This is a genomic window from Yersinia aldovae 670-83, assembly GCF_000834395.1.
In the GTDB taxonomy this organism is placed as follows: Bacteria; Pseudomonadota; Gammaproteobacteria; order Enterobacterales; family Enterobacteriaceae; genus Yersinia; species Yersinia aldovae.
The window spans coordinates 634,386-749,728 of record NZ_CP009781.1; the positions used below are offsets into that span (position 1 = coordinate 634,386).

A 115,343-nucleotide genomic window follows, 5' to 3' on the forward strand; every position below is an offset into this window, starting at 1 on the left:
AAACCGGTAAATTCAGGTTTACCGCCGCAACAATCGCCGCGCCTCGCGCCTGCCCCAGTTTTAACGCTGAGTCAGGGTTCTTCGCCATAAACACTTGTTCGATAGCAAAAAAATCAGGTTGGAACTGAGTGATAATTTCAGTGACACCTGCATAAATCAGTTTCAGGCGAGTCGGCATGTCGTCAACTACCGTGCGGATACAGCCACTGCCCAGATAGATGAGTTGACGACCTTGTTGGCGAATAACGCCATAACCGGTGACACGAGAACCGGGATCAATGCCTAAGATGATCGCCATGCCTGTTTGTTTACCTTGTTTGCCGCATTGCTTCTCAACGAGATAACGTTCGGTGAAATCGTTGGATAAAGGCATTACAGCCACACAAAATCTGTAATACCTCTAAAACACTGGCCACATCGCGCGGCCAGAGATGATGATAAATCGCGTTAAAGAGTCGAATCAAACCACGCTGCGTTACAACGTTGCAGCCACTTCATCAGAGATTTCACCGTTATGGTAAACCTCTTGCACATCATCAGAATCTTCCAGCATATCAATCAAACGCAGCAGTTTTGGCGCGGTTTCTGCATCCAGTTCAGCTTTGGTTGATGGGATAAGAGAGACTTCAGCGCCCTCAGCAACCAGACCGGTGGCATCCAGTGCATCTTTCACCGCGCCGAGAGATTCCCAGGCAGTAAATACATCGATAGCACCATCATCATAGACCAGGATATCGTCAGCACCCGCTTCCAGTGCTGCATCCATCACCGCATCTTCTTCCAAACCCGGTGCATAGGAAATAACACCTTTTTTGGTGAATAGATAAGAAACCGAGCCATCAGTTCCCAGATTACCACCGGTTTTGGTGAATGCATGGCGAACTTCAGATACGGTACGGTTACGGTTATCACTTAAGCATTCAACCATTACGGCAGTGCCGCCTGGGCCATAGCCTTCGTAAATGATGGTTTCCATATTGTTATCTTCATCACCACCCACACCACGAGCAATTGCGCGGTTCAGGGTGTCGCGCGTCATGTTATTTGACAGCGCTTTATCGATAGCCGCACGTAACCGTGGGTTCGCACCAGGATCACCACCACCCAGACGTGCAGCGGTCACCAGCTCACGGATAATTTTAGTAAAAATCTTACCGCGCTTGGCATCCTGTGCCGCTTTGCGGTGTTTTGTGTTGGCCCATTTACTATGACCTGCCATAAATAAGTATCTCCAAAATAGCCTAACTAGACTGAATAAAGAACGTACTCTTCAATCGCTTGCTGATTACTCCAGGACTTGGTCAATGCTGCAGCGTCCGCAGCATCTAGCCACTGGTAAGCAAGGTGTTCGGTAATCACAACATCCCGCTCTTCGGGTAACGCCAAACAGAACCAATGTTCTTTATTGCGCGTAACACCCGGCGCATAGCGACGGCGCAAATGCACAAAGAGTTCAAATTCCACACAGCGCTGGCAGTCGAGCAGCTCCAGATTTTCACCCGGTATATCAATGCCGACTTCTTCCTTTACTTCGCGCTGCGCGGTTTGCAACGGCGTTTCATCACCTTCCAGACTGCCGGTGACCGACTGCCAAAAATCAGAGTCATCCCGCCGTTGCAACATCAACACCCGGCCACTGTTTCTGGCGTAGATCACCGCCAAAATAGACTCAGGCCGCTTATAATTCATTACTGATTCTCTTCTGCCGCGCTATCAGTGGCCCCTTTCTTCGCTACCACGCTGATAGACAGCTCTTGCAGTGAAGCAGGATTGGCAAAACTTGGCGCATCCGTCATCAGGCAAGCCGCAGCCGTGGTTTTCGGGAAGGCAATAACATCACGAATGTTATCAGTACCGGTCAACAGCATCACCAGACGATCCAAACCAAAAGCCAGGCCTGCATGGGGTGGGGTGCCGAATTTCAAGGCATCCAGCAGGAAGCCAAACTTCTCGCGCTGTTCGTGTTCATTGATACCCAGAATACCAAACACTTGTTGCTGCATTTCAGTGCGGTGAATACGCACCGAGCCGCCGCCGACTTCATAACCGTTGATGACCATATCGTAAGCATTGGCAATCGCGGTGGTCGGTGCCGCAGCCAACTGCTCCGGACTCATGTCTTTAGGCGCAGTGAACGGGTGATGCATGGCAGACAAGCCGCCTTCGCTATCATCTTCGAACATCGGGAAGTCAACCACCCACAGCGGCGCCCAGGTGTTCAAGTGGGTCAATGCCAGATCACGGCCCACTTTCAGGCGCAATGCGCCCATCGCATCTGTCACCACTTTATAACTGTCGGCACCAAAGAACAGGATATCGCCGCTTTCAGCCTGAGTGCGGGCCAGAATCGCTTCCAGCACGTCAGCACTGAGGAATTTCGCGATCGGGCTTTGTACGCCTTCAACGCCAGCGGCACGGTCATTGACTTTCAGCCATGCCAAGCCTTTTGCGCCATAAATGCTGACGAACTGACCGTATTCATCAATTTGCTTACGCGTGACTTGCGCGCCACCCGGCACGCGCAATGTTGCAACGCGGCCTTTGGCGTCATTGGCCGGGCCAGAGAAGACTTTAAACTCGACATCTTTAACTAAATCAGCGACATCAACCAATTCCATTGGGTTGCGCAGATCCGGCTTATCAGAACCGTAACGACGCATGGCTTCAGCAAAGGTCATCACCGGGAAATCGCCCAGATCCACACCTTTGGTCTCCTGCCACAATTCGCGCACCAGCTTCTCCATCACTTCACGCACTTGGTCGGCGGTCATAAAAGAGGTTTCAACATCGATCTGAGTAAATTCTGGCTGACGGTCAGCACGTAAATCTTCATCGCGGAAGCATTTTACAATCTGATAGTAGCGGTCAAAACCAGACATCATCAGCAGTTGTTTGAACAACTGCGGTGACTGTGGCAGTGCATAGAACTTGCCTTTATGTACACGGCTTGGCACCAGATAGTCACGCGCACCTTCCGGCGTCGCTTTGGTCAGCATCGGGGTTTCAATATCCAGAAAACCGTGGCTGTCCATGAAACGGCGGACAAAACTGGTAATTTTAGCGCGCGTTTTCAGGCGATCGGCCATTTCAGGGCGGCGCAAGTCCAGATAGCGATACTTCAGGCGCTGCTCTTCGCTGTTGGTCTGATTAGAGTCCAGTGGCAACGGCTCAGAACGGTTAATGATATTCAGTGTATTGGCAAAGATTTCCACTTCACCGGTCGACATATCTTTATTGATTTGGCTGTCAGGACGTGCGCGCACCGTACCGGTTATCTGGATACAGAACTCATTACGCAGTTCAGAGGCTTGCTTATAAGCCGCATTCTGATCCGGATCGAAGAATACCTGTACAATACCTTCGCGATCGCGCATATCGATAAAAATCAGGCCACCGAGGTCACGACGACGATTAACCCAACCGCAAAGTGTCACTTCCTGGCCTACGTGGGACAGATTCAACTGCCCGCAATACTCAGTACGCATACAATATCCTTTTACTCAGCCGATGCCGCACGCGTTCTGCACTCCGTGCGGCTGTTTTCTGATGAGCCCTAATTGAGCCTCAGCTACTACTGTCTGGTTTACTCTTATTATCTGGTTTGTTGTTACTGCCCGGTTTGAAATCTGTCGCGTACCAACCGGTGCCTTTCAATTGAAAGCCGGCCGCAGAGATAAGTTTCGTTAACGCGGGCTGATGACACGCAGGACATTGAGTCAGCGGCGCGTCAGAAAATTTCTGTAATTTCTCTAATCGATGGTTGTAAGCGCTACACGCCCTATTTTATCCAAAAAAAGTCATATATAGGCATATATGTACAGGTATTAGGATTAAAGAGTGTTGAAAAAAGGGAGTCATTATAAAGGAAATTCGTGGCGTAGATAAGAGCGAACGCACAGCTCAGGCACGACAAAAACGTTTTCATTGCTGTTTTAACACATCATTTAACAAAATTATCCCCTCACAAGGTCTGTCCGATAACATTTGTTGGCATAAACTGGTCAACAGATGAAGTCTATCGTCCAGAATTTCTCCAATGATACCAAGGTATAACACCATGAAACTTGATGCAAAAACCACCGCATTGGTACTGATTGATTTGCAACAGGGAATTTTACCCTTTGCTAAAGCCCCTTACAGTGCAGAGCAGGTCGTCACGACCAATGCTGGCCTGGCAGAACGCTTTCGTAAGCTCGGTGCCCCGGTGGTTTTCGTGCGCGTGGGTTGGTCAGACTCATTTGCTGAAGCACTGAAACAACCGGTCGATCAGCCCAGTCCAAGTCCGGCCAGTGGTTTACCTGAGTCATGGTGGACTTTCCCGCCAGAGCTGGCGGTGACAGATAGCGATATCAAAGTGATAAAACATCAATGGGGGGCGTTTTACGGTACCGATTTAGATTTACAACTGCGTCGTCGCGGGATAAAAACCATCGTATTAGCCGGGATTGCCACTAATATTGGCGTTGAATCCACCGCCCGCGCCGCCTGGGAGCACGGTTATGAGCTGGTGATTGCAGAAGATGGTTGCAGCACCGAGAACAATGAGATGCAGCAATTCGCAGTTGAAAAAATCTTCCCCCGCATCTCCCGCGTACGCAACAGCACCGAGATCCTTGCAGCCCTGAGCGTGTAACGTTAAATTTGTGCTAACTGCGACTTGTAGCGCCAAGTTAAGAAGAGTTTACCCAAATTAATTGGTGTTACAGCTAGGCAGCAAATGAATAAATCCCGATGAGCTGACGTTGGTCAGTGATTCGGGTGCGTGAATGCAGCTAACAACGCTGTAGCGCCAAGTAAGAAGGGTAAAAGATGTATATAGGACTGCCTCAATGGCAACACCCAACCTGGAACCGATTGGGTATCAAGGACTTGGCTGATTACAGTCGCTACTTTAACTGTGTTGAAGGGAATACTACTTTTTATGCACTGCCACGGCTGGAAATAGTACAACGCTGGCGCGATATGACGCCCGATAACTTCCGCTTTTGCTTTAAATTCCCGGCGACAATCAGCCATCAAGCGGCTCTGCGCGACTGTGATAAAGATTTGCAGGCCTTTTACCAATGTCTGTCCCCGCTGCATGATCGGATTGGACAATTATGGGTACAGCTACCCGCCGCTTTCGGGCCAAATGACCTCAATCGTTTATGGCAATTTATTGATAAATTGCCGGCGGGTTTCCATTATGGCGTGGAAGTGCGTCACCCAGAATTTTTGGCCAAAGGTGATGCCGAACGCGCGCTCAACCAAGGCTTACACCAGCGAGCAGTCAATCGAGTGATGCTTGATAGCCGCCCTATTCATGCGGCAAAACCGTCAACCGCTGCGGTGCGTGATGCGCAAAGTAAGAAGCCACGTTTGCCGGTTCATGCCGTGGTCACCGCCGGCCAGCCTCTGGTGCGGTTTATTGGTGGTGACCAACTGGATGATAATCTGGCGCTATTTTCACCGTGGATGCAGAAACTGCCCTTGTGGGCACAGCAATATCAACCTTATGTCTTCATCCACACCCCCGATAACGGTGACTCGCCACAGCAGGCACAGAAGATTTGGCAGCACCTGGCCGCGCTGATACCAACATTAGCCGCACCACCGGATTGGCCTGAGCAAGAGACACTGTTTTAAGTTCATCTTTCCAGACACTAAACACAACCTAAAGAAATGACATTCTGTCCATTTTTCTAGCGACAGTAACCCAGTGTGCGGTTATCATTATTCGGCCGGTCTATGTTGGGCAATGGAGTTGAAAATGGTTAGCTCGCTTTATGTGGTGTTGGGCGCACTGTTATTGATCAAGCTTTCATTTGATGTGGTTAAATTGAGAAACCAGTACCGAGTCGCTTATGGCGACGGTGGCTTTTATGAATTACAGACCGCCATCCGTGTACATGGTAACGCTGTAGAATACATACCTATTGCTGTCATTTTGCTCATTATGATGGAAATGAATGGTGCCGAGACCTGGATGATCCATATTTGCGGATTAATGCTGATAACCGGTCGCCTGTTGCATTATTACGGTTTGCGTCATCGTGAGATTCGCTGGCGTCGCTCGGGGATGAGTGCCACTTATGTTTCTTTGGTTTTAATGGTTATTGCAAATACTTACTATTTACCTTGGGATCAAGTTTTTAGTTTGACCTGATCCGCGTCGCAGTACCTGCTCTGTTTATCTGTATTCTACGTTCAGGCATCCAGAACAACCGCAAGTCCGGGCGGCTTATGGCCGCCTTCATGATTAATCCTCACTGACTAAAACCACTTTATCGCGCTTATTTGTACGGCTTCCTGCTCTTATTGGTGCCACTTTCTGCTATAGTATGCGGCTTAAATTTCTTGTTTATTCCAAAGACAGTCATGCCAAACCGCGACACTCAATCTCAAAACGATGCGCAACAGCCGTCTGAGGCTATAAAGCCACTGCATGACAGCTTATTTGCGGCACCTATTGCCAAATTAGGTGACTGGACCTTCGACGAAAAAGTCGCTGAAGTGTTCCCCGATATGATCCAGCGCTCGGTCCCCGGCTATTCCAATATTATTTCGATGATTGGCATGTTGGCAGAGCGTTTTGTGCAACCCTATAGCCAGGTTTACGATCTTGGCTGCTCGCTCGGTGCAGCAACACTGTCAATGCGTCGCAACATAAAAGCAGACGGTTGCAAAATCATCGCAGTAGATAACTCACCGGCGATGGTTGAGCGCTGCCGACGTCACATTGATGCTTTCCGCGCAGATACGCCGGTTGAGGTAGTTGAAGCTGATATTCTGGATGTCCGGCTGGAAAATGCATCCATGGTGGTGCTGAATTTTACGCTGCAATTCCTTGAACCGGCCAATCGCCAACGCCTGCTTAATCAGGTCTATCAAGGGTTACGCCCCGGCGGTGCGCTGGTGTTATCTGAAAAATTCAGCTTCGACGATAGCGATGTCGGCGAATTGCTGTTCAACATGCACCACGACTTTAAACGCGCCAATGGCTACAGTGAATTAGAAATCAGCCAAAAACGCAGCATGTTAGAAAATGTTATGCTGACCGACTCCGTAGAAACCCATAAAAAACGCCTACATCAGGCCGGTTTTGAACACGCAGAAGTATGGTTTCAGTGTTTTAATTTTGGTTCACTGATTGCCCTGAAAGCAGGGGAGGCGCAATGATAGATTTTGGCGATTTTTACCGGCTGATTGCCAAAGGCCCATTAAGCCCGTGGCTAGACACCCTGCCCGCCCAACTTAGCGCCTGGCAGCGTGAATCGCTGCATGGCAAGTTCAAAACCTGGTTTAATGCCGTAGAGCATCTACCCCAACTTACCCCTACCACGTTGGAGTTACGTGATGGCGTGCGTGCTGACATGTCCCCGCCAATTTCCGCCGGTCAGCGTGAAGGCATGGAGAATATGCTGCGCACGCTGATGCCGTGGCGCAAAGGCCCCTTCTCTTTGTACGGGTTAGATATTGACACCGAATGGCGTTCCGACTGGAAATGGCAGCGGGTATTGCCGCACATTAGCCCACTGGCAGGTCGCACTATTCTGGATGTCGGCTGTGGCAGCGGATATCACTTATGGCGCATGATTGGCGAAGGTGCCCACCTGGCGGTGGGAATCGATCCCATGCAGCTATTTTTATGCCAGTTTGAAGCCATTCGCAAACTGTTAGGGGGCGACCAGCGCGCGCATTTACTGCCATTGGGCATTGAGCAACTGCCCGAATTAGCGGCTTTCGACACGGTGTTCTCAATGGGGGTGCTTTATCACCGTCGTTCACCACTGGATCACCTCTATCAGCTTAAAAATCAGCTCGTTAGCGAGGGTGAATTAGTGCTTGAGACGCTAGTGGTTGAAGGCGATAGTCAGCAGGTATTGGTGCCAGGTGATCGTTATGCCCAGATGCGGAATGTGTACTTTATTCCGTCAGCGCCAGCCTTGAAAGCCTGGTTGGAGAAGTGCGGGTTTGTTGATGTCAGAATCGTTGATAGCGCAGTGACGACCACTGAAGAGCAGCGCCGTACCGATTGGATGACCAGCGAATCATTGGCTGAATTCCTTGATCCGCAAGACCCGAGTAAAACCGTGGAAGGCTACCCGGCCCCACTCAGAGCGGTATTAATCGCTCGTAAGCCGTAACGCGTAAACGCCCCGACTTGATAGGCCGGGGCGTTCTAATCAGGCTATAGCGTTAAGCTCGCAGGTTCTAAGCACTGCGTGAAAGTGGCGTGCCCATTACCAATAAACTCTTCATCGCCTCAACCACTTCGCCATCCACACAGTAATGAGCGAATTCATCGACATCACTGTCTGCGCACATGGTGACACCGGCTTTACGGTATTTCATGGTCGATGGAATGGTGCGGCCAGCAGAACTGTGCAACTCGCGAATACCCGCATCAATAAATTTCTGCATATTAGTCAAACGAACCCCGGCACCAGCCATAATAACCGGCCCACTGCATTGCGTCGCGGCAACCAAATCTTTCAGTAAGGATAAACCCAACTCTGCGTTCTGCTGCTGGCCAGAGGTAAGAATACGTGCAACGTTCAAATCGGCCAGTTGTTGTAACGCGATCATCGGGTTTTGGCACATATCAAATGCACGATGGAACGTGACAGCCAGTGAGCCACTGAGGGACATGATTTCCCGCATCCGTGGCATGTCAATATGGCCGTCAGTATCCAACACCCCGACAACGACGCCGGCAAACCCCAGATCACGAATCCGGGCAACGTCATTTTTGATGATAGCAAAATCATTATGGCTATAACAAAAATCACCACCGCGAGGCCGCACGATCGGATGAACCGGTATCGTGATGGTTTCTCTGGCCTGCATTAATGCACCGACGCTAGGCGTTAACCCCCCTTCAGACTGACCGCAGCATAATTCAATCCGGTCGGCTCCTGCCTTTTCTGCTATTTGCGCGCAATCGACGCTATAGCAACAAATTTCCAATATAGTCATTTTTTCCCCCGTTTGACGGATCTTACTGCGACAGTGGGTGCCCCTTGCTATCTGGGATATATAAACCACCTAACAATTTCGCTACTGAATGAAACAAATATCGAATGACAATTTTCAATCTAAAAATAATTTCACATTAAATCGACAACCGCACTCACTCAGCCATGCTGAAGTGTTGACTATGGCACTCATTTTAAATTTATGAGTAGACGTCAGTCACAGGGACAACCATAAGTGATAATCAATATCGAAATAAATAACCCATAGACGTTAGCGACACTGCTCGCTGGCGACAATCTGACGCAACGTATAAGGGTGAAATTTAATCGTTATCTGACCATCTGTGACAGCCAATGTCGGGTTTGGCAATCGCTCATCCTCCCCTTGCGGCGAACTAAACTTTACGCTAACGCCTGCGGGCAATTCATCGGGTAATAGCGCGCGGGCGCGTTGCATCAGGGTTTGTGCATCTCCTGGCAAGACTAACTCAATGTGCTCCCACCCCTGATGAGGATAATGGGTTTTGCCCGGATAAGGCAATTCAACACAATCAATCTGCCACGGCCCAACAACCAGAGGCTGTGCTAAATCGAACAAGCAAATTGACCGACCATTAATTTGTGTCTCGGACATCAAATAACCACAATGTTGTAATCCACGACGCCAACGCTCGGCAGTTTCAGTTTGATGGCACCGCAATGAAATATGGTCAGCCTGGAATTGTGCCAAATCCAGTTTTAATTTAGCCGCGAAGCGCGACAGTTTTTGCTCAAACCGGGGTTGGTCTGTTAATAAGTCCTGCAACTCAGCGATATCTTTCAGGGCGCGCATCTGACTCTCCATGCTGATGGGTATTTAGGGATTTTAAGCGGCTATAATTTACCTTTATTCCAACGCAGCAGCCATGTTTTATCTAAGCGTTTCTTTATTATGGATTATGTATTGCTAATAAAATCACCACTTGGCTTGAGTTTAATGCTCTGCAAAGACCTGATGCTGACGTCGATAATCAAATATGGTATAAATCCTGACATATTGTGGCTAACACTCTACCTGACCGCCGCCCCATACGCTTTGCCATGTGGGGGCAGGTCTTGTTTGAATTAACTGGCACAGAGATTTCTGTGCGCAATTAATAACTCTTTCGTGCGTAATTAAGGTAACTCGGTGAATATTCAGGCTCTTCTCTCAGATAAAGTCAGCCAGGCGCTGATTGCAGCAGGTGCTCCGGCGGAGTGCGAAGCACAAGTTCGCCAATCTGCCAAAGTGCAATTTGGCGATTATCAAGCAAACGGCGTGATGGCCGTGGCCAAAAAACTGGGTATGCAACCACGGCAACTGGCAGAAAAAGTCATTGAGCAGCTTGACCTCACCGGCATTGCCAGCAAAGTTGAAATTGCCGGCCCTGGTTTTATCAATATCTTCCTTGACCGCCAATGGGTTGCAGAAAAAGTTGAGTATGCGCTAACCGCACCGAAACTCGGCGTTGCACCGGTCGAACCGCAGACGATTGTAGTTGACTACTCAGCCCCCAATGTCGCGAAACAGATGCATGTAGGCCACCTGCGCTCAACCATTATTGGTGATGCGGCGGTACGAACTTTAGAGTTTTTAGGCCATAACGTCATTCGAGCCAACCACGTCGGTGACTGGGGCACTCAGTTCGGCATGTTGATTGCCTATTTGGAAAAAATGCAGAATGAAAATGCCAGTGATATGGGGCTATCGGATCTGGAGCTTTTCTATCAACAAGCCAAGAAAACCTATGACGAAGATGAAGAATTTGCCAAACGTGCCCGCGCTTATGTGGTGAAACTGCAAGGCGGCGATGAGTATTGCCGTGCAATGTGGCGCAAGCTGGTAGATATCACGATGGCGCAAAATCAGATTGCCTACAATCGCCTGAATGTCACCCTGACCCAAGACGACGTTATGGGTGAAAGCCTGTATAACCCAATGCTGCCGGGGATTGTCGCTGACCTGAAAGCCAAAGGATTGGCGGTCGAAAGCGAAGGTGCAACTGTTGTCTATCTGGATGAGTATAAAAATAAAGATGGCGAGCCAATGGGCGTTATCATCCAGAAAAAGGATGGCGGCTACCTCTACACCACCACAGATATCGCCTGCGCCAAATACCGCTACGAAACACTCGGGGCTGATCGCGTACTGTACTATATCGATAGCCGCCAGCATCAACATCTGATGCAAGCCTGGACTATCGTACGCAAGGCAGGGTATGTGCCCGAGTCGGTGCCATTGGAACACCATATGTTCGGCATGATGCTGGGCAAAGATGGCAAACCGTTTAAAACCCGTTCAGGTGGCACCGTTAAGTTATCCGATTTGCTGGATGAAGCCATTGAGCGTGCAGGCAAACTGATTGCCGAGAAAAACCCAGATATGCCAGCGAATGAACTCAAGCAAGTGGTTGAAGCTGTTGGTATTGGCGCGGTGAAATATGCAGATTTATCTAAAAGCCGTACCACTGACTATATCTTTGATTGGGATAACATGTTGGCACTGGATGGCAATACCGCACCTTATATGCAGTATGCTTACACCCGCGTGATATCGGTGTTTAAACGTGCCGGCATTGATGAGAGCAGCCTGACACTGCCATTGGTCATCACCGAAGAGCGTGAAGCGTCGCTGGCAACCCGCCTGTTGCAGTTTGAAGAAGTCATTACTGCCGTAGCCCGCGAAGGTACTCCGCATGTAATGTGTTCTTATCTATATGATTTGGCGGGGTTGTTCTCCAGTTTCTACGAACACTGCCAGATCCTGAATGCAGACAGCGAAGAGAGCCGTCAAAGCCGCCTTAAGCTGGCAATGTTAACGGCAAAAACATTGAAACAAGGTTTGGATACGTTGGGTATTCAGACAGTCGAACGGATGTAGTTTTTATTACGACAAAATACAAAAGGCCCCGCAGGGCCTTTTGTTATTACTGACAAATCAATGAGTTCTACGCGCAAAATCTCGCACTTTAAATCCAAGTAACGCCAGCGCCGCAAAATAGGTAATAACCCCTGCCGCTACCACTGCCGATAAGCGCAACAAGCGGTAAGCCATGCCCCCCACATCCCATTCAGGCATCACCCATAGCAACCCCAGCAGAACGACCGACATCACCACCACACCAATCACCAGTTTAGTCAGGAACACCGCCCAGCCCGGTTGCGGTTGGAAAATATTCTGCTTGCGCAACTGCCAATAAAGCAAGCTGGCATTCAGGCAAGCCCCCAGACCAATAGACAGTGATAGCCCCGCGTGTTTGAGCGGGCCGATAAAGATTAAATTCATCACCTGAGTCAATATCAACGTGATAATGGCGATTTTTACCGGTGTTTTGATGTCCTGACGGGAGTAGAACCCCGGAGCCAACACTTTTACCACAATCAGCCCCATCAGGCCGACGGAGTAAGCCACCAGCGCGCGTTGCGTCATAGCCGCATCAAAGGCGCTGAATTTACCGTATTGGAATAACGATACCGTCAGTGGTTTGGCTAAAATCCCTAGAGCCACGGCACTGGGCAGAGCCAGCAAGAAACACAGACGCAACCCCCAATCCATCAATCTGGAATATTCATCGTGGTTGCCACTGGAAAAACTCTTCGCTAACGACGGCAGTAAGATGGTGCCTAATGCCACTCCCAGCACACCCGATGGAAACTCCATCAAACGATCCGCGTAATACATCCATGAGACTGAACCTGAAACCAAGAATGAAGCAAAAATAGTGTTAATAATCAGAGATATTTGACTAACCGAAACACCGAGAATAGCAGGCCCCATTTGGCGCATCACTCGCCAGACCCCCGCATCTCGCAGTGACAGGCGTGGTAACACCAACATGCCTATCTTCTTTAAATGAGGCAGTTGATAGCCCAATTGCAGCACCCCACCCACCACCACCGCCCAGGCCAGTGCCATTACTGGCGGGTTAAAGTACGGCGCGGCAAAGAGCGCAAAACCGATCATGCTGACATTAAGGAAAGTGGGGGCAAACGCCGGTATGGAGAATCGGTTCCAGGTATTAAGAATTGCACCGACCAAGGAAGCCAGCGAGATCAACAGGATATAAGGGAATGTCACCCGTAGCAGGGCGGATGTCAGCGCAAACTTATCCGGTGTATCGGTAAAACCGGGGGCCGTGATAAAAATGACCCAAGGTGCTGCCAGCATCCCCAATACGGTGACGACAGCCAGTATCAAGGTTAACAGACCGGAGACATAAGCGATAAAAGTGCGTGTCGCCTCCTCACCCTGTTGGCTCTTATACTCCGCCAGAATCGGTACGAATGCCTGAGAGAAAGCTCCCTCGGCGAAAATGCGCCGCAGTAAGTTAGGCAATTTAAATGCCACAAAGAAGGCATCCGTTGCCATCCCTGCACCAAATACCCGCGCCACAATAGCATCACGGGCAAAGCCCAATACGCGGGAAAACATGGTCATGGAACTGACCGCAGCCAGTGATTTAAGTAGATTCATAGATTTTTCTGCTGGGCTTCTGATCTGTCTGTAGACCTGTTTTCGATCTGTTTTTTAAAATACGCCGTAAACACTCACACCTGCGCACAGCAGGCATCATATTTACCCAATGCTGGCTACACCGATGGAAGCGAGCCTAAGGCTGTTTTAGAACAGGCGTCAGTTTACGTATCCGCACATAAATAGCCACCGCAAGGTGTAACAGATTGCTGATACCAATAGGCTTTTCAGCCGGTGTGATTGCGCCCGTTATCCTTCGACGTGCTGTTGTAGGATTCGCTCAATCATGCGTTGTGCGTAAATGGCTTCCTCACCTGAAACCTGTGGTGCCGTTTGGTTACTGGCAGCGGTAATAAAGTGATGCACTGCGCCAGTAAAGCCCCGCTGCTCTAGTGTGGTTTGCCAGCCAGGGACGGGGAGATTGATGACCTGCCCCTCAGACTCCTGTTGCCATTGGCGCATATCCGTAACCTGATAGCAGGCACCGCGACTGACCGCGTGCACACTTTCACGCTGAGTTCCAGCCTGACGATGCATACTGGTGGTGATCAGGCAGTCAGCCTGCTGAAAATGATGTTCGGCATACAGCATCTGCCCTTGGGCATTAACCTGTACTCGCCCAGTACCCAGTTTTGCGCCTGCGCCACCTAACCACAATGCCGTATCGACCACATGCAGGTAATCATCAATCAGGGTAAAGCGGGCATCATTTGGCCCGATGCTATCTTGACGATGCTTCTCCATTCGCAGTGAGGCCGGGGTGACCAAGCCTTGCTTAAGCTGTTGATATAAAGGTGCAAAACGGCGATTAAAACCCACCATCAGCGCCAAATGCTGTTTAGCGGCCAGTTGAATCAATTGTTCGGACTGGTCAAGTGTTTCAGCTAATGGCTTATCAACATAGACATGCTTGCCCGCTTGCAGTAACGCCCTCACCACCTGAAAGTGACTGGTGGTACTGCTGTGGACAAAGACAGCATCACAATCAGCGGCTAACGTGTCCAACCGTGAGAAATAGCGCATCCGGTAGCTGTCGCAGACGGGTTGCGCTTTGACCTGATTGGGGGAAAATGCCCCAACCAACTGCCAGTCTCGTGCTTGCGTCAGGATAGGTAAATAGGCCTTTTGCGCAATGCCACCCAGCCCCACAATACCAATCCTTATCTTTTTGCCCACAGCTAACGTTTTTATCAAATTCATATCAATCATCCAGTTGGAGCAGCACTTCATCCAGGCGGCGAGTCAGTGCAGTGACCTGCTGCTCAAGCTGGGCAACTCTGGCTTCAAGACTATTTACGCTGCTTTTATCGCCCTCATCTACGGCCGGAGCTGGAGCCACATCGCCACTGAATAAATGCATAAAGCGGCTTTCACGCTTACCCGGTTCACGCGCCAAACGCACCACAAATGGCCCATCTTCACGCAGTGACAATTGGGTCAGTACCGCCTCCGTTTCTGCTACATCAGCAAACTCGTACATCCGGCTGGTGCGGGTGCGTAACTCACCCGGTGTCTGTGCGCCACGTAATAATAGGGTGGTCATTACCGCAACTTCGGCAGGAGAGAATTTGAGATTGCCAAATTCAGAATTGCAAAAACGCTGCTCGTACTTCATTACCCGGTTGCCGCTTTGGGTGCGGATAAGATGCTTTTTCAACAGAAAATCCAGCGTTTGCTGCACTTCTGTGTCGGATAACTCCATCACCGGTTCACGGTTGGTTTTCTGATTACAGGCGATGGTTACGCCATTGAGCGACATCGGATATTGCTCTGGCGTTGTCACTTGCTTTTCCAGCAAACTACCGATAACTCTGGCTTCCTGGGCGTTTAAAATATGTTTCATCCTGACCTCAGCGAGTTGGCGTCCATTCTTGGTGAGTCAAAGCCGTCAGCACATGATCGCGCCACTGGCCATCAATCAATAAATAATCTTTGGCATAACCTTCGCGCTCAAACCCCAAACGTTCCAGTAAGCTGCCACTGCGATGATTATGCGGCATATAATTCGCCATAATACGGTGCATCCGCTCTTGCCGCTGCATATAACGAATCAACGGTTGCAGTGCTTCAAACATTAACCCCTGCCCCTGCCAGCGCTCACCCAGCGAATAACCGAGAAAACAGGCATGAAACGAGCCGCGCAATATGTTGCTAAAATTAGCCACGCCACGCACCTCTTTTTCTTCTGGGTCTAGCAGAATAAAGTAATAAGCACTGCCCTGCTTTTGCAGTTCCATAATCATGCCCAAGCGCGCTTGCCAGCCCGAAGGCATACAATGACTTTGATCACGCACCGGTTCCCACGGTTTGAGAAATGCCTGATTCTCCGCGTAATACTCCGCCATTCGGTAGGCATCACGTTCATGAACCAGCCGCAGTGACATACGATCCGTCGTCAGGCGTATTTTAGGTATTGCTGAATGATAGCCGAACATCTGCTCCCCTTGGGCTGCACGCGGTACTCAACGGAACCGAAATCTGTTTTGATCAATATACCTGCTGCAAGGGCACGGCGTAAAATGCCCTTTATCGCCTGTTACCATTAAAAACCATAAATTCAAACATTGAACGGCTAAAACCGTATTTTATTATGAAACAGTCGATGAGGTAACGTATTGACGATAAAAAATATTATCTGTCTACCCTCTATCGTTTCTATCAATTTCGGTACAAACTATAAGCGTGATTTGTATCCCCCTTCTTCTGATTTCTGACGGTGAAGCATGGCTTTGGTATCACAGGCTCGCAGCTTGGGTAAGTATTTCTTATTGCTTGATAACTTGTTAGTTGTGTTGGGCTTTTTTGTCGTTTTCCCACTCATTTCCATCCGGTTTGTCGATCAACTTGGCTGGGCAGCGGTCATTGTTGGCCTTGCTTTGGGGTTGAGACAACTTGTACAGCAAGGATTAGGCATCTTCGGCGGCGCAATTGCTGACCGGTTCGGTGCCAAACCGATGATAGTCACCGGTATGTTGATGCGAGCCGCCGGATTTGCTTTTATGGCGATGGCAAATGAGCCTTGGATATTGTTGCTCTCCTGTGCGCTCTCAGGGTTAGGCGGCACGCTGTTTGACCCACCGCGCACCGCGCTGGTAATTAAGCTGACCCGCCCGCATGAACGTGGCCGTTTTTACTCTCTGCTCATGATGCAAGACAGCGCCGGCGCGGTGATTGGCGCATTGATTGGTAGCTGGCTGCTGCAATACGACTTCCACTTTGTTTGCTGGACTGGCGCGGTTATTTTCGTCTTAGCTGCGGGCTGGAATCTGTGGTTACTCCCCGCATATCGCATATCTACCGTGCGTGCGCCGATGAAAGAGGGCCTAATGCGGGTGCTGCGTGATCGCCGCTTTGTCACTTACGTCTTGACACTCACGGGCTACTATATGTTGTCAGTACAAGTGATGCTGATGCTGCCTATCGTGGTCAATGAAGTCGCCGGATCGCCGGCCTCGGTAAAATGGATGTACGCGATTGAAGCCGCACTGTCACTGACGTTGCTATACCCGATTGCCCGATGGAGTGAAAAACGTTTTCGCCTGGAGCAACGTTTGATGTTCGGGCTACTGATCATGACGTTAAGCCTATTCCCAATTGGCCTGATTACCCATTTACAAACGTTATTTATGTTTATCTGCTTCTTCTATATGGGTTCCATTATCGCTGAACCGGCGCGTGAAACCCTCAGTGCGTCTCTGGCGGATTCCCGTGCTCGTGGCAGCTATATGGGCTTTAGTCGCCTTGGCCTGGCACTGGGTGGCGCATTAGGCTATACCGGCGGGGGGTGGATGTACGATACTGGCCGAACACTGGAAATGCCAGAATTGCCGTGGTTCCTGCTGGGGGTTATCGGCTTGATTACGTTGGTAGGGCTTTACTGGCAATTTAATCAGCGGCGCATTGAGTCTGCCATGTTGAGCGGCAGCTAGCCATTTAGATACCAGCGGGCACGGTTTCTCTGGGATCTCCCCCGCAGTTAACTGATTCAGGGTTATCCGATTGGCAGAGCCAATTTCTTGTCGCACTATTCGCCGCCACAACACAACCGTAGCTGAACAAACACGGTTAATAATACAAAATGACAAACTTACCGGTTACTATTGGCTAAGTTTATCTGTTTGAATAGTGCTTATTGCCATGAGGTTTTAATGAATAAATTGATGTGGGGCGCTGCTGCGCTGATCGTGACAACCACACTGGTCGGCTGCAATCAACTGACTCAGTACACCTTGAGCGAGCAGGAAGTCAATGAATATCTGCAAAAACATAATAACTATGAAAAGCAGATTGGCATTCCTGGGCTGGTTGACGCTCATATCACCCTGACACAGTTACAGAGCCAGATTGGTCGTGCTGAACCGGGCAAAGTGACGTTAACCGGTAATGCGAAAGTGGATATCACCTCGATCCTCGGCCCGCAGAGTGCGGATATGACGCTGACATTAAAAGCGCAGCCGATATTTGATCGTGAAAAAGGAGCTATTTTCCTGAAAAACATGGAGTTAACCGATTACACCGTCAAACCGGAAAAAATGGACTCGGTAATGAAAGCGTTAACGCCCTATCTGAACCAATCGTTGAAATCCTACTTTGATCAGCAACCCGCCTACGTACTGGACGCCGATAAGAGTAAAGCTGAAGGCATGGCGAAAAAACTGGCTAAGGGTTTAGAAGTGAAACCGGGCCAATTAGTCATCCCCCTGACTGACTAGCAGCACGGCTTGTCTACAAGATAAAGATTGATACATCCTCACGTATTGGCGTTACCGTCTGGCTGCAAACCAATAAACCCCGAATCACTGACTCAAGTCAGTGATTCGGGTGAATGAGAGTGGCTAACGCCGTTGCAGCATCAAGCAGGAAGGGTATCTTCTGATAACTCATCCCACATTGCTTGCAACGCTTCACGGCTCAACTGCGCCAAGGTACGGTAGAAACCCGTGGTGGCGTGGGCTTCAACTTTGCCAAGAAAACGGCCACACCAAGGCAATAAATACTCGCTAAATAAGAGGGTTTGTGCCAAAACTTCGTCCTCAGCCGCCTGATCTTCCAGCCACGAGGCTGCCAGCAATAAGCCGCCAAAATGGTCCGTTGGACCGTCACCTAGTGGCATCCCGCGTTGTTGCAAAAACGCGCGGATTTCTGCTTCTGGGGGTGCGTCTTCATAATCAGAGCCATAAGGTGAGACACTGCATTCCTCCCCGACAAACAAGGCGCGGTAATCAGCGATTAACGCCGCTGGCTGGTATTCCCGTTGTAGACGCGCCAACAGCTCACCTTGCTCCAACGGCCAATGCTGTTCCAACTTGCCTTCGCTTACCAGTGCAAACAGCGGCTCAAGCAGTGGATCTTGTGGCTGACGGTAGAACAGTGAACCAAGCACCCGGCAAACCAGTGAAAAATCATTCATTTACATCTTCCTGTGTTCTATTTATTTTTGTATAAGTCTAACGGTGACAACGTCACATAATAGGTTATAAATCAGCTAATTCAGCAATTGCAGGGCGACCGCGTTGTTCAAGGTAATTCAGTAGACGACGCGGGCTAACATTTAGGACACGCTCTTGCGGGAAATTCACTTCATCAATAATGCGTTCACAATGTTCAAAAACCCCTAATGAATAAGCAATATGGGAATCAGACCCTAACGCCAACCAACCCCCGGCATCCCGCACCGCTTGGGCAATTGCGCGGCAATTCGCTTCGCTGCCCTTTCGGGAATGCGAGAAAGATGAGTTGTTTAATTCCAGAGCCACATCATATTTGGCAGCGGCTGCGGCAATGGCCTGAATATCAACCGGGTATTTAGGGTTACCGGGGTGACTGATAATATGCACATGACCTTGCGCCATGGTGGCAATCATTGCCTGCGTATTGGCGGCTCTGTCTTGCGGCGGGAATACCGGCTCATGGAAACCAGCAATAAGCAGATCGACCGCGTCCAGCATCGGGCCGGTACAATCAATATCACCGTCCAGATTCTTAATATTGGCTTCGATACCTCGCAAAATACCCACCCCATCGACCAGACGTGGCCACACCCGCATATTCATAAAATGCCAGTAATGCGGCGCATCAGCCATATCGGGGCCATGATCAGTAATGGCAAACAGTTTGATATTTTTCAGTTTGGCTTCGGCGATATAATCGTGCAGGGTACTGTAAGCGTGGGTACTGGCAACAGTATGCATATGTAAATCAACAGGATACATGACTACTCCACAAAGTCTTTTAAGGAGAGAAGGCTTTTTTGCAGGCAAAGCATTGTTCGCTAATGATAGCAGGAATTCTTCTCATCGGCTGAGCTAAAAAAGTGGTTTTGCCTGATTGCCCCTTCCCCTTAGCGGCAAAAATGCCCCCATGATATTTCACGTTTTATATGTGTTGGGAGCCTTTCTACCGCTCAAATTATTTAGAGTATACGCCTTAAATCAGTAACCTCGAGCCACATCAACTAACCCGACCGGCTCCCTACCCGCCTCAATTGCCTGAATATTGGCCACCACCTGATCCATTGCTATTTCAGGTAACGTTATTGCGGCTATATGCGGTGTGAGGGTAATCCGTGGATGAGTCCAGAAAGGGTGCATTGGCGGTAATGGCTCTTCAGCAAACACATCCAATGTGGCAGCAGCGACCTTCCCTACCTGCATCGCAGCTAATAAATCGCACTCCAATAAATGCGCACCACGAGCAACATTGATCACATAAGCATTGGCGTTCAACTGCGAGAACAGCGGCTGGTTCAGTATTCCGGCTGTTTCTGGTGTATTGGGTAGCAGATTAATCAGCAATTGGGTCCCCTTGAGGAATGCGGGCAACTGCTCATGACCAGCAAAGCTGCCCACACCATCAATATTTTTCGCGGTGCGGCTCCAACAGCGAACGGTAAAACCGAACTCAGTCAGTTTTTGGGCAACGCTCTTGCCTAATACTCCAGCCCCTAAGATTCCCACCGTGAATTGATCATGGTGATGAGGTTGTAATGGTTGCCAGAGCTTTTGCTGTTGTTGCAATTGATATTCATCCATCCGACGAAAATAACGCAGGGTGCAACCCACAACATATTCCTGCATTTGCAATGACATACCGGTATCTTCCAGCCGTATTAGTGGTACACCTGCCGGTAATATACCAGGGTGGCGGCGTTGTTGACCCAAAATGGCATCGACACCGGCACCCAACGCAAAAATGCCTTTCAACGCAACTCGATTAGCCAACATTTCATGAGGCGGTTGCCAGACCAGCGCATAGTCGGCAGGCAGAGAATCACCGCGCCGCCACTGCCTGACCTTAGCCTCCGGCAGGCGAGACTGTATGCCAGACAACCACTGTTTTGCTTCAAAAAACGGGTGATAAAAAATAATGTTCATGATTTGTCAGCTCCTTGCGAAAGTACCGGTTAGATTTCCGCGCTTTATCGTGAGATGCAAGCGCTACAAGCAAGAAATGTCGATGAAATCAGCAAATTGCTGCAACTTTGACTCAATAGAATTAAAGCGGGTAGAAGAGGGTTGACGCTGGACGCACTTTTGCCTACATTACGCCGGTCAGCGGTTGTATACCGCTAAACGATATTGCAGTACCACGGTGAGGTGTCTGAGTGGCTGAAGGAGCACGCCTGGAAAGTGTGTATACGCGTAAGCGTATCGAGGGTTCGAACCCCTCCCTCACCGCCATATTTAGCCAGTAGATAGATTTCTTCGCAGTAAAGAAGCCTTTGGGCAGCCAAAAAAAACGGCAACCGGTAACAAGCCTGGTTAATACCAGAGCCTGTTCGCTGGATTGCCGTTTTTTGTTTTCTTGATAACCCTTTCCTTAAAAAGGCCCATAGGCCAAAATCATTTTCCCTGAGCATGAAACAATAAATATCAATCTAGCCATTGCCTCATAAGACCACTATTAATTGATTATATTGAGAACTGAAAAAAGTGCTACAAATAAGGTGGAGAACATTTCAATTATTTTACATTCGCCAGCGAGGCTAAGATGAAAATAAAAAAATTATATTGCATTACCTTACTATTAGCGCTGTATATCAGCCCATTATCAGCATCTCCATTAATTGTAGCTCATCGAGGGGGAACCGCCGACTTTCCAGAGAATACACACGATGGCATTAGTCACGCTATATTAAATAAAGCTGATATAATTTGGATCACCGTTCAACTCACTAAAGATGGTGCCCTTGTGCTGTATCGACCCACAGATTTAAAGGAGTTAACTGACGGTAACGGCCCTATTTCAGGCCATTCTTGGGAAGAATTACAGCAATTAGATGCAGCCTATCACTTTAAACGTGATGGCCATTATTCTTACCGTGGCCGCGGAATTAAGATCCCTTCATTACATCAAATACTTTTGTCATTCCCGAAAACTAGATTTTTTATAGATATAAAATCTCCTGATGCAGACCCTGAAGTAATAGTAAGTGTCATAACAGAACTAAGAGAGAGCATTCTTTCATCTAACAGAATTACCTTCTATTCTACTGAGAAAAAATATCTGAATGCCTTACCTGATTATATTAATAAGTTTGAGCCACGCAATAAAACCCGCAAGGTTTTAGCAAATGCTGTTATGGCCAATAAATGCATTCTTACCAAGAGCTGGAGTGATGGACATACCCGCCGTAAAAATAAGCTTTATGCATTTGAATTAAAGCGTGATGTGAAAGTTATAGAGACATTTACACTTGGCAAAGGAACGACGCGGACGCAGTTAGTTTGGAATCAACAGGCAATGGACTGTTTCAAAGAAAGTGGCGACGTAAAAGTTTTGCTGATCGGTATAAATTCTGCCGAAGATTATCGGATAGCTAAAGAGCTGGGAGCCGATTATGTCATGGTCGACTCCCCACAACAGGCAAGAATATGGCGTTAAACCCACCTGATTTGTCTGTGATTTACACTATCTGCGCGCAGAATAACCAGATGGTTGATAACGAATAAATACTGCTTGACCCGCAAGCCGCCAATCCCTATAGTACCGCCCCGTTGCAGTGCTTAGCGTTGTGACGTAACGGTGAGGTGTCTGAGTGGCTGAAGGAGCACGCCTGGAAAGTGTGTATACGCGTAAGCGTATCGAGGGTTCGAACCCCTCTCTCACCGCCATATTCGAGCAAAAGGCTCTGACGAAAGTCAGGGCCTTTTTCTTTGCCAGATTTGCCAGAAATTCTGATTCCAGTCATTGCTATGAGCGCCGCCGCCTTTCTTCCCGAAAATGACGGTCACCCAGTGGCGAGAATGGCATTAACCGGCTATATACCACCTGATTACGTCCCTGCCGCTTCGCCTGATAAAGCGCTTCATCAGTCATTTTCAGTGCTTTCAACATCGACATTCCGGGTAGATAAAGTGACGCACCAATGGAGATCGTGGCTTTTATCTTGCGCCCATCAGGTAATAACACGTCTAAACTCTCAACCCGTTCGCGGATACGTTCAGCCACTGATTTAATGGTTTGTGGATCATAGCTGCGAGTAATAACGATAAATTCTTCACCGCCATATCGCCCAATGAAATCCTCATCGCGCACGGCATGACTCAGCAATGCCCCAACGGTCGTCAACACAATATCACCGCAATCATGGCCATAAGTATCATTAATCGACTTAAAATGGTCGATATCCAAAATCATCAATCCGCAAGCCTGACGGCGGTTATGAATCGTTGCCAGCCGATAATCAGCACTTGCCCGATTATTTAACTGAGTTAACTTATCGATATTGGCCCGATCTTTCATCGTAAAGTAGGTGTAAATATGACGTTCTTTGAAATCTAGCGCGTGATAACAGATGGCCAGACAAAGAGCAGAAATAAACTGATAGATAATAATCTGTGTCCAGATCAGTTCATGTTTGACGATTAAAGCAGCGACAGCAATGTGGTAAATAGCAATTAATATAATGGCTATATAAAATATATGGTTACTTTTTCGTTCCCATACACGAAATAACACCAGTGGAATAAATACTATTGTTATTAATACGTTATCTAGCGTAACCCAACTGGTAAAGGAGACGTTGATCAGTATCGCTGTCAGCCCACTTAACCAACCGCCATAGAATGTGACCAAAACAATAGGGATCAACTCAAAACTGTAGAAAAACGAACCAGAGATTACCCATTGATCCTGATTAAGATAAAGGGAAACCAGCCCTGATACGAGGCCGTATACAATACGTTTCCAGACCTCACCGTTATAGGAAAAAGGGCTGTTTTTACTTAATGCAAAATAGCTTATAGACAGGGTTGCGTAGGTCACGCAAGCATCTCTGTACAATGCAAAAAGAGAGTCTAATTCGCTCATGGCGTCGCATTAGCCTTGTGAATTTCCAACGTAGGAGTTACCTGACATTGATAGTTCTGATTGATCAGTAAAATTAAATCTGATTTTACGTTGAATTTATTCATCCGCAGCCTCGAACATTTAGCACCTACATTTGAGATGGTTTCTAACCTATATCTTAGCCGTGAGATAGGCTTTATTCTTGAATAATTTCATTATGAGACCGCCCTTCTCTTTCATCTAACAAGATATATCCGAATTACGACCTGATAACCGTATTCAGTAACTTGGCTCGCCAAGCTGTTCTCATGATATTTTCCGCTATTGAGATAAAAAAGGCAGGGTAAGCGCGATAACAAGCACTTTTAATTAAGCAACGAGGGTAAATTTGGTTGCCAGCTATGAATCTGTTCAAATATGCAGCCTTGCAAAACGGATAGTTATCTAAATATTCGGTAGAGATTGATATACATCTAGATCTCTTGTCGTGAATAGGCGTATCGTTGTTGTCTGCTACTCGAGACGGACCCCTACTGGCCCGCCATTTATTTTGTCTTTTCTTTATTTGGTTTGTACCTTAATGAAAACGCACGGAATCAACGGCATTAGGCCGTTCAGCGCACTTATTGATGCTTGCTGGCGGGAAACCTATACACTTCAAAGACTTATTAAAGATGTAATTGCCGGTATCACCGTCGGTATCATTGCAATCCCATTGGCTATGGCACTGGCGATTGCCAGCGGTGTCCCCCCCCAATATGGTCTATATACCTCGGCTATCGCCGGTATAGTCATTGCGGTCACCGGTGGCTCGCGATATAGCGTATCCGGCCCGACCGCCGCTTTTGTGGTTATTCTTTATCCCGTTTCACAGCAGTTTGGTTTAGCGGGCTTATTACTGGCAACCTTGATCTCCGGCATATTTCTACTCTGCATGGGGCTGGGGAAACTTGGCCGTTTGATTGAATATATTCCGCTGCCCGTAACGCTGGGTTTTACTTCCGGCATTGGCATCACGATTGCCACTATGCAGATCAAAGATTTCTTTGGCCTGCATCTGACAGAAGTACCGGAAAATTATGTCGGTAAGGTGATGGCATTGGCGCGAGCGCTGCCAACCATCAATCTCAGTGATACTTTAATTGCTACCGTCACACTGCTGGTATTGATTCTCTGGCCTCGTCTGAAGTTAAAGTTACCGGGTCACTTACCTGCACTGGTCGCGGGGGCTGCGGTGATGGCCGTATTATCGCTGTTTGATAGTCAAGTGGCGACTATCGGCTCACGCTTTGGCTACCTGCTAGCCGATGGCACACAGGGCCACGGTATCCCACCTATCCTGCCGCAATTTGTTCTGCCGTGGAATTTACCTGCGGCCAACGGTCAGCCCTTTGTATTAAATTGGGCCACCGTTTCTGCATTGCTACCTGCCGCGTTTTCGATGGCGGTACTGGGCGCAATTGAGTCATTACTCTGTGCAGTGGTTCTGGATGGCATGACCGGGCAGAAGCATCACTCAAACAGTGAATTAGTCGGTCAGGGGTTGGGTAATATGGTGGCCCCCTTCTTTGGTGGGATTACCGCCACGGCCGCCATTGCACGTTCTGCCGCCAACGTGCGTGCCGGTGCTACATCGCCAGTATCCGCCATTATTCACGCGCTATTGGTGCTGCTGGCGTTGCTGGTTCTGGCTCCGATGCTGTCATATCTGCCGTTAGCGGCGATGGCCTCTTTGTTGCTGATTGTCGCCTGGAATATGAGCGAGGCGCATAAAGTGGTCGATCTACTCCGGCGTGCGCCCAAAGATGACATTATCGTGATGTTACTGTGCATGAGTTTGACGGTGTTGTTCGACATGGTGATTGCCATCACCGTTGGGATAGTGCTGGCATCACTGCTGTTTATGCGGCGAATTGCACGAATGACACGGCTAAGTGAGATCCCCGCCGCCGTTGATGCGCATACATTGGTATTACGCGTTAACGGGCCGTTATTCTTTGCCGCTGCCGAACGAATATTCAATGAGCTGCTGTGCCGTTGCGAGGATTACGACACGATTATTCTGCAATGGGATGCGGTACCTGTACTTGATGCAGGTGGCCTGAATGCGTTCCTGCGCTTCACTGAGGCATTGAAAGAACACCAGCAACTGCTTATCACCGATATCCCGTTCCAGCCACTGAAGACGCTGGCAAGAGCACGGGTGAAGCCTATTGAAGGCAAACTGAGCTTCTATGGTTCGCTGCCGGAAGCATTGGCAGTATTACAGGCAAAATAAGCTGTTCCGCGATCAAAAAAGGCAGCGTCAATCGCTGCCTTTCTATCATTCACCCAGCTTATATTTTAATATCCAACGTCAAGGACGAAGGATATTACTTACTGGTATCTAACTCTGGGAAGCTCTTCACCAAATCATCGATAGCTTTCATCTGCACCAAGAATGGTTCCAGTTTAGCCAATGGTAAGGCTGATGGGCCGTCACATTTAGCACTGTTCGGCTCTGGGTGCGCTTCGATAAACAGACCTGCCAAGCCGACTGCCATACCAGCACGGGCCAGTTCAGCCACCTGCGCACGGCGACCACCGGATGCAGAACCAAACGGGTCACGGCATTGCAAGGCATGAGTCACGTCGAAAATCACTGGATGGCCGCCAGTCGCTTGAATCATGACGTTAATACCTAACATATCAACCACCAAATTGTCATAACCGAAGTTACTGCCACGATCGCAAAGAATAACCTGATCATTGCCAGCTTCTTTGAATTTTTCAACGATATTACCCATCTGACCTGGGCTGACGAACTGAGGTTTTTTCACGTTAATGACGGCACCCGTGCGTGCCATCGCCTCGACTAAATCAGTCTGACGGGCCAGGAATGCCGGTAACTGGATAACATCGACCACCTCGGCAACAGGCTGGCACTGGCTTATTTCATGAACGTCGGTGATCACTTTTACACCAAATTGCTGTTTCAGTTCCTGGAAGATTTTCATCCCCTCTTCCAGCCCTGGGCCACGGTAAGAATGAATTGAAGAACGGTTGGCTTTGTCGAACGAGGCTTTAAAGACGTAAGGGATGCCCAACTTTTGGGTGACAGTCACATAATGCTCGCAGATGCGCATCGCCAGATCGCGCGACTCAAGCACGTTCATGCCACCAAACAGCACGAAAGGCAGGTCGTTCGCAACGTTGATATCGCCAATGCTAACCACTTTCTGTTTCATACAAATACCTTTATAAAGGATAAATCGAGATTAATTACAGTGAGTTATTACTCAACAAGATGATTACCATAAATATACCCAAAATAATTCGAGTTGCAGGAAGGCGGCAACTGAACAAATCCCCAGGAGATTACTCATTTAAAGTCAACGACCAGTAAATGACTGGGGTGAATGAAGGCGGCCAACGCACATGCGGCTTGAAGTATGACGGGTATCAGTGCAACGTCACTCGTTGTTGCTCAATAGAGTGGATCTGCATCTTTATCATTTCAGCAATCGGGTCTTCCGGGCACTGTTCGACAAAATAGCTTAAATCTGAGATGGCAATATGGTTGCAATCCAGTTGCGCATAAATCAGACCACGATCGCGGATTTCATAGGGGTCATCGGGGTCAAACGCCAACACCGCTTCACTGGCACGCAATGCCAGTTCCATCTGCTTCTCTTCCATTAGCGCCGCTTTAAGCGTATCGAGCATTTTGCGTACTATCAGGGTATTTTCCGCTTCTTCCAGATCCTCATCTTCCAGCTCTGCGCTCAACCCCAGATTGCCTTTGATCCACACTTCAAGCACATGCTCATTGAGTGTTTCACCGTTCAACGGGTTGATCAGCCACATCTCTTCATCCAGCCAGTCGGCCCGAAGAATCAACTGGGTTGGAAAGATAACGGGCATCAGCGGCAAATCTAGCTGATGGGCGATATACAGGAAAATAACCCCCAAAGAAACCGGTGTGCCTTGGCGTTTATCCAGCACTTTATCCAACCAGATAGCATCAGATAAGCGGTAAACCCCACCTGCTCCGCCAAATTTCCATTGGCGATAAAACAAGTCGATAAGCACTTCTAATTGCTGATCCTGATTGAGATCGGCCGGCATAGCAGCCCGCGCATCATCAACGAGCTGTTGTAGCTGCTTACGTACATCAGCCAGCGGAAAATCCTGTCGAATCTCCTGGGTAACCAGTAACACCCCATCACACAGAGATGCGTTGTTAAATTCGAAATCAGCAATGCTACTCATAAATATCCCATCAGCAGTGGTAATTTAGTTGTTGCCAGTTTGACAACCAGATACAGGCAACCCAATGCGAGTATAAAAGCAAACCAGCGAATATTCTGGCTGCGAGTTCGCTTACCTAATGCAACATAGCCAAGCAGGATATAGATAATAACGCCAAACAGCTTTTCAGTCAGCCATGTTCCTTGCGGACTAAATGGATAAAACCCAGTAATAAAAATAAGAACAATGCCACTGACGAACAGCAGCGTATCATTGATATGCGGCGTTATTTTTACCCAGCGTTTCTCCATCATAGCTGAACTGCGGCATTTCCAGAAAAAACGCAGTACAAACAGGGTAATACTGACGACCACAGTGAGCAAATGCAAATACTTAATGGCAATGTAATCAACCCACATGACTTTCGCTCCCTATTATAGGTAAATTATTCGTCGTTCTTTTTTCAAGGCAGAACACGCTGCGGTTAAACGGGTATTTTTTCAAAACACGCCCCATTGCCCTAATGTCACCCGATCATTATTACCATAATCTTTATAGGTCTTTACAGCGCTAAATCCCGTTTCTTGTAGCAGTTTCTGCACCGCATTTGCTTGCTGCCAGCCATGTTCCAACATTAACCAACCATTGGGTTCCAGATAGGCCGGAGCCTGGCGAATAATCTCAGCCAAATCAGCTATGCCCTCAGCCTTAGCCACTAACGCACTGTGCGGTTCATAACGCACATCACCTTCATTAAGATGAGGGTCATTGGCATCAATATAGGGAGGGTTACTCGCAATCAGCGTAAATCGCCCATTCACTGAGTCAAACCAGCTACTTTGCAGGAAATCCACATTATTTATCGCAAGCTTTTCAGCATTATGGCGCGCCAGTGCAACAGCATCGGTGTTGATATCAACGCCGATAACCGCGCAATCAGGGCGCTCGCAGGCTAACGCCAGCGCAATCGCACCAGTACCTGTACCCAAATCCAGAATACGGCAGGGTGTTGACGGTAGGTGAGCCAGAGCTTGTTCAACCAGACATTCGGTATCAGGGCGAGGGATCAATGTGGCGGAGGAAACACTCAGCGGCAAAGACCAGAACTCGCGCTCCCCAACCAAATAGGCAATCGGCTCCCCCTGCTCTCGCCGTTGAGCCAGTTGCTCTAACAGCGGCAACTGATCTGCTGTCAGATCCGTTTCACCGAACGCTAGCAGATAAGTTCGCGCCCGGCCCGTGACAAAGCCCAACAAAATCTCAGCGTCACGCTTCGGGCTATCACTGTGGTTGAAACGGGCTGCCGCACAAGACAGCCAGTGCTGGTAGTCCATTACTCTTGCTCAGACAACGCGGAGAGCTGATCAGCTTGATATTCCTGCACAATTGGCTGGATCAGCATATCCAATTTCCCTTCCATCACTTCATCCAGACGGTAAAGAGTCAGGTTGATACGATGGTCTGTCACCCGGCCCTGCGGGAAATTATAAGTGCGGTTGCGATCAGAGCGATCACCTGAACCCAATAGATTGCGGCGCTCTGAAGCCACTGCCAACTGGCGTTTTTGCATTTCAGCGGCACGGATACGCGCGCCCAGCACTGACATCGCTTTCGCTTTGTTTTTATGCTGTGAACGCTCATCCTGGCACTCCACCACAATACCGGTGGGAATGTGGGTAATACGGATTGCTGAGTCGGTGGTGTTAACGTGCTGACCACCCGCACCGGAAGAGCGGAAGGTATCGATGCGCAAATCACCGGCGTTAATTTCCGGCATTTCTGCCTCAGGAATGGCGGGCATCACCGCCACGGTACATGCCGAGGTATGAATACGCCCTTGTGACTCGGTTTCAGGAACGCGCTGAACACGGTGACCACCGGATTCAAACTTCAACTGACCGTAGACACCGTCACCGGAGACTTTGGCAATCACTTCCTTATAGCCACCATGCTCACCATCACTGGCACTCATAATTTCAACTTTCCAACGGCGCGCTTCAGCATAACGGCTGTACATGCGGAACATGTCACCGGCAAAGATAGCAGCCTCATCGCCGCCGGTTCCGGCGCGGATTTCCAGGAAACAGTCACGCTCATCATCAGGGTCTTTTGGCAGCAACAAGACTTGCAGTTGTTGTTCCAACTCTTCACTGCGGGCTTTGGCTTCTTTCAGTTCTTCCTGTGCCATTTCACGCATTTCGGGATCTTCGAGCATCATTTCTGCCGCGTCGATATCATCCTGCATACTGCGCCATTCTTTGAAACAGTGGGTGACATCCGTCAATTGCGCATATTCGCGAGATAACGCGCGGAAACGGTCTTGATCGGCAATAACACTGGCATCGCCAAGGTGCGCCAGCACTTCTTCGTGGCGCTCTTGTAACGCTTCCAGTTTGGCAACAATAGAAGACTTCATCCGTGGTTTTAGACCCTGTTAATTAGAGGAAACTAGTGCTGATCCAGCCCAAGGCTGTCGCGTAATAATTGTAACCGCTCCATATCGCCATCGCTGGCGGCTTGTTGGAGGGATTTGGTAGGAGCATGAATCAGGCGGTTGGTCAGCTTGTAGGCCAGTTCGTTTATTACCTGTTCCACATTAGCGCCCTGTTCAATCGCCGCCAGCGCTTTGGTCGTCATTTCGCTACGCACCAGATCAGCCTGCGAGCGATAATCACGAATGGTTTCAACCGCCCCCTGAGAGCGCAGCCAGGCCATAAAATTCATGCTTTCCTGCTGCACTATCGTCTCAGCCTGAATCGCCGCTGCCTGACGTTGCGCCATATTGTGCTGAATAATCGCTTGTAAATCATCAACACTGTATAAATAGGCGTTAGATAATTTACCCACTTCCGGTTCAATATCCCGTGGTACGGCGATATCCACAAACAGCATTGGTTGATTGCGACGGCTTTTCAGCGCACGCTCCACCATCCCTTTACCAATAATGGGCAGCGGGCTGGCAGTCGAACTGATAATAATGTCGGCATCCGCCAGACGAGCGTCAATTTCCGGCAAAGTAATCACCTCAGCCCCCACTTCGGTCGCCAATGCCTGTGCGCGTTCACGCGTGCGGTTCGCGATAATCATATGCTTGACCTGATGTTCACGCAGATGACGTGCCACCAGCTCAATGGTTTCACCCGCGCCGACCAGCAATACATTCAGTTCAGCAAGGGATTCGAAAATTTGCCGCGCCAATGTACAGGCAGCAAAAGCTACCGAAACAGCACTGGCACCAATTTCAGTTTCGGTACGAACCCGTTTGGCAACGGAGAAGGATTTCTGGAATAAACGCTCCAGTTCACCAGACAGTGATTGCTCGCGCTGAGATTCAGCAAACGCTTTTTTCACCTGCCCCAGAATCTGTGGCTCACCTAACACCAGTGAGTCCAATCCGCTGGCAACACGCATTAAATGGCTGACCGCATCATTGCCGTGGTGCCAATAAAGGCTTTTTCTCACCTCATCCGGACTGAGCTTATGATAACCGCACAACCAGGCAATCAATTGCTCTTGCAAATTTTCTTGCTGTTCTACGCTGAGGTAAAGCTCGGTGCGGTTACACGTAGACAATACGACGCCGCCCTGCACCAACGGCTGTTGGAGCAAGCTAGCAAGCGCTCGATCGATCGATTCCGGTGAAAAAGTCACCCGTTCACGTAGCGATACAGGAGCAGTTTTGTGATTAATGCCTAATGCGAGCAGAGTCATGTGAACGGCTTCGAGTAATACTGATGTTAGTATGGATTCTCGTCTGAACCGCATTCTACTTGATGCGCGAGATCAATAAAAGTCACAGTGCATTATCCTAAGTATTATCATAAATTATGATCAAAAATTGGTTATCTGCTGTACAACAATATTGCTTACGCCCAGCACAATACGGAACAAGGCATTGACGCTCTGCCTTCAGCCCGTTAGCGTGAGCACCTCGGATACCGATTTACAGCGCATCAAATGATTTATTTTATCAAAAATGATGATTTAACGGTAAAATGATCTGCTCAAAGACGCGCCGCCGGTGAAAACCCTGCGACCGATAGGATTTATACCCATATGCCGATGCATAAAGTCAGTTTTTATCGCCTGCTTCCTTTAGCCACTCTGTTGCTGGCAGCCTGTAGCACCACGCCACCGCCTGGCCCGGCAACCAGCCCGACATCACCGCAGTGGCGTCAGCACGAACAACAGTTGCAACAACTTGATTCATTCCAGACCCGTGGCGCTTTTGCTTATATCTCTGACAAACAGAAGGTTTATGCACGTTTCTTCTGGCAGCAGACCGCCCCTGAACGTTATCGTTTGCTGCTAACCAACCCGCTGGGTAGCACCGAACTGGAGTTACTCGTGCAGCCGGGAGTGACACGACTGACTGATAATCAGGGTAAACGCTATGTCAGTGACGACCCGCAAGAGATGATTCAAAAGCTGACGGGGATGTCTATCCCACTGGGCAGCCTGCGCCAATGGATACTCGGCTTGCCGGGTGATACCACCGACTTCACGCTTGATGATCAATACCGATTAAAGCAGCTAACTTACACACAAAATGGTGTGACATGGGTGGTCGACTATCAGGAATACAATACCAAGGTCACGCCATCATTACCCAGCCGCCTGGAATTAAGCCAGGGTGGGCAACGCATCAAACTGAAAATGGATAGCTGGATTGTCAAATAATATGGTGGGCCAGCGTCAACTTATCTGGCCGTCACCGGCCAAACTGAACCTGTTTCTTTACATTACCGGGCAGCGAGTCGATGGTTACCACCAATTGCAAACGCTGTTTCAGTTTCTCGATTATGGTGACCTACTCACCATCGTGCCCCGTAATGATGAACAGATTCGATTGCTAACCCCCATAGAGGGGGTGGAAAACGAGCAAAACCTGATAATTAAAGCGGCACGATTGCTGAAAAAACAGTCCGGTAATCATCAAACACCACGCGGTGCGGATATCAGTATTGATAAACGCCTGCCAATGGGCGGCGGGCTGGGTGGCGGTTCCTCAAATGCGGCAACCGTGCTGGTCGCACTTAATACGCTGTGGCAATGTGGCTTATCTGAAGACGAATTAGCCATTCTTGGCCTGTCATTGGGTGCCGATGTGCCAGTATTTATTCGCGGTCATGCTGCTTTTGCCGAAGGTATTGGCGAAAAATTGTACCCAGCGGAGCCGGCAGAGAGGTGGTATTTGGTCGTACACCCCGGTGTAACCATCCCAACACCCATTATTTTTTCCGATCCTGAATTAAAAAGAAATACGCCAGTTCGCCCACTGGCGGCGCTTTTAAGCACTCCGTACGCAAATGATTGCGAACCGATCGCAAGAAAACGTTTTCGCGAGGTTGAACAGGCTCTTTCATGGCTGTTAGAATACGCTCCGTCACGCCTTACCGGAACCGGTGCTTGTGTGTTTGCAGAGTTCGACACTGAAGCCTCGGCCAGACAGGTGTTAAGTATTGCCCCAGAGTGGTTGCACGGTTTTGTTGCGCGTGGTGTGAATATTTCACCGCTGCATCGTATGCTGCGCTCTGGGAAATTTGAAAGTAGTGAGTACAGATAATGATTTACAGCGTTACGAGAGGCCGCAGTAATGGCCCCACTGACCTGGGTTCTGAAAATACTTGTCTCACTTGATTGAAAGCCGGTTCATAATGCTGTTTTGTTTTGGCTTTAAATACCCGTATGTATATTGCAATCAGTATGAATAATCGCCCCTGATTACTGATCTGACAATATCTTCTCTGGACGCATGCCTGAGGTTCTTCTCGTGCCTGATATGAAGCTTTTTGCTGGTAACGCCACCCCGGAACTAGCACAACGTATTGCCAACCGTTTGTACACCAGTCTTGGTGACGCCGCTGTAGGTCGTTTTAGCGACGGCGAAGTGAGCGTGCAAATCAACGAAAATGTACGCGGTGGTGATATTTTCATCATCCAGTCCACCTGCGCACCCACGAACGATAACCTGATGGAACTGGTTGTCATGGTTGATGCCCTGCGTCGCGCCTCCGCAGGACGTATTACTGCTGTTATTCCTTACTTCGGTTACGCCCGCCAGGATCGCCGTGTGCGCTCCGCCCGTGTGCCTATCACTGCCAAAGTTGTTGCCGATTTTCTCTCAAGTGTTGGGGTTGACCGCGTATTGACAGTGGATCTTCATGCCGAACAGATCCAAGGCTTCTTTGATGTTCCGGTTGATAACGTATTTGGTAGCCCAATCCTGCTGGAAGATATGTTGCAGCAGAATCTGGAAAACCCAATTGTTGTCTCACCAGATATTGGTGGCGTTGTCCGTGCCAGAGCTATTGCGAAACTGTTGAACGACACCGATATGGCCATTATCGACAAACGCCGTCCACGCGCTAACGTTTCTCAGGTGATGCATATCATCGGTGATGTTGCAGGCCGTGACTGCGTGCTGGTTGACGATATGATTGATACCGGTGGTACTTTATGTAAAGCGGCAGAAGCCCTGAAAGAACGTGGTGCCAAGCGTGTATTCGCCTACGCAACTCACCCGATCTTCTCTGGCAATGCGGTTGAAAACATCAAGCACTCTGTTATTGATGAAGTGATTGTCTGTGACACCATTCCGTTGTCAGCTGAAATCAAAGCATTGAAGAATGTACGTACTCTAACGCTGTCTGGTATGTTGGCTGAAGCTATCCGCCGTATTAGTAATGAAGAGTCTATCTCTGCGATGTTCGAGCATTAATCAATAGCAGATAAAGAAAAACCCGTTGAAGCAGATGCGACAACGGGCTTTCTACTCTTGCTCGGTAAGTTCTTGATCAATACAGCCTTGAGCCGTCATTGATGCCTCCTGTTAGCCCGATTAATACTGGAAGCAGGTTGTTATTCTGTATTTAACACAGTACTCATAACACAGTACTCAGCTATGAGTGGCGTTGATTGCGATTGCACCGTTTATCAAAGTGCTTAATCCACCAATAGCGATCAGCGACTTGTTCACGGCCACCAATACGCGCGCCAACCAGCCATAGCAGAGCGCCGATAAAGATACTCATTACCGCGCCGTGGGCAAAGAATTGCGGTAAACCAAGCTCGGTGATTTCAGTCAGAATTGAATAACCAACGCCACCGACCATTATGACCAAACCCAATCCCATCAACATATTACCCATTACCGTTGCGTTTTTACGTTTCATATGCCACCTCCGCTTTCGGTTGCCAATAACTTCCGATTGCCAATGAAAGATTGCCTTAATCCTACATACTGAAATTCATTGCTTAAGGCGATTATTAATCTCCACTTAATAACTCAGTATAGTCAGGCTGGCGCTGAAGGTGTTGCGCTTACGATCACATCTGGGGAATTATTTTCGACAAATCTCTACATTATCCAAACATTTAGCATTAAATTTGAATTATTGCATAAATAAACTATTCATATTTACAACTATTCACTCCAGGCAAATTTACCCGCGCATTCACTTTTGTTATTGCGCGCCATGACAGGTAAACTGTCACACTTTAAACTCCTTTAGTAATAGCGAATTGACGACGTGAGTAGCATTAAATTAATCGTTGGGCTGGCAAACCCAGGCGCTGAATATGCCCAAACCCGCCACAATGCGGGTGCCTGGTATGTGGATTTATTGGCCGAGCGCCACAACCAATCATTGAAAGAAGAACCTAAGTTTTTCGGCTATACCGCGCGCTTAAACCTGGCGGGTCAGGACGTTCGCTTGCTGGTACCATCAACGTTCATGAACCTTAGTGGCAAGGCAGTCGCTGCAATGGCGGGGTTCTACCGTATCTTGCCGGAAGAGATTTTAGTCGCACATGATGAACTGGATATTCCGCCCGGTGTAGCCAAATTAAAATTGGGCGGCGGTAACGGTGGCCACAATGGTCTGAAAGATATTCAGAGCAAGCTCGGCAATAATCCTAACTTCTATCGCTTGCGCATTGGTATTGGTCATCCGGGCGATAAGAGTAAAGTAACCGGTTTTGTTCTGGGCAAACCCCCAGCCAGCGAACAAGCGTTAATCGATGATGCTATCGACGAATCTATCCGTTGCACTGAAGTACTGCTACAAGAAGACATCACCAAGGCCATGAATCGCCTGCACTCCTTTAAGGCGAATGCGTAGAGATAGATGGCCCCAGTTCCCCGAACGCTAATCCGAACCGGGGAACTTGTTTTTCAATTCATCCATCGTTAATTGCATACGGTATTGATTCCCTGCTGACCTTCGTTGGTCAGAACAATACCGACAACGACCACCCTAACCCGCCCGAGAAGATTAGCGCTCTTGGCATCATATTGCTCCGCAATATCATGTAGTTCGTTAGTGCAAAAAAGGGTGTCCCAATCGGCGGCTTTTTCCTTGTTATCTGACAAATCGTGGCTGCGCTCAAACTTGTCGTTTATGGCGGTGAATGTTAATTGAACACTGTCAAGATCCTCATAAAGTGGTTTATTTTTATAACCCACATATCTCACGCTATTAGCTGAATGACTTTCTATCTGCGCCCCATATTGATCCACCCGTTGCGCAAAGGTGGGTTCGGCAGGCTGCATGTCTGTCGTCAGAAAGTACACACCCAAGACCCCCACAATCCCCCCAACCAAAATTACTATCAGCCATTTATAGATATTCATTTCCATCGGGATAATCCAAATTCAGTAAGCAGCCACTAATAACCCGTTATCGGATATTAACCAGAAAACTTCAGATGGCAGAAACGTGATCTTGAACACAGAGTTAGAAAAATCAATTACCTACCAGCCATTGTGATAAAAGCAACTCCCGCAACGAAAGAGCGTGATCGAGAAAAATCGTCAGAATGTGTATAATGGCGACATAAATTTTGATTACATCGGCGCGTTAAACCTAACGAGTTGATTTTTAAGTTATTTAAGGTGATATAAACATGGGATTCAAATGCGGTATTGTAGGCCTGCCTAACGTGGGTAAATCCACCCTGTTCAACGCGTTGACACAAGCGGGGATCGAAGCAGCCAACTTCCCGTTCTGTACCATTGAACCCAATACGGGTGTGGTACCAATGCCGGACCCACGTCTGGACCAACTGGCCGAGATTGTTAAACCGCAACGTATCTTGCCGACCACGATGGAATTTGTCGATATTGCCGGTCTGGTAAAAGGTGCTTCCAAAGGTGAAGGTCTGGGCAACCAATTTCTGACCAATATCCGTGAGACTGAAGCTATCGGCCATGTAGTGCGTTGTTTTGAAAATGACAACATCATCCACGTCGCGGGTAAAGTTGATCCGGTTGATGATATCGACACCATCAATACCGAACTGGCACTGTCTGATCTGGAGACCTGTGAGCGTGCAATCCATCGCGTCCAGAAAAAAGCCAAAGGTGGCGATAAAGACGCAAAAGCAGAGCTGGAAGCACTGGAGAAATGCCTGCCTCATTTAGAAAATGCCGGGATGCTGCGTGCGTTGAACCTGAGCGCAGAAGATAAAGCCGCTATCCGTTATCTGAGTTTCCTGACCCTGAAGCCAACGATGTACATTGCCAACGTCAATGAAGATGGCTTTGAGAATAACCCGTATCTGGATCAGGTGCGTGCTATTGCCGCCGCCGAAGGTTCTGTTGTGGTTGCAGTGTGTGCCGCTGTTGAGTCTGATATCGCAGAGCTGGAAGACGCCGACCGCGCTGAATTTATGGCCGAACTGGGTATCGAAGAGCCGGGCCTGAACCGAGTGATCCGTGCAGGCTATGAACTGCTGAACCTGCAAACCTACTTTACCGCCGGTGTTAAAGAGGTTCGCGCCTGGACAATCCCTATCGGTGCTACCGCGCCACAAGCGGCGGGTAAGATTCACACCGACTTTGAGAAAGGTTTTATTCGTGCACAAACCATCGCCTTTGACGATTTTATCACCTACAAAGGTGAGCAAGGCGCAAAAGAAGCCGGGAAAATGCGTTCAGAAGGCAAAGAGTACATCGTGAAAGATGGTGACGTAATGAACTTCCTGTTCAACGTCTAACTATGTTGTTTCTATTGGCATCTTAGGATTAACCACAAAGACAGAAAAACACATAGACGCGACACGAATAATGTTAAAAGGCCAGCAGGCTGAATCATAAAACAAAGGGGCGAAATGCCCCTTTCAAGTCATTTAACGCGTTTACCGAACTCATCAATCACTTTTTCGCCATCCTCTTTAATAAATTCCCCCTTCTGCGTTTCAGGCAAGATAGCGAGTACCACCTCAGAAGGGCGGCATAAGCGGGTTCCGATTGGCGTGACTACAATTGGTCGGTTAATCAGAATCGGGTGCTGCAACATAAAGTCGAGCAGTTGATCATCTGTGAACAAACCTTTCGATAAACCCAGTTGTTCATATGGTTCAACGTTCTTACGCAACAATGCTTCTACCGCGATGCCCATGTCTGCAATAAGTTTCACCAATTCATCGCGGCTCGGTGGTGTGTCGAGATAATAAATAATCGTAGGCTCTATACCGCTGTTGCGGATAAGCTCTAACGTATTGCGGGACGTACCGCAAGCTGGATTGTGGTAAAGGGTTATGTTGCTCATATCAGCATCTCATTACAGATTGAAAGAAAGACGTAGCGCCAGCGCGGTCAGCGTGACAAATAGCACAGGTAGGGTCATGATAATCCCGGTGCGGAAGTAGTATCCCCAGGTTATTTTCATGTTCTTTTGCGATAACACATGCAGCCAAAGCAGCGTCGCCAGGCTACCAATCGGAGTAATTTTTGGACCCAGATCGCAACCAATCACATTGGCATAAATCATCGCTTCCTTGATAACACCGGAAGCCGAGCTACCCTCAATGGATAAGGCTCCCACCAGTACCGTCGGCATATTATTCATAATAGAAGATAAAAACGCTGTCAGGAAACCGGTACCCAATGTGGCCCCCCACAGTCCATGTTCTGCAAGTTGATTAAATACGCCAGACAGATAGTTCGTCAGCCCCGCATTGCGCAAACCATAAACCACTAAATACATGCCGAGTGAAAAAATCACAATTTGCCAGGGCGCGCCACGCAAAACCTTACCGGTATTGATTGCATGTCCTTTTTTCGCTACGACAAACAAAATGATTGCACCCGTTGCCGCAATTGCGCTAACTGGAATCCCCAACGGCTCAAGAACGAAGAAACCAACCAGCAGTAAAACCAGAACCACCCAGCCAGTTTTGAATGTCGCAGGGTCTTTTATCGCGTCGGCTGGCGCTTTCAGCCGTGAGAGTTCATAGGTTGCCGGAATATCCTTACGAAAGAATAGATGTAACATAATGAGCGTTGCGATAATGGCAGCGATATCTACTGGCACCATTACCGAGGCATACTCACTAAAACCGAGTTTAAAGAAATCGGCAGAGACGATATTCACCAAATTAGACACTATCAACGGCAGGCTTGCAGTATCTGCAATAAACCCTGCGGCCATAACAAACGCCAAGGTTGTTCCTTTACTAAAACCAAGCGCCAGTAGCATCGCGATAACAATAGGCGTTAGAATAAGTGCTGCACCGTCGTTTGCAAACAGAGCAGCAACAGCGGCACCCAATAGCACAATATAGGTGAACAATAGTCGCCCACGCCCCCTACCCCAGCGGGATACGTGCAGCGCGGCCCACTCAAAAAAACCAGACTCATCAAGTAATAAGCTAATGATTATCACAGCCACAAAGGTAGCGGTCGCATTCCAAACAATATTCCATACCACCGGAATATCGCCAAGATGAACCACCCCAGTGAGCAAGGCTAACACTGCGCCAAATGTCGCACTCCACCCGATGCCCAGCCCTTTAGGTTGCCAGATGACCAGTACGATTGTCAGAATGAATATTGCTCCCGCCAGTAACATAAAACCCCCATACATATGAAATTTCGAATATATATCGACAAGCTTTTTAGATGAAAGTAGTCTTGGAAACAGATAGCTTTATAAACAGATAGCTTTATAAACAGATCGTTTTACTGCGGGTAGCACCATTAGCAACAGTCAGCTTCCGCGCGATGACCTGAATATTGTCCTGTTGACTTAACCAGGCTTGCTCTATCACCTGCGCTGACCACGAAGGAATATGTGGTGAGAGACGATAATGCACCCATTTCCCCTGCTTACGATCCAGCAGTAATCCGCACTCTCTTAGCATCGCCAAATGGCGTGAAATCTTGGGTTGAGGTTCATCAAGTGCCGTACAGAGATCACATACGCACAGTTCACCCATCTCTTTGAGCAGCAGGACAATACCCAGACGCGTTTCATCGGATAAGTTTTTGAAAAGTTGTAGTGGCGTTAAAAGCATCATGGCCTCCATAATTGGATCAGGCACAGGATACTCCGCATAAAAACAAAATCAATAATACATTCGGAAAATCACATATGAATATTAAAGCGGTTACTCACTCAATAACCGCAGAATACTGCGTTTTTTATTTTTCTGCGCGGATGTGCTGGGAACTCTCAGGCGAAAATCACTGCAATGCCACCATGACGTAATCCATCCAAACCCGCCACAGCAATGCCTTTATCGGTAATAACTCAATTTCTATTCGGGGTATCAATAATTTATGCGGGTTGAAGCAGTTAAATTTATTGGCGTCGGTGACTACAATGATAGACTTGTTCAGGCTTTTGACGCTTATCATTCAAATGGTAATATAGTGGGCTGAGGGAGTTTGATATCACGATGATAAAGGAAACGTTTTGAACACGAGGAGTAGAATGCAGTTGTGGCCACAATTTGCAATATATGCAATGGCTATTTTGCTATTGGCTGGGTGCTCAAACAAATCTAATCGTGACTATGCCACGTTACCGAAAGGCAGCTATAACGATAAAACGTATACGGTTCAACGCGGTGATACACTTTATTTTATCGCGTGGATCAGTGACAGCGAAGTGAGTGACCTGGCGCGAATCAACAAGCTTCGCCCACCCTATACACTGGAAGTCGGGCAAAAAATTCAGCTCGGTAGTTCCACCTCATCAGGGCGGCTGACGTCGACTAAGCGTAAATCTTCCAGCAGCACTGTCGCGCAAGCGGCTCCACCACCGGGTGCTAATCGTTGCTGGTACTGGCCAACCAACGGCCAGGTAATATCAAGATACTCCAACGCCGATGGCGGTAATAAAGGTATTGATATTGCAGGTAAACGTGGACAACCCGTATACGCTTCTGCCAAAGGGCGTGTGGTGTATGTAGGAAATCAACTGCGTGGTTATGGCAATCTAATAATGATTAAACACGGCAATGATTTCATCACAGCTTACGCTCATAACGACACCCTGTTGGTAAAAAATGCGCAGGATGTAAAAGCTGGGCAAAAAATTGCGACAATGGGTAGCACTGGAAGCGACACTATAATGTTGCACTTCCAAATCCGTTACCGTGCCACCGCACTTGATCCGCTACGTTATCTGCCACCGCAAGGGACACCGCCCAAATGCTAACGGGTTACAACGTTTTCAACCAGCATGTCACCGGGTAATATCCCAAAAAGCAAAAGGCTCCTAATCAGGAGCCTTTGCTCAGCGCTGTTGTTCTACTGTAATCCCAGAACACCCTTTACGAAAGTTTCGATCTCTTTATTCTGACAATTTTCCAAGAAACACTGCTGGAAACGCTCGCCACTCACCGCAGTTTTCACCAATTCGGAATCAATAGCACGCAGTGTATCCAGATAATTCTCTTTCACCACGGCAGCTTTCACTTGATTTAAAATACCCGCATTACGAACTTGCGGCTCTTTGCGATCCAGTGGGTAACCTTCACCTTTCACGCCGGTAAATGCTTTTTCAAAGATATAACGCACATTTAATTCCGCGCCCCAACCAAAACCTTTGGCAAATGGCAGAGATAACGCATTACCGTTGTTGATTTGAGCAAACAGGAAAGCATCCGCAGGATCGATACAATAGCCACATATCACGCCAGGGTGAATATTTAATGACATCATTGCGCCCTGACCAGTGCCACAGCCGGTAACGACAAAATCGACCGCTTTGGCATTTAACAAAATACTGGCCATGATACCCAGATGAATGTAAGTCAAGTGGTGATCTTTCTCATCACTCATCCCAACGTTGTATACCGGGTATGATTTCTCCGCAGCGACCGCATTTAACTCTTTAAGAATTATCGCGTTTTTACCGGCCTGGCTATTCTCCATCATCAGTGCGATTTTCATTTGTTATCTCCTTTGCGCCAACAAGCTACAGCCCATTGGGTATGATAGTTAGACTTGACTGTGCAGACCATAGCAACTTGAAAACAAAATTTCAATTTTAATGAAAGGATGTTTTATAAAAATCACAAATAGATGTATTCGCCTGGTTACAGATGGTCAAATCCGCCCCAAACAAGTGCAGTAACTGTACGGCTTTCTATGGCCCGCACATTTGTATTTTACCATTCGAGAGTTTTTAGGGCTGGATGACGAGTTCCATCATATTGTTACTGGAATCGCAAACTGCACGTTGGCGTGGGAGGCTATCAAAAGTATTAAAGCCACGATGGATAGAGCCTGTTTTATGAGACTGGCTGATGAGCCCTCACCAGAGAGTTTGATTGAGCAGCATTATAAAATTTATCGTTCGCTAGAACAGCGCGATCAAAATGCTGCTAAAGAGGCTATCCACCTGCACCTGATTGAAATGGTATCAACGCTGGCCACTATAGCCACCCGTGATACTGATTGGTTTGAACTGAGTAAATAACAGCCAGACAAGCAACGGCTTGTCTGGTATGACTCGGCATAACTATCGTTTCTTACGATTACGATGCATATCTATGGCGACTGCGCTGACAATAATCATCCCTTTTATGATGTCTTGGATGTATGAGTCGACGCCAATAAAAGTGAAACCGCTCTTAATCAGCCCCAGAATCACCGCCCCAATGACAGTGCCGGTGATCCTGCCAACGCCTCCCATCAAACTGCTGCCACCAATAACTGCCGCTGCAATTGCATCCAATTCATAAGACTGACCCATACTGGACTGCCCACTGCTCACCCGGGCAGCCAATACCACACCTGCCAGACCCGCCAGGCCCCCTGCGATAGTATAAACTGTGACCAAATACTTATTAACGTTAATACCGGAGACTTTTGCGGAAATCATGTTGCCACCGATGGCATAGACATACTTCCCGTAGCGGGTATGTTTAAGTGCAATGTGGAAAATAACCGCGACCACAAGAAAAATAATAACCGGCATCGCACCCTGACCGATTACAGTAAACTCATCTGAAAGAAAACTAACCGGATTGCCTTTGGTATAATACTGAGCCAGTCCACGAGCTGAAACCATCATCCCAAGAGTCGCAATAAAAGGGGGGATTCCGGTACGGGTTATCAAAAAACCATTAATAAACCCGCAGAAAATACCCACCCCAATACCGGCAGTAATAGGGATAGCTGCGGGTAAATCCAGCAAGTGTGGATACATCGGTGATATACTATCGGATGTTTGCGCCAGACTTGCCGCAACAACAGCGGTAAGCGCAATCAAAGAACCTGACGACAAATCAATACCTGTAGTAATAATAACTTGTGTAACCCCAACAGCAATAATACCAATGATCGCCACCTGCAATACAATCAATAATAACCTATTAGGATTTAATAAAAATGACTGTTCACGAATAAACCAGCCAAGCAGTTCAAAAATTAGTGCGATACCTATCATCACAATAAAAATACCGGTATCTTTAGGCAACTTCCCCTTCAGGCCTAACATGAATGAATGTTTTTTGGTTGGCTCATTAACTATTACGTTATCAATTTTAACATTACTCATCATTGTAACCTTTCTGTTATTATTGAGAAGCAAGCGCCATTATTCTTTCTTGGCTGGCATCTTTTTGATCTAATATCCCTGTAATGTGACCACCATGCATCACCATGATTCTATCACTCATCCCCAGTATTTCAGGCAATTCGGAAGAGACTAAAATAATAGCAACACCACGATTTGCCAGTTCGCTGATCAAACGATAAATTTCCGATTTCGCCCCAACATCAATGCCTCTGGTTGGTTCATCGAGAATAAGTATTTTGGGTTGAGCCAACAACCAACGTGCTATTAGAACTTTTTGTTGATTACCCCCACTCAAATTATTAATAATTTGGTCCATCGTTGGTGTTTTAATATTAAGCCTATTTATTTGCTCCATGCAGTCCTGCGCCATTTCTCCGTGGCTGACAAATCCTCTTTTATTAATATATTCGGAAAGATTTACAATACTCATATTTTCAACAACAGACAGAACTAAAAATAAGCCTGATTTTTTACGATCTTCGGTCAAAAAGGCTAATCCTTGTTCAATGGCTTTTGACGGAGAATCAATATGAACCGATAAACCCTCAATAAAAACATCACCGCCATCTGCCGGATGCATACCAAACAGGCTTTCCATAACCTCACTACGACCAGCCCCCACCAGACCTGCCACCCCCAAGATTTCACCTCGTTTGACAGCAAAGGAAATATCATGAAACACACCATCACGCCGCAAATTAGTTACGCGCAATACCTCCTCACCAATATTGCTGTTAAACTTAGGAAACATATGCGTAAGTTCACGGCCTACCATCATGGTAATTAACGACTGTTTAGTCAGGCTTTCTGTTTTATCGCTTGCGACCAATGTGCCATCACGAAAAATAGTCACCTCATCAGTAATCTCAAAAATTTCATCCATCTTATGGCTGATATAAATGATACCCTTACCTTGTTGTTTTAATTCTTTAATGATTGCAAAAAGATGAAAGACTTCCCCTTCGGTCAATGCTGACGTTGGTTCATCCATGATTAATACATCCGCATCATAGGAAACCGCTTTCGCAATTTCGACCATCTGCTGGCTGGCAATGTTTAATTCACCAACGATCATATCCGGCCGGAGTTTTATATTAAGGTGTTGCAATAGCTCACTGGTTTTCCTGTTCAATAAGTCGTGATTAACCAACCCATAATGAACAGGTTCTCTCCCGAGCCAAATATTCTCAGCAACCGTCATATGTGGAACTAAATTTAATTCCTGATGGATCATGGCAATGCCCGCATGAAGTGCATCTAACGTATCATTAAAGGTAACTATGTTACCCTTTACTTTAATTGTACCTTCATCGGGATGATATATTCCAATCAAGCACTTCATCAGTGTTGATTTTCCTGCACCATTCTCTCCCATTAATGCATGGACACTACCTGATTTTATTTTGATACCCACTTTATTCAACGCTTTGACACCAGGGAATTTCTTGCTGATACCCTCGGCCTCGAGAATATAAGAATACATATCATGATCTCCGGAGTCATCCCAACAAGTTTAGTGTCGGGTAATACCGTACTTATTATTTTACCAATATCATAAATACGGCATTGTCTATTTATGGAAATAGATTTCATTCACTATTTATTAAATTAATTTAATAATATTTAAAAGGTATCGTCACTTGAAACTTTTGACTATTTTACTCATTAACTTCTTAGCCGTGTTGATCCTTACATCATTTCTTGTTTTCATTGGAGAAATCCTGATAGTTATCTTTGGTAATTAATTGATATGGGATCATAACGCTACTTTCCACTTTCTGCCCAGAGACTAATTTGATTACAGCGTCAACCGCACCTTCCCCCTGGCCTTTGGCATCCTGAAAAATACTCACATTCAGATCGCCTTTTTTAATAAACTCAATAGCATCAGGCGTGCCATCAATACCACCAATCAGCACACCTTTTTTCTTAGCTTGTTTTAAAGCAAGAATTGCACCGATCGCCATTTCATCATTATTCGAAGCAATCGCATCAATTTGCTGACCAGAAAGAATCCAATCTGTGGTGACATCAACCGCTTCTTTGCGGAAGAATTTTGCTGTTTGTTTATCAATAATATGGATTTCGGGATACTGAGCAGCTACTTTCTCTACGCCTCGAGTTCTATCGCGGGTAGCCTCACTGGAAAGTTCTCCCATTAAAATCATAACATTACCCTTCCCTCCCATCAGTTTAGCTAATTCCTCCATCTGTAAACGTCCAGCAAGTTCAGAGTCAGAACCTACATAGGCCATCCTTGCCGGCAACGTCGCCTCAGGCCGACGATTGACAAAAACCAGTGGGATTTTTGCCTGCTCAGCCAATTTGATCATCGATTTCACCCCTTGCGTATCCACTGGGTTCAAAATGATGGCATCGACACCTTGGCTGACAAAGTTTTCTACCTGCTGGATTTGCTGTGCAATATCACCTTTTGCATCTTCAAATTGACCAGAAACGTTACCCTCTTCTTTCATTTTATTTTGCATTGCCTGACGTAAGATTGTCAGAAAATTGTCGTCAAAATAGGCCATTGACACACCAATTTTAAGGTCTTTTGCATAAGCACCCAATGGCAGCATACAGATAGCAAGCGAGGCGATAATGATTTTTTTCAGCTTCATATTTTTACCCTTCAATAGTGGTATTGCATTAACATCTCAGAGCCTGCTTTATGAAAGGTATTTTTTATAATTACCTAACGCACCGCAGTGTATACATAAGGATTATCGGCACTTATAATGCGATTCAAGTGAATTCAATCGCTTAAACCCCGACCAAAATCTCATAAAAAACTTAAATAACAACAAGTTGCAAACGTTTATCACTTATCTTTTTTCACGCATTCGTTTTCAAATTTTTATTTCATAATTAAGATTATTGAAATATTTACAACCAAACAACCGAAATGTGTGTTTTGTATCGAGCAAACAACAAAAATATGACATGGATCTAACAAATGCTCATGATTTGAGCGCTTCATAAGATTAAAAGACAGTGAACTCAGCGATAAAAGTAGCTCGGACGAAAGATATTGATAAAAACATGAAGGGGCAGCAGGCCAACGATTTTATGCCTGCGATTTAAAATCGCAGGCATAATTTAATTATAAGGAGCAGGGAGTCCTATTTTTATAACGGTTTAGTTGATAGCAAATACCGATTAGGGTTCACAACTAGCGTACTGGAATTAAATCCACCCACAGCACATGACCCACAGCAGACAATGGTTGTAATTGTCCACCTTTACTCGCCGGTAGCCACCAGCAACCTTGTTGAGCCGCCAACTGATGGGTTTCCGTATGACAAATCAACCAGTTGCCTTTGACGACATAGACCAGTCCACCGTGGGAGGCTGGTAACTCATGTTCAGAATCAATTGCTGTTACTTTCGCCAGCCAGCACCCTCTGCGTGTCATGATATTAAAATCCTGGCAGGCTCCGCCCAATAACCTTGAATGGACAGCGGTATCCCCAGGGAAAGCGAAAGGCAGCAATGGGTGTGAAAGAGTATGCTCCCCTAATTCCGGGCCGGATAGCACCATCCCCTCGCCAGATAGCAATGTGATCGAGCGATCGATATCAGGAAATAAAGAAAACGGGCCATCCTGTTCAATAGTGGCGATACTGGCACGCCAGGCAAAATCATCGCCACCAACCGGCCAACATGCGATTTCACGCGTTTCTCCACCACCATTTCGCCAGCGGCTAATGGGCAAGCTGGCGAAATCAAAAACAGTAAAGTTCATCAGACCTCCTGTTGGCAGGTTTTCAGTACGGCCAGAAAATCCTGTGCCGCTTGCTGTTGCATTGGATGATATCTATCCACGATTACCGCTCTACCTGCTACATAAACATCTCGAATTTGCGATTTCCCCCCCGCAAATAACCAACGATTTAGTAACGAAGCAGATTCAGTGCCTGCAATGTAAGGATCCGCGCCATCTAGCACCAACCAGTCAGCACGATATCCTACAGCGAGTTGACTGATCATAGTGCCACAAGCCTGCCGCCCACCGGCTAATGCTTGCTTATATAGCAAATCAGCCACTGCAGGTTGTTGCTCGCTGGTCAGGCGATTGCGCCGCTGGTCTCGCAGACGCTGCCCGTATTCCAGCCAGCGTAGCTCTTCCACTACATCCAGTGAAACGTGACTATCTGAACCTATTCCCCAGCGCCCTTCATGCTGCAAGTAATCAACCGCAGGGAAAATCCCATCCCCCAAATTGGCTTCTGTTGTTGGGCACAATCCAGCAACAGCCTGACTGTTTGCCAGTGACACCAGCTCTGATTTATCCAGATGCGTGGCATGGACCAGGCACCAGCGGCTGTCGACAGGTAAATTATCATACAGCCATGCAACCGGGCGTTGCCCACTCCACGCCAGACAATCCGTGACCTCTTTTTGTTGTTCGGCAATGTGGATGTGAATCGGCAACTGTTTATCTGATACCTGCAAAATCTCCTGCATTTGGCTTAGCTCAACAGCACGCAATGAGTGAAAACATAAACCTTGATTTTGTAGAGGTTGATTAGCCAATTGTTTGCTAATGACTCGCTGCTGCTCAAGATAGCTTTCAGTATTCTGAATAAAGCGCCGTTGGCCTTGTTGGGCTGGTTGAGCGCCAAAACCAGCATAGCTGTAAAGCACAGGCAATAAGGTCATTCCAATCCCTGCCTGCTCGGCGGCCTGGCTCAACTGTGCCGTCATTTCACCAGGGTCGCCATAAGGAGAACCCTCAGGGCTATGATGCAAATAGTGGAATTCTGCCACTTGGGTGTAGCCACCTTTTAACATTTCGATATACAACTGGCGGGCAATGATACCAATGTGTTCCGGTGTCAATTGTTGCACCAAACGGTACATCAGGTCACGCCAGGTCCAGAAGCTATCTTGCGGATCACCGGCAACCTCCGCTAATCCAGACATCATGCGCTGAAAAGCATGTGAGTGTAGATTGGGCATACCAGGTACTATCGGGCCGGATAAAACCTGGCAATTCTCGCTACTGCTGCCACTCGAAATATGTTGAATAAACCCCAGTTCATCAACGGAGATCTGCACATCTGTAGCCCATCCATCAGGTAGAAAAGCACGTTTGGTAAAATAAACTGGCATCGCGATATCTCCATGTTTTGTTCAGAGTCAAACGCGCCAAGCCACAGCCGCGTCAATTAATTAAACCGCCCACTTGTATATACATATACACACGCTGAATTCAACCGTAGAATTAACCTATAACAGTGTTATTTGACGAGGTTAACGCCGTGGCGGAACAACAAACGGTTTTACAATTGAGTGCAGCAATGGGTGACATCCCTGCACCAATTTACCAACGGGTTAAGCTGGCGATCATCCGCCAAATCAGAACCGGAACCTGGCAACCCCACCAGCGTGTACCCTCCGAAAGTGAGCTGGTCGCAGAACTGGGTGTCAGCCGTATGACCATCAATCGGGCATTGCGTGAATTAACCAGTGAAGGTTTCCTTATTCGTATGCAAGGCGTGGGCACTTTTGTTGCAGAAGCCAAAGCGCACAGTGCGTTACTTGAAGTTCATAATATCGCTGATGAAATTACTGCTCGTGGTCATCGCCACAATTGTAAAATCCTCCAACTGCAAGCCCGTGCTGCTACCTCTGAAGAAGCGGTAGCCTTAGGTATTCAACCCGGTCAGCTATTGTTCTACTCACAAATTGTTCATTACGAAAATGACTTCCCAGTTCAGGTTGAAAACCGCTGTGTAAACCCAGCCACCGCACCCGATTACATAAAACAGGATTTCAACCAAATAACCCCATACAGCTACCTAACTCAAGTCGCGCCACTCACTGAAGGGGAGCATATTGTCGAGGCAATAATGCCCACACCAACTGAACGCCAGTTACTGCAACTGGATGGACACGAACCTTGCCTGTTGATCCGCCGCCGAACCTGGTATGGGAAAGCGGTAGTCACAGCCGCACAATTACTCTACCCCGGCTCCCGCTATCAGCTCTATGGCCGTTTTACCCCACAAGGTACCGTCACGTCCTGATCAATTTTTTTTCTCTGCGAGAACTGCGAAGTGTTACGCAATTGTTTAAATCGCTATCTTGCCGATAGTGAATTTATGCGCTAGGTTGTCCATGATTGTATATACAACCTAATTTCGAGATATCCGATCTAAGTGGCATTGTAGTAACAAGTGCCGTTTACAGGATATGTCCGTGGAGGAGTGAAATGGTGTCAATGATTCACTGTGACAGCCTGTGGTACGGTGCCGATATCGTGACTATGCAGGGTGGGAAGTACCACCTGATCCCGCAAGGGGCTATGGCAGTTACTGGTGGCAAAATAGTTTGGATTGGGCCATATGCAGAATTACCGCCGATCACAACCAGCCACGAAGTAGTCTATAAAGGTGGCTTGATCACACCAGGTCTGATTGATTGCCATACCCATTTGGTGTTTGGCGGTGACCGCAGTGCTGAATTTGAGCAGCGCCTGAACGGGGTGAGTTATGCAGAAATAGCAGCAAATGGCGGTGGTATTATTTCGACCGTCAGAGCTACTCGGGCCGCAAGCGAACAACAATTACTAGAGCAAGCGCTATTTCGCCTGAGATCTCTGCTAGCTGAAGGCGTGACCTGTATTGAAATTAAATCCGGTTACGGGCTTAGTTTGGAAAGTGAGATAAAAATGCTGCGGGTTGCCCGTAAACTGGGCGAAATATTACCTATTACCATTAAAACCACCTGTCTGGCCGCTCATGCCTTGCCCCCTGAGTTTGCGGGCCGTCCTGATGATTATATTGACTATGTTTGTAGCACTATTATTCCACAAGTCGCTGTAGAAGGTTTAGCGGATGCAGTCGATGCTTTTTGTGAGCATTTGGCATTCTCACCAACTCAAGTTGAGCGCGTATTTTTAGCTGCGCAAAAAGCAGGTTTACCCATCAAATTACATGCAGAGCAGCTTTCTTCTCTCAATGGCGGCACCCTGGCTGCTAAGTTTGGTGCCTTGTCTGCCGACCATTTAGAATACGCGACTGAATCTGATGTTAAAGCCATGAGTCAGGCGGGTACGGTGGCAGTTTTACTGCCGGGTGCCTATTACTTGTTGCGTGAAACACAATGCCCTCCAGTTGAGATGTTTCGCCGATATGGCGTACCAATGGCCTTAGCCAGTGATGCCAATCCGGGAACATCCCCGGCACTCTCCCTGCGTTTAATGCTTAATATGGCTTGCACATTATTCCGTATGACACCCGAAGAGGCGCTGGCAGGTGTTACTTGCCATGCAGCACAGGCGCTTGGCGTGCAACATAGCCAAGGCACACTGGAAACCGGTAAATTAGCAAACTGGGTTCATTGGCCATTATCGCGCCCTGCCGAACTGGCATATTGGTTGGGAGGGCAACTGCCTGCCGCTGTTGTATTTCAAGGAGAAGCTCGCTCATGAATCTAACTGAGTCTTTGCGTTTTCAGGCGGGTAAATTACCGCTATTGATCAGCATTCCACACGCAGGAACACGGCTGACACCGGCAGTTGAGGCTGGGTTGACTACGGCTGCTCGCCCATTGTCTGATACTGACTGGCATATTCCTCACCTTTATGACTTTGCCCACGACATGGGGGCCAGCATATTAATCGGTAACTATTCCCGTCTGGTGGTTGACCTTAACCGCCCTGACGATGACCAGCCACTTTATACGACAGCTACCACCGGTCTATTTCCTGAAACTCTGTTTGATGGCCAGCCTTGCTTTATGTCAGGTAAAACACCATCACCGCAAGAACGCCAATCCTACCTAATGCAGATCTGGCGTCCCTACCATCAACAACTTCAGCGAGAACTGGAACGGCTTAGAGCTAAATTTGGCTATGCGTTACTGCTAGATGCTCATTCGATTGCCTCAGTTATACCGAGATTGTTTGAGGGGAAATTGCCAGATTTGAATTTTGGGACGAACAGTGGTGCCAGTTGCAGCCCATCGTTAAGCAAACAACTAATAGAATGCTGCGAGCACCAATCCACATTCAGTCATATATTAAATGGCCGCTTTAAAGGCGGATATATAACTAGAGCGTATGGTTTACCACAGGACCATCAACACGCGGTGCAACTTGAGTTATCACAGTTAAACTATATGTCTGAGACGGAGCCATACACCTATCAACCAGAACGAGCAGCTCGCTTACAGCAGCTACTCCAGCCGTTGGTTGATACCATGCTGAAATGGGGTGAACAACAGTATCACCGCTGATTTATAGTCATACTTTTTGATTCAACTTCTGAATGTGTTAAATACAAAAAAGCGGGGTTACCCCCGCCCTTTAACTCACCTATTTCCGACACAGAAAAGGGCAATACTCACGGCTCAAATTAGATTAGAAACGGTAAGTCAGGTTCACTGCTACAACGTCATCAGTGCTTAAGCCCAATGGATTTTTGTCTTCATCCAGCAGGTTAATCTGGTAGTCAACATAGGTGAACATGTTCTTGTTGAAGTAGTAAGTCACACCGATTTCAGCATATTTCAGCAAGTCTGCATCACCCACAACAGCCAGGTCCTTACCTTTAGATTGGACATAAGCAATGGACGGGCGAATACCATTTTCAAACTGATACTGTGCGACCAACTCTACGTTCTGAGTTTTATTGGCAATCAGTGCCTTGTATGGCGTCATGTTCAACGTTTCACCGTACATTGCTGCGATATAAACCTGGTTTGCATCGTATTTCAGCGCAGTAGCCCAAGCCTGGGCCTTATCGCCACTCGCACTGTTAGCCAGATTTTTTTGGCCCAAGGTACGGTTGGATGAAGAGTAAGCGCCTGCGAAGCCAATACCGCTGCCTTCGATGTCTTGATAATCAACAGATAAACCGAAACCATCACCGTTAGCTTTCTGAATTGCACGCTCATTCTGAGTGGTATCACCGTCGTCATTACGACCCTGATACTGAGCTGCAACATTCAGGCCTTTTACCAGACCGAAGAAGTCAGAGTTACGGTATGTTGCCAGGCCGGTAGAACGGCCCGTCATATAGTTATCGGTATAAACGATTGTGTCACCACCGAATTCTGGCAGCATATCGGTATAAGCCAGCGCGTCATAAACTACGCCATAGTTACGGCCATAATCGAAAGAACCAAATTCAGCAAATTTCAGACCCGCAAAACCCAAACGGGTTTTATTGCCTTTATCACCCTGAGATTCCGCATTTTTGGCGACAACATTATATTCCCACTGACCGAAACCAGTCAGTTGGCTATTGATTTGTGTTTCCCCTTTAAAACCAAAACGGACATAAGTATCGTCTGCGTTATTATGGTTTGAGAAAAGGTACTTGGCGGCTACGCGACCATAAAGATCCAGTTTGTTGCCATCTTTATTATAAATCTCGGCTGCATTTGAGAGAGTAGGAACGATACTCAAGGCGACCGCCAGGGCCAGTATACTGCGCTTCATCATTATTTTTCCTTTGAATTTTAATAAAACCAACCCACCGGGCTAAATTAATTTTTTAGCCTCTTAAAAGTTAATTTTTAATTTTTTATAGTAACCTGTCTTGTAAAGCGAAGAGACATTATCATTAAGCACAAAAAGTTAAAATGGTAAAAACATAGAAATATCGGTATAAACAGGTAATAATTTGTAACAAAATGTTTTTAAGCAAACCTTTCACAACACACTGATTATAAATAGTTTTATATTAAATATGATAACCAACATGGTGCGATCGCACTTTTTTGGTGCAAAGTCATTTCATTTTGTTTCTTTTTCACCCTGTAACGTCGTTAGATTTGTAAATTGCAGTGAATATCACAGTTCTATTTTATTTTCTCCATAACAAAAGCAATCAAATGACTATTTAGAATGCAAAATACCTCTTCTTTTTAGTGCAACAACAAATGATAACATTCATAAAATAGGCTAATAAGATTATTAGATGTGTGGGCTTGCCACGAAAAAATAGAACACACCTCCATTAATATAAAAATCTTTATACCTCATCAGATAAGATAGTCTTAATTTTAATGAACGAAAAATGAGCCATTATTGCTAATGACTCATTTTAGTGTCTATTTATGTGATTTATCACTTTAGATTTAGCTTAAGTCGCTCCGCCGAGCTGGATATTACCCTGCGTAATTATATGCACGGATATTTATAAACCAAACTTACTTATGCCGTAGGTAATTCACTTTCATCCATTTGCACCAACATGATCCCTGCACGCAATCCTAAAGCTACCTTCGGGTTTGGAAACAAAATCCACTCATTCTCATGTTGAACCCGATAATACTCATTGGGTTGTTCGGTAAGTAATGTTCCTTGTGGGAAACGAGTAAAATTCACAAGGTCATCGGCGACTCGCAAGGTAAAATCAGAATGCTGCTTAAGTAATGATTTCACCACCCGATAAAAAAGCATCGTCTCAGTGGTACGAGCAGGCAGCTCTTCACCACTCACCAGTGTACGTAAACCACGGGTAACGCCATTGAAGTCTGAAAGTTGGTTTTCGCCAAACGGCAACGCCTTACCTAACTCTAAAGTGCAACTGGCCGCCTGATGGCATTCGCTGCTGAAATGAGCAAATGTACCGCCTGCCGAGGTATGCATAACCAGTGCCTCCAGCTCAATATCTCGCAACCAACGGACCATTGCCGCCGAATAGGGCGTCTGCTGATAAGGTAATAAGGCAAAACGGGTATGGTTAGAGCCACGAATCGCCGTATGCAGGTCATAATGCAGCCGCGCTGTTTGGTGCCCGGTCAGAAAAAATGCACTGATGACTTTTTCAAGTTCCTCAACTCTTTGTGTTTCATTATCTGACGGATAATTTTGGTAGCGGCCACCAAACATCCGGTTGATATCGTTATTGATATAGCGCTTTCCTGCGATGATCGCCGCAGGATTACCTAATAGCACCAACAAGCGGACGGCCAAAGGTAATTTTCCGCTAAATAAGTCAGTAACCAATTGATTTAAAATCTCAATTGGTGCTGTTTCATTGCCATGAATACCAGCAGAAATCACTACTGATTGGCTATAATCGCGGTGTGGCGTCAATATCAACATGCCTTCACCCAGCCACTGCCAATGCAGAGTGGCTGTTTTGCCTTGTACGATTTGCGGTGGCTCACCAGACAGTGTTACTGCTAGAAAATCCAGCATTAGCGCCCCTTCTCTCTCTTCAGTGGTTTAGGCTTCATCCAGCACTAATCGCGTTGGAACGGGTATACTGAGCCAAGGTTAAGTATGCGCGTCAGTTGATCCAACGCCTGCCGCCCTTCCTGTAACAACTGTGGATCGGCTAAATCTTTAAATTGCAGGTGGTCACGATAATGTTGATCGACCCAATTATTTAACGTAACAAACAGGGCCGGAGTCATCATTACTCTGCTGTTGACCGCCTGCAATTCCGTATCATTCAAGGCAACCCGCAAACGTAAACAGGCAGGCCCACCGCCGTTACGCATACTCTCACGTAAATCAAACACCCGAACTTCATCAATCACACTGCCACTGCTGATAAGTTCGGACAGATAGCGCCATACCCTGGGGTTTTCTTGCGACTCCTGAGGAATAACCAACAACATTTTGCCATTAGGTTTAGTTAATAATTGGCTGTTAAACAGATAGGTCGATACTGCGTCAGCTACTGACACCTGAGCTTCTGGCACTTCAATGGTGACAAATTGTTGCTCCAAACAAGCCATCTTACGGCGAATATCATCCATAACATGCATGTCAGGTACGAATGCATGTTGATGGTGAAATAACACATTCTGATTACTGACCGCGATGACATCATTATGAAAGACACCGTGATCAATTACCGTGGGGTTTTGTTGCACAAAGACGGTGCGCTCAGGCGCTAACTGATGCAATCGTGCCACCGCCTGGCTAGCTTCCAGCGTTTGTCTGGCCGGGTATCGACTGGGCATTGCGCCACCGTCTAACCCTTTGCGACCGTAAACAAACACCTGAATACCGGGGTTCCCGTACTCCCCGCCAAGGCGATTGTGATTAGCAGCACCTTCGTCACCAAACAACTCCACCGAGGGCAGCGCAGCGTGGTGAACAAAATGACGAGGGTTACTAAACACCCCTTTTAGCAATGCTGACGTGGTATCTGCCTCAATTGCCCGGTGAAATTTATTATTCAGATTAGCCACTGTAAAGTGCACTTGACCATCAGCGCTGTCAGCAGAGGGTGATACCGTCGCCGCATTGGCGGTCCACATTGATGAAGCCGAACTGACCGCTGATAACAGGCGCGGTGATTGGCGGGCAACCTGACTTAAAACCTGCTCATCAGAGCCACTGAAACCCAACTGACGCAACACGCTGATTGCTGGCCGCTCTTGTGGTGGTAGCACACCTTGCTTATACCCCAAATCAGCCAACGCTTTCATCTTAAGCAAGCCCTGCTTTGCTGCCAAACGGGGGTTGGAAACGCTATTTTGGTGCGTGGTGGAGGCCTCGTTGCCAAAAGATAAACCCGCGTAGTGATGTGTCAGCCCGACCAGTCCATCAAAGTTAACTTCATGTCCCGCCATCATATTCTCCGTTCACGGCTCAGTGGCTATTGGTTGAATCAGTCGCTGGCAAATCAAAACAAATACCGGGTGATAATGTTGTCGGCAGTATCAAGCTTTCACTCTCCAGCGAAGCCATCGGCCATGCACAATAGTCGGCAGCATAAAATGCACTTGGGCGATGATTACCCGATGCACCGACACCACCAAAAGGTGCAGCACTGGATGCCCCAGTCAGTGGTTTGTTCCAGTTCACTATCCCTGCACGCGCCTCCAGCAATAGTTGTTCAAACTGCTGACGATCCTCAGAAACCAGGCCAATGGCTAAGCCAAAGCGGGTCTGATTAGCTATTTTCAGTGCTTCGGCAAAATCTGTATAGCGGATGACACTGACCAATGGACCAAAATACTCTTCATCAGGCACATTATTGATACCCGTGATATCAATAATCCCCGGTGTGAGTACCGCACTTTGACTATCGGGCCGGGTCATGGTCAGTAACGGATGACTCCCCAACTCAATCAGATGTTGTTGAGCCGCCAACATTTTATCTGCTGCCTGAGCGGAAATAACCGCCCCCATAAAGGGTGCGGGTAGCATATCCCAGCGGCCAATACGCAGCGCTTTGGCGACGGCCACAAAACGTTGTAGAAATGCATCCCCCTCCGCGCCAGATTTCACTAACAACCGACGCGAACAGGTACATCGCTGCCCGGCAGAGATAAACGCGGATTGAATCGCAAGATTAACCGCGGCGTCAGTGTCTTTCACTTGCTCTACGATCAAGGCGTTGTTACCCCCCATTTCCAACGCCAGGATTTTTTCCGGCTGCCCCGCCAATTGACGGTGCAAGTGGTAGCCGGTATTGGCACTGCCGGTAAACAATAAGCCATCAATATCCTGCTGAGCGGCCAGCGCCTCACCGGTATCACGCCCCCCCTGCACCAAATTAAGTACCCCATCAGGGATACCGGCTTGTTGCCACAATTTGACGGTTTCTTCTGCCGTGACCGGCGTCAGTTCACTAGGTTTGAATACCACGGTGTTGCCCGCCAGCAAGGCAGGAACGATGTGACCATTGGGCAAGTGACCGGGGAAGTTATATGGGCCAAAAACGGCCAGGACACCATGTGGACGGTGACGCAGCACAGAGAGATCCCCGCCCATCGGGGTTTGGCTGCTGCCGGTCCGAATTTGGTAAGCCTGCAATGAAATGGCTACTTTACCTATCATCGCCTGTACTTCGGTCAACGTTTCCCAATGTGGCTTACTGGTTTCCAGACTGATGGTACGTGCCAGTTGCTGTTTATGTTGTTCGAGCAAGGCGGCAAAACGTTGTATTACCGCAACTCGCTGCTCCAGCGGGGTACGTGCCCAGTGAGGGAAAGCTGTTCGTGCCGCCTGGCAGGCAGCGGCGACATCTTGCTGATCCGCAGCACGGGCTTGCCATAATAGTTGCTGATCCATAGGATCATGCTTATCGAAAGACGCACCTTTACCTGTACGCCATTCACCTTGAATAAACAGAGCTGGGTGGGTCATTTCTTTGTCTCCGGAGCAAACAAGCTGACGATACGAACCGAGTCACCGGCGGCAACACCCAGTGCGGCGGCATTTTCAGAGCTTAAATGCAGTAAATCGTCGGATAGATGAGTATCAATTAATATTGCGCGGAAATCTTGGTAACGGTCGTTAGTGACCAAATAGGCCGTACCGTTTGGGTCAATATCGATATCCTCAATAGCCACCGTCCGTTTACTGCAATCACGCACCGCCCGCACTTCATCAGTATTGGCTTCCAGTGTTGGCCCGCCATCAAAAATATCGACATAGCCTTGATATTGCAGACCTTCTGTTTCCAGCACCGCGCGGGCCGGTGCGGTGTGAGGATGGACCTGTCCTATCACGGCACGGGCCTCTTCTGCCAGAAAATCCACATACAGCGGATGTTTAGGCATTAATTCGGCAATAAACGCTTTTTGCCCCGTGCCACTGAGATAATCTGCTTTAGCAAACTCAATCGAAAAGAAATGACGACCGACATTTTCCCAAAACGGTGAACGGCCATTCTCATCAGTAAATCCACGCATTTCCGCGATCACTTTGCGCGAAAAGTATTGGCGGAAAGCAGCCATAAACAGAAAGCGAACTTTCGACAGGAACGGGCCATTCTTCTCTTTCCGATACTCGGGATCGAGGAACAACGTACACAGTTCGCTGTAACCGGTGTGGTCATTACTTAGAAACAAGGTGGGAACAGATTTATACACATTAAGCGTTTTCGAGGCGTGTACCAGCGTGCCGACCCGGAAGTTATACCAAGGATCGTTCATACCAACAGCCACTTCAATCGCGCTGACGCCAACCACTTTTTGCCGTTCGCTATCTTCCAATACGAACAGATATCCCTGCTCGCCCGGTGCCAATGCGCCTTGCCAGGTATTTAATGCACGTTCTATCCTGGCCGCGAGGTGCTGCTCATTTTGTGGCAGTGAAGTCATGCCAACGCCTGTTTTCCCAGCCAGTTCAAGGATATCGGCCAGATCTCTGCGTTCTACCGGGCGAACTATCATCATAGTCAAAGTCCCTTGCTTACTGCATAAAATTACGACTGAGTCTTGCGACAAACCTGTTCAATACCCAGAGTAAGTCGGGCCAAACCCTCTTTAATATCGTGTTGGGAAATAATCAACGATGGCGCAAAACGCACGACATCAGGGCCAGCAATCAACGCGATTAGCCCGTGCTGTGCTGCCGCCTGAACAATCTCTTTCGCTTTACCGGCATAATCACTATTGAGTGCGCAGCCAATCAACAAGCCACGTCCGCGAATTTCAGCAAAAACCTTGTACCGCGCATTAATTTCTGCCAATCCATCCAAGAACCACTGATTACGATCTTTAACGCCCGCTAATAGCGCGGGTTGGTTAATCAATGACAAAACCGTTCCCGCCACTGCACAGGCTAAGGGGTTGCCGCCATAGGTGGTGCCGTGGCTACCGACATTGAGCGCGCTGGCATATTTTGTCGTGGTCAGCATCGCCGCAATCGGGAAACCACCGCCAAGCGCTTTAGCACTGGTTAGCACATCCGGCGTAACGCCATAGTGCATATAGGCATAAAGCTCTCCGGTACGGCCCATCCCGGTTTGCACTTCATCAAAAATCAGTAACGCATGATGGCGGTCACAAAGCGCTCGCAAACCATGCAGGAACTCTCTTTCAGCCGGTAACACGCCGCCTTCGCCCTGAATTGGCTCGACAATCACCGCACAGGTTTGGTCATTAATAAGCGCTTGTGCCGAGGACAAGTCGTTGAAAATACCGTGGCTGATACCACCGGGTAACGGTGCAAAATCTTGCGAATACTTAGGCTGCCCGCCGGCGGAAACCGTAAACAGCGTCCGGCCATGAAATGCATTTCTAAAGGCAACAATCTGATTCTTTTCACCCGGCAGACCCGGTTTATTGGCAAAATTATCCAATGCATACTTACGTGCCAGTTTCAGTGCGGCTTCATTAGCCTCAGCACCGGAGTTGCAGAAGAAAACCTTTTCCGCAAAAGTGGCATCAATCAATTGCTTCGCCAAACGCAATACCGGTTCATTGGTATAACCATTGCCGAGATGCCACACCTTATCTGCCTGTTCAATCAGCGTGGCTTTTACGGCCGGGTGCCCATGCCCCAAGGCATTCACCGCAATACCACCGGCAAAGTCGATATATGATTTTCCTTGCTGATCCCACAGCGTCGAGCCTTCACCACGAACGATGATGAAATCTGCCGGTGCATACGTTGGGACGATCCACTCGTCAAAAGATTGTCGGGTGACCGGAATTGGCTGTTCCATATTGACCTCTTTAATCAGCGTAAATATTAGGTTTAGAGACTTATCATCAGCACGAACCAAAAAAACCAACAAAAACCTCTTATTCTGTTAACAATAAATAATGAAATATATTCACCTGATATAAAGTGTACAGCAGCTTTCGTGCCACACCATTCCAAATGTGAATAAAATGTATAAATTTCATAAAAACAGCCACTTAAAATGAATAACTATGCACAATAATCGCATTCACACTTCTTAAAAGGCGCATTTGGTGCCTTTTACAAATTGAAAATCGAAATTATATGCATATAAAACAAACTTTCTCTTTTGCTCTGCCATATCACATTTTGGCAACACAAAAATAACAATAAATGTTTTAGCTGCCCTATAAATGAGCAGCTATTGCATCAATTGAGTGCGTTTTATCTGTGAATAAATTGGCTATGACCAAAAAAACTGATCATTTATGCAAAAGAGTGCGTGTGAAGAAACCTGAGTATCGCTAGAGGATAATGCTGGTTTGGCTGTCATTGCCAGAATCAAACCAGCATGGGATTGGTGGGGGGGAATGGTATGGCTAACGATGAGATCGGCTGTTATCCGCGCTGCCCATCAATTGGTTAATTAATTGAGCCAGAATATGAATCGCTTTTTCGCTCTGTTCAGACCACGCAAAAGAGGCATTAAGTCGAAAGCAGTGATCAAATTGATTCCCGGTGGTAAACATACGTCCTGGCGCAATACTCACGCCCTGCGCCAATGCACGTCGGTATAACTCGCTGGCATTAAAAGGGGGCTCCAGCTCCAGCCATAAAAAATAGCCCCCTGCCGGATGACTAATTTTAACGTTTTTGGGGAAGTGTTCGGCCACCGCTTGATGCAAGGTATTGAGCCGCTGTTCCATTAGCCGTCGCAAGCGGCGCAAATGGGTATCGTATCCCCCCTGACTTAAATAATCGGCAATCGCCAACTGTGTCGGCACGCTCGCTGAAACCGTACTCATTAACTGCAAATGCTGAACTCGCTGAGCATGTTCGCCAGCAGCAACCCACCCCACGCGGAACCCTGGCGCCAAACATTTAGAAAAGGAGGAACAATGCAGGATTTGCCGATGCTGATCGAGGGCTTTTGCCGGCAACAACCGCTCTGCACCGAAGTACAACTCGCCATAAACATCATCTTCAATCAGTGAAATATTATTCTGCTGTAACAGCGCCACCAACCGTTTTTTCTGCGGCCATGACATGGTGCATCCCAACGGATTCTGAAAGTGAGTCATCAGCCAGCAAGCCTTGATCGGGTATTGGCTGATCACCTGTTCCAGGGAATCCAAATCCATACCCTGTTGTGGATGAGTAGTAATGGCGATGGCTTTCAGCCGTAAGCGCTCAATTGCCTGTAATGCGCCATAAAAGGCCGGTGACTCAATGACCACCCAATCGCCGGGCTGAGTCACCGCCTGCAAACTCAAGCTGAGTGACTCCATCGCACCCGCTGTAATCACAATCTCTTCCGGCGAAACATTCATCCCGCTCGCGGCATAGCGCTGAGCAATATTGCGCCGCAGGCTTTCATTGCCCGGCGGCAGATTGGTCACCGAACTTTGTGGTGATATCTTGCGCGCAACATTGGCCAACGCGCGTGATAACCGTGGTTGTATTAACAGACTCGGATCAGGAAACGCCGAGCCAAACGGCATTATGGCCGGATCTTTACCCGCCTGAAGCACATCAAAAATAAAAGCATTAATATCCACCTGTTCATCCAGATGCAGCTTTTTCCCCCGCTGAGGTTGGGGCAATTGTGTCGGGCGTGACGCAACGTAATAGCCCGACTGGGGGCGCGCCATGATCCATCCCTGACTTTCCAGCAATTGGTAAGATTGCACCACTGTCATCAAACTTAAACCTGACTGCTTACAACTCTCCCGCAGAGAAGGCAGCTTATCACCCGCCTGCCAGACTTTAGATTGTATCTGTGCCCGAATTTGTTGAGCTAACTGTTCATATCGTGTCATAAAGAATCTGTTATAGGTAATATTGGATTAATTGTCACTATTATAGCCACTTTAACTTATGGTTAACTAACTGCCAAGTTTCCCGCAAAAAATTGCTCGAGGGTCACTCACCATCCCGAGACGATTGGCGTAATTTATTTTTTGCATTTATACATAGATGAGGCAGTACCATGTTTGCAGTGAGGTCGCTATGTTTGGCTTAACCGCTCTAGAGTTGGCCCGGATCCAATTCGCTTTTACTATTTCATTTCATATCATTTTCCCCGCCATCACTATCGGACTGGCCAGTTTTCTTGCGGTACTCGAAGGATTATGGCTGAAAACCAAAAATGAGGATTACCGTGACCTGTACCACTTCTGGTCAAAAATCTTTGCTGTCAACTTTGGTATGGGGGTGGTTTCTGGTCTGGTCATGGCCTACCAGTTTGGTACCAACTGGAGCTTCTTCTCTGAATTCGCAGGGAGCATTACCGGCCCACTCCTGACGTATGAAGTGCTAACGGCTTTCTTCCTTGAAGCCGGTTTCCTCGGCGTGATGCTTTTTGGCTGGAACCGCGTCGGGCCGGGCTTGCACTTCTTTGCTACTTGTATGGTGGCGCTGGGCACGCTGATGTCTACGTTCTGGATCCTCGCCTCCAACAGTTGGATGCAGACTCCACAAGGCTTTGAAGTCATCAATGGGCAAGTGGTACCCGTTGACTGGCTGAAAGTCATCTTTAACCCCTCATTCCCCTACCGCTTGCTGCATATGACAACCGCCGCGTTCCTGGCATCGGCATTCTTTGTCGGCGCATCTGCGGCCTGGCATCTATTGCGCAAGCGTGACACCCCAGCGATGAGAAAGATGCTATCTATGGCGATGTGGATGGCATTAATTGTCGCCCCCATTCAGGCCGTCATCGGTGATGCTCATGGCTTAAATACGCTGGAATATCAGCCGGCTAAAATTGCTGCCATTGAGGGCCACTGGGAAAATAAACCCGGTGAACCTACGCCATTGATTCTGTTTGGCTGGCCAGACATGAAACAGGAAAAAACGCACTTTGCGCTGGAAATCCCCTATTTAGGCAGCTTGATCCTGACCCACAGTTTGGAAAAACAGATCCCGGCGCTGAAATCTTTCCCACCGGAAGACCGCCCAAACTCTACCATTGTGTTTTGGTCATTCCGCATCATGGTCGGTTTAGGCATGTTGATGATTTTGGCTGGGTTCTGGAGTTTATGGTTACGCTGGCGAGGAGGGTTGTATCAATCGCGCCCATTCTTGTATTTCGTTTTGTGGATGGGGCCATCCGGTCTGATTGCTATTCTGGCCGGTTGGTTTACCACTGAGGTCGGCCGCCAGCCGTGGATTGTTTATGGTCTGCAACGTACCCGCGACGCAGTTTCCTCTCATGGTGAGATGCACATGAGCATCAGTCTGTTGGTGTTTATTGTGGTGTACGGCTCGGTATTCGGCGTGGGATATGCCTATATGATGCGCTTGATCCGCAAAGGGCCGAAGGCACATGAAGGCACACAGCAAAATAAAGGTGGCCCCGGCCAATCAAGTACGCCATCACGGCCATTGTCTGCCGTCAGTGAACCATTTGGTAAGGACAACCAACCGGTAAATAGTGATAACAACCAAGGCCACAGGAGTTAATTATGGGTATCGATCTTCCACTGATCTGGTTTGTCATTATTGTTTTCAGCACCATGATGTATGTCGTTATGGATGGTTTCGATTTGGGCATCGGCATCCTGTTTCCGCTGGTCAAAGCCAGCCGTGACCGGGATTTAATGATGAACAGCGTAGCCCCAGTGTGGGACGGCAATGAAACCTGGCTGGTTTTAGGCGGCGCGGCCTTACTGGGTGCGTTCCCGCTGGCATATGCGGTTATTTTGGATGCCCTGGCAATCCCATTAACCCTAATGCTGTTGGGCTTAATTTTCCGTGGTGTGGCATTTGAATTCCGCTTTAAAGCCAGCCCGAACAAACAACATATCTGGGACAAAGCCTTTATTGGTGGTTCTCTGGTCGCCACATTTACCCAAGGAATGGTTGTTGGTGCATTTATTAATGGATTTCCAGTAACAGGTCGTAGCTATAGTGGCGGGCCGTTTGACTGGTTTACTCCTTTCGCGCTGTTCTGCGGCCTCGGTTTGGTAACCGCCTATGCCCTACTCGGTTGTACCTGGCTCATTATGAAAACTGAAGGCCATGTACAGGAAGTGATGCATAAGCTGGCAACACCTCTCACACTCTTTATGCTACTGATTATTGCCGTTATCAGTCTGTGGACGCCGCTGGCGCATCCGCAGATTGCAGCGCGCTGGTTTACCCTACCAAACGTGTTCTGGTTCCTGCCCGTTCCTGTATTGGTATTGCTTGCCAGTGCAGCCTTACTGCGCTCAGTTCGCCGTGGTGCGCATTACGCACCTTTCTTATTAACCTTATTGTTGGTCTTCCTGGGATACAGCGGCCTTGGCATTAGCATCTGGCCCTACCTTATTCCGCCGTCTATTACCCTGTGGCAAGCTGCCGCTCCACCACAAAGTTTGGGATTCATGTTAGTCGGCGCGTTATTTATTATTCCCATTATTCTGGTTTATACCTTCTGGAGCTACTACGTGTTCCGCGGGAAAATCAATCATGACCAAGGTTACCACTGAGTTTACGTCAGCCATTCGTGTCAGGGCGGGGTGCCGACCCTGATACTTTTCTAAGAACAGTGAGTTGGAATGAATATGAGTGACACTAATATACGTGAAAATAAGGCGGTAGCATCACAGCCCTCCCCCCATGCCGCTGAACAGGTAAAAGCTCCGTGGTGGAAAAAAGTCGGCTGGTTGGTGGTCATTTGGTGCGCTAGCGTATTGGCATTATTGGCCGTCTCTATGCTGTTTCGTATGATGATGACAGCCGCAGGAATGAAGTCTCATTAGCTCTAACACTTCAGCACCAAAAACGGTAAAGTAGCGGCGTTGATTGGTCAAAGGATTCCCGCTTTATGAGACGTTACCTGATCCCATTAGTTAATCAGATTGCCATGCTGATGATACTGCTGGGTATGCTTGGGCTGGCTGGCATGACCATTTCGTCATGGATGGCACAAAGCATTCAGGGTAATGCACATGCCATCAACAAAGCAGGCTCGCTGCGAATGCAAAGTTACCGACTGCTTTCGATGGTTCCGCTTGATGAAAATGACTTGTCTTATCTGGTGGCGTTAGAGCAAGACAAAACCAGCAGTGATTTACAGCAAGCGTTGCAGCGAGAAGGGCTAAACAGCCAGTACCGGCAAATAGAGCAGTATTGGCAGACCACACTCAAACCCCAATTACAGCAGGCCAGGCACCCTGACGAGGTTGCAGCCAGTGTTGCCGACTTTGTCCACCAGCTTGATGCCCTGGTGCTCGCCATAGACCACAAAACTGAGCAACGCCTACTGCTGGTCACCCTGATTCAGTTGGTATTTATTGTACTAACACTGGGGCTTCTGCTGGTCACTATCTATTATCTGCGCCGCCGCTTACTCAGCCCGTGGCTGCAATTGATCTCAATGGCTCATGCGATTGGACGAGGTGATTTTAGTCAACGCTATAGGTTGTCCCATCAACGCGATGAGATGGGGATGTTGGGTATCGCATTAAATCGCATGTCGCAGGAATTATCATTAATTTACAGTGACTTGGAAAAGCGCGTCACTGAAAAAACCGCCGATTTACAACAGAAAAACCAAGTACTGGCTTTCCTTTATCATAGTAGCCGTCAATTACACACAAACCAGCCATTGAGCGAACGCTTGATCCCAGTGATTGAACAATTACAGGCGCTTACACCGTTGGAAAATGTGCAAATCTGTTTGTATGAAAGTCATCTATACCGCAATCAGCTCAACCACTTTACCGATGGTGAGAACCTGCCACCACAACATCGCCCGACTCAATTAACTGTCGAAGGCCCTTACGTTCCATTAAACCGTGGCATGTCATGGGAGTCCCTGAGCTGGAGCTTGAGTGATAAGCTCGGTCAATATGGTTTGCTCCTGGCAAAACTTCCCACGGATAAGCCACTCAATTCGGATCAACAACAACTGGTTAATATGCTGGTTGAGCAGCTGACCAGCACGCTGGCGCTGGAAAGTCAGGCACGGCACCAACAGCAACTCCTGCTAATGGAAGAGCGATCGGCCATTGCGCGGGAATTGCATGATTCTATCGCTCAATCCTTATCTTGCCTGAAAATACAAATTAGCTGCCTACAGATGCAGACTCCGGATTTACCGGAAGCAAGTAAGCTACTGATGCAGCAAATGCGGGATGAATTAAACGTTGCCTACCGCCAGTTACGTGAATTACTCACCACTTTCCGCCTAAAACTTAATGAGGCAACACTTCAAGCCGCGCTACAAAAATTGGTGAATGAATTCAGTGAGCGGGCCGCGCTAAAAATTGAACTCAGTTTTAGCCTTCCCTCCGATGGGGTACCAGACCATCAAGCTATCCACATGGTCAATATTGCCCGTGAAGCGCTGAATAATATCTACAAACATGCACATGCCAGCGAAGCGCGGGTCGAAGTGACCCGCATCCAAGGCGATGTGGTGATGTCGATTCGCGATAATGGCTGCGGGATTGGTCAGGCCAGCGAGCGGCCTAATCATTACGGTTTGATAATTATGCAGGATCGCGCCAACAGTTTGCATGGGCACTGTGATATTCGTCAGCGAGAAAATGGGGGTACTGAAGTCCGGGTGCAATTTACCCCAGATAACGATGACCTCGACTGATTACCTGTGGAAAATGGTAAAACAAGCCATTTATCACGTTCTGCTTCATAAGACATATTCACCAGACGGTAAATTTAGCTGGAATCATTCAGCATACGTGCGGCGATAATCAATAATTCGTTACTCATGCCCTCTTCTCATTCACGGATATATCGGCTGACGCTGGTCTGCAAGAGGAATAATGTTAAGCCGCTGGGAATATATCAGACAGAAAATAGAAATTAAAATATATATTTCAATCAGATAACTAAAACCCATACATTATTGGTTCTAACCGATTGATGCGTTACAACTGAAATTAGCGATATTTAAATACTTCTTAATAGAGCACTTTGCCGTTAGACGCACATTTTAAGCGGTGATAAGATCGCTCACATTAATTTATTGGCATAAACTTTATCTCCCGCATATTCATGTCAGAGAAGAAGTTGATCTTGCCGTTTGCCGTCTCTTCAGGAGTGATTCATGCCATTGGCAATTATCGCACTTACCATTGCTACTTTTGGTATTGGTACCAGCGAATTTGTGATTATGGGGTTGTTACCGGAAGTCGCCAGTGACCTGAGTGTCAGCATTCCCAAAACCGGCATGTTGGTTTCAGTTTACGCGATGGGCGTGGTTATCGGTGCCCCTCTTTTAGCGATTGCCACGGCCCGCATCCCACGAAAATCCACACTGCTGGGTTTAATCGTGTTGTTTATTCTCGGCAATATCCTGTGTGCACTGGCTGAAACCTATAATCTGTTAATGATGGCACGCATTATTGCGGCCCTGTGTCATGGCACCTTCTTCGGCCTGGCATCGGTGGTCGCAACTGACCTGGTGCAACCCAATCGCCGGGCTCGAGCCATCGCTCTGGTCTTTATGGGGGTGACACTGGCTAATGTACTCGGTGTTCCGCTAGGTACCGCTATCGGGCAGGCTTTCGGTTGGCGTGCCGCTTTCTGGGGCGTTAGTGCGATTGGGATTGTGGCAATTATTGCCGTGGTTGCCTGGCTGCCGAATAATATTCCAATGAAGCGAATTAGCCCGAAATTAGAATTTAAAACCCTGATGCAAAAGAAAGTACAAACGGCTCTGCTGCTATCTGTGTTAACCAATACCAGTCTGTTTACTGTATTTACCTATATTGCCCCCTTACTGCGCGATGTGACGCAGGTTTCTGAACATGGGGTGACTGTGGTTTTATTAATTCTCGGTGTCGGCTTGTCAATCGGCAGTGTACTGGGTGGCCGCTTGGGTGATAAAAACTTGGTCGGCTCAATGACTCGCCTGATAGCCATTTTGATAGGTATTCTACTGGCATTGCATTACACCATTGGTTTTTACTTACCGGCAGTGCTGACCTTGTTTATCTGGAGTATTGTGGCTTTTGCCCTTTGCCCAATGTTACAACTGTTAGTCGTCGATCAGGCCCGAAATGCCCCCAATCTGGCCTCCACCTTTAACCAAAGTGCGTTTAATTTAGGCAATGCATTAGGTGCCTGGCTTGGTGGTTCATTACTGGCATTTGGCGTGCGATTAGAACAGCTACCGCTTGCCGCGATGGTGGTCATGGCGATAGCGTTAGTCACCATGCTACGTTTAAGTATGCATTTCAGGCGAACCGCAGTAGTGCAATCTATCAGTTAACCCGTTGACACATTTTGCCCTGCACACCTGCGGGGCAACGATACCCTGCCGTTTCCTTCACACTTATCTTATGCAAATAATTATCATTAACATTAGTTGGTGGTATAGTTTAGCGCTCTATAAGCCATGCCTATGCTGGCTAACGGCCAAGAAATAGAACACCAATAAGATAAGAAGGATAAACTGTGACTTTGGAATCCACCGCAGCAAAACCCCTACACCGCCCAACGCCCCCGCGTCTGGTTCAGGTAAAAAGGATCGAAGACACCTCACCACATTTGCGCCGCATCACATTTCATAGCCCGACATTGCATGATTACCCGGCAGATTGTGCCGGCGCTCATCTGAAGATTTTCTTACCCTTAGCCCATCAGACACAACCTGAGTTACCGGCACCTGGCGAAAAAGGCCCAATCTGGCCCGCGGCTGATATTCGCCCAATTGTGCGCACCTATAGCGTTCGAGCCGCCCGCCCGCAACAGTTAGAAATAGATATTGAGTTTGTAATGCATGAAAGCCGTGGCCCGGCGGTAGATTTTGCCCGTCATGCTAAAGCAGGAGATTGGATAGGGATAACGAACCCCGGTGGGCCGGATACCCTGTTGCCCTGTGCCGCCTATAGCTATCTGGTAGGAGATCCCTCTTCACTCCCAGCCATTGCCGCCCTGCTGGAAACACTGCCTACTGACGCGCAGGGTCATACCATCATTCGTGTGGATAGCCCGCAGGATGTGCTAGACCTGATAAAACCTGTCGGTATGGCATTAAGCTGGGTGATTGGCGGAACCGAGAAGACAATCGATGTGGTTAACCAATTCTGTACTCTGGATTTGCCAATGGATAAGGCCGCTTTCTGGTTGGCAGGCGAAGACAAAATGGTGGTGCAACTGCGCCGCTATCTGCGTCGTGAAAAAGGCTGTCAGCGCCAGCAACTCTATGCGATACCCTATTGGCGTGAGGGGATGACAGAAGAAATTTATCATCAGAAACGCCATGAAGTTATGGACAACATTGACAGCTAGAATGTATTAATACCTATAAAATCAATGGGCATAATCTTGTGATGCCCATGTTATTCGCCTTCCCCCCGCCTGCATCGCAGTTAAAAGCTTGTAAATTTCCTGCGACAATTCCCTGTTATTTGTTAGTCTTATAGCTATATTGCCTGCAATATGGCGCTTAATTATCATTAAATGGGTCTAATGCCTGTTTAATACAGTAAAGTTATTAGGAGCATTCTCAAAATGAAGTCGCAACATGATCCTGGCCGATCTAAATCTCGCCATCACGAATACTCCCTTATCCTGCCTATTATTGCGCTGGTTATTCTTAATATCTGGGGTGATACCAGCAATTTTGCTGCCGTCATCGTTATTAACCTGATTGCCCTGGTCGGTATCCTGAGCAGTGCTTTCAGTGTGGTACGTCATGCTGACGTTTTAGCACACCGTTTGGGTGAGCCTTATGGTTCCTTGATCCTCAGCTTGTCAGTGGTGGTACTGGAGGTCAGTTTGATCTCGGCAATGATGGCGACAGGCGATGCTGCCCCCGCGTTGATGCGCGATACGCTCTATTCCATCATTATGATTGTTATCGGCGGCCTGGTCGGGGTTTCGCTGTTGCTGGGTGGGCGCAAATTTGCCACCCAACACGTTAATCTGGTGGGGATCAAACAGTACCTGATGGCTATCTTCCCATTGGTTATCATTGTCTTGGTCTTACCGAGCACCCTGCCGGGCGGTAACTTCAGCGTCGCACAATCGTTGGTGGTTGCCGCCATTTCCGCTGCCATGTACGGCGTGTTCCTGCTAATTCAAACTAAAACGCACCAAAGCCTGTTTGTCTACGAACATGAAGATGAAGGTGATGACCCAAGCGATCCGCATCACGGTAAACCCTCGTCGCACAGCAGTGCGTGGCATACTTTCTGGCTGTTGATACATCTGGTGGCCGTTATTGCCGTCACCAAATTTGATGCCAACCCACTGGAAGCGCTACTGACTGAACTCAATGCGCCCGCTAAATTCACCGGCTTCCTGATTGCCTTGCTCATCTTGTCACCGGAAGGCTTGGGCGCATTAAAAGCGGTCTTGGCTAATCAGGTACAGCGCGCAATGAACCTGTTCTTTGGCTCAGTGCTGGCAACAATCTCCCTGACGGTTCCTGCGGTTACATTAATAGCGGTATTGACCGGGCAGGAGCTTAATTTTGGCCTCGAAGCACCGCATATAGTGGTCATGGTCAGCGTGTTGATTCTGTCGCAAATCTCCTTCTCTACCGGCAGAACCAACGTGCTCAACGGCACCGCTCATCTGGCACTGTTTGCCGCGTATATGATGACGATTATGTTGTAGCGACGATTAATGAATAGCAAAGGGCAAGCGTTTATCGCGCTTGCCCTTTTTTATGGGGTCATCCATTCATAACCTTGAGTTATGAATAGGCGTTTAGGGTTCGCTGGCACAGCTCAGAGCGCACACAGTCCTGTTTATCGAAGCGAATAATGCCGATCATTTCATCCTCGGCAAAACGCTCCAATGCATCGCTAAGACCTGATTTCACCCCACGCGGCAGATCGCATTGGGTAATATCGCCATTAACAATGACCGTAACATTCTCACCCAGGCGGGTCAGAAACATTTTCATTTGGCTGGCGGTGACGTTTTGTGCCTCATCGAGGATCACCACCGCATTCTCAAAGGTACGCCCGCGCATGTAAGCGAAAGGCGCGATTTCCACTTTACCGATTTCCGGTCGCAGACAATATTGCATGAACGAGGAACCGAGCCGGCGCAGCAAAATGTCGTACACCGGGCGGAAGTAAGGCGCGAATTTTTCAGAGATATCACCGGGTAGGAACCCCAGATCCTCATCTGCCTGTAGCACCGGTCGCGTCACAATAATCCGTTCAACCTCTTTGTGAATGAGTGCTTCTGCTGCCTTGGCAGCGCTGATAAAGGTTTTACCACACCCCGCTTCACCGGTGGCGAAGATGAGCAGCTTACTGTCTATGGCTGATAAGTAATGACTTTGAGCTTCGGTACGTGCCTGAATAACGGAGGTATCGCGGCTATCCCGCGCCATACCTATTGATTCAACACCGCCCATTTGCACTAACGATGTCACGTTTTCTTCCTCACGCTGACGATGACTACGTGAATCACGTCTAATCACGCGTTTCGCTTCACGACGAGCTTTGATCACTGCTTTCTGTCTTCCCATAGTGGCACCTTACAGTTTGATTCAACTATCGCAGCAGGAAAGCCCGCGCGATTATATCCGCCATACTTCAAGCTACATATGTTGGCTGCTCTTTAATTACTGACTGCCGCCTTGCTGCACTCGAATTATTTTGGGTATATGTTTCACATACGGATGAGGTTCTGGCTTCCTTTGCAGCCAATACTAGCGATAAAAATGCGAATAATGTCAGCATCCAACCTGATGGTCGGATGAAAACAATATCGCAACGGGAGTGATTGCATGACACAGATACGGGGAATAACGACAAGACTGAAAATAATAGAGTAGAAGTCAATAAAGAGGGTAATACTGGAATTTGAGAGTCGGCGTTGAAGCCCTCGTAACAACGAGTCGATTGAGTAAAACCTTTGTTTTGTCTTAACAGCCCAATCATGGACTCTACCATTAGCGATCCCCGCAGTGATAAACATCAGCCTAAGCTATGCACCGTGTGAAAAATACCGCCGTATGATTACAGTATAATGACACTCTTAAGTTTCGCGAGATGAAAATGTAAAAAAATATAATTTCTTTATGTGCTCACTTTTAACTCTAATTGTTTTATAGATCGTGCTATAGCTAAGCTAATTATTTCGCCTTTACACCTTTTTATCTATTATTAGCTTTATTTAGAAAAATTAGACTGAATAATTTATCTATAAAACAGCAATATAGGATCAATGCATTTAAATCAGCACACCATTAGCGACAAACTCTTAAATCTTGTAATCGTACTTTTTGCCGGCCCTGGTTATCAAAGTTTTCTGCGGCTAACCAATCATTAAATGCTTGCTTAATTAATGGCCAGTCTCTGTCAGTTATCGAGTACCAATTGGTGTCTCTATTGCGCCCTTTCGTCACGATTGCCTGACGAAATTGCCCTTCGTACTGAAAACCAAAACGGGATGCCGCAGAGTTAGACGGTTCATTTAACGAATCACATTTCCACTCGCAGCGCCGATAGCCTAATTCATCAAAAACATAATGTAATAGCAGATATATGGCTTCTGTTCCTGCCGAATGACGTTTTAACCGTGGCGACCAATTAACAGAACCAATCTCAATTACGCCGTTTTTTTCATCAATACGCTGCAACCCTACAGTGCCCAATGCATCACCCGATAGCGAATCAACCACGGTGTAATGGAAAGCATCATTGGCATTAATTAACTTTTGCAGATAATGGTAAAAGTCATCTTCATTCTCAGGACGCTCACAATAAAAATAGGTCCAGTCCCGCGCATCATTAATAAGATGGTAAGCCTGAAAGAGTGATTTTGCATGTTTATCGGCATGAACCGGTGTCAGATAGCAAAAATGGCCGGATGGGATTTCTTGCTTAGGTGTTTGCGCTGACGGCCAATCAACTAATTCCGCACCGATAGTTTGTCCGAACTGATTTTGTCTCACTGTGTGCTCCCGTTAAACCCCGTTGTCAAAAGAATATCAATGAATTACCAGACGTAATAGCTGCGCACGCGGTAATTGCGGCTAAAGCATAGCAATATATAAGCAGAGTGGATAAATAAAGTGGAGTTTTGCGGTATTTGCTATTGGAGATAGTATCTAAAGAAACGGAAATAACGTCTGAATACCCAATATCAGCCCACGATGGGGTGTTATCAGGTATTCAGCGATGATTGCCCATCACCCTCTGCGTAAATTGATAACCGGAGCGACTTGCGGCAAGTGCAGCCCTTCCTTCACCTCCAGCAGATTCCCATGTTCATCGTTATACAATGTGAGACACGAACCGGTTTGCAATTGGGTAATCATCTCACTCGTCATTTCCATACTATTAGCCAGCTCATCGTCATCCAGATGAGGTCGGTGCCCGCGGCGCTCAACTTGAAAACGCACCTGATTATATTTTGCCCAGACAATCAGCACGACAGCATTAAATGCCGCAATCGCCGCATACAAGGCGAGAGTGGTCAGGCTGGCGAGGATATACATTCTGAATGGAATCGGCCCCATGTTCGGCGCCCTGCCGACCATATCGAAAAAGCCCTTTACAAACAGGAAGATAAAACCGAACCAAGCTAAAGCGGTAATAATAATGTCGATCCAGCGTGGGATGAACCGCTGCTCGGTATGAATCAGAGGTGTACTCATGGTTTTACCCTCCCGATCCCGCGATCCGGGCTAACCCAGCGCGCACGCTGACGTTTGGTGTTCAGCATGACTTTTGGGAACGACACTACGGTGGTAAACAAGCTCAGCATCCAGTAAACCATCGGATACCAGATAATCCAAAACAGTGAGTTACCCAATTTTGGCTCATAGCGCCGTTCAATCACCAAACTGATAGCAAACTGCAACAGACAGGTCAGCGCTAATACCATCCCGGTAAACGCCGGGGGGAAGACACTTTGTACATGAATACCCGGCGGGAGAGTAATAACCATGCCCAACAGGAACAGGATAATACTGAACAGGTAAGTAAACGCCCAAGTAATTGACAGTGAATACTCAAGGAACAGCAGCCACATGCGGCGATTACGCCAACGCCACAGCTTAAACATGTTTTTCAGGAAAACCTCAGCTCCGCCCTGCGCCCAACGCAGCCGTTGTTTCCATAAACCTCTTAATGTTTCTGGCATCAAAATCCAGCATAACCCACGCGGTTCAAAGAACACCGACCAGTGCCTGATTTGGAGTTTCCAACTGATATCAATATCTTCAGTTATCATATCCGGGCTCCAATAGCCCACATCGGCCAACGCCCGGCGGCGAAAAGCAGCCACCACACCCGATACCGTAAATACCTGACCATAAACGCGCTGAGTTCGTTTAATCAGGCCAATGATCGAGGAGAATTCCCCCACCTGAACACGGCCAATCAACGTGGATCGCGTGCGAATACGTGGGTTACCGGTTACGGCTCCAGTGCGCGGGTTGGCAATCAGTGGGGCAACCAGATAGGGCACGGCTTTGCTGTCAAGCAAAGCATCACCATCGATACAGACCAGATACTCGCTGCGCGCCGCTGCGGCCCCCATACGCAAAGCAATGGCTTTGCCCTGATTATGTGCCAGATGAATAACACGCAAGCGTGGATCTTCCGTCAACATAGCATCCAGCACTTGTGCTGTATTGTCGCTGGAGCCATCGTTAATCGCGATCACTTCAATATTGGTATAGGTCTGAGCCAGTGCAGCATGGATGGTTTCTCGCGCATTCAGCCCCTCGTTAAAGCAAGGGATTAAAATAGACACCAATGGATTGCCTTTCAGCTCCGGAGCTGGCACATCATCGCCCCACGGCCAGCGTCTTTCCCGACGTAACCAGAAGTAGAGACCTCCGGTTATCCAGATCCCAGACATAAAGAGTGGATAGAAGAAAACAAAATTCAGCAGCACATCACCGGTAAAGAGCAGGATTAAACCCACGGGGATACTCAGTACCAAGCAGAGAATGAGTAACGCAATTATTCTATCGATCATATAAAGGATACCAGGCAGAAGATAGCACAGGACGGACATCTTTTAGCGGCGGTTCGCCAGTGATAAAGTTATCCGGATAGTAACCAAAATTTTGTGCGCCATTTAATTGCAACTGGCGCATCCATCCCGCCAGTATCGGGCCACTGATGGCATTGCTGCCCTCTGGCTTGGTCCAGTCCTTCGATTGCAGTTCAAATACCGTTTTATTCAGTGCACCTGGACGCTGCGCAACTTTGTTAACCAATTGCGCTAGCCACTCATTAGAATCTGATAATGGCACTTTCTCCATTAACGGCATTGCCATTGGGGCAACCCAATCATAGTTAGCCAGAAAATCATCAAAGTTCTGCGCAAACCAAGCTTCGCTTTCCGGCTCTAAGATAGGCATTGCAAATATATTACGGGCAGACTTCACTTGTGGGCCACGGACATCACGAACCTGACGCGTTAATTCATTGGTGAAATCAACCAAATATTTACTTTTATAGCGCGTCCAGCGGGCCATTGTTTCCGGGTCTTGACGTATTGTGACGATTGAACCAGGGAAACCTGCTTTTTCATACGCACGAATCGCATCCGGCGACGCATCTTCAAAATCAGACATCACCGCATCGTCGTGATAAAGGACGCCTTCAATTGGCGCGCTATAGGCCATATCGCGATAAATATCGATAATGCGCTGCCTGACTTCAGGGTTAAATGGCGACAGGCGGCGATATTGGTCCGGATCGATACTTGTTTTACCGGTTTTCGGATCAATACGTTCAATCCGTGGCAAAGAAGGGTCCATCTCAAATGCCAGCACGGGCATCCAGGCATACACATTAACATCTGGCCGTGAGGCTAATTGCCATGCAACGCGGTTAAACAGATTTTCACGCATCGGAATCCAGCGGTTCGGGAAGTAAACCTGCCGAATATTGCCATCCCCTTTAGGATCAGAAAACGCTTGCAGAAACACTGTAGTGACACGTAAATCAGAAATACGTTGCACCAGTTTGTCAAGGTTCTCCTTTTCCTGCACCGGGTCCGGATCGTAGAGATAATCCAGATCAACATGCGCAACCCGCATGATGCCTTTTTCCTGAACCGAGGTGATCAACTGGGTAAAGTCTTTTAACGACGGGTTATTGCTGATAAGAATACGCGGTATATTCATCAGGTCATTAACGTTACCAATGCCCGGCTCCAGCGTCATCGCCATTTGATAACCGTGTTGGCGTAAAATAGTTAATACTGTTCCGCTCGGCGCACCGTATGGCCAAACCCAAACCCGCGGTTGTTTCCCTGTAGCTTGGGTAAGACGCTGGGTTATCAACGTCACATCTTTTTCCATCCGTTGCTTGAAAGCCGCTTCCGTTTCGTACTTCTTCGTTTTAGGGTCATAGATCAGATTGGCCGCAGCGGGTTCGGTATTCCCCTGTGGGTTAGCAAGCACACCATAGTGTGATGCGTAGGTATGTGCTCCGATTTCGATCAGTTTTGATTTGGACATTTCACTGATCTGTTTCCAGCTAAGGAAACGGGCGCGATCGGTGCTTAACCCACCGAAATCTACTTTCTTATTCACTGGCGTATCAATCCACACCCCAACCGGGGCCAGAACCGCACTAAACTTATTAGCTTCTAACAACGGGTATACACGGTTATAAAAACTGCTATAACCATCGTCGAAGGTAAGTAATACGGCTTTATTCGGTAACGGTGTGCCACCGTTATGTGCGGCTAAAATCTGATCAACGGAAACGATGTTATAGCGATTATCCTTCAGCCAGGCTAACTGTTCACTTAACGCGCTGCTTCTTACCGACAGATAACGTTGGTCTGCGGAATCATCTTCAACATCATGGTAAGCAATAACTAAAAAGGTATTCTTTTGCCACGGCCGTTCACTGAATGGCAATGCACGTTCAGCAGGAGGAACAAATACCGGTTTCTCGGCATAACAGACAGAGACCATTGCCGTTATCATTCCAACGACAAGTATCCGGATAAAAAAGAGTATCTTCGCCATAGCGACTTCCCTTAGAAACGGTAATTCAAATCGAAAGCGAGCGAGAGATTGTGCTCACGGACACCATCATAGGGGCGTTTATCATAGGTAACAGCCACGCCGGTATCCACGACATCATTCCATTGAACACGTTGCCCATAAGCTGCCGTGGTTGCCAGACCATTACCGTAGTTTTTCTCCCAATAACCACCGACACCTAGCTGAATCTGTTGGCTCCAGATAGTTTTATAATGACGATACATAATATGGTTGAGGGTAATAGCAGGAAGGTAGGTAAAATCCCTTTTTGGGTTATAGTAAATCACGTCTGCTTTGGTGTTTGTGCTCGCCGCCAGACCCAGGCTGAAATCGGCTGTTAGATAAGGCCCGCTCCAGATGCGCTGACGCCCAATTAACCCGTATTCCCACCGCTTGTTACCGTCAGAGAAATCTGACGGTGTCACATTAAATGCCACATCACGCCGTTCATCGGCTTTCCAGAGCACAAAAGCAGAAGCGCTGTTGGAGGTGATATTATTTTTCATGGCCCGCAACGGGGTTTCTTTGGCTAATCTTTCGACTCGCCCCCCCACCCGCCAGTGATCATTAAAATCGTACCACGTCGATATTCGGGCACCGGTTTTATTGCCAAAACCGTAATTCTGATTATTTACCTCAGCCTCAACCCAGTGATCACGAGACGTCCATTCGCCCCCTAACCGCATAACGCGGTTAATCCCCTTTCCTTCCTCAAATTGCGCATTGTCATAGCTACCACCACCGAATATACGCCAGTTTTCAGCTATCGGCGGGCTATAGAGTAGAGTTTCAATGCCAAAATCCTTGCTACCACTGACCGGGCTATTAGAAGAAATGGTGTGGTTACCGGTGACACGCAGTTCATACATATTATGCACTTTGCGCTGCCGGTCTAATTCCTGAGAAGGCACATCTTCCGGCGAGCGAGTAATAACATCATCAGTTAATAACTCCATCTGGTGCCATTCCTGCAAGTCCATCGCCGTTTCAGCTTGCGCACGTTCCAATATAAGACTGCGCGGAGCCAATGATTCTACCGCTTTCAGCTCTTGTTCTGATTTGCGCGGTAAATCTCTGGCCAAATAAACACTCGCTAAGGCAATACGTAAATTCTGGTTCGCCGGCGCAGTGCCAGATAGCGTTTCCAGCTTTTTCTGTGCCGCAGGCAGATCATTCAATGCTACCAAAGATTGAATCAACAAGGTCTGACCTTCCATCCAGTCCTCATTCGGTTGTTTACCTGGCAGACCATAAACACCCACCTGATATGGTGTTTGCTCGCTATAGTTCTTAGCGAACTGATGTGCTTTATCCAGTTGTTCACTTTCATTCAGCGCATAGTAGAGATCATCCGCATCCAGTAAATCCTCACTATTGCGGAACGTTTTACCATCGGCGTAATACAAGCTCGTCAAAATGGGCGCTGCTTTTTCTGGCATCCGGCGGTCAATATAGGCAGAGGCGGCCCAACGGCGGGCATAGTCAGGCATTTTGTAGCCCTGCGCCTCCATCGCTTCATATTCTTTAATCAGCTCAGCAGTATTACGGCGAACCAATAATGCACCTAATCTATCAATGCGAGCACGTTGATAGTCAGCCTGCGCGTCAGGGTATTTACTCCAGCGAGTGAGCAAATCCTGATAATCGGCCAATGCCTGATCAGCGATATAAAACCGTTCCGTTTCACTGCGCGTTGGTAACTGCGCCATGCGCACCTGTTCTGCGGCGGCATCTCTCTCAAGCTGTCGATACTGTTCAGCCGAAACTAATCTCGGATTTTCTCGGGCAAGTTGCAACGCCGGATCAGCAATACGGTTTCGTTGCAGAATTTCCAGATGGTTTTTTAATACTGCATCGGATTCAGGAGCCAGCCGTACAGCCTCGCTGGAAGCCTGCAAAGCATCGTAATTATGGTTGGTCGCGCGGTTTAGATAGGACAAGGTCATATAGTTTTTCGCCGAGGGATCACGCTCGGTTAATTCTTTGGCTTGCTTCAAAGCCTCACCGCCGCGCCCGGAATCGGCCTGAGTCATGATCATACCCGTGATAAGATCAGGGTTTGTCGGGTCTTTCTTTAAACTGCTTTGCCATAATGCCAGTGCCTGATCCCAGCGTTTTTCGTTGCGATAGGCGCGCGCCGCAGAGGCGAGGCCGCGCGAGGAGAGATTCATTGAGGAATGATAACGTTCATAAACATCAATCACTTCCTGATCACGCCCAGCCCAGCCGGCAATTTGTAGCCAGTCGTCAACCTGACCACTATTAAGTGGCCCAGCGTTAGATTCTTGTTGTAAATAATTAAGGACCGGCGCGGTATCCCCCGCTCTGGCTTTGATAATTAATGAATCATACGGTGTCTGGGCCAAAACGGAATTGACTGAAAGGCCGGAAATTAGTAGCGCTAATAAAGTGATTCTGTGCTGGCACAAAGGGCGCAGCAGTGTCGTAAATGCGTTATACATTATATAACCCTTAAGCCAGCCACTTGTTTGATGTTCAAAAGAAAGCCACTTCATGAACGTCCATTTTTATTATCTAATGATGATGAAATGGTGTCCTTAGAATGTATTACAGCATGTTACATAGGATAGTTGAAAGAAAATACTGTTGCCGAACTATTATAGAATATTGTTATTCCAGTGATTAATAGAGGTGGAAATGTGCCAGAGACGTTTCTTTAGAACAAACCAAGATTATTCTTAGTTTTAAATAGTTTAAAATACCTAAAAATAGATACTAAATACTTTTATTGAAAGAATGCTGCGATACAGTATTGTGCTAAAAGATCGCACAAATTGATTTTACTGCGGCCTCATAAGGCGTTGTACTACGTGTCGTGTTTAATTTCTCAACTATTTTTATGTTTTTCACTGACTCAGCAACGAGAGTTTGGTAGCTGAGCTACATTATCACTCACGTTATAATTAAGTATAGAATATGCTTAATTACGGATATCGTTAGAAAAAGTAAAAAATAGAGAATTAAGACAATTTATCGTTTAACCCTCTATTTTATATCTGTAATCTTATACATCTCATTCTATTTGTTAGCTTATAACTATTTATATAATGAAAATAAGCATTCCTTTTATACTACGATGAGAGTGTAGACACCGTTTAATAACAGTGCTGTAAGTCACGTTCTAACGTACTTAAAAATTCAACACCACTGTCTGTAATGAGAATCATATCTTCCAGCATGATAGAACCAACCCCGATACCGTAATAGGGCGTCTCCAGGCTCAAGACCATACCGGGAGAAAACGTTTCGGTCGCCAATGTGCTGACAAACGGAGCCTCTTCTAGCCCCAAAAACACCCCATCTCCGTGACCAAGATGCCCACGATTATAGTACGGTAGGCCCGCCTTTTTGATAACATCCATCGTAGAATCAAAAACATATTTTAATTTCACGCCGGGCGCTACCATCGATAACATATGCTCATGGCCCGTTCTGATGGTGTCATATATCTGCTGTGTCAGTGCATCCGGTTCTCCCAGCACAAAGGTTCTGGCCAAGTCAGCGCCATAACCGGCAACATCCACTCCACAGTCAAATTTAATTAAATCGCCCAATTTGGCAGGCGTTTCATCAGCCATTATTTTGGGTGAAAAATTATCGCCAACTGAAATAAGATTGAAACGCGAGAAGTTAGTTTCCGGGCATCTCATCACTGCGGCTTTAAATGCTGCCGTCAACTCTGCCGCAGTACAACCTATACGAATATTCTTCGCCGCACTCGTAATACCAAACTCGGTAATTTGTGCAGCTTTACGCAGGTGTGATATTTCCCACGGGCTTTTGATCATTCTGATTTCATTGAACAACAGGGCAGAATCAACCAGCTTCAGCCCTGGGATCACCTTATCTAATACGCCCTTACCGCCGTTGGACATGGCATGTAATTCGATAGCGATGGTTTTATTAAGCACTCCCGCCTGTTCCAGCGCCGCTTTGACTAAACCAAAAACAGTTTCAACCGGCGGGCCAATGGGTCGCTCGCGTAATTTTTGGTGATTAAGGGGATTACGGGGATCATCAACATCGACCCATACCGGAAAGGTTTTAAGTTCCATATGGGGCATGTCGAAATGTGTGCTGGCGGCTTCAAATTCATTCATGATAATTTGCGTCGCAATTGTTTCATCCCGGAACATCACCGCAACAGCAGCACCGGTATGCCTGAAGGTATACATAAAGAAACTGGCGACCCCGGTGAGATAATAAAAATTATCACATACGGTAACCACCAAAGCATCAAGCCCCTCTCGTTCCATAACCGTGCGAGCCTTGCGACTTACCGCGTCTAAATGCGCAATCTTTTCTTTATTCACCAATCTTTCCTTCAAATCTGATTTTATATTTACACTGAATAATATACTTAAAATCATTGGAATTGCAGGTAAGCGGCGAATACACCTTACCTCAGGTTAATCAACGATGTAATTTACCGACATAATGCTTTTCTTTTCCGATATAGACTGCACACTGACGTGGCCTAGCTCCCGCAACGAGCTGACATGGGTACCACCACACGCATAAGCGGGTAAATCACCAAATCCAACTTCTCGGAAATCGCCCTGTACTGATATCTGCCGGCGTAAATCCTGGCTGATAAACTGTTGCAAGGCAGACTGAATAATATTGATATCAATGAGTTGAACGTTCTCAGTCCGTTTAAATGAAACTCGCCCCTCTCCCGGCCAATGATGTGCTTTCACCGGCAACCAACCATAGCGTTCACCTATATTGCCAATTAAATGTCCAGCGGAGTGCATCCGTGTATTCAGGAAGCGCCGTTCACTGTCGATACAGGCAGGATGCCAGCCCAACGTCACGGGCTGTTGCAAATAGTGAAGCAAATGGTCTTGCTGTTGAACGACGCGCAATACCTGACTCGTGCCTATCCAACCGGTATCAGAAGGCTGCCCACCCCCTTGTGGATGGAAAATCGTCGCCTCGACTATAACGGCAAATTGCTCATTATCAGGGGTGCAACTAAGGACATTAACATCCGTAGTCAGCATATCATTATCAAAAAATAGACGGATTGTCATAATCATTATCCTTTTATCATTTCCATTATGATTATATTGATGTCAGGCTATATTGATAATCCGTCACATACTCAAAGGACTGTTGCGCTGTGAGCACAAATCTTCCTCTGGCTTTGCTAAGCGAAATGGCTATTTTCGTTAAAGTGGTAGAAAGCGGTAGTTTTTCTGCCGTCGCACGCCAGTTAGGTGTTTCTCCTTCGGCAATCAGCCGCAGTATCAGTAGGTTGGAGAAAGCACTGGCCACCCGCTTATTACAACGAACAACGCGTAAACTGCGTTTGAGCGAGAGTGGTGAAGAGGTTTTTAAGCGCTGTAATGTGATGCTTAGTGCTGCAAATTCGGTGATGGAAGTCAGTGGTCAGTACAATCAGGAACCTGAAGGGCTTATTCGCATCAGCATACCGAAAGCGGTTGGGCGCTTTGTGATTCACCCGCATATGCCTGAGTTCTTACGCCGCTACAGTAAAATAGATGTACAACTGATATTAGATGACCACTATGTTGATCTCATTGATGAAAATATAGATTTAGCCATTCGGATTACTGACCAACCCCCACCGGGTATGATCGGGCGGCAATTGATGGATATCGAACATTTGCTGTGTGCCACACCGGAGTATCTCGCCAGCCGTGGCACTCCTTCACATCCCCATGATTTAGCACACCACAGTTGCATCTATCTGGGCGAGACGCCTGGAGATGCCCGCTGGAAATTTCGTCAGGGCAATAAAACGGTGACGGTTGCAGTGCGGGGCCGCTATGCGGCCAACCATACCGGCGTCCGGTTAGATGCTGCGCTACAGCATATTGGCATCGGCAGCTTACCTTATTTCACCGCTCGTACCGCATTGCATCAGGGATTGATCGTACAGGTATTACCCGAGTGGCGCTTTGTCAGCTCATACAGTGGCGGTTTATGGCTGCTCTACCCGCCGACACATTATTTACCCGTCAAACTGCGCGTATTTATTGACTATATTGTCTGTTGTTTACGTGGTGAACCCAACTTACCGCCCCGCTCCCGTTAAATCATCAGCGGGTTCGCATAGAATAGTGAACAGCAAATTGGATACGCCACTACAATTACGGTTTTTTAGCCAGCAAGGTCGCAAAACGCAGTTTTATACGATTACCTTCGGCATCGGTTTTATGTAACTGCCCGACGTCCTCGTTATACTTAATAATTTCCCAATCTTTATAGTATTGTTTCAACTCCCCTGACTGGAGAGTAAAGGAGAAAGGAACCGTGCATGGGAAATCATCCGTCGACATGGCAGAGATAATCAGATTATAGCCACCAGGCAAAGTACACTCCTGCATATTATTGATAATATGTGAGATTCTTTCCGGTTGCAGGAACATCAGTACCACGGTTGAAAGAATGAAATCGTAGCGTTGCGCCAAAACAGCATCATTGATATTGTAAATATTAGCGGTAATATTTTTCAGCTCTTCCCGCTCAATGACCTGCTGTAAGCTGCTAATACTGTCACTATTTTTATCCACCGCAGTCACATCGAAACCCAATAAATTCAGATACAGTGAATTTCGCCCTGAACCGCAGCCTAAATCCAGTGCTTTACCGGGATTAACCGCTTTCACGGCTGCAATCACTTCGGAATGTGTTGGTGTTAGATTATATTTTTTATGATAGAAATCTTCCACGGTGCAATAAAAACTTAGCTGACATTGCAGATCATCTGAACAGGCGGCTATGCGATGCCAGACTTGTGGCTCAATAAACGGAGGTTGCTGTTCGTTGGTGAAAGTATGTCTTTCCAGAGTATTACCTGTTTCATCCAGAATAAGGAAGTCCATCTCCCCACTCAAAATGGTCAATTTGGCCCAAGTACCGGCTTTGGTATTGTGTTTCTCCCGAAACATCGTCGGCACGTTAGCACTGTGCCAGACCGGTAATGTCTTATAACAAAGCAGCGCTGAGTTGTTTTCCATGCTGAGATTCCTCAAATAAACTAAAGATGCATTTTATATGCAACATATAATACAGCATTAATACTCTAATTTGAAGTGTGCCATTCAAACAACATCCATAAGAAATACAACTAATTTTAGCTATTAAATCATAAGCCTATCGCGCTAAAAGGGCAGGCGTTATGGACTTGGCTGCTTTTTATAATCGTTTTTTTAAACTCTCAATATGATCAGCCAACTTTTGAATATCTTCATCGCTCAAATGAGCTTTGGCTTTATTGCCCCTGCCGATAATTTTACCATCGCGTCTCTCCGTCAGGCCACTGACAATCTCATCACGGGATAAGGATATTAGCGGCGGCGCTTTGTCCAAACCTTTTCTGTTAGCTGAACGCCCGTGACAGCTTGAGCAGGTTTGTTGGTAAATATGCTCACCGTCAGCAGCGGTGTGTGCTGTTGCATTAAATACCATCAGACTTGCCGCTAACAGCAATACTTTCATTATGCACCTGCAACCCACTGTTTAAACGAAGCTGTCAGCGCCTGCTCGTCACGCGCTCCCTGATGTAATTCGGTGACCTTACCGTTAGGGTCTATCATGAAAGAGGTAGGCGTACCAATCACCTGATAACGCTCCTGAGTAATCCCCAACTGATCGCGAATCACTGGATAGCTAATATTGCGCTGCACTAATATTGGTTTGATATCAACCTGTTGTGAGTCAGTATTGATTGCTACCACGACTACGTTATCTTTATACTCCTTACTCAGCTTATCCAATATTGCCATTTCAGCCAGGCAACCACCGCAACTGGCTGACCAAAAATTGAGGTACACCGGCTTACCTTTCCATTGCTCAAGCGCAACAGCTTTTCCTTGCAGGTCATAAGCGGCCAGCTGTGGTGCCGCCTCACCTACGGCAACCTCTTCTTGCTTACAAGCACTGAGCAACAATAACAAACCACCCAGACTGAGAATTTTCAATAGATTACGCCACATGATGACGACTCTCTTCATTTAGATATTTGCCGTGTTGCAAGCGGATAACCCTATCTGTTATACAACCTAAATCCGGATTATGGGTCACCATGACGATGGTTCTACCCTGCTGGTGGATATGATTTAACAAATCCAACACCCGCTGTTCGTTCTCTTCATCAAGGTTACCGGTCGGCTCATCGGCAAAAATAATCGGCGGCTGATTAACCAACGCCCGTGCGATACAGACCCGCTGCTGTTCACCGCCCGAAAGCTGACTGGGTAGGTGCCCCATACGTGGCGTCATCCCCACCTGTTCCAGCACCTGCCGGGCGGCGGCTTCATCAACCACACTGTGATAATGCTGCGCCAACATGATATTTTCTAGTGCTGTCAGATAAGGAATGAGGTGAAACTGCTGGAAAACCAACCCGATTTTATCGGCGCGAAACTGCCGGCGACCCTCTTCATCCAACCGCGCAGCATCGATACCATCGAGCAGTACCTGACCCTCGGTTGCCGTATCCAGACAGGTAAGGATATTCATCAGGGTGGTTTTACCCGAGCCAGATGCGCCCATAATCGCCACAAACTCACCACGCTTGATGCAGATATTAATATCATCTAGCGCGGTTACCTGCCCGAAGCGCTTATATAAATGCCGGGTTTCAATAACAGCATCGCGAGTATATTCAGGCCGCCCAGGTGTTGCTGAAGATGTCATTTACTACTCTCCTTTCAGAACTTTAGCGGGTTCAATATGGATAGCCCGACGGGTGGGAACAATCGCCGCTACCGCAGCAACTAACAACGACAACATCAACGTCAATGGCAATACCGGTGCGCGCAACGCAATGGCAGCACTGAATACCGCCTGCCCCAACACTTGCGCCAACACGTAACCTAACAAGGCACCGCTCACGGCGGCGGCCAATGAAATAATCAGTGTCTCTGTCAGTATTTGCCGAATAATATCCCGCCCACTGGCTCCGAGGGCTTTTTGCAGGGCAAACTCTTTCGAACGCTCAGCGACAATGGCCATCAGCGTGGTATTGACACACAAGGATGAGAGCACGAGGATCACCACCGAAACCAGCCCCATCAAACCTTTGATCTTGTCGAGAACCTGACCTTCAGAGGCTGATACCTTACGAATCGGCCTGATTTCGAGATCCGGATATTGTTCACGCAAGTGACTGGCGAAGGTTTCAACTTGCCCCACATCGTTGCTGACACTGAGCAACGCATTGCTGATGCGACCTGGTTGGTTAAGCCATTTTTGCGCTAAATCTAAATTGACAATAAGCATGTTATCGGTCGCGTCTCCGGCCTCAACAATACCCTTTATTTGCAGCCGTTGACGGGTACCTTCACCGACTAAAGTAATGGTATCACCCACTTTAACGTGCAAACGTTCCGCGAGCTTGACGCCTATCATCGCATTGCGATCATCAAAACTGACCCCAATCCAATTGCCGCTCACCTGCCAATAAGGAACCAGCCGTTGTAAGGATTCAAACCACACCCCCATTAACACCACTTTTTCCAGTTCGGTGCGCGCCATGCCATAAATATAAGGGCTGGAAGCATTGATTAGCCCTTGTGGGGCGACATCAATGATGGGTTGAAATGTTTTTTGTTCGAGGGTGCTGCCATGCCCAGGGCCGATGTAAAAGTTTGCACCAAAAGTACGTAGTTCTTGGCTCATTTTGGCATTGATATCGAAATAAACTGCCGACATCGCCGTGACAATGGCAGCACCGACGGTCAGCGCCGCAAATACCACACTAACCCGCTGCATACGCAGGCGCAGTGCCCGCAGCACCAGCCGCCAAAACATGCCATCACTGCCTTTACGCCGGGAGGGTTTGGCTGTAACAATTTTGCTATTAGCGGCCATAAAGCACCTCCACCGGATACAGACGGGCTATGCGCCGTGCCGGGAACCACGTCCCAATAACCGCAATCAATACCGATAACACTAAAACACATGGCACCACCATCCAGGCAAAACTGAGTGGCGCACCAAATAGCATCAGGCCGATCGTTTTTGCCAGCCCCCAGCCCGCCAGACAACCGGCTAATCCACCAATAAGCCCACTGATCGCCGCCTCCAGATAGAACAGCATGAGGATCTGCCACTGACGGGCACCTAACGCTTTCATCAGACCAATCTCTTTGGCCCGCTCCATAATGGTACTGGTCATCAATGACGCAATTCCCATTGCCGCCGCAATCAATGCCGCCAGTGTCACCACTGCCAGTAACAACTGTATCTTCTCAATCACTACCCCCTCAGATGCAGCAACCTGCCAGATTGGACGAACCACCGAACCTGAAATCGCCTCTTCCAATTGATGGGCGATGGAGGACACATAGGCGGTGCAATACCACAGGTCGTACTCTTCGGCGTTGAGCGACTCAAGATTCTCACGCGCTTTGCGTGATAACTCATTTTCCGGCACGGTCAGCGCCGAGACGCGCACCGCCTGAACTTTCCCCGCCAGCCCCAGCAACGATTGCACCGCAGTCAGTGGCATCACCAAACGCCCTTCCTCTTCACCGCCGCTGCTAAGTATTCCACTGATTTTCACCGTCAACGGGCCAGATACGCCCTTAAGATGCAGTTCATCACCTATTTTCCAGCCGGTTTGCTGCGCCAGTTGTTTACCTAACAGCGCCTGAACCTCGCTGGCATCTGCTTTGATCGGCTCTTGTGGCCAATCACCACTCACTTGCCAGTACGGGCTAATAATCTGCTGACCGGTGTGGTAATCCTCTTCATCAGGCACATCTACCGGCTGATTAAAGTATGTCCCCAGCAGCGAAATCACATGGCCATTCGTTTCTGTCTCGCCACTCAAAAGTGGGGCGAAACCCACAATATTGTTACGCCAAAAAATATCTTTAATGTTGGGTAACTCAGTTTGATCAAGAAAATCTTGCCCGGCCAGAGGGTTACTCCGTTCGCCAAACAACGAAGGCATTGCCACCTGACCGGCGGGTTCTATCAGGATATTGGCTCCGTATGATTTCAGCTCACGGGACATTTTATCGCCGATATCAATTGATACCGCCAGCAGCGAAGAGATTAGCCCAGCGGCAAGGAACACCGTGAATACCGCCAGTGATTTGCGCCGGACATTACGAAACCAAGACTGCTTCAACATGCGCCACAGCATAATTATGGGTTCTCCTGCGGCTGATCGTTTTCATCAGCAACCGGGGTGACAAACTGCTCTGGATGATCGCGGAAACGGTTGTAGTTGGCCTCTGAGGAGAAGAAATAGGTTTTGCCACCATAACTGTACTTATGCTCAGCGTTTTCATTCGTCAGGTGGCTCTTATCAACCGGATCAATGACATCCAGCTTTACCACGGTGGTGAAGTAATTAACCCCTGCGGTCAAAGAGGCTTTGGGGATAACCAGCTCCCGGTCATCACTTTTCCACCCCTCCAGCGGGATCGGGTTACAGCCGCCAGCCTTGCCAATGGACGGAATAAAGATATGTACCGCGCAGGCCACACAAATGACCTGATTACCTTCCATCACATAGCCCTGATCACCGCACAGCAGACAGGCGTCAAAAACCACACTAAGGCGCAAGCGGTCCGGATAGCGGTTAATGATAAAAAAGCGCACTGCCTTGCCATCATCTGCCACCCAAACAAAACGATGCAACTTCCCATCACGCACTTGCTCTACCGGAATATGAACCAAGCCATCAGCAGATAGCGTGACGGGTAGGGCTTCTGATAATTGTGGCGGCTGAGAGGCCACTTTATCCCAATAGAGTTGGCTGGCTGCCACGACAACCGCGGCAAAAATGGACAAGCGCCAAATCCGCCGCACATTGCGGTAATTGGCCAGTGCTTTACGTTGAGCAATAGCCTCTGATGCCTTACTGACAATATGGTGGGCATAGCGCAGAGGTTGCAAATAACAGAGTGTTGTGAGAGCCAGTAGCAATGCACAAATGTAGTTCAACCAGCCATGCCCGTTGGTCACGAGTGCCACATAGCTCAGCAACGATTTGGTTAGGGCCACCACCTGTAACTTCATTAATAACAAGATGGCATCGCCACTGAGCGGTAGAATCAACAGCAGGGTTAATATCGTCAACAGTGGCCAACGGCAACGGGGCAGTTGCCGAATCATCATCAGCAAGAGCACCGAACAGAACACAACCCAACCAAACGCCACGATAGTCGCCGCCAGATTGAGCAATAAATCAGTATTCACGACATGGGTATTGGTGAAAGCACCTAAATTCGGGTTATTGCCCCAATTGAATGCGGCACCGAATACCAACAACGCCTGCCAGAAATAGCCTAATGACACGCGGCGAATAAATTGACTGAGGAAGAATAACAGCAGTGACAGAATTTGAATTCCTGCCAATGCCAACTGCAATTGTTGTGATTTAGGATAATGAGTACCGGCCCAAATCCCCAAGACGGCCATCACCAGGGTTATCCATACCACACGATTCAGCGCAGGCGCTGGCCGGGTTGCCCAATTTAACCCTAATAGCAATGCCACAGGTAAAAAGGCTTGCAGTACGGAGACAAAAAAATAGCTCATTAGCCCACCTTGGGTATAGCTGTCATATTTACATAGTGTCGAGAACAACCACTCTTTTACTGCTGTTCAGTCTACAACGACGCATCATGAAAAAAACCGCGATCACGGTGTCAGTCATCGCGGTTCTAATTATCAATTCAAGCCGACATATTTGAAGTCGTAGCTCACATCGAAGGGTTTCCACCAGCGACCAACACCGGTTTCACTATCGGTATGACGATGTAAACCCGCTTTCGATGGTTCGCTAATGTGATAGGTCACTTTATAGTTACCCACCCCCATCATCTTGATATTTGCCCCGTAGTGCGGCCCATCGCTGGCGACCATCGGCATGAACGTCCCTTCCTGCTTGGCACCGGTATCGGTGTTCACCAGCGTATAAGCAATAGTCAGGTACGGCATCCATTCACCGGCCCCAAAGCCATTTTTATTACCTTCAGTCGCATGAATATCCGCTTCCAGATGGATATCCGCTTTCGCCGCAGGCAAGCCCATGCCACGCGGATCCATATCGATCGGTTGCAAATAGACGGCAGCGATTTCCATATCATTGATCTTAATAGGTTCGCCCGCAGGATACTCTTTGAAGGCAAAAGCGGCCGGTGCTGCAAAGATGCTGGCAATAATGCTACTGGCAATAATCGTTTTCTTCATCGTCATGGAACACACCCTCTGGTATCAATTATGATTACATTGTCGTTATTCACACCGGCATCATACCGGTCATTATGCGGTTACTGCATCGCCACGCCGTTGCATTACCCATAGAGCAACTAACGCAGCAATCACTAAAATCACCTGTGGAATCAGTGTTTCTATATAGGGGTAAATTCCCAACCAACTGATTTCTGGCACCCACGGCAGTAGCGTTGGCTCAAATAGTTTGCCCTCAATTAGCTCAAGGACACTTTTACCAGCGAACACAAATGCCATCAGGTACATAAAACCACCGGTAAACATAAAGAAGGGTTTGAGTGGCAGTTTGACCACGGTGAAACGCATCACCAGGTATGCGGCCAGCAAGATGACACAACCGATGCCAAAACCGGCCAGAATCGACAAGTGACCGCTGGTACTGTTGGCATCCCCTACCAGCGCCAAATAGAACAGCACCGTCTCGGCCCCTTCGCGGTATACCGCCAGAAAGCTGGTTAGCCACAGCCCTACGATTGACCCACTGCTGAGTGATTTGGAGAATTTACCTTCGAGATAAGCTTTCCATTGGCGCGCTTCAGTTTTTGACAGCAGCCAGTAACTCATTGAGAACAGCATCACCACGGCAATCATCATGGTGAAGCCTTCCAGCAACTCTCGACTTTGCCCTGAATTAGCAAACAGCCACTGGAAGACAACGGCGGTCAGCACACTCGCAATTAGCGCCACGACCACCGACTGGCGGATCAGCGGCAGTTTGTCCTGATGGTTGTTTTTAACCAGATAAGCGACAATCGCCGCAACGATTAGCAGCGCCTCCAGCCCCTCCCGCACGATGATAAGCAGGCTGTAGATAAACAGACTCCAATCGGTTTCATCGCCCTCACCCAGCATCTCCACCGCACTGGACAGGTCTTTTTGCAGTGCAACAGCCTCTGCGTGCAACTGTTCTACCGGTTGCCCGGCTTTCATCAGGCTAACCAAACGGGTGAAATGCCCTTCTAAGGTTGATTTAAACGCAGCATCACGCGAACCCACTTTGTTTTCCATGCCACTGGCTTCGAACAAGTCAAAATACGTATCCTGGACCGACAGCATCGCAGGCGACGTCTGCCCTTGCTGGTATTGGCTAATAGCGTCAGTAATGGCCTGGTTTATCTTGTGGGAAACCGCGGCCCAGTCTGCATTAGGTTGTGCGTCAGTATCGCTGGCGGAAGAAGATTGGCTTGTCGTCGGTTGGTCTGCGCTGACTTGCTGCTGTTCACGAGTGGTTGGTAAGCCCGGTAATATCTCTTCAATCATTTGTAGCAAGCGGGTAACCTGATAAGCCACATCGGTCATTTGGCCCGGTTGGCGGGTCAAATCGATCAGTGCGGTGAACTGTTGGTTAATCGCCGCCGCAAGTTGTGAGGAACGATGACCGCGTACTGACATCTCCATTTCCGAGTTTTTAAACCCCTGATAATGGGCTTGTTGCACACTCTGGCTTGCGGCAGCAAAGTTACCATCTTGATATTCACTGATAGCCTGTGCCAGCAGGTCATCGATGATTTTAAAACTCTGTTGCCAATAGACAGCAATATCGCTGTTCTCATAAGTAGTATGCTGTTGTTCTGCGGTGAGTTTATGCCCATCAGCTAATACCGGCAGCACGGCGTTTAGTTCGCCCTTGAGCCAGTTAATTTTATTATCAATCTCAGCCGAGGGTTTACCTTCACCGATCATCCGGCGAATTTCACCAAATGCGGCCTCCATCTGGTAACTTTTTTGTGCCGAAATATTGATTCGAATCGGCCCTTCCAGATTTTCAAACACCTCAAAATACGCCATCTGAACCGTGGTTCTGGCTTCATCATTCTTGTGTTGTTGATATAACTGAGAAGTTTTATCGAGACGAGATTGAATATCATTCACCCACTGCTGGTAATCCGCAGCGGCCCACGCTAATGAGACAGACAACAGCCAACAACAGCAGAACAGAAAAGACTTGAGCCAAATTCGCATAATGGTGATGAGTATGAAGTTGATAATGAGATTTATTTACATTAACACTAAATAAAGGAAATGTGTCTTGATCCGTATCAAATAATATTTAGTCTTTTGAATTTTCGTCTAAAAATGCGGCAAACGCCGCAATTCGGTGACGTGAGTGACTGTTGTTGGCAAGAGGATTAGGGGTGCTTCGCAGAGAGTCGCATGAGCGATATAAGGCAGGAAAAGACTGACAGTGGCCAGTTCACAGCCCACTGTCAGTCTTTTTTACTAACCACGTACACTACAACCACTTATTTATGCGCTTTCTTATCCAAATTATCCGCGGGCAATTCACCCGGCAGGTAGTTTGGTAAACGACCGGCAGGGAAGATAGCCAGCAGTGACAACAGCGCCATAATCAGCAGACCAAACTTCAGCGCTCGCAGTCGTGCTTCCTCATTCACCCGCACCGCTTCAGCCACCTGCTCAGGAGTGGCTGTTGTTTGCGCTAACACACCATATAGGCGGTCATTGCTGACGAAGTTGATACTGTCCATATTGACCTGAGCCTGAATCTCGGGTGTTAGGATCGGAGTTTCGGCCACACCACGCATCACGTTGGCACTTAACAACCCCACCAGCAAGGCACCGGCAACCGCAGTACCAATAGCATTTGCCAGATTATTGGTGGTGCCACGTAAGGAGCCAACATCGCCTGCCAGCTCTTTCGGTGATGCACTGACCAATACGTTAAATAGCAAGGTAACCAATGCCCCCTGAGCCAAACCAAATACCACCAGACCGAATAATACCGCGAACTCACTCCAGTTATTGCGCACCACAAATGCCAGCCATAACAGCGCAATGGTACAGGTGATAAAACCGTACCGGCCAATGTTACGGGGCGTCAGTTTCTTATAAAAACGCACAATGAGCATCGCGGAGAAGAACACCGACAAATTAAACGGCATCATGGCAATCGCCGTCGCCATCGGCGTACTGCCCTGCACTATCTGGATATACAGCGGAACCGAGAAGTTCAGCATCGCTTCCAACGCAACCACGGCGAACATAGCAAATACGGCAGCTTTCTCCGTCGGTGAAGTGATCACTTCCAGCGCCAGTAACGGCGTCTTGCCTTGTTCCTGACGGCGGCGAGTCCAGACGACAAATGCCTGACCCAGCACGATACCTAACACAATCATGAAGGGGGCGGGTGAGAAACCGAGCAGGTCAAACGGCGCACCATCGCGCACCAGCCCGAAACCCCAACGGTTCAAATTATTAAAACCAAACGACAGCAGAATAATCGCCGATGCCGCCAGCACCACACCGAACAGATCGATACCCACTTCCGGGCGGGCATTGTCAGATTTCAGACGGAAACTCAGTACAAAGATGACTACCGATAACACGATCAGAATACCGAATGCGGGACGCCAACCGATATACGTCCCCAATACACCACCAATTAAAAACGCTGCCACACCCGCACCAGCACGGGCTGAACCCAATGCCCCCAGCGCCGTAGCCTGTTGCGTGCCACGGTAGTTTTCAGCAATTAACGCCACCAGAGCAGGCACTAATGCCGCCCCCGCCAAACCGCTCAATGCCTGCGCGCTGATCATGACAGTGACATTCGGGCTGAAGGTCATCATCACCTGAGCGATACCAAACAACAGCACGGTACTGCGGAACACCACCAGCGGCCCAAAACGTTGGTTAAGTTTGGCCCCCAACATCACGAAACCGGCAACTGACAGTGAGTACATCACAATTGCGGTGGCAATGGTGGTTGGGGGGACATTAAAGCTCTTCACCATCCCACCCAGCGCTACCGGTAAGGAGGCTACGTTGAATGACATCAGGATTTGGGCCAGTGCGATGGTTATCATCGGCACCCATGACTCTTTTATTTCCGCGCCCGCGCGGTGAATTGATTGATTCGCCATAAATTTTCCATCCTTCTGACATGCTTTATCGTTTTAGAAACAGGCCGGTTTCACCACAGTGCAGTGTGCAGCACGGTTCAGCTTTTTTCGGTATAAGGTTGCGAAACAAACATGTCCATCCCCAAGCTACGCGATAAGAATCGTGCCGCCAGTTGCCCTTTGACGCTGTTACCCGCACTATCAAGCCGCGGTGCAAAAGTACCCAGCCCCCCTTTCCCAGGTGACACTGTCACAATCCCACCACCAATACCGCTCTTACCCGGCAGGCCAATGTCATAAAGCCAATCACCCGAAGTTTCATACAACCCCGCGGTAACCATTACGGCTAGGGCATAATGGCAGACATCATTGTCCACCACCCGCTGACCGGTCAGCGGGTTAACCCCGCCATCCGCCAGTGTCGCCCCCATGACGGCCAGATCACGCGCACTGACGTCCAGTGAACATTGGCGGGTATATAAGTCCGTGGCGATCAAGGGGTCGCATCCCAGACGCCCGTACCCTTGCAACACATTGGCAATACCCCGGTTACGGAAGTTGGTCTCACTGGCGGATTGATACACTTCTTCATTCAGCGTCAACTCTCGCCCCGCGAATCGACACAAGCCGTCATGGATGAATTTCCACTGTTCATCGCCGGTGGCACCGGGAACCAGACTGGTCGTGGCGATGGCACCGGAGTTAACCATAGGATTAGTACGACCATCTGGCGTGCGCTCAATGGCAGTAACGGAGTTAAAGGCCATACCCGTGCTGTTAACCCCCAATTTTTCACGGGCAACTTTGGCCCCGATAGCCTGACAAACCAGTGCAAATACAAAAGGTTTGGAGACACTCATAATAGTAAATTGATAATCCACATCACCGGCGGAGTGAACTTTACCTTGGGTACCCACCATGCAGACACCAAATAGGTTCGGTGGAATACGTTCTAACGCCGGGTAAACGGTAGAAACCACACCTTCAGTATCTGCACCAAAGCGCCGATGGGCTTCTTGTACTAATTTCATCACGGTGTCCGAGTCGGGTAAGTGCCCGGTTGACACGTAGTCGATAATTTCATTATTGCTATCATCTGTCGGCATAGGAGTTATCCCCGTTTACATTCTGTTTATTTCTCTGATTTTATCTTTTAGTGCTAATACTCATTTTAAGCGACAGAAGTACTTTCTGCGTTTTAATTTAATGAGAATAGTGACCATGAATGGGTAGCAATTTGAACCTGAGGTTTATCCGTTCCCTTGAAACTTCCAGCCCAAGAGAGCGTAGAGTGACAATGTCATATTTGATTTTTTTCAATTAGTTAGATTGAATTAAAAATAAAAACAACGTAGCAAGCTCATGATAATTACGCTATGCGAGACCGTCGAATGACCGTTTATCCTTAATTAGAGCAGCAGATAAACATGTCAGTGGGTATTATGCTGGCATAATTGCGGCCTATTATCGCTAAAGAGACGCTGAATAAACGCCACAAAGAAAGTGAATGTAATAAACGTATGCCATTCCACGCGGGAGTGTTAGAAATTCTGTGTCATTCCAGTAATATGCAATCAAAAAGGAATGACACATGTCCCAACCCTTCGATTTCGACAAAGCGCTTAAGGCACTCCAGTCCGGTCAGGCATTAACCGGGAAAGATGGCATCTTAACGCCATTAATCAAACAGTTAACCGAAGCTGCATTAGCTGCTGAACTCGATTCACATCTGGCTCAGGACGTTGAAGCCAACCGTAAAAACGGCTCAGGCAAAAAGACCGTTAAAACACCCACTGGCAGCTTTGAACTGGCCACGCCCCGCGATCGCAATGGTACTTTTGAACCTCAGTTGGTGAAGAAGCACCAGACCACACTTTCCGATGAGATCGAGCGCAAGATCATCCGTATGTTCGCACTTGGCATGAGCTACAAAGATATCAGCCAGGAAATTGAGGATTTATATGCTTTCAGCGTGTCCAGTGCCACCATCAGCGCGGTCACCGATAAAGTTATTCCTGAGCTGAAACAGTGGCAACAACGCCCGCTGGAAGCGGTATACCCCTTCGTCTGGTTGGATGCTATCCACTATAAAATCCGCGAAGACGGGCGTTATCAGAGCAAAGCGGTCTACACTGTTCTCGCCCTGAATCTGGAAGGCAAAAAAGAGATACTGGGCCTGTATCTGTCTGAAAGTGAAGGCGCTAATTTCTGGCTGTCGGTACTGACCGACCTACAAAATCGTGGTGTGAACGATATTCTGATTGCCTGTGTGGATGGTCTGACAGGGTTCCCGGAAGCGATAAACAGCATTTACCCCGATACAGAAGTTCAGTTGTGCGTCATCCACCAGATCCGTAACTCGATAAAATATGTCGCATCGAAGCATCACAAGGTGTTTATGGCTGATTTAAAGCCAGTTTATCGTGCGGTATCAAAAGAGGCAGCGGAAATCGCACTGGACGAACTGGAAGAAAAATGGGGCCAACAATATCCAGTGGTACTTCAGTCGTGGCGGAGAAAATGGGCCAATCTGTCGTGTTACTTCCGATATCCGGCAACGATCCGCAAGGTCATTTACACGACAAACGCCATTGAATCGGTGCATCGGCAGTTCAGAAAACTAACAAAAACGAAAGGCGCGTTCCCGAATGAAAACAGTCTGTTGAAATTACTGTATCTGGGATTAATGAATGCGCAGGAAAAATGGACAATGCCGATCCAGAGCTGGAATTTGACATTGTCCCAGTTGGCGATTTATTTTGAAGGCCGCCTCGATAAAGTGATGACGTTGTAATGATTTTTTAACGTGACACAGAATTATGAACGCTCTCTTCCACGCCTCTTTTATTATGCTCAATCATTTCCTTTATCGCCACATAACCTCTCCGGCGACGAAAAGGATATTGCTTCTATTCCTCAGTGAGGAACTTGTCTGGCGACAACACCTGATAGCCTCCTGAATGACATTGCTGCTGCTGTCACGATAACGTCAACAATTACCTTAGCGCCCTCATATATAAACAGCGTAAACTATGGGTGATTCACTTTACTCACTCACCAGGGATACAACCTGTCAGCGTTCCCTCTTAACACATGCAATTACCTGATTACCCCACACACCGGTGTCTCTGGAGCATGAAATGAACAGTACAACAGCGGCAGGCAAGCAGAAAGTGCCGTTACGACTCAGTACCTCAATCACCCTGATGGTTTCTGCGGTTGTTGTGGCGGTGCTACTGGTGGTTTACTCATTGTTATTTGTTCAACTTAGCCAGATGGCTCAAGACAGTTTGCAAGCCAAAGCCACTGCGGTGGCACGCACGGTTTCACTGTCTCCCGTGGTCATCCACGGCCTGACAACCCCTGCTGTCGGGCAAGAAATTCAGGCTTATGCTCGTGCGGTACAAAAAGCGAATGACCTGTTATTCATCGTTGTCACTGATATGAATGGCATTCGTCATTCACATCCCAATAGTGCGATGATCGGTCAACATTTTATCGGTAATGACTTACTGCCTGCGTTGCAGGGTAAAGAAAATAGCGCCGTCAACCGCGGGGTACTGGCTCCTGCCCTGCGTATTTTTGTGCCGATTTATGGGCTACAAGGTAAACAAATCGGTGTGGTAGCCATTGGAATTGCACTTACCCGTATCGCATCAGTTGTCAGCGAGGCCCGCTGGACCATCCCTTGGACTATCTTATTTGGTGCTCTGATCGGTACACTGGGTATCTGGGCTTTGGTTAAAACGCTGAAAAAGATCATGTTGGGTTTCGAACCCTATGAAATTTCTAATTTATTCGAGCAGCGCAACGCAATGTTGCAATCAATTAAAGAAGGCGTGATTGCCGTTGATGCCGATTCACGTATCACCATAATAAACCACGAAGCGAAGCGTCTATTTAAACAAAGCGGGCCGCTGGAGAATTTATTATTAAGTAACGCCAGTAAATACTGGCCTGCCAAACTCTATCTACAGCAAGTATTAGAAACGGGCATCGCTCGTCCCGATGAAGAAATAAATTTTGATGGCAGCATATTACTGACCAATACCGTCCCAGTGATGGCAAAAGGTAATATCATCGGCGCGATTGCGACTTTCCGTGATAAAACCGACGTCAGTAAATTAATGCTACGCCTGACGGGTATGTCCCATTACGCCGATGCATTACGGGCACAATCGCATGAATTTATGAATAAATTGCATGTTATACTGGGCCTGTTGCATATGAAGCATTATCAACAACTCGAAGCGTATATTGTCAAAACATCCAATAATTATCAGGCTGAGATCGGCTCTCTGTTGCACAAAATAAAATCACCTATTATTGCGGGCTTCCTGTTAGAGAAAATTAACCGGGCGCATAATTTAGGTATCACTTTATCCATCAGTGACGATAGTTTGCTGCCAGATACCCATAATGAACAGATAACCACCGCCTTAATTACTGTATTAGGCAATCTCATTGAAAATGCTATCGAGGCTATTGATAACCAGGGCCAACGGGAGATCAATGTCAGCTTCCACTATCAGAATGGCCGGTTACATTGTGCCGTAAGTGATGATGGGCCGGGTATTGGCGCAGCACTGCAAACGCATATTTTTGATAACGGCTTCTCGACCAAAGGCAATGAGCGCGGTATTGGCCTGAGTTTAGTGCGGCAGTGTATAGAGAGTCTCGGTGGCAGTATTGAGTTTGACTCTGAAGCCGGAGTCTATACCCAATTTTTCATTAACCTTCCCTACGATATCACCACGAATAACAACGGCGCATAAAATCATGATTAATGTATTGATAGTGGAAGATGATGCGATGGTGGCGGAGCTGAACAAATGTTATCTCAGTCAGGTAGCCGGTTTTAACTGCTGCGGCACCGTATCCAGTCTGCAACAAGCCAGAGACTATTTTATAACATCAAAGCAATCTATCGATCTGGTGCTGCTGGATGTCTTCATGCGTCAGGATAATGGTCTGGAACTGCTACCGACATTGCGTGAATTAAGTGAGCAGACTGATGTGATTGTTATTTCATCAGCCACCGATGTGAATACTATCAAAAAAGCACTGCAATACGGTGTCGTGGACTATCTGATAAAGCCGTTTCAGTTTTCCCGCTTTGAGCAGGCGCTGTCGGCTTACCGCGAAAAACAAAACTTGCTGGGTCAACGTAAATTTTGCGCTCAAGAGGACGTGGATACCTTGCTGCGGCACAATAACCCCGCCCTCACAGAGCGTAAAAAATTGCCTAAGGGCCTGACGGTACAGACATTACGCACCGTGTGCGAATGGATTCAGGAGATGCAAGACCATGAGTTCTCTACCGAACAGATGGCAAATGCGATTGGTATTTCTCGGGTATCCTGTCGTAAGTATCTGATTTATCTTTCAGATACGGAAATTCTGAGTACCAAAGTGCTTTATGGTGCTACCGGGCGGCCACTATACCTCTATAAAAGGTTGCCAAACCAGCAAGACGCATTAAAGCAACATTGTCAGTAGCAACGCTGTGAAACAAGCCACTTCAGCACAAAAAGCAAGTGGCCATCAAGACGAGTGACTACCCGCTATAGGCCGCTTGTGCTTTTATTGCCTCAATCGAGGTCAGGCAAATCCACATGCAGTATTGATCGACACGGCGGCAATCAAGTGTGTCGGGATCGATATCAGCATAATCACCCGCGCGGTAGCGAAACTTAGAAAACTGAGTGGTTTCTTGCGTCGCGTGAATGTGTAGCGTGAGAGTATCGATGTTACCAGCGGTGCTACTCGGCATATCCAGAATGCGTTCGCGGCCATCGCGTAGATAGGTGTGCCAGCGTTCGTTGGCGGTAATTTCGGCTGCATACATCGTCAATACGCCACGATACCACCCAGGCCACCTCCCCCAGTTTGCTTTATCTGTGCCAAAATCCTCAACCAACTTACGACACCAGTAGATCTGGCGTTGCAAGAACGTAATCATCAGCTCGCTACTTAACATGACAGAATGCCCGCAACCGAAGCGTTGCCAATGTTCAACGCCGTGTCGATGGCAGAAATCGAGCATCTTCTCGCGGAACTCAACGGAGAAATAGTAATTACCACGACCATGCACCGGGTAGAGTGGCGTAAAATTCGCCAGATGGTGTGTAAGAAAAACATCCGCATCGGTGCGAAGCAACCATTGGTAGCGTTTAAGTACGGTATCAATATGTGGTCCGCTAAGACAGGCAATAGAATTGATAAAGTGATAATTGTGAAACTGGGGATCATGCTGTGAAACCGGTGCAAACGGTATCAAAATAATACCAGGCTCTTTCGGCAATGTATCAACTAGCGCAGGATGATGAACCACAATCAGGTCTGATGTCTCCCAGCAACCACTGTGAATCCAGCTTTTATGTAGCCAACTGAACTCTTCCAACATCGTCTGCGAATTATCGATGTACGTCATGATGCCCACTTTTTTATCCTTAACTCCCACTCCATCTCTCCTTATCTATCTGCAATTCCGTTGAAAACTCAGTTGTACTGATGCCTGTAGCGGTGCAGCATATAAAAGAACATCATGGGCGACAATCAACCAGATAAGATGTGACATAAATTCAGAAATCAGCCCGATTACCCGGTCAAATAGTGCCTAACTCTGGCCGCGAACATGCAATATAGACTCAGTGTTAGCACAATATTACTCCTGTGATACAAATACAAAAGCCATACTATTTATTATAATAAACAAGACAAGTAAAATAAATTATAAAATTAAACCTCAGATTTATACATTAATGTGAATGTACTTTATGTCAAATAAGATAAATTGCAATGTTTTATTAATAACATCATATAAATAGATAAATTTTTTTAAAAATAATTATATTTAAAATAGTATGTGACAAATTTATACTCAAAATAACCAGAGCAACGTCTTTCACCTGTTTAACAATGAGTTATGGTGGTGGTTAAAATTCAATCAATGATTACAGTGAATACTGTATGGCGAAAACATGGGTGTCGGTTATAAATTAATCAGCCCTATTTGATTACTTGTTGTGGTAATAGAGCAACAAAAATAATTAATAAGTGAATATTTTTTTTGCCACATACCGGAAGAAACGATAGCATGCCCACCGAGATTAAATGTCACTGATAAAAACCATAACAACTGAAGGCGCTAAGACGCTATTTATGCATTAACCTTTAGCAATCAGATTCTGTATTACATTCACCATGATTGCACTACAGACAAGAAAATAGGGAAAGTTTATGATTTCAGGAAAGCATTCTGCGGAGACTCATCATGCGGCAAAAAAGCGCTGGTTAGACTCCCATGACAGTGGTTATCACAAAAGCATGGGCCGTCGTCATATACAAATGATAGCCATTGGTGGCTCAATTGGAACGGGGTTATTTTTAGGTACAGGTGCCCGCCTACAAATGGCTGGCCCCGCATTAGCACTGGTTTATCTGGTCTGCGGAGTCTTCTCATTTTTCATCCTTAGGGCTTTGGGGGAATTGGTATTACACCGCCCTACCAGCGGTAGTTTTGTTTCTTATGCGCGTGAATTCCTCGGTGAGAAAGCGTCATATGTCGCCGGGTGGATGTACTTTCTTAACTGGGCGATGACGGGCATTGTCGATATCACCGCCGTGGCGCTCTACATGCATTATTGGGGGACGTTCTCAGATGTCCCCCAATGGCTATTTGCTCTGGGCGCGCTGTCCATTGTCGCCACCATGAATATGATTGGTGTGAAATGGTTCGCCGAGATGGAGTTCTGGTTTGCGCTAATCAAAGTTGTTGCTATTGCACTTTTCTTAGCCGTTGGCGTGGTCTTCCTCGGCACCGGGCAAAGTGTGGCTGGCCATGCAACGGGTTTACATCTGATAACTGACAATGGTGGTTTTTTCCCTCACGGCTTATTACCGGCATTAGTGCTGGTTCAAGGGGTTATCTTCGCCTTCGCGGGTATCGAATTGATCGGCACGGCAGCCGGAGAATGCAAAGACCCGGAAAAAACACTGCCCAAAGCGATTAATAGTGTGATCTGGCGGATTGGCTTGTTCTATGTCGGCTCCGTGGTATTACTGGTCTGTTTGCTGCCGTGGAATGCCTATCAGGCGGGCCAAAGCCCCTTCGTGACATTTTTCAGCAGCTTGGGTGTCCCTTATATCGGCACTATCATGAATATTGTGGTATTAACCGCCGCACTTTCTAGTCTTAATTCCGGGCTTTACTCCACTGGCCGAATTCTGCGCTCCCTCTCAATGGGCGGTTCGGCTCCGCAATTCATGTCCCGAATGAGCCGCCAATCAGTGCCTTATGCGGGTATTCTCGTGACTGTCGGTATCTATGTTCTGGGCGTGATTCTTAACTATCTCGTTCCATCACAAGTGTTCGAGATCGTGTTAAATATCGCGTCGTTAGGCATTATCAGTTCATGGGCATTCATCATTATCTGTCAGATGAAGCTACGTCAGGCAATCAAACAGGGAACGGCAAAACCGGTGTCGTTCAAAATGCCCGGCGCGCCCGTGACATCCTGGCTAACCCTCTTTTTCCTTGCGGGCGTGTTAGTCATGATGGCTTTTGACTATCCTAACGGAACCTGGACCATTGCCACCGTACCTCTGGTCGCGATCTTGCTGGTTATCGGCTGGTTTAGTCTGCGAAAACGTGCCAGCGAGGTGGCCGCAGCACCGCTTGCCCCAATGCCAAAACAGAGTATGCGAGAAGATGTGGCAGCAAAGGAAATGAAACCGGCCGAGTTATACAAGTAACAGACTGTTTGTAAAAAATTTATTCAGTCCGTAGGCTGACAGCGCTACGGACTGAATTTAACGAGAAACCGCCAGTGGACGTGTGGGAGAGGCTAGCATCATCTGTTGAGCAGAAAAGCCCGTAATACCACGGCTTGATTTGATATGCATCTTTGCGGCCATACCGCAAAGTTATAGGCTGCTGTTAATCATTGGTTCATACCACTCATGCTGATCCAATCGATTACTTTTGATAAAGATCCCAACGGTTGCCATAAATATCTTCGAAAACCACTACCATGCCATACTCTTCTTTGCGTGGTTCTTCGCAGAATGCAACCCCTTTCGATTTCATCGACGCGTAATCGCGCCAGAAATCATCTGTCTCAAGAAATAGAAATACCCGTCCGCCGCACTGGTTACCAATAAACGCAGCCTGAGAATCATTTGATGCACGAGCCAGTAATAAACGGCACTCACTCTCCGGTGTTGGCGAAACAGACACCCAACGCTTACCCGGTTGTGGTTCATCTTCCCTTAAGAAAAAACCCAATTTTTCGGTATAATATTCAATAGCTTTATCGTAATCGTCAACCACGATTGCAATATAACCCATCCCTCTTTTGGTGCTTTTCATCAAGGCATCTCCCTATTATTCATAGTTTTTTACTATGTTATGATTCTTGAACCAAGCTCGCGACTGATTTCTCAAGTATCTGTTGGGAAAATACCCGCCGACACATTGCCGTCCGCTTTATCAAATAACGCATTTCACTGTGAAGTATCTGACTTTTTTAGGTACATTACGTTAAGATATTTTCTATTAAGTGACTATTTTTTGACTCTAAAGAGGGAAATAACGTGAGTATAAAACTGATTGCTGTTGATATGGATGGAACATTCCTCAATGACCAGATGAACTTTGATAGAAAACGGTTCAGTACTCAATATTCTCAGTTAAAAGAAAATGGTATCAAGTTTGTCGTCGCCAGTGGGAATCAATATTACCAACTGATCTCTTTTTTCCCTGACATTGCCCATGAAATTGCTTTTGTAGCCGAAAATGGTGCCTATGTTGTAAATGAGAATAGCGAGATTTTCTGCGGTAGAATATCCGATGACGATTGTAAAACCGTGCTCAAAACATTACAGGCGATCCCCTACCTTGATATCATTGTTTGTGGGAAGAATGGCGCCTATATGCTCAAAACATCGAGTAATGACTTTTATACCACAATGAGTAAATACTATCATCGCCTTGAAATTATCGATGATTTTAGCAAAATAACTGAACCTGCTTTCAAATTTGCCATCAGTTTACCTAATGAAAAATTAGCCGATTTTATGGTATTTGTTGAGCGAAAACTGGCAGGAATAGTCACTCCCGTTTCTAGCGGGCATGGTTCTGTTGACCTGATCATTCCAGGGGTACATAAAGCCAATGGCCTGCGATTACTTCAGAAAATAGAGGGCATTGCGGATGAAGAAGTGGCGGCGTTTGGTGACGGTGGCAATGATATTGAAATGTTAAAACAAGCAGGTTTTGGCTTTGCTATGGCAAATGCGACGCATCATATTAAGCACGTTGCCAGATTCGAAGCTGAGTCCAATAATGATTTCGGCGTATTAAATGTAATTGACAAAATACTCAACAAACAAGCACCCTTCGCTTAATAATTTAAGACTAAAAGAATGCCGGTGGATAAACAAATAGAATGGTTCTCAGCGTGACTGGGATCAACGCCGAGAATATATTCATTTATCCCTCACTCAGTTGATAGGGCACACCGCAGGTTTGATTCCGGCCATTTCTTTTTGCCTGATACAGTTGTAGATCAGCTTGAAGCAGCAGTGTGGTTGGCATACCGTCGCTTTGAGTTTCTTTGCAGCAAACCCCAAGGCTAATACTGACAAAGGGAGAAACAGTTGAGCCAACATGAGGGATTTCCTGCTCGAGAAGCTGCAACCTGATGGCCTCAGCAACCTCCATAGCCCCAACCAACCCAGTGTTGGGGAGTAGGCAGACGAACTCTTCACCACCATAACGGGCAACCAGATCGGTTGGACGCTTGAGAGTATCTTGAATAATTTTCGCGACCCGCCGCAAACAATCGTCACCGGCCTGATGACCATAGAGGTCATTGTATTTTTTGAAAAAATCAACATCAATCATAATCAAACTGAGTGGTAAACTATTGCGGTTCGCCAGTTTCCACTCCTCTTCTAATTTTCCATCAAAATAACGCCGATTATAAACCTCAGTTAAGCCATCCAAATAAACTAATTGACGTAACAAATCAGATTGGGCTTTGAGTAACAGGTGAGTTTTCACTCTTGCCCTTACGGTGTTGCGGTTAATCGGCTTACTGATAAAATCGACAGCTCCAGCACTAAAACAGCGGGTTTCTGTCTCCTCATCAATATGTGCAGTAACAAAGATAACCGGAATATCGCTAGTTTCGGTACAAGCTTTGAGTTTGGCGCAAACCTCAAAACCATTCATATCGGGCATTTCGATGTCCAGTAAAATCAGGTCAGGCTGCTGGCTATGACAGACATCAAGTGCCTGTTTACCACTAGTGGCCATGCAAACATTATGATCCGCAGAAAATGCTTGATAGAGTACCTGAATATTTATCGGATGATCGTCAACAATCAGAATCTTAGGCTTCTTGGCACCAGGAAGCATCAAGGCCAAATTCTGAGAAAAAGGCTGAACTATAGTCATATCTTTTTATCTCTCTGGCTAGAAAGGTTTTCCAGCAGGGCTTGACATAGCTGGATAGCTTTGGCGAAATCTAATTGATTGATGGCCTCATTGAGTGGCAATAATTGTCCATTCAGTTGCTGACCCACCGTCGCCTGTAATTGACTTATCACCTCCAGCGCCGCCATATCTGAATTTTCTAATAGCACTATCAAACTGTTCAATTGCGGCTCAATAGATTGCGTACTCCGCATTTCTGCCGGGTCTGCCTGCGTGGCATCAGCTGATAGCAGTTGAATTAAGCTCGCGATATCAGCCTGCATCGCCAGCACTTTAGTTTTCAGATCATTCAGTAGCTGATTGATCATCTCAGTGGTCGCGGCAACACTGTTATTGAGCAACTTCTCCCCTTGGCCGGCACATAACGACAGCTCAGTGGCCCCTAATTGGGCGGCAAGTCCCTTGATAGTATGTAGCAAACGAGATGCTGATTGATGATCGCCCTGCGTCATCAATGCATCCAATTGCGTCGGGAACGTCGCCAAATCTGCCGCGAATAGCGATAACATTTTTTGATAAAGGGAAACATCCCCACCTAATCTATTCAGTGCCGATTCCACCTCGATACCGGTTGTTGCTACGGCACTCTTCAACTCAGCAGAGAGTGATGACGGGCTGGCGCGGCTAACGGTGGCCGTGATATCAGTACGTCCACTGTATTTGCGGATAGTCTGTATCAGATTATTCAAGTCAAAGGGTTTACCAATATGATCATTCATTCCCGCAGCCAAACAAGCGTCACGATCTGATGCCATCGCATTAGCTGTCATAGCAATAATCGGCAACGTCTTCAGCCCAAGAGATTCACGGATATAGCGCGTCGCATTAAATCCATCCATTACGGGCATCTGTAAATCCATTAATACAACATCAAAGAGGGTTGGAGTCCGCTCTAATATCTCGATAGCCTCTTTACCGTGATTAGCAATCGTGACTGTCGCCCCCTCATCTTCCAGTAACTCACGGGCTATTTGTTGGTTATTCAAATTATCTTCTACGATCAATAACTGAATATCGGACAGTTGATATGAGGATTCGGCGACTCTTGGTTTCGCAATATCAGGTTGTTTACGTTCACTTAATGCATCGATCACTGAATCCAGTAACATAGATGCTGTAATCGGTTTGACCAAATAGCCATCCAATAATGCCTGATCTTCTTCACTGCGCTGCAACAACATTTCACGATCATGGGCGGTTATCATCACAATCATCGGCGCATTATCTGCCGGCATCAGTTCACGGACATATTTACTGGTCTGCCAGCCATCCAACCCCGGCATTTGCCAGTCAATAAAGAGCGCGCCATAGGTAATACCGCTATCACGCTGTTGTTTCATCAATTGCAGTGCCTGGTCGCCACTGGTTGCGACATCAACCGTCCATTTTAATGACTCACCCATCCGCTTAATCAGGTCACAGGCTGTCGGATTATCATCAACAACTAATACCCGCAGATGATTCAATACCTGCGCTCTGCTCACCAGCGTACTCGGTATTTCATTATCAATAACCAGGTTAGAAGGAGAGGATAGCGGCAATGTTATGGTGAAATGGAACAAACTCCCTTGCCCCGGCTGGCTTTCTAACTCAAGTCTGCCGCCCATTAATGCAACAAAACGCTGGCTAATCACTAAGCCCAATCCGGTGCCACCAAAGCGACGGGTGGTCGAGGCTTCTGCTTGAGTGAAACCACTAAAAATACTTTCCTGATGCTCAGGTGCAATACCAATGCCGGTATCGCGGACACCAAAGTGCAAGGTAACCTGCTGGCTATCCTGTTTAAGCACCTTGATAAATAACACCACTTCACCTTGCTCAGTGAATTTCAGCGCATTACCGCCAAGGTTAGTTAATATTTGCTGAAGCCGCATACTATCACCCTCAACAAACTGCGGCAGAGCAGGGTCAATATCAAACAACACTTCAACTTTTTTAATTTTGAGGTTACTCGATAAAATAACCGCCAGATCGCGTAGCATCACATGGATATCAAATGGGATACATTCCAGCACCATTTTGCCAGCTTCAATTTTGGAGAAGTCCAGAATATCGTTCAGTAACCGGAGCAAGGTGCGGGTGGCGGCTTCACTTTTAACAGCATAGTCGGCTTGCTTATTATTCAGCCCTGTTTTACGCAGTAATGTCAGCATCCCAAGGATAGCATTCATCGGGGTACGAAGTTCATGGCTCATATTGGCCAAAAATGCAGACTTAGCTTTATTGGCCTCTTCCGCCGCTTGTCGGGCGGATTGCAGTATATCTTCGGCTTCTCGCTGCTGAGTAATATCCCGATTGATCCCCATCATCAAAACAGCATTACCATATTCATCTCGCTCTACCGTCCCGGTCGACTGAATGTAACGAACCTGACCGTGAACAATAATACGGAAAATCTGACGATAGATGCCGCCGTTATCTAATGCCGCTTTTACGGCATTATTTACAATAGGCCGATCGTCAGGATGAACAAGGCTATACCAATACGCCTGCGGAAGCGGTGTATTACGCATCTCCTCCGGCAGTTCATAAATATCATTCATTCGATCATCGAAAGAAAATGTCCCTTCCTGAATGTTCCAGGTCCAGATACCTAATTCAGCCACATCAGCCGCTCTGACTAATTGATTTTTGGCAATAATCAGGTTGGCCTGCTGAATTTTATTAGCTGTAATATCAATTTGGATGGAGATATATCGTTCAATTTGGCCGGTACTGTTTTTAAACGGTGCAATCGTGGTATCAACCCAATATAAACGCCCTCCTTTCGCTTTATTGCAGATCTCTCCACGCCAGGAGATGCCATTGGCAATGTTATGCCACATTGATTGCCAAAATGCCGCATCGTGAGTATGTGAGTCAATTAACCGGTAGGTCTGCCCAATCAGTTCTTCTCGGCTATAACCACTAATATTACAAAACGCATCATTAACATCAGTAATTAATCCTGCACTGTCTGCGGTAGAGATAATACCGTGCAGATTAAGGGTGCTGAGTAAGGCATTATTTTCACGTAAGGCCGTTTCAAGACGCTGATAGGTGGCTTTACGTTCACTAATATCCGACTCTATCGCCATAAAACCAATGGGTTCATTCTGATCGTTATAGCGAGGTTGAATTTCCAGCTCAATCCAGTATTCCTGCCCCGACTTAGAACGGTTTACTATTTCGCCTTTAAAGGGTTCACCCGCATCTAACGCGGTTTTCATCGCCGTTTTCACACTGTGGTCTGTACTACTACACTGAAGTAATTTCCCCGGTGATTTACCTAACGCTTCGGCCTGGCTGTAGCCGGTAATACGCTCAAACCCCTCATTAACCCAGACGATTTCACGGTTTACATCGGTAATAACAACGGCATTAGAGGTATTTTTCGCTACCAACGCCAAACGCTCAAGATCTGCGGTCATGTTGCGTGCCAGCATTTCAGCTCGATTGCGCCCACTGACTTGCTGCCGAATAAGTAATGCCAATGCTGAGCTGAGCAAAATACCAAAAGCAAACACTAACCAAGGCGCATAACGTTCAGTCAGCGCTTCAAAGGCAGGCGTGCTGCTAATACGCAGTGTCATCTCTCGCCCTGGTAGCGGCAAGATACTGGTATTGTGGAATATTCTGGCCGCCATTGTTTCATCATTGTGATCTTCATCCGGTATGAGATTGTCATATTTACTGCCATCGGCATCGAAGACCATCGTTTTATTAGATAAATCATTAAGACTATCAAACAACTCAATATCCACTCGCCCACTCATAAACTCGGGAATATCACGTAATAAATCAGCAATGACAATGGGCGAATACAACAGACCGACCAATGATGCCTGGCGTTCAGCAGGTGTCATTGGGTGAGTGCCCGATTTATAAACCGGGACAAAAAGTAATACGCCGGGAGTTTTAACGTTAGACTGAACCAGATAAATTGTGCCGGAAATCGTGGGGTTCCCGCTGTTGATTGCCAATAGCGCGGCTTCCCGCCTGACCGACTCAGAACCAATATCAAGCCCCTCAGCCCCTTTATTTTTTTCAGCAGGTTCAACATATTTAATAATATACAAATCGTCATGTTGCTTATCTTGCAACTGACGAAGAGAAAAATCAGGTGCACCGTCAGCTCTGGTATTCGCAATAAACTCATTCAACTGGCTGCGTGGCACCCGCTGAATAAAACCAAACCCTCTGACGCCAGGAAACTCGACAGATAAATTACGCGAGGCTACATATGCACGAAATTGTTGGCGGGTTAGATAACCATTGGCCGCATAAGCACCTTTGATACCATTCAGTCCATATATCGGTTGAGAGAAACGCCAAATAACTTCACCTGAAACTCTGTCAACATTACGCTGGAAATCAACGGTAGTATTGTCTTCAATTTCGTTAAACAGCCACCATGCTCCTGCGCCCGAAATAGCAGCACCCAGTAAAAATATAAATAATGGCAACAAAATGGTTTGTTGTAATAGCCCAGCCATCCAGGACAAGTATGTTTTGGATGGCCGGGTCGGTGCTTTCAATGCTGAAGGATTCATATAAAATTTATATCCTTATAATCATCATAGACTCAAGCATAGGATCGCTATGTGATTTAAGACAGTGCAGACCATCCTAAATGTTATTGCGATACTGAGAATGTCGTTTATCTGTGACCACAATAGGTATCAAGGTTGAACCTGTAATTGCAGCTCATTGTGACCAACGACCTCACCCCGGCGGTTAAGAATGTCACTCATCACCGTTATCGTTTGGTCACTGCGTGGAGTGACTTGCAACTCAATCACTTTTTGCCCGCTGTCAGCCATCAGATTGATGTCCTGCGCCCCTTCAGATAACGTCACACCACTTTGCAATATTTTCCAATGCAATGAAGCCTGCGGATAGTCATGCCAGTTATCATTGATGGCCCATAACCCAATGCGCCCAGTCTGCCCCGGCACCCACGTTGCTGTTTTAGGCTCAATAGAGGGTAAAACCGGTTGGTAAGCTCGCTGTAAGGCAAAATAACCGGGTTTGGGATGGCGAAGATAGTCAACTACCCCCCAATTAATTGATGGCCAGGTTTCGGTAAACATAAAGTGAAATAAAGCAGCAACCGGTTGATAACGTTGACGTCGATAACTCTCTGCGGCAAGCTGGATCAAACTTGCCTGATACTGTTGGCTATTAGCGATAAACGTATTGATATCCGTTCCACGAGTGACTCTAGCTAACTCAAATGTCTCGTGAGGTTGGAAATTATGGTAGGCCCAGATACGCCATCCCTCATCTTTTTTATCCGTGGTCTTAGGCCATAAGTCCGTGCCAGAAATAAAGTTTTTTAGCGTGGTTAAATCGGGTAAAGCTTGAGCACCAAACTCGCTAATTATTGCGTTGGTTGCTGGTTTAAGGTGGTCACTTTTCTGCCCTGAATACCAACCTTGCCAGTAATGCTCGCCGGTTGACGAATAAGCATGAGTGATGCGGCTAGCATCCTGACTCAACACTTTTGCTACACGCGCAGTTAACGCTCGATTGATACCTGGCCGCCAGTCCGGGTAACGGTATTGCATCCATGTCGCATCCCAAGGCGGTTCATTATGCCCAGACCACAATATAATGGCAGGATGACTGCCAAACTGCCGTGTCATCTCTGCGGCTTGTCTTGCGGCTTCTTCGGCGAAAGTGGCCGAATCGTCATAGCCCCACTGTAGCGGGAAATCTTGCCAGAGCAGTATCCCCATCTCATCCGCCAGGTCGTACAACGCCCGCCCAGCCACATGAGCATGTACCCTTATGGCATTAACATTCGCCTGCTGCATCATAACTAAATCACGATGATAATCGGCTGGCCGCAAGCTCCCCAGCCACGGGCTGCCAATGTAATTAGTCCCTCTAATGAAAAGGCGTTTACCATTGATTGACCAACTTTGTTCTTGCGGATCTATCGCTATTTGCCGTAAACCCGTGCGCACATGGGCGGTATCCATCGTGCCAAGACCATCAGAAAAACACACCTCCAGCCGGTAAAGATTTTGTTTACCCTGACCCGATGGCCACCATAGCGCGGGGTTATCGAGAGGGAAATTAGCCGTAAGCCGCTGTGCATTGCGTGGGCTGGCAACCAGTGAAACATTCTGCTGCAGTTGATAAGATGGCCCGATGAAATTGTCAGGGATCAGCTTTAGCGACATCGCCACCGAACGGTTGCGATTGGCACGATAATCCAAACTTACCTGCAAAATAGGATATTGCAGCCCTCTGGACCAGTCCGGTACGGCCAATATATTGTCGATAACAGCCCCACGGCTAATATGTGATGCCACGGGAGCCCAAATACCGCCAGAACTAGCATCCTGACCGTGGTCTGACCATGCACCTCCTGGCCGGGTATCATGGTGATTTAAAACACCTTTAATCAGTTGCTTATGAAAAGACCAAACTTTACCGGGGATCTCATAAGGGCTATCTACCCGCACGGCCAACAGATTATCTTTTCGGGCAGCATCCGTAATATCCGTGCTAAATCGCTGAAAATACCCCTGGTGCTGTCCTACTTGCTGATTATTAAGCCAAACATCAGCTTGATAATCGACACCATCAAATATCAAGGTCGCCATATCATCGACACCTAAAATCGGCAGGGTAAACCGAGTGCGATACCACAATACGCCTTGATGGTCGAGGCCCTCGCTGTACCAATTAGCAGGCACTTTCAGTTGTTGCCACAGGCTGTCATCCAGCGTGTCACGCCAGGCCTCAGGAGCAGGTGGATTGCCGTTCTGTACTCGCCATTGGCCAGATAAGTCTTGAGTGGCAGCGGATTGCCGTTGAGCAATAACCACTGGCGGGGCCAGCAGCAAAATAAGCCCCAGGGCCAGAATTGATTGTCGCAAACGGCGAATATTGTTCATTTTGCTGCCCCCAGACCGATAACACGTTCTTGCGGTAGGCATAATTGCGGCCGTGAAAAGACATCACTCATGCGCGCGTCCAGATATCCCGCAGCAGGCTCAGTATTAATTAAGTTCCCCGCCGTTTTATAGAGCAGCGTTTCTAATACCATAGCGTTAGTGGTCAGACTAATCGTTTTATTATACGCACCATTATTCTCATAGCGCCCTTCATACCATCCACGTTGTTCATCATACTGCATCTGAGTCAACTGCATTAATGCATCGGTATAAGGGCTATTCCATAACACCCATAAACCGAAAACTGCGCGGGTTGATACCAACGCCAGATCTGGGTGAAACTTTCCATCCTCACTAATAGTATTCCAGTGGTAACCATTGGCGAATACCGTATCGTAAACATGATATGGCGCAACTGAGGTAAAATAATCGCTACGAGCAGTCAATATATGTTCTTTTTGCCACCGTTTTTCCTGTACTCGATAAACATTATCAATACGGTTTTTCTGCTGTTTAAATATTGGCGTACTTTTTAACTCCATTGCGGTAAGTAGATAAGGTAAGCTGACGACAATAGACGGTACAGAGGTTGTTCGGGCATCTCGAATATCGACATCAATGGGGATACCATAAATAAATATGGTATTGTAAGGAAGGTTAGCTGATATTCCCACAGGAAACCCCCACAATCCAAAAGCACCCGCAACATAATTACTATACCCCAATCGCCCTTCTGACCTTGCTATAAACTGGCCATTAACTGCCGTTGACTTTAGTAATCGTCCATCATTATCAATGACCTGACAAAAATTCCAGCGTAGTAGGAGTTTATCCAGATACTCCGCATATTCAGGATAAAAACGTACGACAACTTTCAAACCTATCATTAAACGGCCGATATCTTGAGCTGACCATCCCAGAGGTTTTGGCTGGTTAGCATAATCAATCATCTGCCCGTTAACGGTATTGTAAAGCAGATTTGGCGCTTTCCCCGCCACTAAAGGTAAATGGCTGATGGTGGCCAATAATAGTGATAGACGCTGATCAAACTCCTGCCGATTAATAATCCCTAACTGTGCTGCCGCAGTTAGGCTGACAAGCGAGTCACCGATTTGCCATAAATTCACAACTGGATAATTATCCAGAGAGTTAATCAGCCCGGTCCCGGATTGTGCATTATTAATAAAATAACGCCATGCGACTTTCGCCCACAATCGTTCATTGTCAGATAACGCACCACTGCGGGCCGCATAGGTAACAGAACTTTGATCAATATTGGCACCGACAGACATACCGCCAATAAATGCAGCACTAAATAGCCCCGCAGCTATCACCAAGGCAAGCGCGGAACACCTCACTGTTTTGCGCATGATGATGTCGCCGTAGCAGGTAATTTAAATATGTTATTACTACCAGAGTCATCCTGACATTGGGCACACTGGCAGCTCTTACAATTTGGCGCTTTACGTATCGCAATACCCGTTTGATCACAAAATGCGGCTAAACTCGGTGTTGCATCAATAAATGGTCGATTCTTTTTACTGTTATTATCATCAAAAGCATTAATTAACTGCCGCTCCCACAACGATGGAATGTAATCTTTATCGCTAGGATCGCCACTGGTAAAGCGGAGTATCTTCCCTTCTTTTTTAAATAATAGTGCTTCCAACATGATGCCGTTATTATTTGCCGTAAACTCTTTAATTGGCCCTTTGCCATTTTCGTATAGGCCCTCGTTGAAACCAATATCCTTAACGTTAGCATTTTCTATCGCATCAAATAACCGGTCAGTGTACGGCGAGTGCCAAAAAACCCACATACCTAATGCAGCCTTTAATGATACAGCCGCATTCTCAGGGACAAAAGCGCCCTGATCGGTAATTGTATTCCAGTTATAGCCATCGGAAAAAACTGTGTCATAAACAAAGTAAGGAGCGCGATCCAACTGATGCTCTGAACGCGCGGTCAGTATTCCCGTTTCACGATAGCGGTTTTCCTGCGCCTGATAGACCCTATTGGCAAAATCTTTCATCCAAGGATGGCTGTAACTCCCAGATTTATTTGCACGATCATTACTGCGATCCCACCCCATCTCAAGACCATGTAAGATATACGATTCGGTAACCACATAGTTGTGTTGATTAGTTTTACGTGCATCTCTAGAATCATAAGGAACTAATACACAATAGATTTTTGCCAAATCATAAGGTTCAGGCCGTGATGCCTTGCAGGTAGAAAAATCCCAAAGCTGGAAACCACTGGCGGCATACTCCTCATAACCCAGTCGCCCTTCCTGCACATACTGAGGCGTGTTATTTTTATCTAAAATCGCACCATATAACGTACCGCAATCATCGACAACATGTGAAAAATCCCAGCCCAAAACCACATTATCAATGCTATTGGCATATTCAGGATAGCGCTCCTTAATAATTTTAAGCCAAATTAACATACGGCCCGTATCAATAGCTGAAAAACCTATTTCACCGGGTTTATTCATATAGTTAACTTTTTCTGCGGTGATGGTATTATAAGCTTTATTG

97 protein-coding genes, 2 tRNA genes and 1 pseudogene (2 of these 100 cut by a window edge) are annotated in these 115,343 nt (G+C 47.4%); 35 read left to right on the top strand and 65 right to left on the bottom strand.

The window, feature by feature from the left end; genetic code table 11:
- The 5 genes from ruvC to AT01_RS22160 all read right to left on the bottom strand — a co-directional run.
- Positions 1-298 carry the 5' portion of a crossover junction endodeoxyribonuclease RuvC gene (ruvC, locus tag AT01_RS02910; RefSeq protein WP_042548468.1) on the bottom strand. It extends 224 nt beyond the left edge of the window, so the window shows 298 of its 522 coding nt (coding positions 1-298); its start codon is at positions 296-298; its stop codon lies beyond the left edge, outside the window.
- Between the two features lie 177 nt (positions 299-475).
- Positions 476-1,219, bottom strand: coding sequence for a YebC/PmpR family DNA-binding transcriptional regulator (locus tag AT01_RS02915; RefSeq protein ID WP_042546011.1), 744 nt, complete (start codon positions 1,217-1,219; stop codon positions 476-478).
- Positions 1,220-1,245: 26 nt separating this feature from the next.
- Positions 1,246-1,689: a dihydroneopterin triphosphate diphosphatase gene (nudB, locus tag AT01_RS02920; RefSeq protein ID WP_042546012.1), complete on the bottom strand. Its 444-nt coding sequence runs from the start codon at positions 1,687-1,689 to the stop codon at positions 1,246-1,248.
- Positions 1,689-3,485: an aspartate--tRNA ligase gene (aspS, locus tag AT01_RS02925; RefSeq protein WP_042546013.1), complete on the bottom strand. Its 1,797-nt coding sequence runs from the start codon at positions 3,483-3,485 to the stop codon at positions 1,689-1,691. Before aspS ends, nudB begins: the two co-directional genes overlap by 1 nt.
- 79 nt (positions 3,486-3,564) lie before the next feature.
- Positions 3,565-3,720: an FmdB family zinc ribbon protein gene (locus tag AT01_RS22160; RefSeq protein WP_235427281.1), complete on the bottom strand. Its 156-nt coding sequence runs from the start codon at positions 3,718-3,720 to the stop codon at positions 3,565-3,567.
- Between the two features lie 337 nt (positions 3,721-4,057).
- Here AT01_RS22160 and AT01_RS02930 point away from each other — a divergent pair, with 337 nt between their 5' ends.
- The 5 genes from AT01_RS02930 (at position 4,058) to cmoB (ending at position 8,126) form a co-directional block, all read left to right on the top strand.
- Complete coding sequence (locus tag AT01_RS02930; RefSeq protein ID WP_042546014.1) at positions 4,058-4,633, top strand: hydrolase; 576 nt, start codon at positions 4,058-4,060, stop codon at positions 4,631-4,633.
- Between the two features lie 176 nt (positions 4,634-4,809).
- Positions 4,810-5,625, top strand: a complete 816-nt coding sequence (locus AT01_RS02935) for a DUF72 domain-containing protein (RefSeq protein WP_042546015.1) — start codon at positions 4,810-4,812, stop codon at positions 5,623-5,625.
- 124 nt (positions 5,626-5,749) lie between these two features.
- On the top strand, positions 5,750-6,145 hold the full coding sequence (locus AT01_RS02940) for an MAPEG family protein (RefSeq protein ID WP_042546016.1): 396 nt from the start codon (positions 5,750-5,752) through the stop codon (positions 6,143-6,145).
- 212 nt (positions 6,146-6,357) lie between these two features.
- The gene (cmoA, locus tag AT01_RS02945) at positions 6,358-7,158 is read left to right on the top strand and encodes a carboxy-S-adenosyl-L-methionine synthase CmoA (RefSeq protein WP_042546017.1); all 801 of its coding nucleotides are present in this window, start codon (positions 6,358-6,360) and stop codon (positions 7,156-7,158) included.
- Positions 7,155-8,126: a tRNA 5-methoxyuridine(34)/uridine 5-oxyacetic acid(34) synthase CmoB gene (gene cmoB, locus AT01_RS02950; RefSeq protein ID WP_042546018.1), complete on the top strand. Its 972-nt coding sequence runs from the start codon at positions 7,155-7,157 to the stop codon at positions 8,124-8,126. The genes cmoA and cmoB overlap by 4 nt, the downstream gene beginning before the upstream one ends.
- 67 nt (positions 8,127-8,193) lie before the next feature.
- On the opposite strand, the gene cutC is transcribed toward cmoB, so the two are convergent.
- Positions 8,194-8,958: a copper homeostasis protein CutC gene (cutC, locus tag AT01_RS02955; RefSeq protein WP_042546019.1), complete on the bottom strand. Its 765-nt coding sequence runs from the start codon at positions 8,956-8,958 to the stop codon at positions 8,194-8,196.
- Positions 8,959-9,228: 270 nt separating this feature from the next.
- A complete protein-coding gene (locus AT01_RS02960) occupies positions 9,229-9,789 on the bottom strand; it encodes a VOC family protein (protein WP_042546020.1) in 561 nt (186 codons plus the stop codon).
- Positions 9,790-10,125: 336 nt separating this feature from the next.
- Between AT01_RS02960 and argS the strand changes: the two genes are divergently transcribed.
- Positions 10,126-11,856 carry an arginine--tRNA ligase gene (gene argS / locus AT01_RS02965; RefSeq protein ID WP_042546021.1) on the top strand — a complete coding sequence of 577 codons (1,731 nt, stop codon included), beginning with the start codon at positions 10,126-10,128 and terminating at the stop codon, positions 11,854-11,856.
- A 57-nt stretch (positions 11,857-11,913) separates the two neighbouring features.
- Here argS and murJ read toward each other — a convergent pair whose 3' ends face one another.
- The 4 genes from murJ to rimJ all read right to left on the bottom strand — a co-directional run bounded on the left by murJ (position 11,914) and on the right by rimJ (position 15,884).
- Complete coding sequence (gene murJ, locus AT01_RS02970) at positions 11,914-13,449, bottom strand: murein biosynthesis integral membrane protein MurJ (RefSeq protein ID WP_042546022.1); 1,536 nt, start codon at positions 13,447-13,449, stop codon at positions 11,914-11,916.
- Positions 13,450-13,698: 249 nt separating this feature from the next.
- Positions 13,699-14,649, bottom strand: coding sequence for a Gfo/Idh/MocA family protein (locus AT01_RS02975; protein WP_082039531.1), 951 nt, complete (start codon positions 14,647-14,649; stop codon positions 13,699-13,701).
- A gap of 1 nt (position 14,650) precedes the next feature.
- A complete protein-coding gene (locus AT01_RS02980) occupies positions 14,651-15,292 on the bottom strand; it encodes a YceH family protein (RefSeq protein WP_042546024.1) in 642 nt (213 codons plus the stop codon).
- Positions 15,293-15,299: 7 nt separating this feature from the next.
- The gene (gene rimJ / locus AT01_RS02985; protein WP_042546025.1) at positions 15,300-15,884 is read right to left on the bottom strand and encodes a ribosomal protein S5-alanine N-acetyltransferase; all 585 of its coding nucleotides are present in this window, start codon (positions 15,882-15,884) and stop codon (positions 15,300-15,302) included.
- A 288-nt stretch (positions 15,885-16,172) separates the two neighbouring features.
- On the opposite strand from rimJ, the gene mdtH reads away from it, so the two are divergent.
- Both mdtH and AT01_RS02995 read left to right on the top strand, forming a co-directional pair.
- Entirely contained in the window at positions 16,173-17,378 is a 1,206-nt protein-coding gene (mdtH, locus tag AT01_RS02990; RefSeq protein WP_004698981.1) for a multidrug efflux MFS transporter MdtH, read from the top strand.
- Between the two features lie 219 nt (positions 17,379-17,597).
- Positions 17,598-18,161, top strand: coding sequence for a lipoprotein (locus AT01_RS02995; RefSeq protein WP_042546026.1), 564 nt, complete (start codon positions 17,598-17,600; stop codon positions 18,159-18,161).
- Positions 18,162-18,301: 140 nt separating this feature from the next.
- On the opposite strand, the gene AT01_RS03000 is transcribed toward AT01_RS02995, so the two are convergent.
- From AT01_RS03000 to ghrA, 3 genes are all read right to left on the bottom strand, one after another.
- Positions 18,302-18,859 (bottom strand): TorD/DmsD family molecular chaperone, encoded by a 558-nt coding sequence (locus AT01_RS03000; RefSeq protein ID WP_042546027.1) that lies wholly within the window; start codon positions 18,857-18,859, stop codon positions 18,302-18,304.
- A 64-nt stretch (positions 18,860-18,923) separates the two neighbouring features.
- The gene (locus tag AT01_RS03005) at positions 18,924-19,661 is read right to left on the bottom strand and encodes a phosphatase (RefSeq protein ID WP_004698975.1); all 738 of its coding nucleotides are present in this window, start codon (positions 19,659-19,661) and stop codon (positions 18,924-18,926) included.
- Positions 19,662-19,880: 219 nt separating this feature from the next.
- The gene (gene ghrA / locus AT01_RS03010) at positions 19,881-20,822 is read right to left on the bottom strand and encodes a glyoxylate/hydroxypyruvate reductase GhrA (protein ID WP_042546028.1); all 942 of its coding nucleotides are present in this window, start codon (positions 20,820-20,822) and stop codon (positions 19,881-19,883) included.
- A gap of 216 nt (positions 20,823-21,038) precedes the next feature.
- Here ghrA and AT01_RS03015 point away from each other — a divergent pair.
- The 3 genes from AT01_RS03015 to AT01_RS03025 all read left to right on the top strand — a co-directional run bounded on the left by AT01_RS03015 (position 21,039) and on the right by AT01_RS03025 (position 22,562).
- A tRNA-Ser gene (locus AT01_RS03015) sits at positions 21,039-21,128 on the top strand.
- A gap of 310 nt (positions 21,129-21,438) precedes the next feature.
- Positions 21,439-22,332 (top strand): glycerophosphodiester phosphodiesterase family protein, encoded by an 894-nt coding sequence (locus tag AT01_RS03020; RefSeq protein ID WP_042546029.1) that lies wholly within the window; start codon positions 21,439-21,441, stop codon positions 22,330-22,332.
- Between the two features lie 140 nt (positions 22,333-22,472).
- A tRNA-Ser gene (locus tag AT01_RS03025) sits at positions 22,473-22,562 on the top strand.
- A gap of 79 nt (positions 22,563-22,641) precedes the next feature.
- On the opposite strand, the gene AT01_RS03030 is transcribed toward AT01_RS03025, so the two are convergent.
- Entirely contained in the window at positions 22,642-23,760 is a 1,119-nt protein-coding gene (locus tag AT01_RS03030; RefSeq protein WP_042546030.1) for a GGDEF domain-containing protein, read from the bottom strand.
- Between the two features lie 559 nt (positions 23,761-24,319).
- Here AT01_RS03030 and dauA point away from each other — a divergent pair.
- The gene (gene dauA, locus AT01_RS03035; RefSeq protein ID WP_042546031.1) at positions 24,320-26,017 is read left to right on the top strand and encodes a C4-dicarboxylic acid transporter DauA; all 1,698 of its coding nucleotides are present in this window, start codon (positions 24,320-24,322) and stop codon (positions 26,015-26,017) included.
- Between the two features lie 94 nt (positions 26,018-26,111).
- Here the strand turns inward: dauA and kdsA are convergent, their stop codons facing one another.
- The 6 genes from kdsA to hemA all read right to left on the bottom strand — a co-directional run bounded on the left by kdsA (position 26,112) and on the right by hemA (position 31,680).
- Positions 26,112-26,966: a 3-deoxy-8-phosphooctulonate synthase gene (kdsA, locus tag AT01_RS03040; protein WP_004698958.1), complete on the bottom strand. Its 855-nt coding sequence runs from the start codon at positions 26,964-26,966 to the stop codon at positions 26,112-26,114.
- Between the two features lie 214 nt (positions 26,967-27,180).
- Positions 27,181-27,990 (bottom strand): invasion regulator SirB1, encoded by an 810-nt coding sequence (gene sirB1 / locus AT01_RS03045; RefSeq protein ID WP_042546032.1) that lies wholly within the window; start codon positions 27,988-27,990, stop codon positions 27,181-27,183.
- Positions 27,987-28,388 carry a SirB2 family protein gene (locus AT01_RS03050; protein ID WP_004698955.1) on the bottom strand — a complete coding sequence of 134 codons (402 nt, stop codon included), beginning with the start codon at positions 28,386-28,388 and terminating at the stop codon, positions 27,987-27,989. Before AT01_RS03050 ends, sirB1 begins: the two co-directional genes overlap by 4 nt.
- An 81-nt stretch (positions 28,389-28,469) precedes the next feature.
- Entirely contained in the window at positions 28,470-29,303 is an 834-nt protein-coding gene (gene prmC / locus AT01_RS03055) for a peptide chain release factor N(5)-glutamine methyltransferase (RefSeq protein ID WP_042546033.1), read from the bottom strand.
- On the bottom strand, positions 29,303-30,385 hold the full coding sequence (prfA, locus tag AT01_RS03060) for a peptide chain release factor 1 (RefSeq protein ID WP_004698952.1): 1,083 nt from the start codon (positions 30,383-30,385) through the stop codon (positions 29,303-29,305). Before prfA ends, prmC begins: the two co-directional genes overlap by 1 nt.
- Before the next feature lie 32 nt (positions 30,386-30,417).
- Complete coding sequence (gene hemA / locus AT01_RS03065) at positions 30,418-31,680, bottom strand: glutamyl-tRNA reductase (protein WP_042546034.1); 1,263 nt, start codon at positions 31,678-31,680, stop codon at positions 30,418-30,420.
- 345 nt (positions 31,681-32,025) lie between these two features.
- Here hemA and lolB point away from each other — a divergent pair, with 345 nt between their 5' ends.
- From lolB to prs, 3 genes are all read left to right on the top strand, one after another.
- Positions 32,026-32,649: a lipoprotein insertase outer membrane protein LolB gene (lolB, locus tag AT01_RS03070; protein ID WP_042546035.1), complete on the top strand. Its 624-nt coding sequence runs from the start codon at positions 32,026-32,028 to the stop codon at positions 32,647-32,649.
- Position 32,650: 1 nt separating this feature from the next.
- Positions 32,651-33,535 carry a 4-(cytidine 5'-diphospho)-2-C-methyl-D-erythritol kinase gene (ispE, locus tag AT01_RS03075; RefSeq protein WP_042546036.1) on the top strand — a complete coding sequence of 295 codons (885 nt, stop codon included), beginning with the start codon at positions 32,651-32,653 and terminating at the stop codon, positions 33,533-33,535.
- Between the two features lie 207 nt (positions 33,536-33,742).
- The gene (prs, locus tag AT01_RS03080; protein ID WP_004390739.1) at positions 33,743-34,690 is read left to right on the top strand and encodes a ribose-phosphate diphosphokinase; all 948 of its coding nucleotides are present in this window, start codon (positions 33,743-33,745) and stop codon (positions 34,688-34,690) included.
- 181 nt (positions 34,691-34,871) lie between these two features.
- Here prs and ychH read toward each other — a convergent pair whose 3' ends face one another.
- On the bottom strand, positions 34,872-35,144 hold the full coding sequence (gene ychH, locus AT01_RS03085; protein WP_042546037.1) for a stress-induced protein YchH: 273 nt from the start codon (positions 35,142-35,144) through the stop codon (positions 34,872-34,874).
- A gap of 357 nt (positions 35,145-35,501) precedes the next feature.
- On the opposite strand from ychH, the gene pth reads away from it, so the two are divergent.
- A complete protein-coding gene (gene pth / locus AT01_RS03090) occupies positions 35,502-36,092 on the top strand; it encodes an aminoacyl-tRNA hydrolase (RefSeq protein ID WP_042546038.1) in 591 nt (196 codons plus the stop codon).
- A 68-nt stretch (positions 36,093-36,160) separates the two neighbouring features.
- Here pth and AT01_RS03095 read toward each other — a convergent pair whose 3' ends face one another.
- Complete coding sequence (locus tag AT01_RS03095; protein ID WP_042546039.1) at positions 36,161-36,610, bottom strand: hypothetical protein; 450 nt, start codon at positions 36,608-36,610, stop codon at positions 36,161-36,163.
- Between the two features lie 266 nt (positions 36,611-36,876).
- On the opposite strand from AT01_RS03095, the gene ychF reads away from it, so the two are divergent.
- On the top strand, positions 36,877-37,968 hold the full coding sequence (gene ychF, locus AT01_RS03100; RefSeq protein WP_042546040.1) for a redox-regulated ATPase YchF: 1,092 nt from the start codon (positions 36,877-36,879) through the stop codon (positions 37,966-37,968).
- A 128-nt stretch (positions 37,969-38,096) separates the two neighbouring features.
- Here ychF and arsC read toward each other — a convergent pair whose 3' ends face one another.
- From arsC to AT01_RS03115, 3 genes are all read right to left on the bottom strand, one after another.
- Positions 38,097-38,522 (bottom strand): glutaredoxin-dependent arsenate reductase, encoded by a 426-nt coding sequence (arsC, locus tag AT01_RS03105; protein WP_042546041.1) that lies wholly within the window; start codon positions 38,520-38,522, stop codon positions 38,097-38,099.
- 12 nt (positions 38,523-38,534) lie between these two features.
- Positions 38,535-39,824 (bottom strand): arsenic transporter, encoded by a 1,290-nt coding sequence (locus tag AT01_RS03110; RefSeq protein ID WP_042546042.1) that lies wholly within the window; start codon positions 39,822-39,824, stop codon positions 38,535-38,537.
- 94 nt (positions 39,825-39,918) lie between these two features.
- Positions 39,919-40,269 (bottom strand): transcriptional regulator, encoded by a 351-nt coding sequence (locus AT01_RS03115; RefSeq protein ID WP_042546043.1) that lies wholly within the window; start codon positions 40,267-40,269, stop codon positions 39,919-39,921.
- A 419-nt stretch (positions 40,270-40,688) separates the two neighbouring features.
- Between AT01_RS03115 and actS the strand changes: the two genes are divergently transcribed.
- Entirely contained in the window at positions 40,689-41,417 is a 729-nt protein-coding gene (gene actS, locus AT01_RS03120; protein ID WP_042546044.1) for an amidase activator ActS, read from the top strand.
- A 92-nt stretch (positions 41,418-41,509) separates the two neighbouring features.
- On the opposite strand, the gene AT01_RS03125 is transcribed toward actS, so the two are convergent.
- The gene (locus AT01_RS03125; protein WP_042546045.1) at positions 41,510-42,154 is read right to left on the bottom strand and encodes an RpiB/LacA/LacB family sugar-phosphate isomerase; all 645 of its coding nucleotides are present in this window, start codon (positions 42,152-42,154) and stop codon (positions 41,510-41,512) included.
- A 211-nt stretch (positions 42,155-42,365) separates the two neighbouring features.
- Between AT01_RS03125 and AT01_RS03130 the strand changes: the two genes are divergently transcribed.
- On the top strand, positions 42,366-42,683 hold the full coding sequence (locus AT01_RS03130) for an FCD domain-containing protein (protein ID WP_052489933.1): 318 nt from the start codon (positions 42,366-42,368) through the stop codon (positions 42,681-42,683).
- A 42-nt stretch (positions 42,684-42,725) separates the two neighbouring features.
- Here AT01_RS03130 and AT01_RS03135 read toward each other — a convergent pair whose 3' ends face one another.
- From AT01_RS03135 to AT01_RS03155, 5 genes are all read right to left on the bottom strand, one after another.
- Entirely contained in the window at positions 42,726-43,766 is a 1,041-nt protein-coding gene (locus tag AT01_RS03135) for an ABC transporter permease (RefSeq protein WP_042546046.1), read from the bottom strand.
- Positions 43,767-43,785: 19 nt separating this feature from the next.
- Positions 43,786-45,270 (bottom strand): sugar ABC transporter ATP-binding protein, encoded by a 1,485-nt coding sequence (locus tag AT01_RS03140; RefSeq protein ID WP_042546047.1) that lies wholly within the window; start codon positions 45,268-45,270, stop codon positions 43,786-43,788.
- A 211-nt stretch (positions 45,271-45,481) separates the two neighbouring features.
- Positions 45,482-46,411 carry a sugar ABC transporter substrate-binding protein gene (locus tag AT01_RS03145; protein ID WP_042546048.1) on the bottom strand — a complete coding sequence of 310 codons (930 nt, stop codon included), beginning with the start codon at positions 46,409-46,411 and terminating at the stop codon, positions 45,482-45,484.
- Between the two features lie 551 nt (positions 46,412-46,962).
- Positions 46,963-47,535 carry a HutD/Ves family protein gene (locus tag AT01_RS03150; protein ID WP_042546049.1) on the bottom strand — a complete coding sequence of 191 codons (573 nt, stop codon included), beginning with the start codon at positions 47,533-47,535 and terminating at the stop codon, positions 46,963-46,965.
- The gene (locus AT01_RS03155; RefSeq protein ID WP_042546050.1) at positions 47,535-48,905 is read right to left on the bottom strand and encodes a formimidoylglutamate deiminase; all 1,371 of its coding nucleotides are present in this window, start codon (positions 48,903-48,905) and stop codon (positions 47,535-47,537) included. The genes AT01_RS03150 and AT01_RS03155 overlap by 1 nt, the downstream gene beginning before the upstream one ends.
- Before the next feature lie 149 nt (positions 48,906-49,054).
- Here AT01_RS03155 and hutC point away from each other — a divergent pair, with 149 nt between their 5' ends.
- The 3 genes from hutC to hutG all read left to right on the top strand — a co-directional run bounded on the left by hutC (position 49,055) and on the right by hutG (position 52,034).
- A complete protein-coding gene (hutC, locus tag AT01_RS03160; protein ID WP_042546051.1) occupies positions 49,055-49,822 on the top strand; it encodes a histidine utilization repressor in 768 nt (255 codons plus the stop codon).
- A gap of 185 nt (positions 49,823-50,007) precedes the next feature.
- Positions 50,008-51,228, top strand: a complete 1,221-nt coding sequence (gene hutI, locus AT01_RS03165) for an imidazolonepropionase (protein ID WP_042546052.1) — start codon at positions 50,008-50,010, stop codon at positions 51,226-51,228.
- Positions 51,225-52,034: an N-formylglutamate deformylase gene (gene hutG, locus AT01_RS03170; protein WP_042546053.1), complete on the top strand. Its 810-nt coding sequence runs from the start codon at positions 51,225-51,227 to the stop codon at positions 52,032-52,034. Before hutI ends, hutG begins: the two co-directional genes overlap by 4 nt.
- A gap of 124 nt (positions 52,035-52,158) precedes the next feature.
- On the opposite strand, the gene AT01_RS03175 is transcribed toward hutG, so the two are convergent.
- The 7 genes from AT01_RS03175 to AT01_RS03205 all read right to left on the bottom strand — a co-directional run bounded on the left by AT01_RS03175 (position 52,159) and on the right by AT01_RS03205 (position 62,168).
- On the bottom strand, positions 52,159-53,244 hold the full coding sequence (locus AT01_RS03175; RefSeq protein WP_042546054.1) for a porin: 1,086 nt from the start codon (positions 53,242-53,244) through the stop codon (positions 52,159-52,161).
- Positions 53,245-53,958: 714 nt separating this feature from the next.
- Positions 53,959-54,951, bottom strand: a complete 993-nt coding sequence (gene astE / locus AT01_RS03180) for a succinylglutamate desuccinylase (protein WP_042546055.1) — start codon at positions 54,949-54,951, stop codon at positions 53,959-53,961.
- A 44-nt stretch (positions 54,952-54,995) separates the two neighbouring features.
- Positions 54,996-56,339: an N-succinylarginine dihydrolase gene (gene astB / locus AT01_RS03185; protein ID WP_042546056.1), complete on the bottom strand. Its 1,344-nt coding sequence runs from the start codon at positions 56,337-56,339 to the stop codon at positions 54,996-54,998.
- Between the two features lie 19 nt (positions 56,340-56,358).
- Positions 56,359-57,861, bottom strand: a complete 1,503-nt coding sequence (gene astD, locus AT01_RS03190) for a succinylglutamate-semialdehyde dehydrogenase (RefSeq protein WP_042546057.1) — start codon at positions 57,859-57,861, stop codon at positions 56,359-56,361.
- A complete protein-coding gene (astA, locus tag AT01_RS03195; protein WP_042546058.1) occupies positions 57,858-58,895 on the bottom strand; it encodes an arginine N-succinyltransferase in 1,038 nt (345 codons plus the stop codon). The genes astD and astA overlap by 4 nt, the downstream gene beginning before the upstream one ends.
- Positions 58,896-58,924: 29 nt before the next feature.
- The gene (locus tag AT01_RS03200; protein WP_042548470.1) at positions 58,925-60,169 is read right to left on the bottom strand and encodes an aspartate aminotransferase family protein; all 1,245 of its coding nucleotides are present in this window, start codon (positions 60,167-60,169) and stop codon (positions 58,925-58,927) included.
- A gap of 559 nt (positions 60,170-60,728) precedes the next feature.
- Entirely contained in the window at positions 60,729-62,168 is a 1,440-nt protein-coding gene (locus tag AT01_RS03205; RefSeq protein ID WP_042546059.1) for an aminotransferase-like domain-containing protein, read from the bottom strand.
- A gap of 190 nt (positions 62,169-62,358) precedes the next feature.
- On the opposite strand from AT01_RS03205, the gene AT01_RS03210 reads away from it, so the two are divergent.
- From AT01_RS03210 to chaA, 7 genes are all read left to right on the top strand, one after another.
- On the top strand, positions 62,359-63,813 hold the full coding sequence (locus AT01_RS03210) for a cytochrome ubiquinol oxidase subunit I (protein ID WP_042546060.1): 1,455 nt from the start codon (positions 62,359-62,361) through the stop codon (positions 63,811-63,813).
- 2 nt (positions 63,814-63,815) lie between these two features.
- Entirely contained in the window at positions 63,816-64,823 is a 1,008-nt protein-coding gene (gene cydB / locus AT01_RS03215) for a cytochrome d ubiquinol oxidase subunit II (protein ID WP_042546061.1), read from the top strand.
- Positions 64,824-64,898: 75 nt separating this feature from the next.
- A complete protein-coding gene (locus tag AT01_RS03220) occupies positions 64,899-65,096 on the top strand; it encodes a DUF2474 domain-containing protein (RefSeq protein WP_004698870.1) in 198 nt (65 codons plus the stop codon).
- Between the two features lie 65 nt (positions 65,097-65,161).
- The gene (narX, locus tag AT01_RS03225) at positions 65,162-66,943 is read left to right on the top strand and encodes a nitrate/nitrite two-component system sensor histidine kinase NarX (RefSeq protein ID WP_042546062.1); all 1,782 of its coding nucleotides are present in this window, start codon (positions 65,162-65,164) and stop codon (positions 66,941-66,943) included.
- A gap of 465 nt (positions 66,944-67,408) precedes the next feature.
- Positions 67,409-68,575 (top strand): MFS transporter, encoded by a 1,167-nt coding sequence (locus AT01_RS03230; RefSeq protein ID WP_004698865.1) that lies wholly within the window; start codon positions 67,409-67,411, stop codon positions 68,573-68,575.
- 185 nt (positions 68,576-68,760) lie between these two features.
- Positions 68,761-69,597, top strand: a complete 837-nt coding sequence (locus AT01_RS03235) for a siderophore-interacting protein (RefSeq protein WP_042546063.1) — start codon at positions 68,761-68,763, stop codon at positions 69,595-69,597.
- Between the two features lie 222 nt (positions 69,598-69,819).
- Positions 69,820-70,929, top strand: coding sequence for a sodium-potassium/proton antiporter ChaA (chaA, locus tag AT01_RS03240; RefSeq protein WP_042546064.1), 1,110 nt, complete (start codon positions 69,820-69,822; stop codon positions 70,927-70,929).
- 79 nt (positions 70,930-71,008) lie between these two features.
- Here the strand turns inward: chaA and phoH are convergent, their stop codons facing one another.
- From phoH to AT01_RS03280, 8 genes are all read right to left on the bottom strand, one after another.
- Complete coding sequence (gene phoH, locus AT01_RS03245; protein WP_042546065.1) at positions 71,009-71,797, bottom strand: phosphate starvation-inducible protein PhoH; 789 nt, start codon at positions 71,795-71,797, stop codon at positions 71,009-71,011.
- A gap of 723 nt (positions 71,798-72,520) precedes the next feature.
- Positions 72,521-73,228 carry a GNAT family N-acetyltransferase gene (locus AT01_RS03250; RefSeq protein ID WP_042546066.1) on the bottom strand — a complete coding sequence of 236 codons (708 nt, stop codon included), beginning with the start codon at positions 73,226-73,228 and terminating at the stop codon, positions 72,521-72,523.
- 237 nt (positions 73,229-73,465) lie between these two features.
- On the bottom strand, positions 73,466-73,933 hold the full coding sequence (pgaD, locus tag AT01_RS03255) for a poly-beta-1,6-N-acetyl-D-glucosamine biosynthesis protein PgaD (protein ID WP_042546067.1): 468 nt from the start codon (positions 73,931-73,933) through the stop codon (positions 73,466-73,468).
- Positions 73,930-75,264 carry a poly-beta-1,6-N-acetyl-D-glucosamine synthase gene (gene pgaC, locus AT01_RS03260; protein WP_042546068.1) on the bottom strand — a complete coding sequence of 445 codons (1,335 nt, stop codon included), beginning with the start codon at positions 75,262-75,264 and terminating at the stop codon, positions 73,930-73,932. The genes pgaD and pgaC overlap by 4 nt, the downstream gene beginning before the upstream one ends.
- On the bottom strand, positions 75,254-77,278 hold the full coding sequence (pgaB, locus tag AT01_RS03265) for a poly-beta-1,6-N-acetyl-D-glucosamine N-deacetylase PgaB (RefSeq protein ID WP_042546069.1): 2,025 nt from the start codon (positions 77,276-77,278) through the stop codon (positions 75,254-75,256). Before pgaB ends, pgaC begins: the two co-directional genes overlap by 11 nt.
- Before the next feature lie 11 nt (positions 77,279-77,289).
- Complete coding sequence (gene pgaA / locus AT01_RS03270; RefSeq protein ID WP_042546070.1) at positions 77,290-79,758, bottom strand: poly-beta-1,6 N-acetyl-D-glucosamine export porin PgaA; 2,469 nt, start codon at positions 79,756-79,758, stop codon at positions 77,290-77,292.
- A 654-nt stretch (positions 79,759-80,412) separates the two neighbouring features.
- Positions 80,413-81,630 carry a M24 family metallopeptidase gene (locus AT01_RS03275; protein WP_042546071.1) on the bottom strand — a complete coding sequence of 406 codons (1,218 nt, stop codon included), beginning with the start codon at positions 81,628-81,630 and terminating at the stop codon, positions 80,413-80,415.
- A 96-nt stretch (positions 81,631-81,726) separates the two neighbouring features.
- Positions 81,727-82,353, bottom strand: a complete 627-nt coding sequence (locus AT01_RS03280) for a serine-tRNA(Ala) deacylase AlaX (protein WP_042546072.1) — start codon at positions 82,351-82,353, stop codon at positions 81,727-81,729.
- Between the two features lie 89 nt (positions 82,354-82,442).
- On the opposite strand from AT01_RS03280, the gene AT01_RS03285 reads away from it, so the two are divergent.
- Entirely contained in the window at positions 82,443-83,381 is a 939-nt protein-coding gene (locus tag AT01_RS03285) for a LysR family transcriptional regulator (RefSeq protein WP_042546073.1), read from the top strand.
- Positions 83,382-83,436: 55 nt separating this feature from the next.
- On the opposite strand, the gene tehB is transcribed toward AT01_RS03285, so the two are convergent.
- From tehB to glsA, 11 genes are all read right to left on the bottom strand, one after another.
- Entirely contained in the window at positions 83,437-84,306 is an 870-nt protein-coding gene (tehB, locus tag AT01_RS03290; protein ID WP_042546074.1) for an SAM-dependent methyltransferase TehB, read from the bottom strand.
- A gap of 178 nt (positions 84,307-84,484) precedes the next feature.
- Positions 84,485-84,787, bottom strand: coding sequence for a c-type cytochrome (locus AT01_RS03295; RefSeq protein WP_042546075.1), 303 nt, complete (start codon positions 84,785-84,787; stop codon positions 84,485-84,487).
- Complete coding sequence (locus tag AT01_RS03300) at positions 84,787-85,284, bottom strand: TlpA family protein disulfide reductase (RefSeq protein WP_042546076.1); 498 nt, start codon at positions 85,282-85,284, stop codon at positions 84,787-84,789. The genes AT01_RS03295 and AT01_RS03300 overlap by 1 nt, the downstream gene beginning before the upstream one ends.
- Entirely contained in the window at positions 85,274-85,987 is a 714-nt protein-coding gene (locus AT01_RS03305) for an ABC transporter ATP-binding protein (protein WP_042546077.1), read from the bottom strand. Before AT01_RS03305 ends, AT01_RS03300 begins: the two co-directional genes overlap by 11 nt.
- Positions 85,988-85,990: 3 nt before the next feature.
- A complete protein-coding gene (locus tag AT01_RS03310) occupies positions 85,991-87,103 on the bottom strand; it encodes an ABC transporter permease (protein WP_162484239.1) in 1,113 nt (370 codons plus the stop codon).
- 49 nt (positions 87,104-87,152) lie between these two features.
- Complete coding sequence (locus tag AT01_RS03315) at positions 87,153-88,445, bottom strand: ABC transporter permease (protein ID WP_042546079.1); 1,293 nt, start codon at positions 88,443-88,445, stop codon at positions 87,153-87,155.
- 2 nt (positions 88,446-88,447) lie between these two features.
- Positions 88,448-89,848 carry a Fe-S-containing protein gene (locus tag AT01_RS03320; protein WP_042546080.1) on the bottom strand — a complete coding sequence of 467 codons (1,401 nt, stop codon included), beginning with the start codon at positions 89,846-89,848 and terminating at the stop codon, positions 88,448-88,450.
- 132 nt (positions 89,849-89,980) lie between these two features.
- Positions 89,981-90,508 carry an iron transporter gene (locus tag AT01_RS03325; RefSeq protein ID WP_042546081.1) on the bottom strand — a complete coding sequence of 176 codons (528 nt, stop codon included), beginning with the start codon at positions 90,506-90,508 and terminating at the stop codon, positions 89,981-89,983.
- A gap of 66 nt (positions 90,509-90,574) precedes the next feature.
- The gene (locus tag AT01_RS03330; RefSeq protein ID WP_042546082.1) at positions 90,575-92,506 is read right to left on the bottom strand and encodes an FTR1 family iron permease; all 1,932 of its coding nucleotides are present in this window, start codon (positions 92,504-92,506) and stop codon (positions 90,575-90,577) included.
- Between the two features lie 281 nt (positions 92,507-92,787).
- Positions 92,788-94,428: an MFS transporter gene (locus tag AT01_RS03335; protein WP_042546083.1), complete on the bottom strand. Its 1,641-nt coding sequence runs from the start codon at positions 94,426-94,428 to the stop codon at positions 92,788-92,790.
- Positions 94,429-94,505: 77 nt separating this feature from the next.
- Complete coding sequence (glsA, locus tag AT01_RS03340) at positions 94,506-95,513, bottom strand: glutaminase A (RefSeq protein WP_042546084.1); 1,008 nt, start codon at positions 95,511-95,513, stop codon at positions 94,506-94,508.
- 485 nt (positions 95,514-95,998) lie between these two features.
- Here glsA and AT01_RS03345 point away from each other — a divergent pair, with 485 nt between their 5' ends.
- The 3 genes from AT01_RS03345 (at position 95,999) to dcuR (ending at position 99,906) form a co-directional block, all read left to right on the top strand.
- The gene (locus AT01_RS03345) at positions 95,999-97,201 is read left to right on the top strand and encodes an IS256 family transposase (protein ID WP_042546085.1); all 1,203 of its coding nucleotides are present in this window, start codon (positions 95,999-96,001) and stop codon (positions 97,199-97,201) included.
- 346 nt (positions 97,202-97,547) lie between these two features.
- A complete protein-coding gene (locus AT01_RS03350) occupies positions 97,548-99,182 on the top strand; it encodes a sensor histidine kinase (RefSeq protein ID WP_042546086.1) in 1,635 nt (544 codons plus the stop codon).
- 4 nt (positions 99,183-99,186) lie between these two features.
- Positions 99,187-99,906 carry a two-component system response regulator DcuR gene (dcuR, locus tag AT01_RS03355; RefSeq protein WP_042546087.1) on the top strand — a complete coding sequence of 240 codons (720 nt, stop codon included), beginning with the start codon at positions 99,187-99,189 and terminating at the stop codon, positions 99,904-99,906.
- A gap of 58 nt (positions 99,907-99,964) precedes the next feature.
- On the opposite strand, the gene AT01_RS03360 is transcribed toward dcuR, so the two are convergent.
- A complete protein-coding gene (locus AT01_RS03360; protein ID WP_004698820.1) occupies positions 99,965-100,870 on the bottom strand; it encodes a DUF7164 domain-containing protein in 906 nt (301 codons plus the stop codon).
- Between the two features lie 779 nt (positions 100,871-101,649).
- Here AT01_RS03360 and ansP point away from each other — a divergent pair.
- Positions 101,650-103,090, top strand: a pseudogene (gene ansP, locus AT01_RS03365) (L-asparagine permease); the annotation flags it as partial.
- Positions 103,091-103,387: 297 nt separating this feature from the next.
- On the opposite strand, the gene AT01_RS03370 reads toward ansP, so the two are convergent.
- Positions 103,388-103,780, bottom strand: a complete 393-nt coding sequence (locus AT01_RS03370; RefSeq protein ID WP_042546088.1) for a VOC family protein — start codon at positions 103,778-103,780, stop codon at positions 103,388-103,390.
- Between the two features lie 224 nt (positions 103,781-104,004).
- Between AT01_RS03370 and AT01_RS03375 the strand changes: the two genes are divergently transcribed.
- Positions 104,005-104,817 (top strand): Cof-type HAD-IIB family hydrolase, encoded by an 813-nt coding sequence (locus AT01_RS03375; protein WP_042546089.1) that lies wholly within the window; start codon positions 104,005-104,007, stop codon positions 104,815-104,817.
- 85 nt (positions 104,818-104,902) lie between these two features.
- Here the strand turns inward: AT01_RS03375 and AT01_RS03380 are convergent, their stop codons facing one another.
- The 5 genes from AT01_RS03380 to AT01_RS03400 form a co-directional block, all read right to left on the bottom strand.
- Positions 104,903-105,871 carry a diguanylate cyclase gene (locus tag AT01_RS03380; RefSeq protein WP_042546090.1) on the bottom strand — a complete coding sequence of 323 codons (969 nt, stop codon included), beginning with the start codon at positions 105,869-105,871 and terminating at the stop codon, positions 104,903-104,905.
- On the bottom strand, positions 105,868-110,442 hold the full coding sequence (locus AT01_RS03385) for a CHASE domain-containing protein (RefSeq protein ID WP_082039534.1): 4,575 nt from the start codon (positions 110,440-110,442) through the stop codon (positions 105,868-105,870). The genes AT01_RS03380 and AT01_RS03385 overlap by 4 nt, the downstream gene beginning before the upstream one ends.
- A 129-nt stretch (positions 110,443-110,571) precedes the next feature.
- Positions 110,572-112,800 carry a glycoside hydrolase family 2 protein gene (locus tag AT01_RS03390; protein WP_042546091.1) on the bottom strand — a complete coding sequence of 743 codons (2,229 nt, stop codon included), beginning with the start codon at positions 112,798-112,800 and terminating at the stop codon, positions 110,572-110,574.
- Entirely contained in the window at positions 112,797-114,170 is a 1,374-nt protein-coding gene (locus AT01_RS03395; RefSeq protein WP_042546092.1) for a DUF3131 domain-containing protein, read from the bottom strand. Before AT01_RS03395 ends, AT01_RS03390 begins: the two co-directional genes overlap by 4 nt.
- A protein-coding gene (locus AT01_RS03400; protein ID WP_144404967.1) for a DUF3131 domain-containing protein crosses the window boundary here: on the bottom strand, positions 114,155-115,343 show its 3' portion. 329 nt of this gene lie beyond the right edge of the window; the window shows 1,189 of its 1,518 coding nt (coding positions 330-1,518); its start codon lies off the right edge, out of view — the gene reads right to left on this strand; it ends in the stop codon at positions 114,155-114,157. The genes AT01_RS03395 and AT01_RS03400 overlap by 16 nt, the downstream gene beginning before the upstream one ends.

Excerpts from the sequence above, each read along its gene's own strand:
- AT01_RS03020 (WP_042546029.1), top strand. The coding sequence starts at position 21,439 with ATGAAAATAAAAAAATTATATTGCATTACCTTACTATTAGCGCTGTAT.
- pgaC (WP_042546068.1), bottom strand. The coding sequence starts at position 75,264 with ATGATCGATAGAATAATTGCGTTACTCATTCTCTGCTTGGTACTGAGT.
- AT01_RS02975 (WP_082039531.1), bottom strand. The coding sequence starts at position 14,649 with ATGAATTTGATAAAAACGTTAGCTGTGGGCAAAAAGATAAGGATTGGT.
- actS (WP_042546044.1), top strand. The coding sequence starts at position 40,689 with ATGCAGTTGTGGCCACAATTTGCAATATATGCAATGGCTATTTTGCTA.
- AT01_RS03110 (WP_042546042.1), bottom strand. The coding sequence starts at position 39,824 with ATGTTACTGGCGGGAGCAATATTCATTCTGACAATCGTACTGGTCATC.
- astE (WP_042546055.1), bottom strand. The coding sequence starts at position 54,951 with ATGCTGGATTTTCTAGCAGTAACACTGTCTGGTGAGCCACCGCAAATC.
- AT01_RS03295 (WP_042546075.1), bottom strand. The coding sequence starts at position 84,787 with ATGAAAGTATTGCTGTTAGCGGCAAGTCTGATGGTATTTAATGCAACA.
- ychF (WP_042546040.1), top strand. The coding sequence starts at position 36,877 with ATGGGATTCAAATGCGGTATTGTAGGCCTGCCTAACGTGGGTAAATCC.
- AT01_RS03325 (WP_042546081.1), bottom strand. The coding sequence starts at position 90,508 with ATGACGATGAAGAAAACGATTATTGCCAGTAGCATTATTGCCAGCATC.
- lolB (WP_042546035.1), top strand. The coding sequence starts at position 32,026 with ATGCCGATGCATAAAGTCAGTTTTTATCGCCTGCTTCCTTTAGCCACT.
- phoH (WP_042546065.1), bottom strand. The coding sequence starts at position 71,797 with ATGGGAAGACAGAAAGCAGTGATCAAAGCTCGTCGTGAAGCGAAACGC.
- AT01_RS03050 (WP_004698955.1), bottom strand. The coding sequence starts at position 28,388 with ATGTGGGTTGATTACATTGCCATTAAGTATTTGCATTTGCTCACTGTG.
- astB (WP_042546056.1), bottom strand. The coding sequence starts at position 56,339 with ATGGCGGGACATGAAGTTAACTTTGATGGACTGGTCGGGCTGACACAT.
- AT01_RS03390 (WP_042546091.1), bottom strand. The coding sequence starts at position 112,800 with ATGAACAATATTCGCCGTTTGCGACAATCAATTCTGGCCCTGGGGCTT.
- AT01_RS03300 (WP_042546076.1), bottom strand. The coding sequence starts at position 85,284 with ATGTGGCGTAATCTATTGAAAATTCTCAGTCTGGGTGGTTTGTTATTG.
- dcuR (WP_042546087.1), top strand. The coding sequence starts at position 99,187 with ATGATTAATGTATTGATAGTGGAAGATGATGCGATGGTGGCGGAGCTG.
- prmC (WP_042546033.1), bottom strand. The coding sequence starts at position 29,303 with ATGGACTACCAGCACTGGCTGTCTTGTGCGGCAGCCCGTTTCAACCAC.
- AT01_RS03345 (WP_042546085.1), top strand. The coding sequence starts at position 95,999 with ATGTCCCAACCCTTCGATTTCGACAAAGCGCTTAAGGCACTCCAGTCC.
- aspS (WP_042546013.1), bottom strand. The coding sequence starts at position 3,485 with ATGCGTACTGAGTATTGCGGGCAGTTGAATCTGTCCCACGTAGGCCAG.
- AT01_RS03150 (WP_042546049.1), bottom strand. The coding sequence starts at position 47,535 with ATGAACTTTACTGTTTTTGATTTCGCCAGCTTGCCCATTAGCCGCTGG.
- hemA (WP_042546034.1), bottom strand. The coding sequence starts at position 31,680 with ATGACTCTGCTCGCATTAGGCATTAATCACAAAACTGCTCCTGTATCG.
- AT01_RS03200 (WP_042548470.1), bottom strand. The coding sequence starts at position 60,169 with ATGGAACAGCCAATTCCGGTCACCCGACAATCTTTTGACGAGTGGATC.
- hutI (WP_042546052.1), top strand. The coding sequence starts at position 50,008 with ATGGTGTCAATGATTCACTGTGACAGCCTGTGGTACGGTGCCGATATC.
- prfA (WP_004698952.1), bottom strand. The coding sequence starts at position 30,385 with ATGAAGTCTTCTATTGTTGCCAAACTGGAAGCGTTACAAGAGCGCCAC.
- AT01_RS02995 (WP_042546026.1), top strand. The coding sequence starts at position 17,598 with ATGAATAAATTGATGTGGGGCGCTGCTGCGCTGATCGTGACAACCACA.
- pgaA (WP_042546070.1), bottom strand. The coding sequence starts at position 79,758 with ATGTATAACGCATTTACGACACTGCTGCGCCCTTTGTGCCAGCACAGA.
- sirB1 (WP_042546032.1), bottom strand. The coding sequence starts at position 27,990 with ATGAGTAGCATTGCTGATTTCGAATTTAACAACGCATCTCTGTGTGAT.
- AT01_RS03320 (WP_042546080.1), bottom strand. The coding sequence starts at position 89,848 with ATGAGCTATTTTTTTGTCTCCGTACTGCAAGCCTTTTTACCTGTGGCA.
- ychH (WP_042546037.1), bottom strand. The coding sequence starts at position 35,144 with ATGAAACGTAAAAACGCAACGGTAATGGGTAATATGTTGATGGGATTG.
- chaA (WP_042546064.1), top strand. The coding sequence starts at position 69,820 with ATGAAGTCGCAACATGATCCTGGCCGATCTAAATCTCGCCATCACGAA.
- pgaD (WP_042546067.1), bottom strand. The coding sequence starts at position 73,933 with ATGAGTACACCTCTGATTCATACCGAGCAGCGGTTCATCCCACGCTGG.
- glsA (WP_042546084.1), bottom strand. The coding sequence starts at position 95,513 with ATGCCGACAGATGATAGCAATAATGAAATTATCGACTACGTGTCAACC.
- narX (WP_042546062.1), top strand. The coding sequence starts at position 65,162 with ATGAGACGTTACCTGATCCCATTAGTTAATCAGATTGCCATGCTGATG.
- AT01_RS02935 (WP_042546015.1), top strand. The coding sequence starts at position 4,810 with ATGTATATAGGACTGCCTCAATGGCAACACCCAACCTGGAACCGATTG.
- AT01_RS03125 (WP_042546045.1), bottom strand. The coding sequence starts at position 42,154 with ATGAAAATCGCACTGATGATGGAGAATAGCCAGGCCGGTAAAAACGCG.
- mdtH (WP_004698981.1), top strand. The coding sequence starts at position 16,173 with ATGGCTTTGGTATCACAGGCTCGCAGCTTGGGTAAGTATTTCTTATTG.
- hutG (WP_042546053.1), top strand. The coding sequence starts at position 51,225 with ATGAATCTAACTGAGTCTTTGCGTTTTCAGGCGGGTAAATTACCGCTA.
- AT01_RS03135 (WP_042546046.1), bottom strand. The coding sequence starts at position 43,766 with ATGAGTAATGTTAAAATTGATAACGTAATAGTTAATGAGCCAACCAAA.
- pgaB (WP_042546069.1), bottom strand. The coding sequence starts at position 77,278 with ATGGCGAAGATACTCTTTTTTATCCGGATACTTGTCGTTGGAATGATA.
- AT01_RS03280 (WP_042546072.1), bottom strand. The coding sequence starts at position 82,353 with ATGACAATCCGTCTATTTTTTGATAATGATATGCTGACTACGGATGTT.
- AT01_RS03330 (WP_042546082.1), bottom strand. The coding sequence starts at position 92,506 with ATGCGAATTTGGCTCAAGTCTTTTCTGTTCTGCTGTTGTTGGCTGTTG.
- AT01_RS02930 (WP_042546014.1), top strand. The coding sequence starts at position 4,058 with ATGAAACTTGATGCAAAAACCACCGCATTGGTACTGATTGATTTGCAA.
- AT01_RS03310 (WP_162484239.1), bottom strand. The coding sequence starts at position 87,103 with ATGTTTTGGCGGCTGGTGCTGCGGGCACTGCGCCTGCGTATGCAGCGG.
- AT01_RS02960 (WP_042546020.1), bottom strand. The coding sequence starts at position 9,789 with ATGCGCGCCCTGAAAGATATCGCTGAGTTGCAGGACTTATTAACAGAC.
- astD (WP_042546057.1), bottom strand. The coding sequence starts at position 57,861 with ATGACCCACCCAGCTCTGTTTATTCAAGGTGAATGGCGTACAGGTAAA.
- cmoA (WP_042546017.1), top strand. The coding sequence starts at position 6,358 with ATGCCAAACCGCGACACTCAATCTCAAAACGATGCGCAACAGCCGTCT.
- ghrA (WP_042546028.1), bottom strand. The coding sequence starts at position 20,822 with ATGAACATTATTTTTTATCACCCGTTTTTTGAAGCAAAACAGTGGTTG.
- AT01_RS03030 (WP_042546030.1), bottom strand. The coding sequence starts at position 23,760 with ATGAGCGAATTAGACTCTCTTTTTGCATTGTACAGAGATGCTTGCGTG.
- AT01_RS03210 (WP_042546060.1), top strand. The coding sequence starts at position 62,359 with ATGTTTGGCTTAACCGCTCTAGAGTTGGCCCGGATCCAATTCGCTTTT.
- arsC (WP_042546041.1), bottom strand. The coding sequence starts at position 38,522 with ATGAGCAACATAACCCTTTACCACAATCCAGCTTGCGGTACGTCCCGC.
- cydB (WP_042546061.1), top strand. The coding sequence starts at position 63,816 with ATGGGTATCGATCTTCCACTGATCTGGTTTGTCATTATTGTTTTCAGC.
- AT01_RS03335 (WP_042546083.1), bottom strand. The coding sequence starts at position 94,428 with ATGGCGAATCAATCAATTCACCGCGCGGGCGCGGAAATAAAAGAGTCA.
- AT01_RS02980 (WP_042546024.1), bottom strand. The coding sequence starts at position 15,292 with ATGAAACATATTTTAAACGCCCAGGAAGCCAGAGTTATCGGTAGTTTG.
- cmoB (WP_042546018.1), top strand. The coding sequence starts at position 7,155 with ATGATAGATTTTGGCGATTTTTACCGGCTGATTGCCAAAGGCCCATTA.
- AT01_RS03350 (WP_042546086.1), top strand. The coding sequence starts at position 97,548 with ATGAACAGTACAACAGCGGCAGGCAAGCAGAAAGTGCCGTTACGACTC.
- astA (WP_042546058.1), bottom strand. The coding sequence starts at position 58,895 with ATGATGATAGTTCGCCCGGTAGAACGCAGAGATCTGGCCGATATCCTT.
- AT01_RS03175 (WP_042546054.1), bottom strand. The coding sequence starts at position 53,244 with ATGATGAAGCGCAGTATACTGGCCCTGGCGGTCGCCTTGAGTATCGTT.
- AT01_RS03395 (WP_042546092.1), bottom strand. The coding sequence starts at position 114,170 with ATGCGCAAAACAGTGAGGTGTTCCGCGCTTGCCTTGGTGATAGCTGCG.
- AT01_RS03305 (WP_042546077.1), bottom strand. The coding sequence starts at position 85,987 with ATGACATCTTCAGCAACACCTGGGCGGCCTGAATATACTCGCGATGCT.
- nudB (WP_042546012.1), bottom strand. The coding sequence starts at position 1,689 with ATGAATTATAAGCGGCCTGAGTCTATTTTGGCGGTGATCTACGCCAGA.
- AT01_RS03230 (WP_004698865.1), top strand. The coding sequence starts at position 67,409 with ATGCCATTGGCAATTATCGCACTTACCATTGCTACTTTTGGTATTGGT.
- ispE (WP_042546036.1), top strand. The coding sequence starts at position 32,651 with ATGGTGGGCCAGCGTCAACTTATCTGGCCGTCACCGGCCAAACTGAAC.
- dauA (WP_042546031.1), top strand. The coding sequence starts at position 24,320 with ATGAAAACGCACGGAATCAACGGCATTAGGCCGTTCAGCGCACTTATT.
- AT01_RS03145 (WP_042546048.1), bottom strand. The coding sequence starts at position 46,411 with ATGAAGCTGAAAAAAATCATTATCGCCTCGCTTGCTATCTGTATGCTG.
- murJ (WP_042546022.1), bottom strand. The coding sequence starts at position 13,449 with ATGAATCTACTTAAATCACTGGCTGCGGTCAGTTCCATGACCATGTTT.
- AT01_RS02915 (WP_042546011.1), bottom strand. The coding sequence starts at position 1,219 with ATGGCAGGTCATAGTAAATGGGCCAACACAAAACACCGCAAAGCGGCA.
- cutC (WP_042546019.1), bottom strand. The coding sequence starts at position 8,958 with ATGACTATATTGGAAATTTGTTGCTATAGCGTCGATTGCGCGCAAATA.
- AT01_RS03220 (WP_004698870.1), top strand. The coding sequence starts at position 64,899 with ATGAGTGACACTAATATACGTGAAAATAAGGCGGTAGCATCACAGCCC.
- AT01_RS03095 (WP_042546039.1), bottom strand. The coding sequence starts at position 36,610 with ATGGAAATGAATATCTATAAATGGCTGATAGTAATTTTGGTTGGGGGG.
- rimJ (WP_042546025.1), bottom strand. The coding sequence starts at position 15,884 with ATGTTCGGCTATCATTCAGCAATACCTAAAATACGCCTGACGACGGAT.
- kdsA (WP_004698958.1), bottom strand. The coding sequence starts at position 26,966 with ATGAAACAGAAAGTGGTTAGCATTGGCGATATCAACGTTGCGAACGAC.
- AT01_RS03155 (WP_042546050.1), bottom strand. The coding sequence starts at position 48,905 with ATGCCAGTTTATTTTACCAAACGTGCTTTTCTACCTGATGGATGGGCT.
- AT01_RS03315 (WP_042546079.1), bottom strand. The coding sequence starts at position 88,445 with ATGCTGTGGCGCATGTTGAAGCAGTCTTGGTTTCGTAATGTCCGGCGC.
- AT01_RS02940 (WP_042546016.1), top strand. The coding sequence starts at position 5,750 with ATGGTTAGCTCGCTTTATGTGGTGTTGGGCGCACTGTTATTGATCAAG.
- AT01_RS03140 (WP_042546047.1), bottom strand. The coding sequence starts at position 45,270 with ATGTATTCTTATATTCTCGAGGCCGAGGGTATCAGCAAGAAATTCCCT.
- AT01_RS03380 (WP_042546090.1), bottom strand. The coding sequence starts at position 105,871 with ATGACTATAGTTCAGCCTTTTTCTCAGAATTTGGCCTTGATGCTTCCT.
- AT01_RS03370 (WP_042546088.1), bottom strand. The coding sequence starts at position 103,780 with ATGAAAAGCACCAAAAGAGGGATGGGTTATATTGCAATCGTGGTTGAC.
- AT01_RS03205 (WP_042546059.1), bottom strand. The coding sequence starts at position 62,168 with ATGACACGATATGAACAGTTAGCTCAACAAATTCGGGCACAGATACAA.
- AT01_RS03385 (WP_082039534.1), bottom strand. The coding sequence starts at position 110,442 with ATGAATCCTTCAGCATTGAAAGCACCGACCCGGCCATCCAAAACATAC.
- AT01_RS03115 (WP_042546043.1), bottom strand. The coding sequence starts at position 40,269 with ATGCTTTTAACGCCACTACAACTTTTCAAAAACTTATCCGATGAAACG.
- tehB (WP_042546074.1), bottom strand. The coding sequence starts at position 84,306 with ATGGAAAACAACTCAGCGCTGCTTTGTTATAAGACATTACCGGTCTGG.
- AT01_RS03000 (WP_042546027.1), bottom strand. The coding sequence starts at position 18,859 with ATGAATGATTTTTCACTGGTTTGCCGGGTGCTTGGTTCACTGTTCTAC.
- AT01_RS03005 (WP_004698975.1), bottom strand. The coding sequence starts at position 19,661 with ATGTATCCTGTTGATTTACATATGCATACTGTTGCCAGTACCCACGCT.